Here is a 114,633-nt window from a genome sequence, read left to right as displayed (position 1 = left end):
CGCTCGTGACCCCATTGGTCTAGGCGACCGGCGATCTTGGCAGGCAACCACTCGGGATGCTGCAAATAGCCCCGATACATCGTCGTAAGTTGGTGCTGCACCTGCTCTCGAAATCGGACGATCGCCGGATGTCGATAGACTTCGTGGTACAGAAATCTCTCTAGCTCGCGTTTCTCCGCCAATAGTTCGGCGCTCATCGTCACCAGCGGAGGCCGCGACTGAACTTCCTCCGCGCTTTGCGGCGGGTTCTCGGCGAGCGCTGCGCCGATGTTCTCAATTACGTTACGCACCTGGAGATCGATCAGTTCATGAACAATCATCTTTCTCAGCACGCTCCCCTCCACGCGGCCATACCGCTCGCACGCTTGTTGGTGGCAGCGCCGGACCAGCGGCAGCTCGAGAACTTGCTCGATCCGCACAAGTCCGACTTTGACCGCGTCGTCCACGTCATGCGCATCATACGTTACGCTGTCGGCCGCTTCCACGATTTGGGCTTCAAACAGCGGAGATTGCGGCGCGGCGCCGGTCTTGTCAATTCGCGTCCGCTGACTGTCGAGCACCTCTTGCGTCAGATTTAAACCGTCATACGCCGGCGAACGGGTCTCTAACTGGTCGACCAAGACCAGGCCGAACTGATTGTGCGAGAATCCGCCGACCGCCGACATGCACTCGGCCAGAACGTCTTCTCCCGAATGCCCATAAGGAGGATGGCCGATGTCGTGCAAATGGGCCAACGCTTCGACCAGGTCTTCGTTCAGGCGGAAGACGCGGCCCATCGTTCGCGCCACCGACGCGACCTCGATCGTGTGGGTCAGTCGGGTCCGATGATAGTCGCTAACTCCAGAGAAAACTTGGGTTTTGTCGCTCAAGCGACGATAGGCGCTTGAGTGAACCACACGATCCCGGTCGCGCTGAAAGGGACTGCGATAGGGCTGATCCGCTTCGATCACATTTCGCCCGCGCGTATTGGCGCTGAACATCGCATAAGGTGCGAGCAAGATCGCTTCGCGCTGTTGGTAGTTCGGTCCGCCGATGATCGACAAAGGCTCTTCCTGGATCGATGCGGCCGCCGTCAACGACGGGGTCGAGGTTTTCTGGATCACGCTGGTGATTCTAACTGCTAGCAGGGTCAATAGTTAGCCAATTGCGCGCAAAGTCTACGCCGCACCTATCGCCAAAGCAAGTCGAAGCGCGGTCTTCCATCGCTCCTTGTCGTGTGATCTTTCACTTTCTGTGCAATCTGGAAAGCAATCTTTCCCCCTTATGGTGAGCAGGGCCTTTTTGTCATTGATTTCCTGGCTATTTTCCCCGAAAATCCCGTCGTTATACCTTACCCTTCATTTGGTGAATTTCTATGTCATTGCAAAACCGCAGAGCATTTACGCTCGTCGAGTTGCTGGTGGTAATCGCCATCATCGGCGTCTTGATCGCTCTCTTACTTCCCGCCGTCCAGCAAGCCCGCGAAGCGGCTCGGCGGATGGAATGCACCAACCGACTGAAACAGATTGGATTGGCGCTGCACAATCATCACGACGTCAAAGGCAATTTTCCGGCAGGCGTACGCAACGCAAAAAATCTGACCTACACGAGTAGCAGTTGGTGCACCGGGACTGGCGTCGATGCTGATGCGCGCGAACCGTGGAGCGTAGCGATCTTGCCTTATCTTGAGCAGATCAATCGTTACGAATTATTTGACGTCGACGCCGCTTTTACGACCACCGAAAACCGACCCGGCACATCTGCCAATCATGCGCAGTTCAAGCTGAACAATCCCGCGTTTCAGTGCTCCTCCGATCCCGGCGCGCGGGACGACTGGGCGACGATTAGCTACTTTGGCGTGCAAGGAGGCGGCACGGCTGCCGAGGAAAGCTGCTCGAACCAATCGGGCAATCGCGTCTTCTATCGCAACGGTATTTTGCACTTCAACTCGAAGAGCAAGTTTCGCGATATTGTCGACGGCACATCGAACACGCTGATGGTCGGCGAAACGAAGTATGCGCTGACTCCTGAAGGACGCGCTGACGGCATCTACACCAGTTGGGCCTCTGGGACCAAGACCGATGCTTTTGGTTGCCCCTGGGTTTTGGCCGCCGCCCGAGATCAAATCAACTCGAATCCCAAGGTCGGACTGACGCACGATACGCTGAACGTGATGTCCAAGCTGTTTGGCAGTTACCACCCCGGCGGATGTCACTTTTTACTGGGAGATGGATCGGTTCATTTTATGTCAGAGACGATCGACCTGAATCTCTATCGTCAACTTGGCAAGCTGGATGACCAACTTCCCACGGGAGGCTTCCCTCGTTAGCGGCGGCTTCTTCTAGCGCAACGAGCCTTCTTTTTCATGCCTCCTCGACAAGCGAGTCCTCTCATGCGTCCCATCTCCTTGCAAGGTTCCATCGCGATCTTCTGGCTGGCGGCTCCGCTGTTGATCGGGTGCGGTCCCACCAACTCTACGATCCACCTCCACGGTCATGTCACTTACGACGGCCAGCCTGTTCCTAACGGCACGATCTACTTTGAGCCTGATACGACAGCCGGCAATAGCGGCCACGGCAGCGTTGCGATCATTCGCCAAGGCGCGTTCGATACCAGGGAAGCGCTCGGCGTCGTCGGCGGCCCGCACCTAGTGCGGATCGAGGGGTACGACGGAATCGCCCACGGTGACAATGCCGATGGCCAGCCGCTATTCCCCACGTTTGAAACCAAAGCGGAACTGCCCGCCAGTTCGAGCAGCATTGACTTTGACGTGCCAAAGAAAAAGAAATAGCCAGGCGGGCGCCGCGCACAACGACCTTGCGCGCCAACCACAGTTGGCGCGCAAGGTCTGCTCTCGCATGCGGCGCTATTTCACTGGCCGAGGATGATCGTCAACCTTCAATCAAAAGTCTTCCTCCGCCGTCAGCGCGGCCAGCAATTTGGTCAGCTTCTCCGGCATCGGTTGAGGAAACTGAGCGCGGCGGTTGGGAGCGCCAACTTCACCGACCGGCTGGAGTTCTGGGACCAGCAAGCAGAGGTCGCGGTTAGAAACGTCGCAGTACATCGTGCATTCTTGTCCGTCGTGCGTACAAAAGGTGACGTAGTACGAAACGTAACCGCTGTGAGAACGAATTTCTTCTTCCGACTCCGGAAACGAACATCCGTCGTGCGTCGAATCCACCAGACATCGCTTCAGGTATTGAATCACCTGAGGATCATGACACTCGAGATGTCGGTGGTGACCGAAGGCCTCGATGTGTGAGAGATCGACGCTCTCGTCCCCTTCCAGCAAAAGGGCCAATTGGTTGGAAGAAAGTTCTTCGCGATCAAACAGCAAGCAAACCGTCAAAAGAATAGAGATAATAGCAACAGCGCGATAAAGATGACTACTCATGAAGCAGAAATTCATGGGCACCTCCGTTATGGGGAAGCTTTCATAATCACGCCTCTTTCCAGCCTGTTCCTAACCAAGAGATATCTTCGTCGAAATCTAGCCGTAGACGCAAGCTTAATTGAGCCGCATGATGCTGAATATGGCGAATGTTGTAGACGTGCAGCTCTGCCCTTGAGAACGTTTTTGGCGCAAACCCGCAAGCCGCGGCCAGCGACTCTGCGGTCTCTTGCTGGATGACTTCGATCGACTTAGTGCGGCAATGCTGGACATAAGAACGGAGGAACGCGCGGTCATAAGTCCATCGTTGCTGACGCGGCTCCATCTCTTCATAATCGCGAAACTCGGCCGCGTGCTGCTGATGAAACGTCTGCAATTTGAGATCTGCAGGACTTGCGCAAAGATAGTAGTCCGTAAAAAAAAGTGCGTGAAAAGCGGCCTGGCAAAACTTGAGATTCGCGACCGGCTGGTCCCACGCCGCGCCGGGACATTGCTCGAGACAACGCTGCAGCATCCAGAGGGACGCTTGATATTGGCCGGTTAGTAGGGACTTCAGCGTGTCGAGCATCGCGGCCTACTCCTTGGTTGACGCTCCAGCCGAATTAACAATCGCCGGATGCCGCCAAGTGACCGCGAGCACGCTCCAGCGCAGAAGAGAACTCGTGGCGACTGCAATCAGGCCGAGAAAAATTGAAGACGGCAAGCTCTCGGCAGTTAACGCGCTTAGCGGCGACTGGAATTCATCTACTAACGCGGAATGTAAGAACACCTGCATCATCCAAATCGAACCGCCGGAAATGCCGAATGCGATCCCCATGCGAAGCCAAGCATTTTTCAGAATAGCCGGCGCAATGAATCCAGCGACAAAGAAGAAGAACAGCAGCCAAAGCAGCCCCACCTGGCGGCCGATCGCCAACACGATCGCAATCCCAGCGACGACAAGGACAAGCGTTCTAAGTCGAAACTGCATGAAAACCGAACTCGACAGTACGACGGACTCGCTTTTATTTCCTGCACCCGAGCGACGTGGTCTAGCGCGCCGCTACAAAGGCTCCTCCGGAAACATTGCGGCAAACGGCATTGCAAGCAACGAACCGATCAAGCCTCCCCCGCCGCCAAACAGCGCGCCGGTAATCAGCCCGCTGTAATCCAGCATCACCATCGCACCCAGCGCTGCGGTCACGCCCAGCAGCGAACCGCAGGCCTGGATCGACTTGCCGGTCAGACTCAATTCTTTCTTTTTCGGTGGATCGATCATCTGCTGGGCGCCGCGGTTGTGAGCTTGGTCGTACGATCTTTGCCGCAGCCGTCGTCTACTCTTCTTCGTCAGCGGCAGCCGGGGGTTCGCCTTGCGTTTCTTCTTTAAAGTTCTGATCAACGACCGCTTGAGCGAACGCTTCGGCCGCGAGAATCTGACCGTTTTGCGCGGCGATCGTCTGATTGTGCGCCCACATGTTGCGCAACTCGTCGTCGACCGTATCCGGAAAATGCATCACCTGCGCCACGACGTCGCGCCAGCCCCCCTCCAGGTTATACGTCTCTTTCAAGGCCGGGCCCATTTCATTCAGCTTTTCCGCATAGACCTCAGGCAACTCGTCAATCGCCGACAAGATATAGCACTCGAGCAAACGTACGAACGGTTTCCCTTCGTAGCGCGACATAGCATTCTCTTTCTGCAGAAGTAGGAAATAATTCGCCGCAAGTCGCGCTTGCAGCAAGCGTCGTCGCACGCTTCATCCTAACGCGCAAGTCCCCTCGGAATCACCACCGATTGCCGAGAAAAACGGGCGATCCAGCGACAATGCCTGAAACAACGACGGCGTTTTTACGCTTCGCGGTATATTACAGAAACCCAGCAGCCAATTAGAGGAGAATCGATCATGGGAAAACGAGTTTTGGTGTTCGCGTTTGGCTGTATCGCCTACACGATGTTTTTGGGCGTCTTCCTCTATTCGATCGCATTCATTGGCGACCTGTGGATTCCTCGCACGATCGACGCTCCGGCGCAATGGGGAACCGCCGGCGCGATCATCGTCAACTTGCTGTTGATCGCGGCGTTTGGAATACAGCATTCTGGAATGGCCCGACCTGCGTTCAAACGTTGGCTGACGCAGTATATTCCGAAAGCGGCCGAACGAAGTCTGTACGTATTCTCGACCAACCTCGCGATGATCGTCCTCTTTTTGGTTTGGCAGCCGCTGCCGCTGGTGATTTGGCAGGTAACCTCCTTACCAGCGCAAGCGACGCTCTACACGCTGTACGGATTGGGTTGGGCGCTTGTGTTTGTCTCGACTTGCCTGATCAGCCACTTTGATTTGTTCGGACTGCGACAAGCGTGGTTCTACTTGCGGGGAGCCGACTATCATCCGCTGCAGTTTCAGACGCCGCTCCTCTATCGCTATATCCGTCATCCGCTCTACGTCGGCTGGTTCATGGTCTTTTGGATGGCGCCGACGATGACGCTCGGCCATTTGTTGTTCGCGCTCGGCACGACCGCCTACATTCTGATGGCGATTCCGCTGGAAGAACGCGATCTCATCGCGGTCCACGGCGACGACTACAAACAATACCGCCGCGATGTGCGGATGTTTATTCCGAAACTGTTTTAAGCATGCCGCCGCCGACGACGCTGACTAGGCGTTGAATCATTCGACGTGGAACCGACTTGCCTCTGCCCACTTGCTGAAACAAAAAAGCCGTCCTTGCCTTTGGGCAGGGACGGCTATTATTTTGCTCGCTTCTAACTGCGAAATCGTTACTTGGTCAGGTCGAACGTCAACACGTTCTCGCCGCGTTCGATGGTCGCCGAGAGCCCGCTGGTCGTCGGATTGGAATAACGAACCGGAATCAAATCGCGTCCATAATCCATTCCGCCGTCGCCGCCGGCTTCGCTGCGGCGATTTTTCTTCGACTCGACCGTCTCGATCGATTGGATCACCACAGACGCTTCTCCCAGGGGAACGCCGACGCCGCGATCACTCGTACCGACGTTAATAATCTGACCATCCTTGATTTCCCCATGGGCGAAACCGCCGCCGGAAATCTCGAACAAGATCGTGCCGTGAGACAGCGGTTTGCCTTGGTAGTTGACTTGTCCGGTCACTTTACCCAGGGCTGGCCCTTGGGAGCAGCCCACCAAAGCGACGCAGACTAACAAACAAACTGGAATACATCGCGACATGAAATCGCTCCTGCTATACGTTTGGATGAGCAAAATAGGTCACGTTACGGCAGAGGAATCGCTTCGCCGCCGAAACGCGAAGCGCCGGCTCGATAAGCGACGCCGTCCGCCGTTTCTGTAATCAAACGGACCGACCCATCGCACATCAAAAAGTTGGCGCCGCCGGGATGAAAGCTGCGAAAGGTGATGTTGTAATCCCAATCGCCCGAGTCGAGCGTGCCGTCGAGAAAGTCGCGGTTGCGATAATTGACCGGCCAGGCGGTCGAGGCAAAGCAGGTAGCGCCAAAGTTCTGCCACTTGCTCCAAGCGCCGACGCATTCGCCCAGCAAGTAAGTATTGGACAAGCCGTCGCCGATGTCTTTGAACTGCGCCGCCCAATCACGGCAGCCGATCACTCCGCGCGGCATGACGATATCGTTTCCAGCACCCGAATTATAGCCAGCGTCCGACGCCGGCAAGCCGATACCGGTCTTGTTTTTATGATCGCCGATATTCGCGGCGTAATCCGATTGCGACAGCTTATAATATTCGCCAAATTCGTCCTCGACCATCGGCTCTCCGCCGATCGAATTGGACGGACAGAGAAACGGCTGATGCACCATTCGCACCACCTTGTAGTTGCAGATCACGCTGGGATCATCCATCAGACTATCGTTCCAACTGCCCCAACTTCCCACGCGATCGTACGATGCTTTGGTGAAATCGATTTGATCGTAGATGGCCGATTGTTCCATGAACGGCAAGATCCGCGGCGCCCAACCCCACTCGCGTTGCGGTGGATTCGGCGCGAAATTATCGATTTCGGCATTGCTCGGCGGCAGGTTGCCAAAGGTATCGTGATAGTTGTGCATCGCGATGCCAAGCTGCTTCATTTGATTGGTGCACTGCATCCGACGTGCAGCTTCACGAGCCTGTTGAACCGCCGGCAACAGCAGCGCGATCAGAACGCCGATAATGGCGATCACCACCAATAGTTCGACAAGCGTAAATGCCTTACGTAGGCGAATTAGCATGTTCTCTCCTCATGACAGAATGAAACCAAGCGAACGCGGCAAGAAGCGACGCCCCTGCAAGCTTGTGCACCATGAACAAAAATCTAAGCCTAGCCAAAATTGTCGACGAGCTTCAACTAGAATCCGGGCAACGATTCTAGGAATTCAGAAGTTAATATTGGCTCGCAAAATAGCGACCACTTTGCGCAAAGTGAAGAACATTTATCTCCGCCAACGGTGCTTTTTGCGCAGCGTGGCGAAAAACTTCATCGAGGCCCAATCCCATCATTGCCGCTGAATCAACCACGGCGAATCCAATGCGAGAGACCAGGCGCAATGCTGCCGCAGATCGGTCTTGCCTGCCGTGAAGAAGGGGAGCGTGCGAACCAGCTACCACCGTCGACCCTCTAGAGAAATACCTCAGCGACTTCCGTCCTAACGTGAACCGACCGATCGTCTTTGGCGTATCGGCCGATCCGACGAAATTGAATCCGGCAGCTTCCCGGCCGTTGACGACCGGGCGGACTCGCTTTAAACTGGGGCGTTTTGACGACTACGGTGGGTATAGCTCAGTTGGTTAGAGCACTGGATTGTGATTCCAGGGGTCGTGGGTTCAAATCCCTCTATCCACCCTTAGTTCGTCGAAGTTGATTCTCTAAAGGATTGCCTACAAACAGTTTAGGCATCTTTGTCGGCGGGCCTTCTCGACCCGGCGAACCGGTTCTCGCGGACCGCGTCTACTTCAAAAACAACGTTGTTTTTGTTCCTCGATCGCCGCCGCTAGGAGAAGTCGATGCCAACCGCCGTAGATGTTACTTCCGCTGTTTCTATCGAATTCGTTCGCTGCTTGAACGGTTGTTTTGACCGGATCGAACATTGCGTCTCCCAGCTTTCCGACGCGCAAATCTGGCGCAGGCCTGGCCCCGGCATGAACTCGATCGGCACGATCCTGGTTCACTTGGGGGGGAATGTGCGGCAGCATTTGATCTCTGGCGTCGGCGGTGCGCCCGACGTGCGCGATCGCCCTGCCGAATTCGCCGAGCGCGATCCAATTCCGACCAAGCAACTGCTGAGCGATCTGCGCGCAACATTGGACGAAGCGATCGCCGCGCTCGAAAAAGTGGACGCCGCCGAGATGTTGCAGCCGCGACGCGTGCAAGGAAACAACGTCAGCGGTTGGCAGGCGGCGGTTCACAGCGTGTCTCATTTTTTTGGACACACGCAAGAGATCATCTGCCTGACGCGGCAGATGCAGGCAGAGAACTATCAGTTCTATTGGACGCCGCAATCCGCAGAAGAAGGGAAATCGCCGTAGCAGCAAATTGCCCATGGTGCGCAAGTTCGCCTTGACCGGGTTGGCGGTCGCTGGTAATTACACCCCACGACTTTCCCAACTATTGTTCATCGTCACTAGGCGACCGTTTGCTTGAGAGAATCGTGGGCGAAATTTTCAAAAACACGATCATCGTCGGCGCACTGCTGCTAGCCGCGCCGACGGCATTGCTAGCACAGCGTATCCAGGCTCCAACGCCGATCAATACGGTTGCGCCTTCTCCTTATGGAGTGCAACCACCGGCCAACTTGTCTGGCGGCATCCAGCCATTTGATCCTTACGCTACCGGTACGCAATTTAGTTCGTATCCGCCGACGCCGGCGGCTACCTATGCCGCGCCATCATATCCGCCGCCGATGAGCTATCCCCCGCCGCCGACCACTCCGCCGGCTGGGTTTGCAGGCGGACCGCCGGCTTACTACCCCAATCAAACGGCGCCGGCATATGGCGCTCAGCCGCCGATCTATCAACCGACGACCGAGTTTCCGTCGATTCCGTACGAGCGGTTCTTAGAAAACGTCGGCTTCCGCTATACGTGGTTGCCCAAACTGACCGAAGCGGACACCGCGCTGCAGACGCAAGATTTCGACGTTTCGGCCACTGCCCAGTTTCCCGATTTCCTCGGCAGTACGCAGCCGCTGTTGGTAACGCCTGCGTTTGTGCTGCACTTGTGGGACGGTCCCCAAAACGTGGTGCAAAACTTGCCGGGCAACGCCTACAGCGCGTATCTCGACTTTGCCTGGAATCCGGAGCTGACTCCGCGCTTATTCGCTGAGCTTGGCTTTCGGGCAGGCGTTTACACCGACTTCAAAACGTTCAACACCAATAGCATGCGGTATCAAGGATTGGGCGTCGCCGCGGTGCGGTTGACTCCCACGACGACCGTCAAAGCCGGCGTCGTCTACATTGATCGCTTGGATATTAAATTGTTGCCGGTGGTCGGCGTGACCTGGCAACCCGATAGTCGATCGAAGTACGACCTGGTCTTCCCTTATCCCCGCATCTCGAAGTACTGGACGACGCTGGGCGACAAAGAAGTCTGGTGGTACATCGGCGCCGAGTACGGCGGCGGCAGTTGGACCATCCAGCGCGATACCGGCATGGGTTTTGTCGACGATCAGGTCGACATCAACGACTATCGCGTCTTCTTCGGCGCCGAAGCGACGCATCCCAATCGCTTGAAGGCGTTTATCGAGCTCGGCTACGTATGGGAGCGTCAACTGGTCTATCGCAGCGCCATTCCGACCTTGGATGTTGATAGCACGCTGATGCTGCGTACCGGTTTCAATTTCTAAGCGATCCCCGTCAGAAATAACTCTGTGCAATTCAACTCGCTCCGATTCTGGCTAGCGCTGTTTCCGCTCTGTCTGGCGACAGAAACGGTCTGCGCACAGTACGTGCCTTGGAGCTCCAACAGCCAATCGTCCTCGAATCTTGGCGTCTCGGATCGCCAGCTTCCGTACGAAGCGGTGCAGCCGCTGCCGCCGACCGACGTCTTTCCCCAAAGCAGCCCCTTCAATACGCCGGCTGACGCGACCATGCCGATCGCGCAGACAGCTGCGGCGGTGATTCCTCCAGAACTGGACGAAATGCCGTACGACATTCAAATGGGAGAGGGGCTGCGGCTGGATGAAGACGAGATCTTTCGCACGCGGCCGATTCTCGCGACCAGCAAGCCAGGCGTCTTACAGGCGCTGACGACCGATAGCACTTGGATCGCCGGCAGCGGAGATAACATCGGCATCACCGACGTGTTGGCGACGATCACGCTTGGATTTCCGGCGCCGACCATCGACTCGCCGCTGATCGTGACGCCGGGCTACGGCATGCATTTTCTGGTCGGACCAGAATCGATTGACGCACCGGCGACGCTGTACGACGTCTACCTGACGACGCGGTGGATTCGTCCGATCAACGAACGTTGGGGGCTGATTCTCTCAGGCACCGCCGGCTACTACAGCGACTTTAAACTGCAGCAGAGCGACGCGTTTCGCCCCAGCGCGATGGCGATCGCGACCTACAATTGGACCCCCAGCTGGCAGCTTCTCGGCGGCGTCGTCTGGTTGAATCGCGACGACTTCAATATCCTGCCGATTGCCGGCGTCGTCTGGACCGGCGAGAACCGCAAACTAGAGCTGACCTTCCCACGGCCGCGCTACAGCCAGCTGTGGGACTATGGACCAGGCTATGAAGATTGGTGGTACGTCACCGGCGAACTCGGCGGCGGCACGTGGGCCGTCCAACGCAGCAACGGCGCCGGCGACCTGCTGACGCTCTCGGACTATCGAGTGATCTTTGGGATGGAACGTCGCCGTGACGGCGGCGGCAAATCGTTTATCGAATTCGGCTACGTCTTCGGTCGCGAATTAGAATACAAAGAAAATCCCTACACGCTCGACATGACCGACACCGTCATGATCCGCAGCGGCTGGTGGTTCTAAACCGCAGAGGGTCAATCAGGCCTTGGCCGAAATGCGCCGCTAACTTCAGGCGGGTTCTCTTTTCAAAAGAAGTTAGCCCAGATGGCGAAACCATCTGGGCTAACCGGCTGAGTCAGAGTCGTCAGGCCAAGGCCCGACTTACAAAAATGATTTAGTAGCGGAAGATGCAATCAACCGTCAGGCGATTCTGCAGCACGTCGCGACGTTCGGTCAGCGGGGTCTCCCACGCAAAGCCGAGTTCCATCTTGGAGTGCGGTTTGTACTTCACGCCTAGCGCTCCGGTGACGATGTCGTTGCCGGCGACTCCGACGGTTCCAAAGTTGAAGAGATCGCCCCCTTCAATCGGCGCCGTGTTGAACGCTTTGCCCGAGCTCATGTAGTGATACCAGTTGGTTTCGCCCAACAGATAGAAGTTGGTGCCGGCGATCCGATGATCGACGTGGTTGGACCAAAACCAGATCGAGCTTTCGGCCGATTTGTCGGTCGGCAGCAAAAATCCAGAGGCCGATACCCAGTGGTTGTTGCGGCCAAATTGCGTTCCGCCGGTCAGGAACAGGTCAAACATCCCGTCTCCATTCCCCTGCAACGAACGCGTACTGCCAACCGGCATTTCAAACGTAAAGCCAGCGCTCAACAATCGCTGTCGCGACGGATCTTTGTAGAGATTGTATTTCAAACCAGCCGAGACGTCGGCCCAACCATCGTCGATCAGCGGGTTGGTGGATGTCAAGAAGCCATCTTTGGTGGCGATGATCGACAAGTTCTCGGTCAATGCGGCGCGCAATTGCAGTGCGATCACGTTGACGTTGCCGCCCAGGGCGCCATTGGGCACCTGATGATGCAAATAGATAAAGCGAGCTTCGGTAAGCGTTCGCGGGTCTTCAAAGAAAACGGGATTGGTCATCGGGCTGATGAAGTCGGTGAAGCATTGATCCCCCGGCACGAGAAACCGGCTCAGCCAACCATCATGATCGCCGCAGCAACCGCAACCAGATCCCTCGCATCCGCAAGTCGGGCCGCAATCGTAAACAGCCGCGCAGCAGCCTTCTTCGATCGCCGATCCGCATTCGCAGTCAACCAGATCCGAGCAATGGCCGCCGTCGGACAACGAACCGTATTGATAGGAGACACGCGAGACGTCAACCGGTTGGGGCGCGTCGTCGATCAACAGATACTCGGCGGCGCGAAGGTCGCCTGTCATCCAGCAAGCCGCTCCTAATAGACCGGCGACACAAAGCAATCGTCTCATGGAACAGCTCCCGATTAGCAAGACTTAAGGTGAAACTTGGTTCGCACAAAAAGGCGGGGGCAGCGCCAATTCGACTTGCTGGCCTCAGAAATGGACGAAGGCCGACTTGCTTCATCATCGACGTCGCATCAACCTCCGCTGAGCTTTCACGGGAGAAGCGTCATGCCTTGCCGCATCGGGACGTTCGGAATAACGCCTTTGGTGAAAGGGCCAGTTCATCGGCGTCTTCGCTACAGCTTGCCAACAAGAGGGTCTTGCAATGACTTCCCGAACTGTCCGTGACATGCAAACTTTTTCCATACCCGCCGTTTTAGCGGTCAACCGTGGGACGCATCGCCACCCTCGAGCGTTGGCGATACAATTTTAACCATGTCTATTGAGCCGATTTTGACGACCATCCAGACGAGGCCGCTTGTATGTCCAAAGTCAAAGTCCTGGCGTTCGCCGGCAGTGCGCGACGCGAATCCTTCAACAAACAAGTGATCTCGATCGCCGCCGCCGGAGCTGAAGCGGCTGGCGCCGAAGTCACGCTGATCGATTTGGCGGATTACCCATTGCCGATCTTCGATCAAGATCTGGAAGCCAAAGGCCGTCCTGAAAACGTCAAGAAGCTGAAGCAGCTCTTCCTGCAAAACGATGCGCTGCTCCTCTCTTGCCCAGAGTACAACAGCTCGATCACGCCGCTGCTAAAGAACACGATCGACTGGGTGTCGCGGCCCGACCCCAACGAACCCCGGCTGGCCGCCTATCGCGGCAAGGTCGCCGCGCTCATGAGCGCATCGCCGGGCGCACTCGGCGGACTGCGCGGGCTGGTCCATGTTCGTTCGATCCTCAGCAACATCGGCGTCGTCGTGCTGCCCGATCAGGTTGCGGTTCCCAACGCGTCCGACGCTTTCTCCGCCGACGGATCGCTGAAAGACCTGGAACGTCACGCGGCGATCCACGCACTCGGCGAAACGCTCGTTCATTTGGCCTCTCGGCTCAAGAGTTAGCGGCGCTAGATATCCGCTATAACTCTTTCCCCTATTTCCTCTCTCGCTAGATAGATCGCCCATGTCAGATTATTCACAACAGTATGACGAACTTTGCCAAGAGATCGGCGAAGCGGCCAAGCTCGACAGCATTCAGCAACTGCTGGAATGGGACGAGCGCACGATCATGCCGCCCAAGGCAGGCGCGTATCGAGCCGAACAAGTCTCGCTGTTGGCCGGATTGATTCACGAGCGGCGCACTTCTCCGCGTGTTGGGGAACTGCTCGATTCGCTGGCCGATAGTCCTTTGGCCGCCGATCCGCACAGCGATCAAGGCGCGACGATTCGCGTGCTCGCCCGCGAATATCGCCGCGATTCAAAACTTCCGCAAGCGCTGGTTGTCGAACTGAGCAAAGCTAAAGTGCTCGCCCAGCAAAATTGGGTGCAGGCGCGCAGCTCAAACAATTTTCCGCTGTTTCGCCCCCATCTCGACAACATCTTGCGGCTGATGCGCGAAATGGCCGACACCATCGGCCACGCCGGATCGCGCTATGATGCGCTGCTCGATTACTTTGAACCAGAAGCGAAAACATCCGAAGTCGCCGCCGCGCTCTCGGCGCTGAAAGACGATCTGGCGCCGCTGGTCGCCGAGATCGCCCAGACCGGTCGCCATCCGAAAATGGAAATCTTGCAACGCGACTACCCGATCGCCGCACAGGAAGAATTCGGCAAGCGCGTCGCCAAGGATATCGGCTTTGATTTTGACGCAGGCAGACTTGACGTCACGCATCATCCCTTTTGCTGCGGCATGGGGCCGTTCGATTGCCGCATCACCACGCGCTACGACCAAAACTTCTTTCCCTCCGCGTTTTACAGCACGCTGCATGAATCGGGACATGGACTCTACGACCAAGGACTGCGAGCCGATCAATATGGCCTGCCGTCAGGCTCCTACGTTTCGCTCGGCCTGCATGAGTCGCAATCGCGGTTATGGGAGAACATGGTCGGGCGCAGCTATCCGTTTTGGCGCCACTATTTCCCTGAACTGAAGAAAACGTTCCCCGCGCTGGGGGAAACGCCGATGAGCGATTTCCACTATGCCGTCAATGATGTGCAGCCTTCGTTGATTCGGGTCGAAGCGGACGAAGCGACCTACAACCTGCATATCATTATTCGCTTTGAACTAGAGCAGGCGCTGCTCTCGGGCGATCTGCCGGTGGCCGACTTGCCTGGCGCTTGGAATGAAAAGTATCAACAGATGCTAGGCGTCGTGCCGGATGACGACGCGGATGGTTGTTTGCAAGACGTCCACTGGAGCGCCGGATTGATCGGCTACTTCCCCACCTATTCGCTCGGCAACATGTACGCCGCGCAATTGTTTGATCAAGCGGCCATCGAACTGGGAGACCTGGCCGAGATGTTCGGCCGCGGCGAGTTCATCCCGCTGCTCAATTGGCTACGCGACAAAGTTCATCGCCCGGGAAGTTGCTACACGGCGCCCCAATTGATGCACAACATCTGCGGCGAATCGATCGACCATCGCCCGTTGTTGAGGTACTTGCGAACCAAATACGCGCCGTTGTATGGGATTGGACACTAAAGAATAGCGGAGAGCGGAAAGTTGTTGGTCTGGCCTTGGCCTGACGAACTGCCCTGAGACGCAAACACTCGCCCGCTGACGCAGCGGGCGAGTGTCGCGTTGGTACTTGCTTCCTACCGTCGGCGAATTACCCTTTTCAAACTGCGCCGGGCAATTACTCTAGAAGGGATCCCCTTCACACTCCTCTTCCCCGGTATTTGCATTGCTTGAGCCCGACCTAGATTGGCGGCGCTGGGTCCAGGTTGCGGCTTTTGTCACAACTTGGGTGATCCTGCTTGCGCCGCGGGACGGGATTACGCAGCCGCCGCGCTTAGCGGCTTCGCATCCGACAGAGATTTCCGTTTCGCTCGAAACGTCGACTACTTCGCCGCAAACATCTGGGCGACCAGCTCTCGCGTCACCGGTGAGATCACTCCCCGCTCGGTGATGATCCCTGCGATCAACTCGGCCGGCGTGACGTCGAACGCCGGATTGTAAACGTTGATGCCGGCGGGCGCGGTCTGTCGACCAAAGCCGTGGGTGATTTCTTCGGCGGCTCGTTCTTCGATCGGGATCTCGTCGCCGGACTCGATCGCCATATCGAAGGTGCTGATCGGCGCCGCGATATAAAACGGGATCCCGTGCGCTTTGGCTAAGACCGCCAACGAATAGGTGCCGATCTTGTTGGCCGAGTCGCCGTTGGCCGCGATCCGATCGGCGCCGGTGACGATCGCTTCGACGCGACCTTCACGCATCACTTGGGCCGCCATCGAATCGCAAATCAGCGTCGCGCGGATCTTTCGCTGCGCTAACTCCCACGCCGTTAGTCGCGCGCCTTGCAACAGCGGCCGGGTTTCGTCGACAAAGACATGCAGATCTTTACCGTCATCTTGCAACGTAAAAAAGACGGCCAGCGCCGTCCCATAGTCGGCGGTCGCCAAACCGCCGGCATTGCAATGCGTCAGAAAGTTGGAAGCGCCGGCGAGCGCCGTTGCGCCATGCCGTCCGATGGCGCGACAGGTCTCACGATCTTCGGCATGAATCGCTTTCGCTTCTTCCAGCAACGCGATGCGAATATCGGTGATCGACGTGCCCGAGTCGCGCAGCTGATGCGCGACTCGCTTCATCCGATCCAGGGCCCAAAACAGATTGACGGCCGTCGGTCGGCTACCGGCTAGATAGTCGGTCACTTCGTCCAAGCGTTTCCAGAACGCGGCCGCGTCATCATCACCAACCGTTTGCATCCCGATCACCACGCCGTAAGCGGCGGCGATGCCGATCGCCGGCGCCCCCCGGACGCGCAGCAGCTTGATCGCTTCCCAGACGGTTTCGACGTCGCGGCAAGTGATCAAGGTCAACTCGACCGGCAGCAACGTTTGATCAATCAGATCAAGCGTGCCGTCGGTCTGACCGTGAAAGCGAATCGGTTCTACGTCGGCCGTTAGTTCGGTCTGCATCGGCTTCTCGGGGGTTACTTCGCGAGCGACTCTTGCAACTTGGCGTCTTTCGCAGCGATCTTATCAGCCAGACCCGTTTTGAACGCGGCGAACTTGGCGGCTAGGTCGGCGTCGGAGAGCGACAAAATCTGGACGGCGAACAAACCGGCGTTGCGCGGTCCGCCCATTCCCACCGCCATACTGGCGACCGGCACGTCGCCTGGCATCTGGACGGTCGACAGAAGCGAGTCGAGCCCGCCCAGTTCGGCCGTCGGCACCGGCAACCCGATCACCGGCAACGTGGTGTGCGCGGCGACAACGCCGGCCAGGTGAGCCGCACCGCCGGCTGCGGCGATCACGATCTTCAAACCACGGTCAACCGCAGTCATCGCGTATTCGCCGACGACATGCGGCGTCCGATGGGCGCTCATTACGCGAACTTCGTAACCAACCCCAAATTCGTCGAGCGCCGCGGCGACGCCTTTGATTTTAGGCCAATCGCTGTCGCTTCCCATGATGATGCCGACTTTGACGGCTGCTGTTTTATCGCTCATCGCTTGCTCTCTAACGCATCGAATATTTAGTTAAGATCAAACTTTGGACTGTAAGTCATGCCGAACGTTTTCGCAACCGGCTCATGGGTCACTTCCCCCCGGCAGATGCTCATCGCCGAAGCCAGCGGAGCGGAAAGCGAAGCCGCTTTTTCAGCGCCCAAATTGGCGATCTCCAGCGCCCACCGCAACGTGACATTACACAGAGCGAAGGTGCTGGTTCGCCCGACTGCGCCCGGCATGTTCGCGACGCAGTAGTGGACGACGTCTTCAATAATATAGGTAGGGTCGCTGTGCGTGGTCGGTTTCGTCGTTTCGACACATCCCCCCTGGTCGACGGCGACATCGATGATCACGCTGCCGGGCTTCATGATTTTCAGATCTTCGCGGGTCACCAGATTGGGCGCTTTGGCGCCGGGAATCAGCACGGCGCCGATCACCAGGTCGGCTAACCGCAATTGCTCGCGAATCACATGGCGATCGCTGTAGAGCACATTTACATTGGCGGCCATCACGTCATCCAGATAGCGAAGCCGATCCATATTGATGTCCAGAATATTGACATCGGCCTGAAAGCCGGCCGCGATCTTGGCTGCGTTGGCGCCAACGATGCCGCCGCCTAAGATGGTGATGTGCGCCGGCTTAACGCCGGGGACCCCGCCCAGCAAAATGCCGCGGCCCATCTGCGGACGCTCTAGATACTTGGCGCCTTCTTGCACGCTCATCCGTCCGGCGACTTCGCTCATCGGGGTCAGCAGCGGCAGTCGACCGGCGCTATCCCGCAACGTTTCGTAGGCGACGCAAATCGCGCCGCTGTGGAGCATCGCTTCGGTCAGTTCTAAACTGGCGGCGAAGTGAAAGTAGGTGAAGATCGTCTGGCCGGCGCGAATCAGCGGGAACTCTTCCGGCTGCGGCTCTTTGACCTTCATGATCATGTCGGCTTCGCCAAAGATTGTCGCCGCGTCCTCGACCATCACGCCGCCGCTGGCGACATAGTCTTCGTCCGGAATTCCCGAACCGTCGCCGGCGCCGACTTGCACCAACACGCGATGCCCGGCTCGGGTCAGTTCTTCAACGCCGACCGGCAAAATGGCGACACGGTATTCATCTCGTTTAACTTCGCGGGGAATTCCAACAATCACCGACTCTCTCCTCGAACGGATTGGTTATCAAAGAACCGGGGCAATCGCCTATTTTGGCGGTTTTCAGCCGCAGACGATAGAAGGCCAGCAGCTCGCCTGCGCAATTACAGGACCGATTTGCGCAAAATAGAAATCTAGCGGCCCTAAAAACGTCGTCATCTTGGGCAAAACTTGCAAATAGTCGAGCGTCATGTACAACGACCCTAGCCCGATTTGCGACTTTTCCTGCCGAGATCACCCCATGTACGTTTCAATCTGCTTCGTGCTCGCCGTTGTCACCGCTCCTGCTGATGAAGCGACTTTAAAGCTGCTGCAGCAGTTTCGTAGCGAACTGATCACGATTGCGCCGGGTGCTCCGCAGTTTCCCCAGCTCATGGCCGTGGGGCCGCCGCACAAAGTCAACTTCCAAAAGATCGCCCAGCAAGAGTTTGCGATCAGCAAGTACGAAACGACGCAGGAACTTTACGAAGCCGTAATCGGCGCCAATCCATCGCGCTGGAAAGGAAACCGCAACTCGGTTGAGATGACCTCGCTGACCGACGCGGAAACCTTCTGCGAGCAAGTAACAAAGCTGCTGCGCGAAGCGAAGTTGATCGACGCCGATCAAGTGATTCGCCTTCCCACCAATACCGAGTGGGAGTATTGCTGCCGCGCCGGTGCGGCGACCAAGTATCACTTCGGCGACGACGAGTCTGATCTGGACGACTACGCCTGGCACAGCGGCAACGCGGCCGGCAACGATCCGCCGGTCGGCGTTCTGAAGCCGAACGCGTGGGGACTGTACGACATGCACGGATATCTGGCCGAATGGACGCAAGCCGAGAAGACGGCCAACCAGAAGCCGACCGCGGCCTACGTGCGCGGCGGAAGCTGGAAATCGCCGCCCGAAGAGTGTGTGGCTGCGTCGGCACAAAAGCTCGCCGCCGCAACGGCGGATGACGCGGTCGGTTTTCGCTGCGTGTTGGCGAAAGCCGCGAAAAAGGATGGTGCGTAGCGCTCTAGCACAGGTCGCAAGCCGACGCTCTCAAGAAAAAATTCTAATTTAAAAAGACTGCGCCAACTCACTGGACTTCATGAAGAGTTTGCACATCTCTTTTGAAGACATGATGAATTTCTCGCGGTTGTTTTCCGGAAAGATTGCGAACCGATCGAACGCGCCTATACTGCGGGCTGGTTGAAATAAATCGCAGGCGAATTGCATATAATTGCGACCTTGATTCGCCTCTCGCAACGCAGTTTTCGTTAGGAATTCATGAACATCGACAAGTCCCGCCGCGGATTCACGCTGGTTGAGCTTTTGGTGGTGATCGCCATTATCGGCGTATTAATCGCATTGCTGCTGCCTGCGGTGCAAGCGGCGCGCGAAGCGGCTCGACGAATGCAATGCAGCAACAATCTCAAGCAGTTGGGCCTGGCGCTGCACAACTATCATGACACCCACCGTTCGTTGCCGGCTCGCAAGACGATCAATCGCGTGAGCGGCTATATTCCGCTGTTTCCCTTCCTGGAACAAAGCGCGCTTTACGATCGCATCGCGACCGGCGACCCAGCCAACGGGATTGCACCTTTCCCCGACGCGCTCAGCACTTGGTCCGGGTATGACGGCTTCCCCGATTCGCTCCGCTGCCCATCCGATCCCGGCGGCGACCTGACCGGCGCGCGCGAAGCACGCTTGGTGAACTATGCGTTCAACAAAGGGGATGACATGACCGAAACGAATGACGGCTCGACGTCGACGGCGCCGTTGGCGACGCGCTCACGCGGTCCGTTCAGCTATCTTCGTTGGGTTCGTCTGGCGGAAGTTACGGATGGACTGAGCAATACGCTGGCAATGAGCGAACGCCTGCGTCAGCCCTACTCCAACCCAACCACCACCGCTAGCTCGACCGATCATCGCCGCTGCATGGCCGTCGTATCTGGACTTCGCAACAATCCCTCATTGGCGTTGACCACGACCGACGGGCGTTACTTTGTGGAAGGTCTTTCGGCCAACTGCCGTTTTGGTTCGTGGGGCACGCGCGGTCACGTCCATTTCGTCGGGTTTAACGCCGTCTTGGCGCCCAATGCTCCGAACGCGCGCGACGGCGAATACGGCGTCTTCTCGCCCAGCAGCGAACATCCCGGCGGCGTCAACGCGGTGCTGCTGGATGGATCGGTACGGTTTCTTGCCGACACCATCGATACCGGAGACACCAGCGAAACGCGTAGTCATGGATTTTCGGGACCCAGTCCGTATGGCGTTTTCGGTTCGCTCGGCTCGATTTCTGGCGGCGAAGTCATCGCCAGCAACTAGCTTCGCACGCTGCGACTTCCCCTTGCTTCCGCATTCGATGAAGGAATCGAACCATGTACATCGAAAAATCGCCGCGCCCCGCCCCTTGGTCGCCGCTCGCGTGGGTCTGTCTGGCGACAATACCTTGGGCGGCGGTTGGATGTTTTAGCGAACCATCTCGCTATCCTCCCACCGTTCCCGTCACCGGCGTCGTCACCCACAATGGCGAACCGCTTGCGGACGCAATGCTGATGTTCCAGGGAGTCGACAAAGAACATGGCGCCGTCGCACGTACCGACGCAACCGGCAACTTTCGTTTGACGACCTATGTGGCTGGCGACGGCGCCGAAGTAGGCTCCTACGAAGTGGCGGTTGTCAAATATGAAGCCGCGCCAACAGACCTGCCTGACGGCGTTTCGCCGCCTCTCAAAAGTCTCCTGCCGGTGCGCTATAGCAAAGCCAAAACGTCGGGACTGACGGCGACGATTGGCCCCGAGGGAAATGCCCTTACCTTCGATTTGCAATAGCGTCGAAGACGGGGTCTACTAGAATATTCTCTCCTGCCGCCCACCTATCTCGCCTACCTGATTCGATCTCGCATGTCGCAAAATCCTGTTGTCGCTTCGTCCCTTCCCCGTCGGCGATTTTTGCAGAGCGCTGCAGTGTTGGCCGGAGTGAGTTGCGTTGGCAAGTCGCTGCTCGCCGAAAGTCGGATCGAACCGCCGTTTGCGAACGTCACCTGCACCGGCCGCTATCCGGGCCATTTGCAAGGGATTTGCGTCGACGACCGCGGTCACATCTTTTGGCCCTTCACCGACCAACTAGTCAAGACCGACGCTACGGGACAGATCGTAAAAAAAGTTCCGGTCGCTAGTCACCACGGCGATCTTTGTTTCGCTGACGGCAAGATCTACGTCGCGGTGAACCTGGGCAAGTTCAATCAACCGGCTGGAGCAGCCGACTCTTGGGCGTATGTCTATGACGCCGAGACGCTGCGAGAGTTGGATCGCGTCGCAACTCCAGAAGTTGTCCACGGCGCCGGCGGCATGAGCTCTCGTGCGGGCCACTTCTACGTGATCGGGGGATTGCCGCCGGGGATCGAAGAAAACTACGCCTACCAATACGACGCGGAACTGAAATTTGTCCAGCGCCATGTAATCGATAGCGGCTACTCGCTGATGGGAATTCAAACGGCCAACTTTCATGACAACCATTGGTGGTTCGGTTGCTATGGCAAACCAGCCGAGTTGATCAAGACCGACGCCGATTTCAAAATGCTCGGTCGCTGGAACTACAACTGTTCGTTGGGCGTCGTGGGCATCGCACCCGGCAAGTTCTTGATCGGACGCAACTCGCGAGACAAAGCAGGCCACGAAGGCTACGTCGTACCGGCGGTTCCAGATGAAAAGTCGGGACTGCGCGACGTCGTTTGATCTCAGCCGCGAAAGCTTAAAACTCCGCCGCCGGCTTCACCGTTGTGAAGTGATCCAAGATCTGGCCCAGCTTCAGGATCATGCCGACCGCGATCGCCAACAATCCTGCCGCCGGCATGCTGCCGGTCAGAAACAGGACGATCCCGCCGATGATCGCGATGTTCGCTAGGTAGTTCGCTCGGGAGAGGACGCCGAAAAAGAGGGTCGCCAATTGCAGCGCCAGATAGGCGACCGTCATCAGCAAGCTCCAGCGGAAAGCCAAACCGAGCGCGCCATGTTCGGAAGAACTAATCGACGCGAAGCGGCTCGCCGCGATATCATCCCACTTGTCGATCGTTTCACCACGTAGTTGCAGCGCGAACTCCCGGGTACCAATGACAAGCGAGCGGGCTTCGTCGACCGCAATTTGCAGCGCAGCCGCTGGAGCAACCTGATAGGCGGCGGTCGCTTCGCCCCACGAGGTCTCACGCAATTGATGGGCGATCGGTACGGCGAATCCTAATGCGGTCAGTCCTACGATGACGACCAAGTGTTTGACTAATAACATTGCCTCAGTTTCCTATCGAAGGTTGAGGCGTCATGCCGCATTGTGCGTAGAACATCGTTTCCACGCGTTGTTGTTCGCGGACCGACTTAAGGCAATTGCCGCGCCAGTCGCCGAAAACTGGGCAGACGGCCGATTGGCTCCCTATCTAGGAGGAGATTGCCGGTTATTCAAATAAGCGGACAGCGGTGACAAAGAATTTGTTGTCAGATCGGCAGCAGAGTTTCTCAGAATGAGACGCCGCCAGGGGGGTTAGAACCAGGGATTCGCCAAGATATGCCTGGCGGAGGCCAAGACGATGGAAATGCCGACGATTACCATCATCAAGTCCCACAGCGAAAATCCACCGCGGGGCGGAACGCTATTCTTCAGCAGATATTGTTGCCATTGGTATTCGAGATAGATCAGGCGAGCGACGATTATCACCGTCACGATCGGATAGAGCGCAGGCACATTGCCGCCTGCGATATTCAGCCAGATTATCCCCAAAACCAGCGGCAAGATCCAAGTGATCGATTGGTAATCTCGACAGAAAACGCTGCGATAGAGCAGGACAACAACGACCACCAGCAAAATGGGAACCGAGATGATCGGGATGATGCTTTCGCCCCATAGCAGGTACCGGCGGAGGCAGGCGCCGATGTGAAATCCAACGTACGCCAAGGAGGAGATTTGAAATACCACCGTCCAAAAGACCAGCTCGCGCGAAGGCCGATGCTGAGGCGCTTCGTCTATCTCGTCCATGTCCATGCCGCTACCGTTGTCATGATCACCACCGAGACGACCGTGAGCGCCAGGTCCAAGCGACGAAACTGCAACTGCGGCGCGATATCCTCTTGTTTTAACACGCTGTACCAACACGAGTTAAGATGCCCCACTCGCAGCGCCACCCCAAACACGACCAGCAAAATCACCGTCGCCGTCTCGGAATAGAAGGTGGCCGCTAACATGCCGAAAAAGGCGCCGATACTGACAATGCACAGACAAACAGTCATCGCCGCGGCCGCCAGGCGAAAACGGCAGAAAACGCTCAGATAGAGCATCGCCGCCGGCGCCGACAATACCAGGATCGCCAGCACGGTATCGACCCACGAATCGGGGTCAGAGAGTTCCCCCCAAAATTCGCTGACGGCGATCCCGATGATCAGACCGATTACCCCCATCGCGGCCACAATCGCTAGGCAGGCCCAGAAGGCCAATTCGGGGGGCGGCCGGCGTTCAATTCGATCCCCGCTGGCGCGCTCAAAAGAGGTCATAAATTCCACAGAATCGAGGCCCGTCTGTCGCGCGAAAAAGTCGCGTCGCAAACCATTGTATCATAGTAGGTTGCGACAGAGCAAAACCCGCGTACCCTGCTAGTTGACCGTATGAAATTCTGATAAAATCCAGGCACAGAAATTCCATCTTGGCGGCCTAATTCGGCCGCCGTACTTCGCGCCGCCTGCCAAAGTGCTTCTTGCTTTGGCGCCGCTCTGAAGTTTCCACGGAAAGGATCGTCGCTTGTCTACTGACGGAACCACGCCAGAGAACCCGGAAGAAGGAAGACCAACCGACCTCACCACCTTCATCGAGATGTCGATCGAAGATGAGTTGAAGGAAAGTTATCTGACCTACGCGATGAGCGTCATCGTCAGCCGTGCGCTGCCCGATGTACGTGACGGGTTGAAGCCTTCGCAGCGCCGTATCTTGGTCGCTATGAATGACTTAAACCTGACGCCGGGCTCCGGCCGGGTGAAATGCGCCAAGATCTCTGGCGATACCAGCGGTAACTATCACCCGCACGGCGAAAGCGTGATTTATCCCACGCTCGTCCGGATGGCCCAAGAGTGGAACACTCGCTACCTGTTGGTGGACAAACAGGGGAACTTTGGTTCGATCGCCGGTTTGCCTCCGGCTGCGATGCGGTATACCGAAGCCCGCATGTCCCCTTACGCGCAGATGCTGCTTGAGGATCTGCGGCTCGATACGGTCGACTATATCCCGACCTACGACGAACGGAACACCGAACCGACCGTGTTGCCGAGCAAGTATCCCAACTTGCTGGTCAACGGATCGCAAGGAATCGCGGTCGGGATGGCGACGTCGATTCCTCCCCACAATCTGGGCGAGGTCTGTCGGGCGGTCGTCAAAGTGATTGAAGAACCGACCGTTCCGATCGAAGAACTGCTGCAGATCATTCCTGGTCCCGACTTTCCGACCGGCGGCATCATCTGCGGCCGCTCCGGCGTGCGTCGCGGCTATCTGACCGGCCGCAGCACGATTCTGGTCCGCTCGCACACGACGATCGACAATGTAAAAGGGCGCAACCGGATCGTCATTCATGACATTCCGTATCAGCAAACGCGCGACCGCGTGGAAGAGCGCATCGCCGCAGCCGCCAACGAAGGACGCATCGTCGGCATTAGCGGAGTGCGGAACGAAAGCGATCTGAAAGAACCGGTTCGCTTGGTGCTTGAGCTGAAGCGTGACGCCGATCCGGATATCGTGCTGAATCAGCTGTTTCAGTTCACGCCGATTCAAGACACGTTCTCGATCATCATGCTGGCGCTGGTCGACGGCAAGCCGCGGACGCTGACGATTCGCGACTTGATCGACGAGTTCATTCGCCATCGCGTGATCGTGATCCGCCGCCGGACGCAATTTCTGCTCTCGCGGGCGCGGCAGCGCAAGCATACCGTCGAAGGTTTGCTGCTGGCGCTGGCCGACATCGACGAGATCATCCGCATCATTCGTTCTTCCAGCACGCAAGCCGAAGCGAAAACGCGCTTGATGGGGATCGAATCGCCGGCCTCGATGCTGGCTCGCGCCCTGGGCGAAGAAGGGTTCGAGCTGTTCCAGCAGGAACGGGGAGTCGCCGACGTCTACACGTTGACCGGCGTCCAGGCCGACGCGATCTTGCGGATGACGCTGGGTCAGTTGGTCAATCTCGAGCAAGAGCGTCTCTCGGGCGAACATGCTCAGCTGTTGGCCGAGATTCGCGAGTATCTCCGGATTTTGTCCGACGAACGCAACATCCGCGAAATCATCCGCGATCAGATGCTGGAGATCGAAGCGAAATTCGGCGACAAGCGGCGGACCGAGATCTCGCTGGAAGAACTGGGTTACATCGACCTGGAAGACCTGATCGAAGAAGAGACGATGGTCGTCTCGATCAGTCACAGCGGCTATATCAAGCGCACGCCGGCCACTACCTACAAGGCGCAGCGTCGCGGCGGCAAAGGAATCAAAGGCGCCAAGAGCGAAGACGCCGATCCGATTCAACATCTGTTTGTCGCCAGCACGCACGCCTACTTGCTCTTCTTCACGACGAAGGGAAAAGTCTACTGGCAAAAGGTGTACGATCTGCCGCAACTATCGCGCGAAAGCCGCGGCCGCGCGATCGTCAACTTGCTGCAGCTGGAAGAAGGGGAACGGATCGCCGATTGTCGTGCGGTGCGAGACTTCGACGTCGAAGATCACTACCTAGTGATGGCGACCCGCAAAGGGCTGGTCAAAAAGACGAAGCTGGAAGCGTACAGCCGTCCGATGAAAAAGGGCATCATCGCGATCAAACTGCGCGAAGATGACGAGCTGGTCGATGTCGTCGTGACGCAGCCCGGCGACGAGCTGGTCCTTTCGACCTCCAAAGGCATGGCGATTCGCTTCTGCGAAAGCGACGCTCGACCGATGGGGCGTAATTCCAGCGGCGTGAAGGGAATCAAGTTGGACGCCGATGACGAGCTGGTCGGCATGGTCGTCGCGGATCCTGACGCCCAGTTGTTGACCGTCTGCGAGCATGGTCACGGCAAACGGACCTACTTTGGCCCGAATCAAACTCGCGCCGACAACGCGCCGCCGAGCGACGAATCGGCCAATGAAGACGATTCTGCTGCGGAAGAAGAACCCGTGGTCGAAGACGAAGCGTCAGGTGACGATGACGAACTCTCGTCCGGCGCCAAGTATCGCACGCAGCGTCGCGGCGGCAAAGGTTTACGCGATATCAAAACGACGGCCCGCAACGGCCGCGTGGTCTCGATCGTCCGCGTGGATGATGAAGACGAAGTGCTGATGATGACCGCCCGCGGCAAGATCCAACGGGTCTCGGCCGCCGAAATCAGCATCGTCGGTCGCAACACGCAAGGGGTTCGGATCATGTCGCTCGACAAAGACGATTCGCTCGCCGCAGTCGTCCGCGTGCCGAAAGACGACAGTGTCGATGACGAGCTGGAATCGAGCGAAGAGCCCTCCACTCCGCCCGCCGATGGCGGAGCGCCCGTCGTCGAACCGGCTCCGCCGGAAGTGACCGACGTCGACAGCAATTCGACCGCTGAAGAAGATTCGCCGGAGACGGGTGACGAATAAATGACGCGAAGCAAACGCGCACTGATTACAGGCATCACCGGCCAGGATGGCGCGTACCTGGCCGAACTGTTGCTCGAGAAGGGATACGAAGTCCACGGCATGGTTCGCCGCAGCAGCAGTGAAAGATTCGAGAGAATCGAGCCGCTGTTGGATCGAATCCAATTGCATGAAGGGGATCTGATTGATCAGTTGTCGCTGGTTCGACTGCTCGAAAAGATCAAGCCGACGGAAGTGTACAACTTGGCGGCGCAAAGTTTCGTGCCGACCAGCTTTTCGCAACCGCTGCTGACCGGCGAAGTGACCGCACTGGGCGCTACGCGGATGTTGGAAGCGATTCGCGTGGTTGATTCGCAGATTCGCTTTTATCAGGCGTCAAGCAGCGAAATGTTCGGCAAAGTGCCGACCGAGCCGCAAGATGAATCGACTCCCTTCTGGCCGCGCAGCCCGTATGGAGTCGCCAAGGTCTACGCCCACTGGATCACGGTTAACTACCGCGAGAGCTACGATATCTACGCCGTGAGCGGCATCCTTTTCAATCATGAGTCGCCGCTGCGCGGGACGGCGTTTGTGACTCGCAAAATCACAGACGCGGTTGCGCGAATCAAGCATGGCCTGCTCGATAAGTTGCGACTGGGCAATCTTGACGCTGAGCGCGACTGGGGCTTCGCCGGCGATTTTGTCGAAGCGATGTACTTGATGATGCAGCAAGATTCGCCGCGTGATTACGTCATCGCGACGGGGCAAAAACATACGGTTCGGCAATTTGTCGAATTGGCGTTTGACCGCGCGGGACTTGATTGGGAAGATTATGTGGAGCTGGACCCCGCATTCCTTCGTCCGGCCGAAGTCAACACGTTGTGCGGCGACGCTTCTAAAGCGAAGCAAGAGCTAGGCTGGAAGCCGAAGGTTAATTTCCAACAACTTGTAAACATGATGGTCGACGCAGATCTACATCGCGTCGAACGCATGAAGGATGGACTACTGCCGTGAGAGTTCTCATCACAGGTGCGGCCGGATTTGGTGGATATCATCTGGTCGAACATTCGCTCGCCGCCGGCGACGATGTGATGGGAGTCGTACGCGGATCGACCTCTTCGCTGATGGGCAGCGCCACGATCGTCCACTGGGACATCTGCCAATCGATGAGCGGCGAAGCGGAAGACGCGATACAACAGTTTCAGCCAGAGGTGATCTATCATCTCGCCGCGATCAGTCGCCCCGATTTGTGCGGCTCTGATTTTCCCAATGAAGAAGCGGTCCATACCAATGTCGATGGCGCCCGCCGCGTGTTGGAGTTGGCCGCTTCGCTGCCAACCAAACCCAAAGTCGTGCTGGTCAGCAGCTCGCACGTCTATGGAGTCGTCGACCAGCAGAACCCGGTTGTCAGCGAGTCAACGATCCCGCTTCCTGCTCGTGGTTACGGCCGATCCAAGCTCGCCGCCGAGCAAGTTGCGTTGACGCAGTCGGACGTGCCGGTCGTCATCGCACGCGCGTTCAACCATACCGGTCCAGGGCAGACCCCCAACTATATCGTGCCGGAGTGGTGCAAACGTTTGTCGTCCGCTTTCGACGTGATCGAAGTCGAATCGCTGAATGTCAGCTTTGATCTGAGCGACGTCCGCGACATCGTTCGCGGCTACCGCTTGCTCGCCGAAAAAGGAAAAGATCGAAAGATCTACAACATCGGCAGCGGCCAACCGACCCGCACCGGCGATCTGATGGAGATGATCTGTCAACTGTCAGGCCGTCGGCCCGAGGTCCACGAACGCGATCCCAAAATCCGCTCCGAAGCGATCGCCGACAACTCGGCGATCCGCGAACTGGGCTATGCCCCTCAGTTTTCGCTGCAGCGATCCATCGCCGACGTCTGGGCCGAATGGGCGTAGCGTCCGATACCCTCTCGGCGGCGTTCAACGCCTAGCCAAGGTTACCGCGCAATTCTCTCTGCGGTATCATGGCTCTTTCATTCGCATCTTCCATCCCACGTTTGTACGGTTTGGCACGTCATGAAAATCGCCATGGTAGGGACCGGCTATGTCGGTCTAGTGACGGGAACCTGTTTTGCCGACAGCGGCAATCGGGTCACCTGCGTTGATATCAATGCGGCGAAAATCGCCGATCTCAACGCCGGCAAAATCCCCATCTATGAGCCGGGCCTGGAAGAACTGGTCGTCCGAAATTCTGAGGCTGGTCGTCTCAAGTTTACGACCGATCTGGCCGCGGCGGTCAAAGACGCCGAGCTAGTCTATCTAGGCGTCGGGACGCCGCAAGGAGACGATGGCGCCGCCGATCTTTCGGCCCTGTGGGCAGTGGTCGACGGTCTGGCTCCGCACCTGAAACCGGACGCCGCGGTCGTGATCAAAAGCACCGTGCCGGTCGGGACGAACGCCGAGACCTTTGCTCGCCTGCGCGAGAAAACGGGACGCGACTGCCATGTCGCCAGCAATCCGGAGTTCCTCAAAGAAGGCGCCGCGATCGATGACTTCATGAAACCCGATCGCGTCGTGGTCGGCGTTCGCGATCCCCAAGTGGGCGAAAAGCTGCGGCTGCTCTACGCTCCGTTTTTGCGGACGGAAAAACCCTTTTTGGTCATGTCGCCCGAGAGCGCCGAGCTAACCAAGTACGTCGCCAACGCGATGCTGGCGACCAAGATCAGCTTCATCAACACGATGGCCAACCTGACCGAAAAACTGGGAGGCGACATCAACGACGTCCGCCGCGGCATCGGTCACGACAGCCGGATCGGCTTCGCGTTTCTCTTTCCCGGCGTCGGCTACGGCGGCAGTTGCTTTCCGAAAGATGTCCGCGCCCTCGAAGCGATGTTCGAGCGAGCCGGCATCGATCCCGTCATGTTGAAAGCGGTCGACGTGATCAACGAGGCGCAAAAGCGGACGCTGCTCGATAAGATGACGGAATTCTATGAGGGCCAGTTCGCCGGCAAGACCTTCGCGATCTGGGGTCTAGCGTTCAAGCCGCGAACCGACGATATCCGCGAAGCTCCCGCCCTAGTGCTGATCGACAATTTATTGGCCGCAGGCGCCAAGCTGCGAGTTCATGATCCCGAAGCGGCTGACAACGTTCGCGCGATCTACGGCGACAAGCTGACCTATTGCGATCAGCCGCTTGAAACGCTCGATGGCGCCGATGCTCTAGCGATCAATACTGAGTGGGCCGAGTTCCGTCAGCCGGACATGAACGATGTAAAGCGGCGGCTCAACGCGCCTGTCATCTTCGACGGCCGCAATCTGTACGATCGCGGCTTGATGCAAGAGCTGGGCTTTACGTACTACTCGATCGGTCGTCAGACGGTTCGCTCGTAACGCGCTGCAGATGTCGCCGCAAGAACCAGGTGAGCAACAGCGGCGCGGCCGCGCTGACGCCGGCGGCGACTAAGATCCATTCGTGCTGCGCCGCGAGTTCTCCGAAAGCGGCGTAAGCCAGCGCGATCCCCAGGTTGGCGAGCAACATCGGCGGCAAAAATCGCCGCCACTCCAATCGGCTCGCTCCTAGCAGCAGCACCATCGCTTCGGCCAAGATCGGCAGCGCTCGCGTCAGCGCGATTCCCCAGGGGCCGATTCGATCGGCGACCGTTTGCATTGCGACTACGTCGGACGCTTGCGTATAGCGACGTACGATCGCATCGCCATAGCGTCGCGACAACCCAAACGCGATCACCGCGCCGGCCGTCATCCCGGCCCAACAAACCAGCGTGGCCAGCATCGTACCCAACTGCGATCCAGCGAGCGTACTAACCACGCTCGACGGCACCGGCAGAAAGATATCGGTCGCTAATAGCGCGAAGACGATCAACGCTGTCAGCGGCGCGCTGGGCGGATGTTCGGTCCAGCCGGCGACCACCGCTTCGACCTCGGTTTCCCAAAACAAAAGCGGGATGATCGGCGCCAGCAGGACGACGCCGATCAAAAACAACCATTTCAAAAAAGGACGCACTTTGTCGCTTTAGCCCCGCACAATCACGCGATAAATATTCAACTCGCGGCGCTTGCCGCTAACGCCGACGACCTCGCGCAGGTCGGTTCCCACTGCCGACGACACCGCCAAACGCGCAATCTTTTGCTGTACGAACCACACGACGCGGGTATCAAAAGGGGACAACTCCGTTACCGAACTAGCGGCGATTCGCTCCACTATTTGAGCGGTCGACTGCGGTTCGATCTCAGCGACAAATCCAACTTCCGTCGGCATTCCGGACTGCGCGCCGATAAAAAAATGGACCGTCTTGCGAACTCGTTTGCGCGGAGTCGCACCCCACGGAGCCGGGATGAGCCATTCCCCGTCTTGTGCGTAATTGTTCTTTCCCAAGCCTTCTTTGGCGACGATCCAGCGTGTGATCATCGAATCATCTGCAGCTTTCAATGACGGCGACAACCAGCGATTCGCGGCTTCGACGGCAACTGCCGACTCGATAAACTCAAGTTGGTCGGTTTCTAGATTCGCCACGATTTCGCAGTCGCAAAACATGCAGTTTTGCTCCAGCGCATCGAGCATGTCACGCCAATCAATGCCATTCTGCGCCGCCCAGACTTGCGCAAATTGATGCGTATGGTTGCAGCCGCTCGCGCGCACGTGCTTGTCGATATCGCTGATCAACGACGTCACTTGTGACGCATTTAAGACTCTCGGCATGACGAAAGCTCGTATGAAAACGGGGAGGCCTGCCCTAGCAGGATAATCCCCGTCACCGCCGCTGTCACGCGATCCTAGCGCCTGGCGTCTCCGTCTACGCCGCTCCAGCCAGTTTCGGCTGTTCGGAGTTGGCCAATGGAACTCCCAAGACTTCGCGAGCCAAGTTGGCGTAATCTTCGGCGCCGTTGGACGAGCCGTCGTACTCGAAGATCGATTGCCCAAAGCTGGGCGCTTCGGCCAAACGAATATTGCGACGAATGCGCGTGCGGAAGACTTTGGCGTCGGCCCAAGCCGTATTGGCGCCCGCTCCGTTGGTGAAAAATTGATCGACGTCGCCGGCGACTTCTCCCGCCAGGCGCGTGCTCGATTCAAACAAGCAAAGGATCACGCCGGTCAAGCGCAGGTGATTATTGATGCGGCGCGCGACGATGTCGACGGTCCGCAGCAGCTTGCTGAGACCATGCAGCGCCAAAAAGTGGGGCTGCAGCGGCAGAAAGACTTCGGTCACCGCCGCCAACGCGTTGAGCGTCAACACGCCCAGACTAGGCGGGCAATCGATGATCAGATAGTCAAACTCTTGATCGTCGGCGGCCAGCTTGTCGTATAGGATCACCTCGCGTCCAACTTCGCCAGCGAGTTCCATTTCGGCGGCGGCCAGGTCGAGATGCGCCGGGACAACCCACAGGTTTTCGGCGACTTGCTTACGCACATCCGCCAGCGAAGCGTCCCCCACCAAAACTTCATAAATCGAATCGTGTCCATTATCGACGCCGATTCCGAGATGCAGCGATGCGTGTGCTTGGGGATCGAGATCGATGACGCAGACCCGCATTCCAGCGCGAGCCAGGCCAGCGGCAAGATTGACGGCGGTCGTCGTTTTACCGACTCCACCCTTTTGATTGAGTACAGCGATGGATCGCATGGTCGAAACCTCCTTGTTCTGGCCGGTGCGCAACTGGGGCGGGGGAGTATAACGGCCAAAGGGGATCGATCGCCAGATGAATTCTGCGCCGAATTTTGTCGAGTCTGTGCAGACTCTTTTGCTTACCCGGTCCAGCGCTTATTATCAAAGTTCGCATTGGGGCCCAAATAGGGCCTCGTGCGCGATCCGCCGCTTGCATTGCTTGCAAGCACTCGTTCGCCCCACACGTTTGGAGTATCCGCCGTGCGCGTCATTATCGAACCGACCCCCGAAGCAGCCAGCCGCCGCGCCGCCCAGATGATCGCACGTCTGGTTCGCCAAAAGCCGGTCTGCACGCTGGGGCTAGCAACCGGGGGAACGCCGCTCAAGATGTATGGCGAATTGATCCGCATGCACCAAGAGGAAGGGCTCGACTTCTCGCGGGTCAAGACGTTTAACCTGGACGAGTATGTCGGATTGCCCCCTTCGCATGAGCAAAGCTATCGCTATTTCATGCAGAAAAACCTGTTCGATCTGATCAACATTGACGTCCGCAACACGCATGTGCCGGATGGCCGCGCCCTCGACTTCGAGAAGTATGGCGATCGTTACGAACAATTGATCGTCGACGCCGGCGGCATCGAGCTGCAAGTGCTGGGGATCGGCGCTGATGGGCACATCGCGTTCAACGAACCAGGCTCGTCACTCGGCAGTCGAACCCGTTTGAAGACGCTGGCGCCAGAAACGGTTCGCGACAACGCGCGCTTCTTTGGCAGCGAGAATGCGGTCCCCAAATTGGCGATCACGATGGGCGTCGGCACGATCCTCGAGTCGCGCCGCTGTCTGTTGCTCGCCTTTGGCGACAGCAAAGCGGATGCAATCGCCGCGACGATTGAAGGTCCGGTCACCGCCCAGGTTACCGCCAGCGCGTTGCAACTGCACCGCGAAGTGGTGGTCGTGCTGGACGAAGCGGCCGCTTCCAAACTTGCCCGTCGCGAATACTACGAAGGAGTCGAAGACGCTCACCGCATGCTGGAGTCAGGCAAGCTTCCCTGGATTGATGAAGCGTAATCACCGCTACTCCGCCAGATTGATCGGCCGTTCATCACGCAGCAAACGCAACAGCTCGATTCGATCTTGATCCAGTTGGCCGTCGGCGTCGATCAGCAGTTCGGCCCGTCGCGTCTTCGGCGGCGCCGGCGTCTTGCTCCACTGCTGCAACATCGCGGCGGCTCGCTCTTGCAAAACCGTCTCGTCGGCTAGCGAGTCATACGGAAAGTCGGCAAAGCCCGGCAGCCGATCTTTCGTTTGTCCGGCGACAAAGCGGACCGCCGCGTAGGGATCATCCAACAGCTGCGCCAGATAAGGCGCCATCCAAGCCGTGCCGCTCGTCTGTTGCGCCGCTGACCAACCGCAATGCCAGGCTAACAAGGCGCGTTGCCCGGCGTCGCCGCGGGTCAGCCATAAGATCGCCGCGGCGACTTCTTGTTCTTCGGCGGGCAAATCGGGCTTCTCTTGGCCAAACCAGTCATGCAAATGGTTCGCTGACCAGCCAAGGCTTTGATCCAAGTGACACAGGTTACAAGCATTCGGTCGCGCCGAATTCCAGTCGATCGATTGGCTCATCCGCTCGACGCGGGGGCTGTCGATCCAATGACTGCGCGACGCCTTTAGCAACCCAAACGCCGTGTGCGGCATGTGACAATTGACGCACTGACTGCCGCTCGATTCGAGCGCATGATGCGTGTGCGCCGGAACATCGGCGGCGATTGTCGCATGACAGTTCGTACAGCTTTGATTGGTCAGCGCCTCAGGCCGCAGTTGATCGTTGGCCCACTCGACGGCTGGTCGTGGATCATCGACCGGCTGATGCATCTCGTGGCAAGTGACGCACGAGATCTCGCCTTGCTGATAACAGGCGGAAGCTCGCAGTCCGGTGTACTCGCGACCCGACACGCGGACCATGCCGTCCGACCAAAACTGATCGACCGAGCCTTCCGCGAGCAGCTTTTTCGCTTTCGCCAGATCATCGCCGGGACGATAACTGCAGCCTTCTGCATCCAGTCGATGCGCCTGGGCGTCGTCAAACGTCGAGTGGACGCTATGGCATTGCCCGCAGACTTCGGAAGAACGCTGATGCGTCAATTTCGCCGGATTGACGATCGCGCCTCTTCCTTGCCCCGAGCGCTCGGACGCGACATGCGCCTGTCCGGGACCATGACACGCTTCGCACGAGATCGCCAGTTCGGCCACTTCGGCCCCCTGCTGCAGATTGAACTGATGCGAACGAGGAAGGGTCGTATGACACTGGACGCAGCGATGATTCCAAGTTGGTCTTCGTGCGACCGAGTCACGCGGAGGCGTGATGAAGATCGCGTCGACCGGCATCCATTTCTCGGCGCGAATCTGGTACGCCCAGGGAAACATCCGCAGCGAGCCATCGTCGCTCGGAAACCAATAGATCTGTTCGTTGTGCGATCCGGTCGTCATTACGATCGGACGCTCAATCCGAGGGGCGGCCTCGGCGTCGCCGTACAGATTCGGCATCTCGACCCAGTACTGGCCGTCACGTTGCTGCACGCGATACGACTGGTCGTAGAGGGTCATCGTGCGACCGTCAAACGGCGCTAGTACCGAGTCGGGTTCGGCGAGTTGCGTCATCCGGCGATGATGCGACGCGCCCCACGAGCGACACTGGTCGGCGTGACATTCCAGACAAGACTTTGATCCGACGTAGCCATCGGCGGCGACTTGTTGCGGAAGCTCGACCGGCCGCGTGATCCGAGTCACCTGGGGACCGTCGGCCGCGGTCCAGGCGCACGCTAGCAAAATCGCCCCCAAGAATAGGGCGATCAATACCAAAGTGGACGCAAAATGAACACGTGACGAAGCGTGCATCGCAGGCTTTGCTAGCAAAAACGGTCGGTTTCCTTATTCTAAGTCGCTCTCACGCGGTTTGTCGGCTGTTTTCTCGGAATATGCTTCACGTTCGATACGACCGGTTTCCGAAAAAAGACGACGGGTCATGCGCGGGCAGCGCGTTGAAACCAGAAAGGGGGTAAGAATGCTCGTCATTGTCAGTGATCTTCATTTGACCGATGGAACGACGGCGCGAACGCTCGATGCGGACGCATTTCGCATGTTCGTCGAACGAATGCAGGACATGGCGGTCCGCGCGTCATGGCGCGCCGACGATCGCTATCGCCCCTTGGATGGCATCGACATCGTTTTGCTCGGCGACGTCCTCGACCTGGTCAACAGTGCGCAGTGGCTCTCCGGGTTGGTGCGCCCCTGGTCAAGCGATGTCGCGACCGTCGAACAAACGGCGACGATCGTCGCCGACATCTTGCAGCACAACCAAGACGCGATCGCCACGCTGGAGTCGTTAGCCAACCGCGGCGCGATTCGCATTCCGATGGCGACCAACGACGGCAAGCCGGCCTTTGACATCCAATTGCAGCCGGTTCCGGTCCGACTTTACTACATGGTCGGCGACGCCGACTGGTTGTTGTATCGCAGCGGCGACGCGACGAACGCGATTCGTCGGACGATCTGCAGCAAGCTGGGCTTGGCGAACTCGCCCGAGGCGCCGTTTCCGCACGATCCGAGCGAATGTCCGCAACTAGCGCGCACGTTGGCCAAACATCGCGTCTATGCTCGGCATGGCGATGTCTTTGACTCGCTCAGCTTTCGCGGACGCCGCGACGAGAGCAGTTTGGCCGACGCGATCATCATCGAAGGCGCGATGCGATTCGTCCAAGCCGCAGCCGAGAAATTTGGGAGCGAATTGCCGCTCGAATTGATTCTGGCGCTGGAAGAACTAACCGACGTCCGTCCGTTGAGCGTGATGTCAACGATGCTCTCGAACGCAATTCAGCGCACTTGCGGGGCGAAACGGTCGCTGCAGTACGAGTTGCGATCGCTCTGGGACCAGCAGATCGAGCAAATTCTCGACGCCTCCTGGTTCCGCTCGCAACGTTGGAGCGACTCGATCGACGTCGATCAACTCGCGTCGCAGTTTCTGCTCAACCGCAACGGACCTGCTAGCCAGGAAGAAGCGCTGCAGCCATCGCTCCTGCAATTCGCGTTGACCGAATCGGAGTTTCGCAACCGCCGCGCCAAGTACGTGGTGTATGGTCACACGCATCGCGCGGTCGCAACGCCGCTCGAAGCGAGTTACGCCGACGGTTTTGTACTCAATCAGATCTATTTCAACAGCGGCTCTTGGCGGCGCGTGTATGATACGACGTCACTAGCACAACCAGGTGGTCAATTGGTAGCCAGTGATTCGATCAATCTGCTCGCCTTCTATCAGGGGGATGAACGGCACGGTCGTCCCTATGAAACCTGGTCGAGCATGCTAGGGTCCGCTGCTTCGACACGACGGCAAGTTCGTATGGATGCGGCCGAAGCGTCCACCCCGATTGGCTCGGTCATTTCCGTAAAATCAGCGAATCTCGACCGGCCTCACTTCTTTCAGTCCGGCGCCGCCGCCTCGCGATTTACCCACTAAAGCGTGCTTATTGTGGGAAAATTGACCAATTTGCTTCGGCAATCCGCAGTCGAGAAACACTGGGGAAATGCCTATTGGAAGAGTAGATTATCCGAAGACGCATTTGCGTCCTCACTTCACTCCCCTCCGGCGAGTTTCCAAAGATGGAAGCCATTATCATCTATACGACCGCTTCTAGTATGGAAGAAGCAGAGCACATTGCAGATGCGCTGGTTGGTCAACAATTGGCCGCTTGCGTCCAAATAATGCCCGGCGTTCGCAGCGTCTACAATTGGCGCGGCAAGATCGCCCAGTCAGACGAAACTCTCTGCATTATCAAGACGGAAGCCAAACGCTTTAAGGCCGTCGCCCAAGCGATCGAACAGATCCATTCTTACGAAGTGCCTGAGTTGGTCGCCGTGCCGATCGTGCATGGTTCGATTGACTATCTCAGTTGGCTCAACGATCAAGTCGAGAGCGAAATTTGAGCGACAGCTTTCCGATCTCGCTTCATCCGGACGCCGCGGCCGGACTTTTTCCTGTCAGCTTTGAACAGGTCGAAGAGACTTGGTCGCACTGGCCGCGCATGTTTTTTGAACCCGATGGTTCGTTCGTCTGGGTCGCAGAAGATCAAAGCTGGCAATTGGACGGCGTCGTCTACGACCGGGATGATCATGTTCTGCGCGTCGATTTAACCGGCGTCTACACGGCCGAACCGTTCCAGCAATTAGTCCGTTCCCTCGGCTGGCCCGACGCAAAACTGCGCGTCGAGAAGGTGCGCGACGGACAATTTCTCGACGTCGAGCAGTTCCTTCGCGACAGCGTTTCTTAAGCCAATCAGCGCAATCGCTACCAGCGACAAAATCGTGTCGCCAAGAATGCTACGTTTCCTGGTGAAGCGTCCCCTTCTCTTCTCTTGGCGTTTGCACGACAGGCCTGTTGCCGATGAACCCCGTCTCTAGCTACTCGAGCGCAAATCTGATCGTCGCCACAGCGGTCAATCGAAACCTCAACTCGATGTTGGGCGCCTTGCAGCGACTCTCCACCGGCCAGCGCATCAACCGCGGCAGCGATGATCCCGCCGCTCTGATCGCCGCGAACATGATCAAATCCCAGATCGCCACGCGAGAAGCGCTGCAGCGCTCGACGCTACGCGTCAGTGGGCTGGTCGCTGTCGCCGATAGCGGGCTCGCCGAAGTCTCTCGCTTGACCAGCGAGATCCGCGGAAATCTACTCACCGCTGCTAGCAGCACCACCACCGACGCCGAGCGAGCCGCGCTGCAATTGGAAATCGACGGCGCTATCGACGCGATCGATCGGGTGGGCGAATCGACCTACAACGGCAGCCTGGTCTTCAGCGGTAAGACGGTCAACGTAAGTTACCGTCCCGACTACTACGCATGGGATCGGCTGCATCTGCCCGAGATCAATTCCGAAACGCTCGGCGACGAAGCCGCCGTTCTGGCCGATCTGCGCTCTGGCGGGCAATACGATTTAGAGAGCGGCGACTTGGCTTCCGCGCTGCAGACGCTCGACGCGGTGCAATCGCGGACGATCTACGCTCGGGCCGAGTATCGCGTCTTCGATCGCTACTCACACGATTCGATTTACGAATCGCTCTACGACCAGGAAATCCAACTCACGTCCATCTATAGCGAAATCATGGACGCGGACTATGGAAGCGAAACGTCCGAGCTGACCCGCAGCGCCATTTTGGCCCACAGCTCGCTCGTCGCTTACAAGTCGCTGGTCGCGGTCGCCCAGACGCAAGCGAGCCTGTTTGATGCGTTGTTCGACCTCAACCGACGCTAGCAGGCGAATGACGATGTCGGAAGTTCGTGACCAATTCTTGAATTGATCTTTGCTCGATTTCCCGATTTTGTTAGGTAAGCAGCTCCCGCAATTGGAGCGGGCCCTCGAATCGAGACCATCCAGCCGGCATGGACGCCATGAAGAATCTCTACCTCCGCTTTACCGCTATCGGCAGCGTCGCCTCCTTAGGAGTCGCCGCGATCGTACAATCGGTCCTTTCCTCGGCCCAAACCGCGGGGCAACCCGTGGTCGACGCCGCCCAAGAAAACGTCGCGGCGCTGGTCGACGCGACGACTTCCGCAGGGGAAGATGCGGCGCGATACGTCCCGCCGATTGTCCGCGCCAATAATGAGAATGACGATCCCGGCAACTCGGCCGCTACCGATCCGCCTCCGCCGGCTTCGCACCGCTTTTCGCTCGCCGACGGCGCTAGCGCAGCACCGACCGCCGCCGCGACCAGCCGATTTCTGGGGGATGCTAGTCCAGAAAACCCGTCCACGCCCACTCAACCGGCGCCGGTCAGCGTCGGCGATACGCCGCAACCTCCGGTCAGCCGCTTCAGCCTCAGCGGCGGCGCGCCAACTCCGGCGGCGGCGACACCGTCTGCCGATGCAGCTCCAACCGCGACGCCAGCCCCGGTAACGCGAGCCCCTTCGACCGGATCCCGTTTTCAAATCGGCGATTCGACTCCTGCGGCGGCCGCTGTAGGCGCTGCTGCCGGTGCTGGCGCCGCCGCAGTCGGCGCTGCTGTCGCTGCCGAAACCGCGCCGACCCCCAGCTATGGAACACGCTTCAGCGGCGCTCCTAGCAGCGCAGCTCCTGCGGCTGCTGATACGCCTTCTAGCATGTCCGGCGAAAGCGAATCACCGGCGGCGACCTTGGCCAGCCAACCGCGGACCATGCCCAGCGAATCTGCTGCAACGCCGCGCTATACGGCGCCGCCGCTTGGCTCCAGTTCGGAACCGACCGCTCCAGCGCCCAGCAGCCGTTTCCAATTCAGCAGCTCCGGCGCCGGTTCGGCTCCGGTTAGCTCGACGCCGGCGCCTGTCGGCGGCATGCCGCGTGAAACGCCTGCGGCGACCGAACGTTACCCCGCGCCGGCATCGATCGGCGGCCCTGTTCCGGTAACGCCGGAAAGCTATCCGTCGCCCCGTTCGACGCCGACTCCCAGCTATCAACCCAGCCGTGACCTTCTCGGCAGCGGCGGTCCCGCCGTCAGCGGCATCGGCAAACCGGGCGACGCCAAGCTGGAAGGGCTGCAACAACCGTCGATCTCGCTCGAGAAGCGTGCTCCGGTCGAAATCCAAGTCGGCAAACCGGCGACGTTTTCGCTGGTGGTCAAAAACGTCGGACAAACGATCGCACATGATGTGGTGATTCGCGACTCGGTTCCGGCCGGCACCGCGCTGGTCAGCACCACGCCGACGGCCGAAAGCGGCGTCGACGGCCAATTGCTTTGGAAGATCGGCCAAATTGCTCCCGGCGAAGAAAAACGTCTAACGATGGAGCTGATGCCGCAAACCGAAGGGGATGTCGGCAGCGTCGCGACCGTCTCGTTCGCCGCGCATGCGACCGTTCGCTCTCGCGTCACCAAGCCAGAACTAACTATCGAACAAACGGCCGCTCCGACTGTGCTGATCGGCGATAACTTGATGTTGGCGATCACCGTCAGCAACCCCGGCACCGGTCCCGCGACCGGAGTCGTGCTCGAAGAAATCGTGCCGGCCAACTTCATTCACCCGGCCGGCGGCGAACTCGAATTCGAGATCGGCACCCTCAAGCCGGGCGAAACTCGCAGTCTCGAACTCACCCTGAAAGCCGACAAAGCGGGCCGCACGCAAAACGTGCTCGGCATTCGCGGCGACGGCAATCTGCAAACGCAAACCGAACTGAACATCGAAGTGATCGCTCCGCAATTAGAGCTGACGATGGTCGGCCCGAAACTGCGCTATCTCGATCGCCCGGCCAAGTACCAGGTTTCGGTCAGCAATCCCGGCACCGCTCCGGCTCAAGGGATCGACCTGATTACCTACTTGCCGAAAGGGATGAAGTTTGTCGACGCCAACAACGCCGGCCAATACGACAGCAACCAGCACGCGATCTTCTGGAACCTGGAAGAGCTGCCGCCGTCGCAAAGCGGAACGGTCGAGCTGACCGCGCTGCCGATCGAAGCCGGCGATCAAAAGATTCGGGTCGAAGGCTCGGCTCGTATGGGTCTCACCGCTCAGAACGAAACGCTGGTCCAGGTCGAAGGCATCGTCGCGCTCTTCTTTGAAGTCGCCGACCAGGCCGATCCGATCGAACTGGGCAAAGATACGACCTACGACGTGCGCGTTGTGAACCAAGGATCCAAAACCGCGACCAACGTCCGCGTCGCCGCGATGCTGCCGCCCGGCATGCAAGGAGTCGACGCCAGCGGTGCGAGCAAGGGAACGGTCAGCGGCAGCGACGTCATCTTTGAACCGCTCGCTCGTTTGCAACCAAAAGCGGAAGAAACCTTCCGCATCAAAGTCAAAGGCATCGCCGCCGGCGACCAACGGATCAAAGTCCAAATCTCCAGCGACGAAATCCCGCAGCCGATCACCAAAGAAGAAAGCACCCGGGTCTATTCGGACCGGTAAGTTTTCGTTGGCGACAAATCGAACCATCACCAACGCCGTAGGCAGCAATTGCTGCTTGCGGCGTTTTTTTATGGGTTGGGGTATTCGAACCTCAGACTGTGCTGAAATATCTGGAGCCCACACTTCTCTTAGGCCCGAACGGCCGTTCCAAAATAGCCTAGGGCGCAGTTGCTGCAAGCAACGCAGCCCTAGGTCCATGTAACCAAGAATGCAACTGACGTTTGACGCCATTTCAATCCTGCCAACCCAAACGCAACCTTTCTACGTGCCCAGCATTCCTAGGGCTGCGTCGCCTGCGGCGAACTGACCCCTGAGCTACATTAGACCGGCCGCGTTGGGGCTAAGACCCCGCCTGCAAGATTGTTGATTGACAAAACGCACGAATTTCGGGTCGATTACACGCAAAGGACCAGCTATCGAATCACGTTTGCGCGGCGGCCGAATCGGTGGACGAGCTCGGAGATTCTCTGCGCTGCGTTCGTTCCGAATCCAACGAGCATGATTGGGCGTCCCTCCCAAACTAGACCTCAGAAATGGAGATTTGGGAGCAGGCATTCAGCGCCGATTCGACTTCCCATCTGAAAGTCCACTAAAAAGCGATCCTGTCCTGTCCAACCTTTTGAACGAGAAAACGCGGCGGTCCTGTCCTGTCCAACCTTTCGAACGAGAAAACGCGGCGGTCCTGTCCTGTCCAACCTTTCGAACGAGAAAACGCGACGGTCCTGTCCTGTCCAACCTTTCGAACGAGAAAACGCGACGGTCCTGTCCTGTCCAACCTTTCCAGTTCGACTATGGGTCCAAACGGTCTACCGTCATTGGGAATGGGAGCCGTATGCCCTCGGCTTGCGCACTCGGGCTGGTGTTGGATTATTTTCATTCGTTGGATAAAAAACGATGCGGTCCGGTCCAGTCCGATGGACTGGCCGCGAGCGTGGGCGAACCTGCTTCAGGTGGGACTGCTCTGTTGGGAGGAGGATCCGTAGAATAGTTGACATGACCACTGATAATTCCCCTTTGATCACCCGAGTCGCCAGCCGGCGCGATCATCCCGCCTGCGCGAAGATCTTCTACGCGGCTCGCAAAGCGACCTTTCACTGGATGCCGCCGGCCAAGATTCGTTTCGACGATTTCGAGCAAGCGACCGCCGACGAGCCGATCTGGGTCGCCGAGCGCCAGCGCCAGATCGTCGGCTTCGTCTCGTGGTGGCCGCCCGAGAATTTTATTCACAACTTGTTTGTCGCGCCCGGTCAACAGCGCAGCGGTGTGGGCGAGAAGTTGCTGACAGCTTGCTTGGCCCAGATCGGCCGGCCTGCGCGCTTAAAATGCAACATAGCGAACGAAGCGGCGCTGGCGTTTTACGAAAAGTTGGGCTGGCGGCGCGACTCGCAATCGACCAGTCCCGAAGGTCTCTACTGGCTGATGATGCTGGACGCAGAAAAATAGAGGGTTACGGCATCGGTGCGATCGTCGCCAGATCGGCCTCCAGAGCTTTGCGAATGTCGGCGTCTGTGACTTGCCCCGCGCGCATCGTCGCTTCCGTCAAACAGCGATCCATTTCGATCTTGTCGCCGGCGACCAGCGCGGCTCGCGCCAGCGCTTCATAAGCGAAACCGACCAAAAACGGATCCTCGGCAGGGCTCACCTGCAAACACATCTGGCCAAATCGAGCGGCTAGATTCGCTTCGCCGAGCAACACCAACACGCGGGACATTTGCCAATAGCCGATCGACATATTTTGCGGCGTGCAATCGTCGCGCTCGCTCCAATGCCAAAGGGATGCGGCCGACCGGATCAGCATCTGGGCAGATTCGGACTCGGTACGCTCAGACTGGTTGATCAAGTCCCATGTGCCGTTGAAGCATTGCACTGCGAAATGGCGATGCGCTGCGGACTCGTTCACGGCGTGCTCCCATCGTGGAGGTGGAAAAGAAGAATCTCTCCTATCGTAAGCGACCCGACGACGGTTGTCGCATGTTTCTGGGGAAGCTGGATCGAACCGATTTCAGCCGGTAAGCTGAGAATCGCTATTCGCTATCGAAACATTTGAAATCGCTCCATGACCAACATCGTTATCCTCCTCGTCGCTTTGTCGCTCGCGGGCTATCTCGCCTTTTCCCGGCGGCTCGCGCGCTCCGAATTCTGGAAAGCGACTTCGACTCCGCTGGCGTCGATCATGGGCAGCGGGTTTCTGGTCAGCGCGCCTTTGATGGCCGGCGTCGCCGGGTACTACGCTCTGTTTGCAATCGGGGCGCTGCTGATCTTCGCCTATGGAGTTGGCGCCGCGATTCGTTTCAATATTGCGAATTTTGAACCGATCGAAAACGAGCAAGGAACGCCGCAGACGATCGCCGTCGTTTCGCGCGTCGTGCTGGCCGGCGCTTACTTTATCTCGGTCACTTACTACTTGCAGTTGTTGGCCGCTTTTTCGCTGAGCGGAATAGGGATCGAAAACGCCCTTTTCGAGCACGTGATTACGACGGCGCTATTGGTTACGATCGGCGGGATCGGCATGTGGCGCGGGCTCGACATGCTTGAGAATCTCGAGAAATACACGATCGCGCTAAATCTAGGCATGATCGGCGCGTTGTTGGCGGCACTGATGATTTACAACGCGCAGATGTGGGGGAGCGGCGATTGGAAACTTCCCGACGTCACGGCCCGCTTGGACTTTCACGGACTGCGCGTCTTACTGGGTCTGCTGATCGTCGTCCAAGGCTTTGAAACTTCGCGATATTTGGGGGCAGAACATTCGGCCGACCTGCGTATTCGTACGATGCGTTGGTCACAAATCATCTCGGGCCTGATTTATGTCGCGTTTATCGCGCTGGCGACGGTGTTGTTTCGCTCTAACATGGACGCCGACGTTACCGCGATTATTAAAATGACGCGGCCGGTGGCGCTCTTGCTGCCGGCGCTGCTGTCGATCGCCGCCGTCGGCAGTCAGTTTAGCGCCGCAGTCGCCGACGAAGAAGCGGCCGGCGGGCTGATCGAAGATATCACCCATCGCAAGATCTCGATCCGTGCGGCCTATGTGATCATCTTGACCGTCACCATTTTTCTGACCTGGGCGACCGACGTAAATCAGATCATCGCCTACGCATCGCGGGCCTTCGCCCTGTTTTACATGCTGCAATGCGTGATCGCACTGCTGGTCGCTGGGCGAAAAAAGGAGCTCTCGGCACGCCTGCCGCGGCTGGTTTTGTTCGCGCTGTTATCGCTGCTTTGCCTGGCCGTATTTTTGCTCGGGTTACCAGCCGAGTAAGTTTCGCCGGTTGCGATCATTTCGCTTCCGCTTTTTCTTCTTGCTCAGTTTTTTGTGGAGGTTTGTTCACCAGCAACTTATAGATCTCTGGCAGCGACTCCGGCGTGATCGTTTCGTCTTCGTTCACGTACGTGACTCGCGCAAAGCCAGCCCGAAAGATTGGTAGGTCTCGATCGGCCCTGTAGGTCAACTCGTCCGCGGTCGGTTCGCGGTATTCGATCGTCTTCAATTGCCACAGCAAACCGTAAGCGACATGTGCCCATTTTTTACCCTGGTTTCGCCAATTCGCCGCTTGTAGCGGTCGTTCACCCGCTGCCTGCGGATGGATGACAATCATCTTTTTGGGAAAGGTTCCGACCCCTTCAATCGACTCTGTTTCCAAGATGTGCTGCCGCCAATCTCGCCAGGGAGATCCTTCCGAATTTGCGTAAGAGTAGCCGATCATCTTGGGCAAAGCGTAGTCGCCGGCGGCGAAATCCAAAGACAGGTTCCGCTCGTCGGTGACCGCCTTGACGTGATCCAACTTCCGCTCTGGATTGGCCAGATAGTAAATCGCGACATTGGGAATGCGGGAAGCGGCGGCCGCGTCGGCGGCTTGCTCTTTGGCAAAGCGGGCCAGCAAGTCAGGCAAGCGAACGTTCTGCTCTCCTTCGACCATATGAAACAGCGACAACGGATCCAAGCGAGGATGAAAATCGGCGTTGGGCGCCGACGTGATCGTGCCGTTCTTTTTCAAATGCAGTTGAAAGCCGGGAGTGCGTATCAGCGCCTCGGTATAGATCAGCGGGCCATACGAGAAGCCGCCGGTGTTATCCCACTTCGACTCTCCTTCTTGGCGAAAGTCATACAGCTCGACCAGGCCCTTTTTGGCCCAGACCCCGTGTCCGACGCCGTTGACATGGTCAAACTGGATTTCCTGGAAACTGTCGTTGTAGAGGACCAATCCAATTTGCACGTCAAACTGGCAATAGAAGTTGTCAAACGCGGCGATATTCGCGGCGCTCGCTGCGGTCAGCTGCGACAACGTCGGCTGAGCCTCTTGAGCCTGAGCGGTCATCACGGCGCAACAAACGCCGACGAAAAGCAAAGATCCCCGCATCATCGCGCACTTCTCCTGGCCTGCAGCAGTCGGATGTCGAGTGTGGGAGAGGAACCGTCATCATAGCCGCAGCGGTTCGGCTTGTCTGCGGAAATGGAGAGGGGCTTTAGCATCCATGCAAAAAGATCTAGTAAACCGAAGTGATAGCATCGTGCGCAGATGCCGCAGTTTCTATGCCCTCCTCCGCCGTCTCCGGCAACATCAGCACCGCGCCCGTCAAAAAGCAAATCGCGCCTAGCAACGTAAACGCGGTCGCCGCCGTGACCGCAACGTCGATCGGCTCCCCAGGCAACCCAACGGCAAAGATCGCCGAAAGCATGAACCCAACGCAGCCCAGCAGATTGATCGAGACGATCCACCACGAAAGATTTTCGGGTCGCCAGGCCCAGTAGGCGTGACCAAACTCAATAAACGCCAGATAACCGGACGCAAGAAAGAGAATCGAACCAACCAAGTTGGGCGCCCACACCAACAGGTCTTGCTGCAGCCAAGTGAGCCCTGGCCACATGCCGTCGAACGTGTTGAAGTTAAACAGCACCGTCCCGACAAACTGCAACAAGCAACTGAGCCAACCGGCGTCATGCGGCCGCCAGGCGAACAGCTTGGTGCGGAGCGGTTTCTCTTGGCCAAACTCGCCGGCGTTGGCCGCTTGAAACAGTTGCAAATAGGCGGCGGCAGTGAACGGTATCGAGCCGGCGAAGTAGATCGCGCCGATCCTCGTTTCGCTCACTTCCCCCAAGTTGGCCAACGACGGCCAAAGACTGAGCGAACTAGCGAGCGCAAACAGACTCGCGCCGAAGGCGAAGATCACGCCGATCCACCAGTTCAATTTGCCGGGCAACCAGAGCCCGCGCAGCAACAGTTGCGGCAGCCGCGCGACTTGCAGCGTCTCGGGCGGCGCCAACTGCTTGCGATGATGCCGCGCATTCCATTGCCGGCGGATCTGACCCAGCCGCCGCCAGACGCGGAGCGTGACAAACGGCCAAGCGCCGCGCTCTTCCAGTTGTTCGAGTTCACTCATGGCAGAGGGAGGAGAAGATGAGAACAGGGCAAAGCCACTAGCGCCGAACGAAAAACAGAGTAAGTATCCAGCCGAAAACCTTCCCACTAGCCCGTTGCGCCAGCGAGGGAATGCGGCGGCAAGCAAATGACGAATGTCGAAGCTTAAATGTCGAATGAAGCACGAAACACGAAATCGTTCGTCGCATTGTGCATTGGCGCTTCGACATTCGTCATTGAATGGAGACCGCATTCCCTCGCTCGCGCAACGGGCTACGAAGAGAATTGGCCTTACGCGACTACACAAACCTAGTGATGAAACCCGCCGGCTTCTTCTTCGGTCAGCGGCTGATCGATCGGGTGATTCTCGAAGTATTCGATGCCGCGCTGGATATCTTCCAGCAGCAGCGAACCGAGATCGCGGCTCACGCCGTGACGGACCAAGATGCGTTGAATCACTTGATCGCTTTGATCGTCCGGCAGCGAGTAAGCCGGCACTTGCCAACCGCGGGTACAAAGCCGATCGGCCAGATCGTAGAGCGAGAAACCTGGCTTGACGCCTGGCTTCAACTTCCAGCAGAGAGCCGGAATGCCGCTGCGGCGATCGCCGTCGTAGATGACGTCAAACAGCCCGATTTTGTCGATCTCTTCCGCTAGATAAGACGCCGTGTCATAGCAGGCCGAGTGAATCTTCCGATAGCCGTCGCGACCCAGTCGCAAGAAGTTGTAGTACTGACAAACGATCTGCCCGCCGGGACGCGAAAAGTTGAGCGCCAAGTCGCGCATGTTGCCGCCGAGATAGTTGACCCAAAAGATCAGATCATCCGGCAGATCTTTCTCTTCGCGCCAGATGACCCAGCCGACGCCCAAGGGAGCCAGACCAAACTTATGACCCGACGTGTTGATCGATTTCACCCGCGGCAGGCGAAAGTCCCAAACCAACTCGGGCGCACAGAACGGCGCGAGGAACCCGCCGCTGGCGGCGTCGACATGAATCGGAATGTCGAGCCCTTTTTCTTTTTCGAGCTTGTCCAGGGCCGCGGCGATCTCAAAGACCGGCTCATACTGACAGGTAAAGGTTACGCCCAGGGTCGGCACGACGCCGATCGTGTTTTCGTCGCACCGCTTGATCACTTCTTCCGGCGTCAGCAACAAGCGGCCCTCTTCCATTGGCACTTCGCGGAGTTCGATATCCCAGTACCGCGCGAACTTGTGCCAACAAACTTGGACCGGGCCGGTGATCAGGTTCGGCTTGTCGACCGGTTTGCCGGCGGCGACCCGTTTCGCTTTCCAACGGTTCTTCATCGCCATCCCGCCCAGCATGGCCGCTTCGCTCGAACCGGTGGTCGAACAGCCGATCGTGTTCGCTTCGGACGGCGAGTTCCAGAGATCGGCCAGCATATGAACGCAGCGCGCTTCGATCTCGGCGGTCTGCGGGTACTCGTCCTTGTCGACCATGTTCTTGTCGAGACATTCGTCCATCAGCTTGTGGACTTCGGGCTCGACCCAGGTCTGACAGAAGGTCGCCAAGTTTTGTCGCGAGTTGCCGTCGAGCATCAGCTCGTCATGCACGACCGAATAAGCGTGCCGCGGGTTCTGCTCGACATGCGGAAATTTGTATTTGGGCATGCTGACCGAAAGGTCGGTCGACGCGTAAACGTCGTCATCCAACTCTTCGCGGCGAGTATCTTTCTCGTGCAGAACCATGGGTGCAGTCTCCAGGTGGTCGAAGGATTAGCGCGACGCAAAAGCCGCAGTAGAGCAGGCCAGCAAGAATGGGGGCCCGTAAGCGACTAGGCTACCAGATCAACGCGGGTGATGCAGCGCGGATTGATGATGAAAGGATCACAGGTCAGTGAATGATTTCAAAGAACGTTCGTCGGAAATCTTCACCCCGGCTTTGTCCAACCATCTCATCGCTAATTGTTCACCTGATCCCAACCGCGCCACAACCACCGCAGCGACTCCGGCAAGATCGCGCCACCATGAACTCCGCTATGACCACCGGTTCCACCCACAAACTTGTAGTCGTACTTGCTGAACGCGAGCGCCTTTTCCATTTGCAAGTTGGAGAGCCACCAGTTGCCGTGAGCGTTGTCGACGTCGTTCTCGCCATCTTGCAAGAAGACGCGGATCGGTTTCGGGTCGGTCTTGCGAATCAGGGCCGGATAGACATGACCGCCGCGGATGTTGGTGAAGCTGCCGACATGGCTCAGCACTTTGCGAAATTGATCGGGGCGCTCCCAAGCGACCGTGAATGCGCAGATGCCGCCGGACGAAATGCCGACGATAGCTCGAAGATTGGGATTGTCGGTCAGCTTGTATTGTTTGGCGACTTCCGGCAGGATCTCGTCGATGAGGAAAGTCGCGTAGTCGGCGCTCAGCGTGTCATATTCAAAGCTGCGATTGTTGGAGCGCCACGGCGAGTCGATCTTGCTCTCTCCCTTATGGCCGGGGTTAAGAAAGATGCCGATGGTGACCGGCATTTCTCCGGCGGCGATCAAGTTGTCCATCACCGCAGGCGCCCGAAACTGGCCCGTTTCGCTAACGTAGGTGTGGCCATCTTGAAAGACCATCACCGCGGCCGGCGTCTCGCCGTCGTACTGGGCCGGAACATAAAGGTAGTACTCGCGCGACGTCTCGGGAAAGACTTTGCTACTGGCGAAGACATGCTTGGTCACGACTCCCTGGGGAACTCCTGCTTGGCGCGTCGAATCGGGACCGAGCTGATAGTCGGAATCTGCGGCGAGCGCAAGCGACGCCAAGCCAACCAAAATCAATGCGAGCGGAGTAAGTCGTTTCATGAAGGGACGTCTCGAGTTGGGGGCAAACTAATCGGGGGCGAGCACTCATCCTAACACGCCGGTTTAGAAGAGTTGCAGCCGGCTTGATAAGCGTCGATCGTGGAGCTGGAAACGGCGAAACCCGTTCCGATCGGCGGGCGATTTACGCCTTCTTGCTTACCCCCTCTTAAACCACTAGACATGACACCGAAGGTAGTAAAAAATGGATCGGCTGTTTCCGATCAGAAGCAACGACAATCGGTAGATTAAAACCCCTTAATATGCAAATAAGGGGTTCTAGCGCGAAAAGAATACTGAAATGCGCGAAATTTCTATATCTTTTCATACGTTCTTTCGCAAAATCGGCAACAGCGCCGAAACGCGCTTGATTTCACGGGGTTATTGGTATCATTAGTAAGTGAACTACACGGGAGACGGCGACAATCCCAACAAGACGTTGGGAACTTTGGGTCGACGATTCCCCGACTTGAAACCTGATTTGTGCTTCACCTTTTCTCACTTGTCGCTGTTCCTGGCGGGCGAACGCGACAAAACCTCCTTTCAGCCTGATTCTTAATAGATGACTCCATCGAAACGAAGATTCTTCGCGCCGGGATCGTTGACGATTTCGGTAAGCGATCTCATAGTCGCTATGTCCCTGATCTGTGTCGGGCTTAGTTTTTCCACGGCGTTCTTAAAGTACGCCGGGTTTGATTTTGCCGGCAGCATGGACGACGCGAACGTCGCCTACGCCACGTTCGCTTCGGTGAATATCACCATTTGCGTGATCAGTTCGTTGATTGCGTGGCGCTGGTTCACGCGTCGGCGACGGACAGAGCTAAGCACGAGCTGGTCGCCGGGCAACTATTTGATGTTGCTGTCGATGTTGTACGTACCGTTTTATTTCTGCCGCGAGTTCATCTGGCTATCGTGGGCGAGTCCCGCGTTTTTGAAGCCGATCCTGGATCCCGCCGCCGCCGTGCTGAGCGTGATGATCTTCTCTCTGGGCATGATCACCATGGCGATGATCCCCAAGGTTCGCTGGAAGCTGGTCACGGTGACGTTTAGCGTTCCGCAATTAGCGATTGCCGGCATGGATATCTTTTCACCGACCGACATGATGACCGGCTCTTACTTTTGGGCAAGTCGCATCGTGATCGTGTTTGCCGCCGCCGCCGCCGCTCAAACCGTGATGGCCGCGACGGTCGATTTGGCGCTGCGAGAAAAGCGTGACTTTGGCCATTACTTGGGGATGACCTTGTTCCTTGGCCTGTGCATCAACCTGACGGTCGAATGGGGCTGGTATTGGCTCTACTAAAGCCGCGCCCAACAGCATCAGAAACGGCAAAATCAGCCTGCGTTAACCGCTGATTTGCACCAGATTTTCCGGGGTATTACGGCGTAATTGACCGCACGCCGCGTTGATCTTGTCCCCTTTTTTCTGACGGAATTTGACCGTCAGACCGGCGCCTTCCAGAATCGCGCGAAACGCATGTTGCGCTTCTTTGCTGGGAGTGCGATACGGCAGGCCCGCCACCGGATTGTACGGGATGATATTCAACAGCGCCGGTCGACCGCGGAGCAGTTTCGCCAAGCGGTGCGCATGTTCCGGCTGATCGTTCAGCTCCGCCAACAAGACGTACTCAAACGTCAGCCGGCGCCCTGAGATCTCAAAGTAGTGATCGGCCGCTTCCAGGATGGCGTGGATGCCGATGTTCTTGTTGGTCGGCACGATCTGATTACGCAGCTGATCGTCCGGAGCGTGCAACGACACGGCCAAGTGATAGCGACTATCGCGATCGGCCAGTTTGCGAATCGCCGGCGGCAAACCGACCGTCGAGATCGTAATCCGACGATGACTGATCCCCAGCCCCTCTTCGGACGAGGCGAAATCGAGCGCCGACAATAACCGATCGACATTCGCCAACGGTTCTCCCATCCCCATCACGACGATATGGCTCAGTCGTTCGCCAACCGGCAACAGTCGTTGCAGACGCAACATTTGCTCGATGATTTCACCGACGGTCAAGTTGCGTTCGACCCCATCCAATCCGCTCGCACAGAAGACGCATCCCATTGCGCAGCCAACTTGCGTGCTGATGCAGATCGTGCGGCGGTCGCCGTCACGCAGCAGCACGCATTCGATCCGTCCGCCATCGTGCAACTGCAACAGCAGTTTCTCGGTGCCGTCAGCCGCCGTCGTGTGGCGAGCGATCTCGGTCGACCAAAGCTGGGCTTTCTCGGCCAGTTGGCTCCGGAGCGGTTTGGGGAGATTCGCCATGTCCTCAAACGACTGGGCGCGATTCTCGACAATCCAACTACGGATTTGCTGCGCGCGAAACTTGGGAAGCCCCCACTGGACGACGAGCGCCTGAAGCGAGGTTAAATCAAGCGTTTGCAGTAAATGGGGCGTCATGCGCGTCCCTCAAGGAGCAGATCGAACGGTGGCGAAGCGTAACGCCGTGCTGTATAATGGTCCGATTACGCACTGGGGGGAACCTCCCAGCGGAGATTCGCCGCGGGAGCTTTTCTTACCAACTCAATTCTCCCTCGCTGTCGATCGCAGTCAACAACGGACAAAAAAGACCAAGCCTATGGCTCGCAAAGTTGTCAACCGCAAAGAGTTACGTGCACAATCCGATGCAGCGGAAAGCGCCACTGCCGCTGAGGGGGCCGAAGTCGCTCCGAAGAAGAAGGCCAAGCGAAAATCGCGGGCGAAAAAGGTCACGGAAGTCCGCATGAAACTCTTCTGGGGCGTCTTCAATCAGTCGATGAAGCGCATCGCCCTGTATGAGTTCGACCAAAAGGACGAAGCCGAGAAAAAGGCGCAAGACCTCAGCAAGGCGGGCAAACCCCCGCACTTCATCCAGAAGGTCAAAGAGACGATCGAAGAAGTGATCGAATAAGTCGCGCCCACGATCGATTCTGGGGCGACAGACATTCCTGATGCTCTCCCGGAGGACTGTCGGCATGTTCGCGCGGATCTCACGACTTGTGTTACTGACCATCCTACTGGCGGGCTGTTCGGCCGATCAGCCGACTCCGCCGGCGGCTGGCTCTGCGGCCAATGCGCCTGCCGCATCGCCGAAATCTACGGAACCCGAGCTCCCTTTTCATCTGGCCCCGGTAGGCGTTCCCGTTCCTCCGCTCGATGGCGGACGAGTAAAGACGAACCTTCCCGAAGGTTGGAAGCTGTTGCCGCGGCGCAGTGAATATCTGCTAGGCGCCTACGAAGCTGAGCCTTCCGGCATCCCCCGCATCTTGGCCCATGTCAGCGACAGCCCGCTCGCTGACACCATCGACCAAGCTTCCGGCAAGGTCTTATATAAGACGCTCGCGGGTGAAATCGGCGAATTGACGTTCGCCGATCCGCCGCCGAAAGTGATGGAAATTGGGTCCACCTTCTGGGTTCAATATGTGCGGCCCGCCAAGTTTCAGAGCGAGACGGCTCGCCAATTGGTGCTCGAAACGGTCCGCAACGGTCGGCGCTACAAGCTAGAACTTTTTGTCGCCAAAGACGACTTGCCCGCCAAAGCGAGCGCCGCCTACCGGGTCGCCAACGACACGCAGTTTCTATCCGAACAAGCGGAGAAGCCGGCGGCGGAGACCGAGCCGGAAGAGCCACCGGCGGAAGCGCCAGCGTCCGACGATGATTCTTAAGCGAATCTTCAAACTTCGCTCGCACGAATCACTCAGCAGAAGGCGCAGACTAAAGCGTTTGCTCCTTCTCTCTTTCGAAGCTGCATCGCGCTATGGGACGCTTTATTGGCTTTGCGATCCTTGCGATCGTCGTGCTGTTCACGTTGGCGATTCTCTTCCGGGGCGAATCGGTTCTTGACGATGCGGTCAGTCAGATGCAGCAAGCGGCGCAAGACTTGACGCCGATTGTCGAGCCGCCGGAAGTCGAAGAGGAGCCAACAGAGCCGATTCCGGAAAAGTTGCTGCGGCCGCTTCCGGACCTCACTCCGATCTATAGCGCCGAACGTCGCGCCAATCTAAGAACCAAGAATCGCTACTACATTTACATCGCAGATTCGGATTCGCCGCGGCCCCATGCGAAGATTCAATACTTGCGACTCGAAGCGCTGAATGTCGTACCTGTCGAAGACTCGCTCTACACTTTGATTCCTCGCGCGACGGTACATGCGACGGTCCACTACCAGGTGACTTCCCAGTACGTCACAGAAACGGAAGCGCGAAATGCGGCGTTGTTGCCGAACGTTTTTCAAGAAACGTTGTTCTTTGATTTCGCGTGGACAGACAATCAATGGGTCATCTGTCGCGAAAGATTTGACCATATCTGGAAATCCAAAGGGCGCCGCGAATCGTTTCTCGCTCGCCGTCCTCCCCACATGAAACTGGTCGAACACCAGTTTCAAGAGTTTCCCATTGTGGATGTGCTTGACGAGCCTGTCCCCGCGCCGAGCGACAATCCAGTCAGCGACAACCCGTACGGTTCGAGCGTTAGCCAAACAACCCCGTAACCGCTTCCGCTTTCACCAATTCGCGCGGTTGGTTCAAGTGGTTGTAGACGATTGTCGCCGGATCGATTCCCATCGCGTGGTAGATCGTCGCTAACAGTTCGGTCGGATGGACCGGATCGCTCAGCGGCGACGACGCGGTTTGATCCGACTCGCCATAGACCGAACCACGTTTGATTCCGGCGCCGGCCAGGCAAGCCGTGTAGCAGTAAGGCCAGTGATCGCGGCCATCGGCGCTGTTGCCGTTGCCGGAAGTGCTGACTCCCCGCTGCGGACTGCGACCGAACTCGCCGACCGCGATGACCAGCGTTTCCTCTAGCATGCCGCGATCGTCCATATCGGCGATCAACGAAGACAAGCCGCTGTCGAGCATCGGCGCCGACTGGTTCTTCATCCGCTGGGTCAGGCCGACGTGATGGTCCCAACTATGATTGTCCGAGTTGGCGACTTTGGGCCAGATCACTTCGACCACGCGCGTGCCGGCGTCAATTAAACGCCGGGCCAGCAGCAAGCTTTGCCCAAACGTATTGCGGCCGTACATCTCGCGCGTCTTCTCCGACTCTTTGCTCAGATCGAAGGCGTCGCGCGCTCGGCCCGAAGCGATCAGGTTCATCGCCGTTTCGTAGTACTTGTCCATGTCGTACTTGTCGACCGCTTGATCAAGGGCCGGCATACCTGCGTTGATCAGATCACGCAACCGAGCGCGGCGGCCCAGTCGATTGGTCGAGACCTCGGGACGCAGCTTCAAGTCGGTAATGTTGAGCCGCTCCATCTTGTTCATGTCCATATCGTCTCCCGGTGGGAAGAGATAATACGGATCGTAAGCGCGACCCAAGAAGCCGGCGGTCCCTGACTTGTTGACGACGTTACTCTCTTGCAGCGGTCGCGGCATCATCACAAACGGCAGCATCGGCACGTCGGGCGGCAACAGCTTGATGATGTTGCTGCCAAAGTTGGGATAGTCTTTGGGAGACGGCGGCTCCAACTGACCGCTGGGACTTACTTTGTCGGCCGTATAGCCGGTGTGCATTTGATAGATCGCCGCGGTATGGTTGAACAAACCATTGGGCGAATAGCTCATCGACCGGATCAGCGACAACTTGTCGGTTACCTGGGCGAGCTTTGGCAGGTTCTCGGTCAGGTCGATGCCGGGGACTTTGCTATGGATCGTGCCGAAGGCGCTTTTCACCTTGTCCGGCACATTCTCTTTCGGATCCCACAGGTCGATATGGCTGGGTCCCCCCTGCAGGTAAACCATGATGACCGACTTGGCGCGGCCCCAGCCAGAACCGGTCGACTCGATCGCGGCGGAAGCTTGCTGCATTTGCAGCGCTTGCCCGAGGGTCATGCCGAGAAATGCGGAACCGCCGATACGCAACAAATCGCGCCGCGTCGGGCCCAAATCACGATCACAAACGTCCTTGGCTTTGCGCCCAGGGATAACAAGCATGGCGAGAACTCCAAATCGCAATTTCCGACTTAACAACCCAAAACGGATGTCGTCGGAGGTAGGATGGCTTCGATCAGAGGCGGCAGGTAGGCAGTCAGTGCCGCGAAGATCCATCCGGCGCAAGGGGTATTGCGCGGTCCTCCTCGCTACTAGCGCGATCAACAACCCCATGCCGATCGGCGTACCGCGCAGTATAGACCTGGAGCGAAGCGAGAGTCAACTGAAATCTAACTCTACGCTGGCCTTATGGTAATTTGTTCGCCACTAGCCTACATCCAGTGCCGTTTTATGACCGGCAGCGCTTAGAAATCGTTTCGACATTGACCCGCCAATCGCGATTTGATACTTACCTACCTCCCCAAGTTTCGTTCCGGGAGAATAAGTCATGCTTCGTCGTCAGTTTATGCAATTGATTTCGGTCGGGATCGCCGCGTTTGTCGGCTTGTTCGTCGCGCAAGTACGCGCCGAGTCAGGCACAGCATCGCTGCGGGAAACGCTGGAAAAAGGCCTGCGTGCTCGACGTCCCATCGAGTTTGAATTTATCGACGAGGTCGTCGACCTGGTCGATACCGGAGAACTGACCCGACAATTAGTGATGTCATGCTTCGAATACGCACGGCGTCGAGATCGCTATCAACCGTATCGCTACTTCGCGCCAGCGATACGAATTCAAGCGAAGAAGATCGGGGTTGATCTGTAAAACTTGCGTCGGGCATGGCGCATCCAGTCGGCCGTGCCCTACTTCTCCTCGATCACCTTCTTCGCTTCTCGTTCTTTCGTCAGCTGGCTTTCTTTTCCGACCAGCCACATCACCACGTAGTAAAACACCGGGGTAAAGACCAAGCCAAAGAAGGTCACGCCGAGCATGCCGCTGAAGACCGCGACGCCGAGCGCGTAACGCATCTCGGCGCCGGCTCCGTGTCCAAACAACAGCGGCGCGACGCCCAAGACGAACGCGAAGCTGGTCATCACGATCGGACGCAACCGAGTCGTACAGGCCTCGACCGTCGCTTCCATCAGCGGCAAACCGTCGCGCTCCATGCGATCCTTGGCGAATTCGACTACCAGAATTGCATTCTTACACGCGAGCCCTACTAACACCACGAACCCGATCTGCACAAAGATATTCAAGTCCATGGGCGAGCCGCTCATGGTCGAGATCACCAGGCCGGCAAGCGCAGCCAATACGCACATCGGCACCACCAGGATGATCGTGAACGGCAGTTCCCAGCTTTCGTACTGGGCCGCCAGAATCAGGTAGACCAACACCACGGCGCCCAGCAGAGCCGAGATCGGGTTTTGCAACACGTCTTTGAACGAGGTGAATTGGCTCGCCTGTTCTTGCAGGAACGAGATTTCGGTCCACTCCGCTTCCATCGTTGTCGGCAACTCTTGTTTCGCCAGATGATTCATCGTTTCCAGGACTTGGCCGGTGCTGATGATGGGCAGGTTGACGCCGTTGATCACCGCAGCGGGGAAGCCGTTATAGCGGTTGATCAACACCGGTCCGGTACTATCTTCAATCGTCGCAATTGTACCGATTGGGACCATCTGGTCGTTGCGACCGCGGACCTTCAATTGACGGACCGATTCGGCGTTCACCCGAAAACTGGACTCGGCCTGGACGTTGACTTGCCAGGTGCGTCCAAAACGATTGAAGTCGTTCACATAGACGCCCCCCATGTAACCCTGCAGCGCGCTGAAGACCTGTTCTAACTCGACCCCCATCGTTTTGCATTTCACGCGATCGATGTCGATGTAAAGCTGCGGAGTGTTGGCGCGGAAGCTGTTGAACGCCATGACGATGCCCGGCGTATCCAGCGCCGTGTTGGCCAAATGATCGGCCTGCGCTTGCAGGACCGGCAAACCATTGTCGCCGCGATCTTCGACCATCAGCTTGAAACCGCCTGCGTTCCCCAAGCCGTCCACCGCCGGCGCGTTAAAGACCGAGACGCGGGCCTCTTGAATTTGACTAAACTTCTTTCGCAACTCAGAGGCGACATGGATAGCGCCGGTGGCTTCCGTCCCTCGTTCATCAAACGGCTTCAGCACGACGAACCCGCCGGCGAAGTTCGAGCTGATCGCATTCTGGATAAAGGACTGCCCTGAAACGGCCAGGATGTGCCCAACCCCTTCGGTCTCCAGGACGATCTTTTCGATCTCTTGGACGACGGCTTTCGTGCGTTCCAGCGAAGCTGCATCCGGCAATTGCACGTCAAAAAGCAAATAGCCTTTGTCTTGACTGGGGATAAAACCGACCGGAATTTTGGTAAAGCCATAGCCGGTCAACGTGATCAAACCCACATAGACGACCAGAGCGACTGCGCTGATTCGCAGCAATGACGCGATACCTTTACCGTAGACATCAGTCGCCCAATCAAAGCCTTTGTTAAAGACTCCGAAGATCGACTTCAAAGTCGCGTTCACGACAGGAGTTGCAAAATAGCCGAGGACTGCGCCCGGTAAAAACAGAACCGCCGTCAGCCAATACGGCATCGGTTGAACTTCTCCGGTCGGTCCCTCTGGCTTTCCGCCAAAGAAGAAACTGCCGATCCAAATCGTGAGCAAGCCGCCTAAGATGACAATTCCCCACCAGGGCAGCGCTTCGCGATGGTCGGTATGTTCTTCGCCTGGTTTGGGATCGCGAAAAATCGACGTCGCTCGGGCAGGCGTCATCGTCATCGCGTTCAACGCCGAGATCAACATCGCCGCCGCGATCGTCAACGCAAACTGGCGGAAGAACTGACCGGTAATGCCGCCGAGAAACGCACTGGGGAAAAACACGCTGCTAAGCACTAGCGTGATCGCGATGATCGGCCCGGTGATTTCTTCCATCGCATGGATCGTCGCATCGCGCACTTTGTATCCCTTGGCGATCCAGCGCTCAATATTTTCAAGCACCACAATCGCATCATCCACGACGATCCCGATGGCTAACACCAGGCCAAACAGCGTCAAGTTGTTTAGAGTAAAGCCCATCATCGCCATGATCGCAAACGTGCCGACCAGCGACACGGCGACATCGATCATCGGCAGCATGACCGCTTTCCAATCTTGCAGGAACAGCAGCACGACGATCGCGACCAAGATGATTGCATCACGAAGCGTTTTGAAAACTTCCTCGACCGACTCTTCAATAAACGGCGTCGTATCATAGGCGATTTCGTAGGTCAGTCCCGGCGGAAAGCTCTCTTTGAGCTCTTTCATGCGCGTTTTGACTAACGCACCGACATTCAGCGCGTTGGAGCCCGGCAATTGGAACACGCCCAAACTAACCGAGGCGCGGCCATCGAGTCGGCTTTGCGTGTTTAGATTCTTGGCGCCAAGCTCTACTTTCGCCACGTCGCGAACGCGCGTGATCTGGCCATCTGAACCGGTCTTCACCACGATGTCAGCGAACTGCTCTGGATCTTGCAGTCGTCCCAGCGTCGTCATCGTCAGCTGAAGTTCTTGTCCCGGGGGAACCGGCGGTTGGCCGATCTGACCCGCGGCGACCTGGACGTTTTGTTCTTTCACCGCGTTGATGACATCGCCGGCCGTCATGCTGCGGGTCGCCAGCGCATCGGGGTTCAGCCAGATGCGCATGCTGTAATCTTGCTGACCCAGAATAGCGACGTCGCCCACACCGTCGAGCCCGGCCAACTGATCTCGGACCTGAATCGTCGCATAGTTGCTGATGAAGAGCTGATCGTAGTCGGCTTTGCCCGATTCCGGGTTGTCTTCGGCGACCAAAGTCACCGCCATCAAGATATTGGGAGATTTCTTTTTGGTCGTTACGCCGGTCGCTTTAACCACGTCCGGCAACAATGCAACCGCTTGAGAAACGCGGTTCTGCACCAGCACTTGGGCCATGTCGAGATCAGTGCCGAGCGCAAAAGTGACCGTCAGCGTGTAGCTGCCGTCACTGGCCGATTGCGAAGACATGTAGATCGCATCTTCGACGCCGACCACTTGTTGTTCAATCGGTGCGGCGACCGTGTCGGCCACCACTTGAGCGCTGGCGCCTGGGTACGAACAAGTGACTTGGACCGTCGGCGGGGCGATCTCTGGATACTGCGCGATCGGCAAAATCCAGACGCAGATAGTCCCGACCAAGATGATGACGATCGAGATCACCCAAGCGAAAATCGGTCGATCAATAAAGAAGCGAGCCAGCACGAGATGCTATCCTTCGTCGATGGTCAAATCAGTCGGTACGCAAGTTGTTCGCAGCCGCAATTGGCTACGACTTCGCCGGCTCTACGTTCTCTTGTTTCGGTTCTTCCGCTGCCGGCTCGGCCGCTTTGGCCGGCGACTTCTCTTCGGCTTGCAACATCCGCGGGTCAATCACCGGCGGCTCTTCCATCTTGCCTGCTTGTGCGGCGACCGGTTTGCCTGGTCGCACCAACAGCAGGCCGTTGATAATCACTTTTTCGCCTGCTTTCAGGCCGCTGGTGATGACGCGATCTTTTCCTTGCTTCGTACCCAGCGTGACCTGGCGACGCTGGGCGTTCCCCTGTTCGTCCACGATGTAGACGTAGCGATCGCTTTGATCCGCGCCGATCGACGAATCCGGAACGAGAACCGCATCATACGGATGACCCGAAGCGACTTTTACGCGGACGAACATTCCCGGGGCCAGCGCTTCATCTTTGTTGCTGATGACCGCTCGAATACTGATCGTGCCGGTGCCGGCGTCCAATTGATTCGAGCCGAAGTCGACGACGCCCAACTCGGGATAAATCGTGCCATCGGCCAACGTGATCTGGATGGGGATTTTTCGTTCACGCAACGGGATGTGTCGCGTATCTTGATTGGCGACGCGCTCTTCGGTAAATCGCAACAATGCGAGTTCATCGACGTCAAAATAGATGTAGGTCGGACTGACCGAGACGATCGTCGTCAGCAAGGTCGGCAAGCCTGCGCCTCCTTGCACCAGATTTCCCGGAGTGACGTAAGTACGGTCGATGCGCCCGTCGATCGCGGCCGTGATCGTGCAGTAGTCGAGATCCACTTTCCGCGCAACGGCCTGGGCTTCGGCTGCTTTGACGGCGGCGTCAGATTCATTCACCGCGGCGACGCTCTCGTCATACAGTTCTTGGCTGATCGCTCCGCTGCCGACCAATTTGTCGTTGCGAGCAAGCGTTGTTTTCGCTAGTTCGTATTTCGCTTTGTACAGATTGGTGTTGGCCACCGCTTGATCGTACTGCGCTTTGTAGGTGCTCGTATCGATCAAAAACAGCAGTTCGCCCGCTTTGACCATGGCGCCGTCGTTGAATTTGACGGATTGCATATAGCCAGAGATCTTGGCGTAGACGTCGACCGTTTGCTCGGCCTCGACGTGACCGGTGTATTCTTCATAGTCGATCACTTTGCGTTGGATCGACTCGGCCACCGTCACCGGCGGAGGCTCGGCCTTCGGCATTTGAAAACCGGGTCCGCAACCGACGGCCAACAGAATTAAAAGAGACGACGATATTCGGGAGGTTAATGCCGCGGGTCTCATCTTCGTCCTTCAGGTGGTGTAACTCATCGCAAACTTTGACCGCTCGAGCCCCGAGCGAACAACCACGTATTATTGCCGACAGACCCGGCCTACCAACAGTCGCAACTCGTAGAAAATCAGAGATCTGAAATTCCGAAAACTCCGAAAACAAAGTCGCTTGCAGTCATCTTCGGACAACGCCGTCGTCAATCTTTGCGCAAGCGGAACTACTTCCCAAAATTCAGTCGCTGCCGTAGCGAATATAACGACAAACGGCGTTGCGAGCCTAATTAATATAGGTGATGACCACTTCGTGCGAAGCCAACGCATCGGAGAACAGCCGCTGCAACTTCGGAAAAACTTCTAACAGGCCTTCGACTTCGTCCAAGGTCCAGCCCCCTGGATGCGGCTCTGGGTAGATTCCCGCTTCATTGAAAGCTTCGGCCGAAAATCGTTCGCGTAGATCCTCGATCGACAGCGGCTCGAGCGCCTCCACAATCAACGCGATCTCGTCCCGATCGAATCGGCGAGCCGGACCATACGACGCGTCGAGCAGCGTGGGAATTCCTCCCATCACGACGCGAAAGAGCGGATCTTCCGGATCGGCGTCCGGCTCTAGCGACGCGTCGCCGGTCAGCAGAAAATGAAGTGCGTGCCAATCTTTCTCGAGATCGACGCGCGTCGGATCTTCCTGCGCGCGAGCGAACGCGGCCAAGATCTCCGGTCCGTGCAGCGCGATCGCATCGGGATCGCTCATCATTTGGGTCATCGCCGCCATATCGATCCCCGGCATGCTGCAGAGATAGGCGATCCCCTTCTCCGAATCTTGTTCCAACTCGGCCAATTCGGCGGTCGGAAGTCGGCGATAGGTGCAAGACATTCCCATGCGCGCAATCCTTTGGGGAGAGAAGTGTTCGCCCGCGCTACGCTGGCCCAAAACAGATGTAGCGACCTACGACGAATCTAAAGGATCGCGCGGCGATTGTCACGCAGATTTTAGAGAACGCGCCCTGTTCAACCGCTAGTTGCCATTCTTGAGCTTTTGCAGCGATTCTACCTGAACCTCTAAATCCTTCAGTTGCTCGCTTCGCTTCTCAAGTTCGATGTTCATCCATTCTTCTTGTTGCCATCGAAGCCGAATCTCCGAGAGCCAGCCGACCGTCATCACGCCGAGGATCGTGAGATAGATCACAACAAACAGCTTGCGCCGCGCAGGGCGCGTCTGGCTATTTTCGGTCGAATCGAACGCCATTGACTTCACTACCAACAGAAAATTGGAAAAGGATTGTCAACCGGAGTATGGCAACTCCATGCGATACCCGCTTTTCTTCACGCTTCGCTGCCGGCCAAAACCCCTTCCAACTCTTCGTACGACTGACGCACGCGAGCGGCGATGTCCGTTGTTCCTTGACGCACTTCGGTCAAGCCGGTCATCATCTCTTCGATCATTTGCACCACGTCGCCGCCGATCGCATGGATGTTGCCTGACGCTTGCTCATGCTCGTCCATCGAAAGCCGAATCGAATTGCCGACTCTGCTGCTGATCTCGCTGACCTGTTGAATCACTTCGAGCGTTTCGCTGATTTTCTTCACGGCGCCCTGGGAGTCGGTTTGCATCGCGGCGATCCGCTCCGAAATCTGTCGGGCGGACGCCGAAGACTGCGAGGCCAATGACTTCACTTCGCCGGCGACCACGGCAAAGCCTTTTCCCATTTCGCCGGCGCGGGCAGCTTCGATCGTTGCGTTCAGCGCCAGCAGATTCGTTTGTTCGGCGATGTCGTCAATCAACGCCAAGACGGTCTCGATCTCCGCAGCTGAACGATCGAGCTTTTCGATCGTCTGCTGACTTTCGGTCGAATGCGAAACACCCAGGTCTGTCGCTTGTCGCGAATCATCCGACTGCTGCGCCACTTCCCGCAGCGACTTGACCAACCCGTCGATCTGCGTGAAGACCGATCGCACGGAACTGGTCACTTGCTGCGAACGCTCGCTTGACAGCTTCAAAACGCGTTCGATCTCGATGTTCTGCGACTGGATCGCCGCGACATTTTGCTCAACATTTGATTGGTAGGAGAGCAAGCCATTTTTGATCCGATTTCGTTGCTGCTCTAGATTTTGCATCGCCTGGATTGCCGACGAATGTTCATGACGGATCGTTTCGATCAGTTCGTTGTAGCAGCGCGCCAGATCACCGACTTCGGTTCCATGTTCGACTTCGACCAACAGCGTGTGGTCGTACGTTTTCGCCCTGGTCGCACGCTGCATCGCTTCGGCCAGGTCCAATAAACTAGAGACGGAGCCATGCTCGGCGACGTTCAGGCCGATCCGTTCATCTTCTTCAGACACGCGCAGCGGCATGCATAAACGGAGAGCTTGGAGGATCAAAAAGGCGACGCCAAACGCCCAGAGAAAACCGGCGCCAACGCCGATCGCTTGCACTTGTAGCAGTGACAGATGCGTCATCCCCTCTGGCAGTTTGTCCGACTGGATAAACAGTGCGACCGCCAACGTGCCAAAGGCGCCGCAGAAACCATGCACCGGAACCGCGCCGACCACGTCGTCCAGTTTCAACACATGCTCTAAAAACCATGTCCCGTAGAACACGACAAATCCGGCGCCAACGCCGATCGCTGCGGCGCCCATCGTATCGACGGACGCACAACCGGCGGTGATGCCAACCAACCCGCCGAGCACGCCGTTGGCGATCATGTCAGGCTCTGGACGCTTGGTCGGGCCTAACCAGGACAGGACCGAAGTCGCCAGTCCGCCGAAGCAAGCGGCTAGCATCGTGTTCGCCGCGATTCCCGCAATATCGGTCGTCGCGGCTAACGTGCTGCCGCAGTTAAATCCAAACCAGCCGAAAAACAAAAGGAACGTGCCGAGAAAAACCATCAGCAAGTTGTGTGGCGGAATCTTGCGCGGCGCACCATCTTTGGCGAAACGGCCGATACGCGGACCAATGCAAATCACTCCGGCCAACGCCACCCAACCGCCAACGCTATGCACGACGGTTGAACCGGCGAAGTCGATAAAGCCAAGTTGCTCTAGCCAACCTCCGGCGCCGCCATGGAAAAAGCTGCCCCATGCCCAGTGACCATAGACCGGATAGATCAAGGCCGAGCAAATGAGCGACATGGTCAGGTAAGTGACGAAGCGGGTTCGTTCGGCCACGGCGCCAGAGTCGATCGTCGCCGCCGTACCGCAAAAGACCGCTTGAAAAACAAAGAAAACGGCCAGCCAAGGATTGTCGCCGACCGAGAAGCAAAAGTCGCTCGCGCCAAACAGTCCGTAGTAACTAGCGCCAAACATGATGCCGAAGCCGAACAGCCAAAATGCGGCGACCGAAATCAAGAAGTCAGCAATGTTCTTCACCGCGACGTTGATCGAGTTCTTGGCGCGAGCCATGCCGCATTCTAGGCACATAAACCCGGCCTGCATTAAGAAGACCAGGGACGCGGCTAGCAATACCCAAACATAGTCAAGCGAAGATGGTTCCGTTGCGGCGACAATTTCAACTACTTCATCGGCTCGTAGCGACGAAGGGCCGAAACCGAAGACGAACAATGCGGCAGGAAGGATCGACCAACGGTTCATGACATACCTGAAATTGTCTTTTAGGAAACTGCCTGCCTCTTCAGCATGTTGTGAAAAACAATAGATTTGCTGGTATTTATGTCAAATCCGTAGGACCGGTTTCCCCTCAATTCGCTCGATAAAAGCCGATACTATTCCATTACTTCGCCGCTAAGCCCATTTAACGCGGAGTTCATCCACATTACATTAGGGATCACATTACCGAAGCCGTTGCGTCCCGCATTGATTTTCGGGCGCGACGGCGCCCTACTTCGCGCCGCACAATCACTTATTCGACGCGCTTCACCGCGCCAAGCGATGATTGGGCAGCGCGTTGAGCCAATACCGCTTGGTCGCCGCTTCCATTTGCTGCGGGCCGCGGTAGCGAGTTTCGGTTCGCTCGGCGCTGTAGCGATCGGCCGGATCTTGCACTCCTAGTTCGCAAAACCAGGCGACGCCGTACTTTTGCGCCACCGCAATCGCGACCCCGGTTTGAAAGCGATCGTCGGGATAGATCGGCACGTTCAATGCCTGCAGCGACCACTGCGCCGCATCCAGCCGATAGGGTCCCCATTCGGATTCGCTCAGGAAGGGCTGCAATTTCTCTGGCAGCGCTTCGGCCGCCGCAGCGTCGATATAGAGATCGGCCCGCGACACGTGCGCCGCATACAAGGCCCAGCCGGGCCATGCGTCGCAGTATCCAAACGGCTCGAGCAGCGGAAATAGAAGGACAAAGGTTGTCACAACAATCCCGACGGCGCGCCACTTGGCCGGCGGCGCTGCGACCATCTCTTCCGGATCTTCCTTGGCGACCAATGGCCAAAAGAGCAGCGGCGCCTGAATCAAAAAGCAAAGATTCCAGAGGAGCACGCCGGGCCAATGATTCAGCCCCAGCGGTCCAACTACCAACAGCAGCGCCGTGTGCATCACCACCGTGACGATCACGCCGACCTTGCGAGTCTGGGGAATCGCCAACAGCAAGCCGGCGATCAGTTCGCCCAGTGGAAAGAGCAACGTCGCCGTTTGCCGCGCCGTATCGCTCCAAGCTTCTCTAGCGCCGAACCAACCCAGCGGCACATCCAAAAATGTCTGTCCCAGGTCGGTCATAAACGGAGCGTTCAGCTTTGACGCGGCCGAGTAAAAATAGATGCTGATCACGAGGATCCGCAACAGCCGCAGCGCCAGCTTCGCTTCGCAGGTCGCCAACACGATCGCCGTAAAGATCAACTGATACGCCCACGGTTGAAAACGATGTTGATCGAGCAAGCAACTTGCCGCGATCCAAGCGGCGACCGACCAGCCGCCCCAGGACGCGAAGCGCTGGGGAAGCAGCAGCCATGCGAATAACGAGCCGACAATTCCGAGCGCCAGCACATAGTCGAACTGCGGCGGCGCGTGGATCAAAGCCGAGAATGCCGGTACCTGCGGAAAGTCGGTCTGCGGCAACCACAACTTGTAAGAAGCGCCGACCAGCGATAAACCAACCGCCGCCAACAGCCGCCGATACAGACTGAGGCGAATTTCCCCATGCGGATCCTTCGAAAACTCGCTCACGTCAGCGGGTCTCCAAAAAGACGATCCGGCAACCGATCATCCGCTTTCGCAGCAACTTCACCCCGTCGGCGCTGACCTGAGATCCCGTGAGGGTCAGCAGCTTCAGCCCTTTGTAGGCGACCAGCCGCTCGACGCCGACATCGGTCACCGAAGTCCCGCTTAGATCCAACTCTTCCAGCTTCTGCGCTGCGTCCAACAGGGCCAGATGTTCTTCGGTGATCGCGGCGCCGCACGGCGAAAAGTCGACCGTATGCAAACGGCCGCTTTTCCGTAGGCGCAGCTTGGCGCCCAGCTGGCGAAGCGTGTCAATAAGTTCAGTCGGATCGGCGTCAGGCATTGCGTCGCAACTATCAAAGAAGTAGGTCTGGTTGTATCGTAGTTCGTTTCCCCGCCGCTGAACATGGAACCGCCGTGACCGATCGTGAATGGAAAGTGCTGCACCAAGACGAGCATCTGATCGTGCTCGACAAACCGAGCGGTCTGCTCTCGGTTCCGGGACGCGGCGCCGACAAGTACGATTCGTTGGCGGTCCAAGTCGCGGACGATTTCCCCGGCGCTCGCAATGTTCATCGGCTCGATCGTGATACAAGCGGCGTGATCGTGATGGCCTGTGACGCCGCCGCGCATCGTGAGCTCAGTCGACAGTTCGAGCAGCGAGAAACCGACAAGCGCTATATTGCGATTGCCGCCGGCGTCGTGATCGAAGAGGCCGGTAAGATCGAACTGCCGCTGCGGAAAGATTTTGATCATCCTCCGCGGCACATGGTCGATGTCCAGTTGGGGAAGCTAGCGCTCTCTCACTGGCAAGTGGAAGCACGATACGCAGACTCGACGCGACTCTCGCTGATCCCCCAAACCGGCCGTAGTCATCAGTTGCGCGTCCATCTACAAGCAATCGGCCATCCGATTCTGGGCGATCCGCTTTACGCTCCCGCCGAGACCCAGGCCGCCGCAAACCGCCTGATGCTGCACGCAATCGAGCTGGAAATCACGCATCCGGCCAGCGGAGAGCGGATACGGTTTGTAGCGCCGGCGCCGTTCTAAGTCGTTTTTCAACGGCTCCACCGGCTTGAATCTCGAAATCGGACTGGGGAAAAACGGTCAATCAATGGTCGATCGTCTGTCGGTAGCCTGTTCATTTCCTGTTGATAATGTTGATGGCCGGAACATGGGCAATTTGAGGTTGCTGAATCGACTTGATTGGTTCGCTCGAAAAAGTTTCGCCTGAATAATTTTCAGTTTCCACTTTACACAGCCTTGACGCTTCTTACGATGATCGAATAGCCCTCTGGTAGAGAGCGATACCCCTTCTATAAAGCTACGTTTATATCGATGTATGCGCCTTTACTAGCTTTTATGCCGGATCACTGGATCTCATCCTCTTATCATCATCCAGGAGAATCGTATGTTCGAACCGACTCATTCAGGCCGCCCCCAAGTTAGGAAACTAGACCGCCAACCCGCATTTACGCTGGTCGAATTACTGGTTGTGATCGCGATCATCGGCGTCTTGATCGCGCTCCTTTTGCCGGCTGTTCAACAAGCTCGCGAAGCGGCTCGGCGAATGTCTTGCAGCAACAATCTAAAGAACATTGGCCTAGCGCTGCACACCTATCACGACACGCACAACTGCTTCCCGATTGGTCATCACTATCAAGGCCATTGGGACGGCGATCCGCTTAGCTCTGAAGGGGGCACCGGCTTCGGCTGGGCGACGGGACTGCTTCCCTACATTGAGCAGGGCAATCAGTTCGAGCGATTCGACTCGCGCTATCCGGCTGGTGAAAATACGATCACCGGCAACCGAACCGTTTGCCAAACGCCGTTGAATCTTTTCAGTTGTCCTTCGGACACCAAGCCGGCGCAATACGACGAAGGAGCGATCCCCAACGCCGCGACCAGCAGCTACCAAGGCGCCGCTTCCGCCTATGACAGCTATCCCAACAACGCCGTCGGCAGCGTCCCCAATCGCGATCGCTTCAACGGCGTGTTTGATCGGACCAATCGCGGTTTCATCGCTGGACTAAAACATATTCAGGACGGAACCAGCAACACGATCATCGTTGCTGAGACGAAATGGGAGATGGACGACAATCGGCGAAATCGTTCACGCATTTACGCCGGCAATGACATCGTCGACTACGCCAAAGGGGCCAGCAACGCAGTGTTGATCAACGGCCAATGGGCGATGAATTGGACCCAAAAACAAGGGAATCCTCAGCCGCATCGCACCGCCGGCAGCTTTCATCCAGGCGGCGCAATGTTCGGTTTTTGCGACGGATCGGTTCATTTCGTCAGCGAAACGATCGAGCATACGGCGACGGCCTGGACCAACGCGAACAACGCCTATGACGCGCCAAATGGGGGCGTCGGCTACGGCGTCTATCAGCGACTCTTCTCGATTTCCGATGGTTTGATCGTTCCCGAGATTTAGGATACGGAACCCCGCTAATCTCGGCGATGTCGTTGGATCGTCCGCCGCTGTGCTGCGCGGCGGACGGTCACTCGCGGTCGGATCTTCATTCCATCATCCGTTGGGAACCGTCCTATGTATTTCCAAACGTCTTGTCTTGCGTCTGCGTCTCTTGTTTTGCTTCTCCTTGGTTGCGGGCCGCGTGGAGACAAAGAGATTGTCGAAGTCGAGGGAACGATCACCCTTGACGGACAACCGTTGCCGGGCGCGACGGTCCTGTTTGTCCCGGGAAAAAGTCGCCCTTCCGGCGGCCGAACCGACGAGAACGGACATTACGAGTTGCACTACACCGACCGTCAAAAGGGAGCTCGCATCGGCCTTAACCGGGTGCAGATCACCACCGCGCAAGGCCCCTCAGAAACGGCCGATGGTCAACCGATCGCGGCGATTGCGGAGCGTATTCCCGCCCAATATAACGCTGCTTCCACATTGCAGTTCAACGTCTCCGGCGATCAGGCGAATGTGGCTGACTTCGACCTTTCGTCCCATTAGTCTCCGCCGGAAGGGCGAATCTCGAAATCCAGCCGGGGATAAGTTGTCAACATTCGGTCGATACCCGGTTGATGGTACGTTAATAGATTGCGTAAACCCCGGCCAAGACATGCTTTGCGTTGCCTCAAAGGACCTCTCGCGCTCTTTGAGAACTTTGGCGAAGGTTTCCGCCAAGATTTAGCGATTTCGGCGGCCTGACGGCTTTGGGGTTTGAGAGCTATTGCGTCGCTTGGATCTTCAAAACGGCGGCGGTAAGATCAATTCTCGCGAGTATTGGGGTCGTATTTCTCACGCTGGCGTTTTGGGCGACAAGCTGGAGGCCCCCTTTTCAGTACTTTCGCGCCAATTGACATGCGGATTCGGCCGCACGTAAAATGGCGGGTTTCTCCCTGGGCGCGAAAGATCGACAGGGAGGGGTGATCTATTTCTTGTTCGCGGTCATCGCCGCAGTAGGAGACCTCATTGGAAGAAGCGATCCAAAAAGCAGATGTTCTGATCGAAGCGCTCGGCTGGATTCGTCGGTTTCGTGACAAAATCACGGTCATCAAACTCGGCGGCAGCGTCATGGAAAATCCGGACGCCCTGCGGCATGTGCTGATCGACATCGTCTTTATGGAAACGGTCGGCATGTGGCCGGTCGTCGTTCACGGCGGAGGCGCATCGATTAGCCGCGCGATGGCCGCCGCAATGATCGAGCCCCGCTTCATCCATGGTCGCCGCTATACCGACGACGCGACGCTGAAGATCGTCGAAGAAGTTCTCGCCGGCGAAATCAACGAAGACATCGCCCGCAAGATCGAAGAGATCGGCGGCCGCGCGATGAACTTGAACTTCAAAACCACCAACGTGCTGTTCGGCGAGAAGATGCAGTTGGAAGGTCCCGCAGGGGAATCGCTTGATCTGGGGCATGTCGGCGCGGTCACCCGCGTCGATCGAACCACGATCGAAAACCTCTGTTACGCCGGGCAAGTGCCGATCATTCCGTCGATGGCGATTGACGAAGCGACCGGCCAAAAGCTGAACGTCAACGCCGACACCGCCGCCAACGCGGTCGCCGAAGCGCTGGGCGCCGAGAAGCTGGTCTTTTTGAGCGACGTCAACGGCGTTCGCACCGACAAGGACAATCCCACAACCTTGGTTCACTCGCTTGATGGCGAAAAGGCCCGTTCGATGATGGCCGATGGCCGTATCGACGCCGGCATGATCCCCAAGGTCGAAGCCTGTTTGCAGACGCTCGATCGCGGCGTGAAGAAGATCCATATTATTGATGGCCGCCTGCGTCATTCGCTGCTGCTGGAGATTTACACCAACATGGGCGTCGGGACCGAAATCGTCCATTAAGCTGCGTCGCGCGAACTTTATGGTTTGCGGTCTGTCCCTCTGCTTTCCATTTTCATCCGTGCCTGGAGGCCAGATTGATGTCGACCACGCAAGACCGATCCAACGTCGGCCAACTTAGCTCTGCCGATACCGCCGAGCTATTCAAGCAATACGTCGTACCCAACTACGGACGATATCCGGTCAGTCTGGTCCGCGGCGAAGGCTCGCGCGTCTGGGACGCCGAGGGCAAAGAGTATCTCGACTTCTTTCCCGGCTGGGGCTGCAATCTGCTGGGGCATTGTCCCGATACGATCGTCGCCGCCGTTCAAGAGCAGATCGCGACGCTGATTCATGTTCCCAATAGTTGGCTGATCGAAGCCCAAGGCCAATGGGCCAAACTGTTGTCCGAACGAAGCTTCGGCGGCCAGGCTTTCTTCTGCAACAGCGGAACCGAAGCGAACGAAGCGGCCATCAAACTGGCTCGTCTGCACACGCCGCCGCAGCGCTATAAGATCATCACCTTCCAAGGCGGTTTTCATGGGCGCACCTTTGGCGCGACCTCGGCGACCGCGCAGCCCAAGTATCACGAAGGGATCGGCCCTCTGCTCGCCGGTTTCTCCTACGCTCCGTTTGGCGACCTCGAAGCCGTCGCGCAGCTGATCGATGATCAAACCGCGGCGATCATGGTCGAGCCGATCCAAGGCGAAGGCGGAGTTCGCATTCCGCCCGAAGGCTTTCTCGCTGGTCTGCGTAAACTGGCCGACGAACACGAGCTGCTGCTGATCTTCGACGAAGTGCAAACCGGCTGCGGACGAACCGGACATTGGTTCGGCTATCAGCATTTTGACGTAACGCCCGATATTTTGACGTTGGCGAAAAGCTTGTGCGGCGGAGTCGCCGGCGGCGCGTTGCTGACGACCAAAGAGATCGCTCCCAGCTTGCGTCCCGGCATGCATGCGGCGACCTTTGGCGGCAACCCGATCGCCGCTCGGGCCGGCATCGCGGCGATCGAAATGATCGAGCGCGACAACCTGCTGGAAAACGTCGCCGTGCTCAGTGAGATCTTCCGCGAGCGGATGACGGCGCTGCAGGCCGAGTGCGATCTGATCCAAGAGGTCCGCGTGATCGGTATGATGATCGGCGTCGAACTCGCGATCGAAGGCGCTCCGGCGGTGAAAGCCTGCCTGGAGAAAGGGCTGCTGATTAACTGCACGCAAGGCAACGTCATACGGCTCTTGCCGGCGATGAACCTGACCCCTGAAGAAGTTCATCAGGGTTGCGATATTCTGGTCGACGTCATCAAGAACATGGCGCCTGCCTCCTAAGCGAACTCCACTGACCAATCGCCGCGGTCTTTTGCAAAGTCGCGGCGATTTGCTTTTCTCCTCTTCCGTGATTGGCCGACAAGTTTTGGCTGTTCCGATTCGAAGCGAGTACCGTTATGCGAAACCTACTCTCCCTGTTTGATCTTTCGACTGCCGAAATGGAGTCGATCTTCTCGATCGCCGCCGACCTCAAAGCAAAGCTCGCCAAAGGGATCCGCGAGCCGCTGTTGCAAGGCCAGGTCATGGGCCTGTTGTTTGAGAAGCAGTCGCTGCGAACTCGCGTCAGCTTCGAAACCGGCATGGCGCAGCTGGGCGGATCGAGCCTCTTTTTGGGAGAAGATGTCGGCTGGGGAAAACGAGAAGCTCCGCAAGATTTCGGCCGCGTCATTAGCCAGTATCTCGACGTAATCGTCTGTCGGGCCAAGTCGCACGAAAAAGTCGTAGAGCTAGCGACGCACTGCACCTGCTCGATCATCAACGGCTTGACTGACCTGTTTCATCCTTGCCAGGCGCTGGCCGACCTAATGACGGTCCAGGAAAGCTTTGGCAAGCTGAAAGGGTTGAAGATCGCCTACATCGGCGACGGCAACAACGTCAGCCGCAGTCTGGCCTTGGCCTGCGCCAAGATGGGCGCCGAGTTCATGATCGCCTCGCCGAAGGGTTACGAGCTGGATCAACCGTTTCTGGTACGCGTTGATCAGGCCTGTCCTGACGCCGTGGTCCAGCAAACCAACGATCCCTTTGAAGCAGTCGACGGCGCTGTTGCTGTCTATACCGACGTCTGGGCCAGTATGGGTCAAGAAGCGGAACAAGCGAAACGCGAAGTCGATTTCGCCGACTTCCAAGTCAACAAAAAGCTGATGGACGCCGCCGCCCAAGAGGCGATCTTCCTCCACTGCTTGCCCGCCAAACGGGGACAAGAAGTGACCGACGAAGTGATGGACTGTCCCACTTCACGAATCGTCGAGCAAGCCGGCAACCGCATGCATGCCCAAAAGGGCGTGTTGGTTTGGTTGGCCAATCAGAATGGCTAAGCCGTCGCAAAAAAATTCGAATCACCTCTCCCCAGAAAGCTAACATGGCCCGCCACGACGGACGAAAAGCGAATCAGCTGCGCGAACTGAAAATCAAACGCCGCTTTACCAAAAACGCCGCAGGCAGCGTCTTGATTCAAACGGGCGCGACCACCGTGTTGTGCACCGCCAGCGTCGAATCGAGCGTTCCCCCGTGGCTAAAAGGGAGCGGCAAAGGTTGGATCACCGCCGAGTACAACATGCTCCCCGGCAGCACCCCGACCCGCAAGTCGCGTAAAGTCGACGGCCGCACCACCGAGATCCAACGCTTGATCGGTCGCAGCCTGCGGGCCGTCGCTGACCTAGAAGCGCTCGGCGAGCAGATGATTACCGTCGACTGCGACGTGCTCGACGCCGACGGCGGCACGCGCACCGCCAGCATCACCGGCGCGTTCATCGCTTTGGTCGACGCGCTGCAAACGATCGTCTTGCCCGATCCCAAAAAGTTCCCGCTGGTCGATAGCGTCGCCGCGGTCAGCGTCGGCCTGGTCAACGGCGCCGGAGCGCTCGACCTGGACTATATCGAAGATGTCGACGCCGCGGTCGACATGAACGTGGTGATGACCGGCAGCGGTAAGTTTGTCGAAGTCCAAGGGGCAGGCGAAGAAGCGACTTTCACCGAAGAAGAGCTGATGAAGCTGATCCAACTGGGTAAGCACGGGGTGAAAGTGCTGACCGAAGCCCAGGCGAAGGCGCTGGGGAAGAAGTGGCTGTGGTAGCGGACATTTATTTGTAGGTTGGGTGCAGCGGAGCGAAACCCAACATCGGCCGCGATGATCGCCCGTTTTGCGGTAACCCAAAAGTCTGCACGGCGTTATCCAAAAACTCGATTCAAATCTAACGTGAGTTCCTTGTCTCGAACGTTCAGTGAGACATGCGAATCGCTGGGAATCAACGTGGACTGGAAGGCGGAGCCCTTGTCGGTGTAAGCGTACCGCTCTAGACATTGATCCGAGATATTTACAATCCAATACTCCTGCACGCCAGCCGTTCGATAAATATCAGCCTTCGCTCGATCTCTTTCGAGCGACGTATCGGCCACCTCGATCACGAGTCGACAGTCGGCGCCGTTGGGATGGCGATTGCGAAAGTCAGCGTGCACGCCTAGAACGATCGCAATATCGGGTTCGGGTTCACTTCGCTCGGAAGTAATGGGAAGTTGGCATTGGCAGAGGCAGCCCTCCGGCAATTCACGTAAGAAGAATTCGTTGAGTAGGCGAACAACGAAACCGTGAATGGGCCGCTGATTCATTTTCTCGACAATCCATCCTTCGAGTAGCTCGACCCGATCCTCCGGAGTCAAAACACCAATTTCACCGAGTTGATGATACTGTTCAACAGAGAATCTTCGCAGCGGCAATGGCGGCGCGACCGATGTGTTGAGCTCAAGTTGTGAGGCCATATTCTGTGTTTTCGTTCCCAGGGCCGAATTCGATACTCTACTTTAACGCCCGAACAGGAAACAACCGAGTCACCGACCGTTGCTTCAATCACCCGATTCAGCCGCCGCGTCATCGGCTGAAATCTTATCCGTATTATGGGAAGTCTTTCCTACAAAGCAAGAAAATCGCGTGCCGAGAACGGTCCGTTGAACGTGGGAATTCACGGGCTATAAACTTCGCAAGTACAAATGGGTAAAATACTTACGAAAACCGCGAATGCTCGGCAACGATGGCCCAAGCTCTTCATGCACTGGGATCGAGCATCGTAAACTCTCGCCAATCCCAAAGAAAACAACACGCGGCGAATCAACGCGTCGAGCGGCTTTGATTTTCGAGTCGAGGCAACGCGATTTGAACCCGTCCACAATCAATTCAATATTCGGATCGCGCGTCCCGTCATGCTTAACTGACCCAAAAAGTAAGGCGGAACAAGTTCCGCCTTATTTCATCGATTCGTGACGTTTCACGCGGTCTTACACATCCAAGTTCCGCACATCCAGCGCGTGCTTCTCAATGAACTCACGCCGCGGTTCGACCTTGTCGCCCATTAGCACGCGGAACATGTCGTCGGCCGCGCTCAGGTCTTCCATCGTTACTTTCAGCAACGTACGGTTGGCCGGGTCGAGGGTCGTTTCGCGGAGTTCTTCCGCGTTCATTTCGCCCAGACCTTTAAAGCGGGTGATCTGTTGTCCTTTTTCGCCGAAAGCGCGAATAGCGGAGACCAGTCCGCGGAGGTCTTCGATCCCTGATTCTGATTCGCCGCGACGCAGTTTGTAACGCGACTCTTGCAGGCCGGTTCGCTCTTGAGGAATGAGCGATTGGATGTCGAAGCCCATGCCGTTCAGTTCGTCCAACTGAATGTTGATCGTGCGAACTTCGTGCAGCTCGGTGATGTGCGGAATCTCGGCCGGGTGACCGTTTTCTTCGACCTTGTCGGTGGAATTGGTTTCCGCTTCTTCACCGCTGACGGCTGCTTCTCCGTCGGCCGGCGCTTCGGCTGGTTCGTCCGATTGGCTCTCGGTGACCAAACCTTTCTCGACCAGGTATTCGTCCAGTTCTTTGCGGGTCGTAAACCATTCCTCGGTGATGCCGAAGACCAGGTGAAACACCGGCAGCTTGGCGGTTACCGGATCTTGGCGCACCGCATGAATCTTCAGCGAGATGCCGCGGCGCTCCAGCGCGATGATCGCTTCTTCGAGCGCGGCTAGCGAACGGCAGAGACGCTCCATCTCGTCACCGATGATTTCGCGGCCTGACTCGTCGACAAACGACGCGTCTCGCAGACCATTTTCCAACAACCGCGTCTTCATCTCTTCTTCGGTCTGGATGTAGGTGATCTGCTTTTTGCGGGTCACGCGGAACAACGGCGGCTGCGCGACATAGACGTGACCGCCGGAGACCAGCGAATACATCTGGCGATAGAAGAAGGCCAGCAGCAGCGTCCGAATGTGCGATCCGTCGACGTCGGCATCGGTCATGATGATGACCTTGTTGTACCGGCGTTTGTGGATGTCTTGTTCTTCACCGATTCCGGCGCCGATCGCCTGAATCATGCTTTGCACTTCTTCGTTGGCCAGCACTTTGTCTTCGCGCGACTTGTAAGCGTTGATGATCTTACCTCGCAGCGGCAAGATCGCCTGAAACTCTCGCAAGCGTCCTCCTTCGGCCGAACCGCCGGCCGAATCACCTTCGACCAGGTAGAGTTCGCAGATCTCCATGTCGCGGCTGATGCAGTCGCGCAGCTTGCCGGGAAGTCCGCCGCCGCCGAGCGCGTTCTTGCGACTCCGCATCATTTCGCGAGCCTTACGAGCCGCTTCGCGAGCCTGACTGGCCAAGATCGCTTTGCGAATGATGAGCTTGCCGATTTTCGGGTGTTCTTCCAGGTACTTGCCGAGGAATTCGCCAACCGCCGAGTTGACGATCCCTTCGACCTCGCTGTTACCCAGCTTGGTTTTGGTCTGGCCTTCAAACTGCGGATTCGGCACGCGGAGCGAAATCACGCAGGTCAAACCTTCGCGGAAGTCGTCGCCGGCCAAGGTCAGATCCTTGAGCAAGCTTTCCTTTTTCGCGTAGTTGTTCAGCGTGCGCGTCATCGCGGTTTTGAAACCGCTGACGTGCGTTCCCCCTTCGTGCGTGTTGATGTTGTTCACGAACGAATGGAGGTTTTCGGTGTACTCTTCCGAGTATTGCAGCGCGATGTCGAAGCCGACCCCTTCCGAGATCCCTTCGAGCGAAATCACTTCGGAGTGAAGCGCGGTCGAAGCGCGATTGAGATGCTCGACATATTCAACGATGCCGCGCTCGTACTGGAACTCGCCCCCTTCGTCGTTACGCTCATCTTTGAAGATGATCTTCACGCCGCGGTTCAAAAACGCGAGCTCTTGCAAACGTTTGTAGAGCGTGTCGTAGTTGAACTTGCTGACATTAAAAATCTGACTGTCCGGCTTGAAGCTGGTTTTGGTTCCCCGCTTCTTGGTCGCTCCACCTTTGCGGATCGGACCTTGGGGAACGCCGCGCTGATACTCTTGCTGCCAGATCGAGCCGTCGCGATGGACTTCGACTTCGCACCACTCGGACAGGAAGTTGACCACCGTCACGCCGACTCCGTGCAGACCGCCGGAGGTTTGATAGGCGCCTTTGGAGAACTTGCCGCCAAATTTCAGGACCGTCATCACCCCTTCCAGGGTTGAGACGTCGCGACCGACTTGCTCGGTCAATTGCGGGTGAAGCTCGACCGGAATACCGCGGCCGTCATCTTCGACCGTCACCGAATTGTCGTTGTGGATCGTGACTGTGATCGCCGAGGCGAACTCGGCCATCGCTTCGTCGATCGAGTTATCGACAACTTCGTAGACCAGGTGATGGAAACCGCGAGCGCCGCGATCGCCGATGTACATGCTCGGGCGTTCACGCACATGCTCCAGATCGGACAAGTGTTCGAGGTCGCCGGCGCCATATTCCGAATTGGCTTTGGCCATTTCGGTCTGCTTGGCGGCTTCTTTGTTTTCGGGTTCTGAGTCAGGCAGCGGTTGAGTCGATTCTTCAGTCATGGAAAGTCTAATCGTTTCTACTAGAGAACGTCCTTGTTCGGAAGGAAGTATGTCCGAAGCGCCGAATGCGTCACAAACTGCGACGCGTGCGCTGATTAATTGATGCGGCCAACTTTGATGCGAATCTCCTCGATTCGACGGTCCGGCAGCGCAGTTTGCAGTTGTTTTAGGATTTCACGTTTTTGGAAGCTGATCGCTTGCGAGATCGCCGAGTTCTCAACCCAAACCTCCAACTTGCCGCGATTGATGTTGCCGGCGCGACTATGCGCGGCGAACGCGTCTCCGGCCGCTTTGCTCCACGCTTCTTGCAAAGCGTCCGCCGATTGAACCTGGGCGTAACCGCTGCGAGCCATCAGCCCGGCGACCAGGTCACCCATCGCTTGCGGTCCGCGCTGGCCGGATCGATCGTCACGTCGTGGTTTCATGTGTCTCTTTCACAAGTCGGCAGGCCGACCAGGTTGCGTCCTAGCGATCGCGAGCCAACGGCATGACCACATAGTCATAATTGTCATCGGTCGAGAAGAGAGCGGCGCTGTCGGCGTCCTGCAAGTTCAACGTGAACTGCCGTTCGCCATCCAGCACTTTGTAAAAGTCAGCGACGTAGCGATGATCCATCGTGATTTCGACCGGGTCGCCGTCGTAGGCGATCGGAAACTCGACGTGCGATTGTCCGACCTCGGCGGTCGTGCTGGACAAGACGGCCGAACCGCCGCCAAAGGTAAAGTCGATGCCGCGACTTTCGTCCGACGCGACAATCGCCGCTTGTCGCAATGCGGCGAACGCCGGGCCCACCGTCAGCTCGATCGCTTTGGCGTCTCGTTTTTCCGGCAACACGTCGCGCCATTTGGGGAAACGCCCTTCGACCAGACGAGCGTAAATCGTCGCGGCGCCGACCTTGACCAACACGTCGTTCGAGCGAGCCGCAATCTGCACGGTCGCTTCCAAGTTGGTCAGCGCCTTCTCGATCAATTGCATCGCTCGAGCCGGCACAATCGTCATCACTTCGCTGGCGCTTCCGTGTCCTTCAATCGCGACGGCGGGTCCGCTCATCTTTGAGAGTCGGCGTCCGTCGGTTGCGACGGCGGTCACTTGATCCGCTTCCATTTCCAGCAAGATACCGCCTAAAGCGTACCGACCGCTTTCGCTATCGGCGGCGAACAACGTACGACGAATTAGTTCTTTCAGGGTGCGCGCCGAGAGTTCGTGGTACTTCGTTTCGGTGAACGAATGGACCGCCGGAAACTCTTCGGGGTTTTCGGTCGACAGGGTGAACTTGCTGCGCTCTCCCTGGACGATGGTCCCCCCTTCCTCGCGGGTGATTCGCAGCTTCTCATCACTCACTTCCCGCAAGATCGACCCAAACCGCTGGACCGGCAAGACAATACTGCCGGGCGCTTCGACTTCGACTCCAGAAACTTCAATTCGAACGCCGACTTCCATATCGGTGGCCATCATGATAGCGCCGCTTTCGGTTGCGTCGAGTTTGATGTTTTGCAAAATCGGCTTCGGACTACGCGAAGGCGCTACGGCGGCTGCGGTTTGAAAGGCTTGCTGGAACTGTTCCCGATCAAATGTGATTTTCATTGGCTCGCCGGTTCTCTTCTGTAATATCTTTTTAAATGTAAGCAGTAGTAGTAAGGCGACGCTTGCGATCGTCGATACTTGCCGCTCGACCGCAGTTTCGACTCGTAAATCGCCGAGTCGGATCGCTCTACTACGCGGTGGATAAGTAGGCGCGCAAACGTTTTTTTTGCGGCGCTAGCGTGTCTCTAAACAGCGTGGATGCGACAACGAATTTTCGCTTGTCGCTAGCGGCCGAATCTATCGACATTGCGCGCCGCTTGCGCGCCAGGTTTTCCCCATCGCAATTTCGAGGTTCGTGATTCATTGCGTCTGCCGTTGGATGAGTCGTTCGAGTTCGTCCAAGGCCGACTGGGTCGACGCTTCTCGTTTTCGCCGCGTTTCTAACTTCTGAATCGAGTGCATGATGGTCGTGTGATCGCGCCCGCCAAAATGCTTGCCGATCGCGGCGAAGCTCGACTTGGTCAACTTCCGGGCGAGAAAAATCGCGGCGTCGCGAGCCGCGACGATCGACTGTCTGCGCGACGGTCCGCGGAGATCGGTGATTTTGACTTGATAATAACGGGCCGCCGCCGAGGAGATCGCTTGTAAGCTCGGCGTTCGACCGGTCACCTTCACTGAGATAAAACGTCGCGCCGCCAACGAATCGATTCGCCGCATTTTGCCCAATTGCGGCGTCGAACCAAACTCGCGCGCGAACAGTTCTAGCAGCATCCCCTGCAGCTCAGGCAAATTGGTCGAAAACGCTTCGGCCAACTGCTTGGCGGCGGCGGCGGTCATGTCGACCTGGTGCTGCATCGCGAAATGGAGCGCCAACGCTTGTCGCGTCGCCGCGCTGGGGGGTTCGACCGGCACTAGCAAACCAGACGAAAGCCGGCTTACCAAACGCCGCGACAACGAGAAATTCTCAAGCGGATTGCCCACGCAAGTCGCCAACACCAACCGATCACTCGCGATCAATTCATCCAGCCGCAGCACGAGTAGTTCTTGTGCCGAAGGAAAGTTTGCTAGCTCATGCAAATTGTCAATCAGCAGCGCATCGACCGATTGCCATATCGACATAAAATCGACAGGTTCTCCACGGCGTGCGGCTGTGGTGATCGTGCGGGAAAAGTCTGCGCCCGTTGTAGTTACGACTTGAGAATCGGGATGCGACTGTTTCCACCGCGCCAGCAAACCGGCCGCTAAATGGCTTTTGCCGGTCGCCGTCGGACCGTAGAAAACGACTGGATTCCAGGGAGGATGAGGGTGATCGAGCGCCTCGACAGCGGTGCGGACCAGACGATTTTCGGGCCCACCCAGGAAACGGCGCACCGCTCCACTTGGCGTCGTCTCAGTGGACGAGCCATCGTGCGCACTAGGCGCCCAGGGTAAACCGATGGCGAAAACGTCCGTATTCACCGAGACTCCGTTGACGGCCAAAAGATGCGGCCCCAAAAGACGTGCTGCTATGTACACGCGATGAGCTTTTTTCCAAGCCCGGATTATAGCGGATTTACGGCCAGATGAATAGCCTTAAGCGGGTTGCAATCGCCCGAAATCTATCGGCGCAAATCATTGACACACTTAGAGATACGACGCAGCGCTTCCAGCACTTCGTCGCGAGTCGTGTCGCGACCCAAACTTATTCGCACGGCGCTTTCGATTTGCTCGTTTTCTAGCTGCATCGCGATCAGCACGGGGGACCGCTCGCTCGACCCGCTGGCACATGCCGAACCGGTCGAAATACAAACCCCAGACATGTCGAGCGCCATCACCAACGCTTGGCGATCGATCCCTGGAAACGAGACGCTGACCGTATGCGGCAGCCGCGCCGAATCGGCGCCATGGATCACGCAGCTTGGATCGATCTGGCGCAGCGCCGCTTCCAACTCTGTCCGCAATCCGACTAGTGCTTGGTACGACGGCGCCGCTGCGATCGAAATTCGCAGCGCCTCGGCCATCGCGAGTCCCATTTCGATCGGTTCGGTGCCGGGGCGCTGAGCGAGCTGCTGCCCTCCCCCATGCAATTGCGGCGAAAGCTGCACGCTATGTCGGACGATCAGGCCGCCGACACCGCGGGGTCCGTGCAACTTGTGGGCGGTGATGGTCATCGCGTCGACTTGGAGTTCGCGAAAACTGACCGGTATTTTTCCGACGGCCTGAACGGCGTCGGTATGGACTTTGACCCCTTTTTCTCGGCAAATCGCGGCGATCTCGGCGACCGGTTGCAGCACGCCGGTTTCGTTGTTCGCCAGCATCACGCTGACCAGTTGCGTCTGGGGCGTGATCAGTTCGCGGAAGTGCTCGACATCGACGACACCGGTTCGCAAAGCGGCGATCGTTTGCACGTCGTAACCGCGAAGTCGCAGCAAATCGGCCGCGGCCGAGACGCTGGGATGTTCGATCGAGGAGAGGATCACTCGGCCCGGTTGAGGCTTTACCAGGCCGAAAATCGCAAGGTTGTTCGACTCGGTTCCACCGCTGGTCAAGAGAAACTCATCGCTGGCGAAACCGGCGGTTTTTGCCCCTAAACCGGCTAGAATTTGTTCTTTCGAGCGTTCTAAAGCAGCTCGCGAACGGCGTCCTAATGCGTGCTGACTTGACGAATTGACGTAACCGTGCGAAAAGGCTGCGCCTAGCAACTGCGCAACTTCCGGCGCTAATCGCGTTGTCGCGTTGTTATCGAGATAGATGGGATCCGCGCTGGTCAATTGTTCGATTCCTGAACGTCGCCGGGGGAAGTTTTCGACGTTTCCGCCGCCGGCGTTTGGTTCGCTTGGGGCTTGGAATCGCCACTTTTCACCGGATCCTCGGTCTTTTTTGGAATGACGACGCCGACGCTGCTGAGTCGTTCGATCTGTTTGCGGCAGTCAGCAGCAAGTAGCGTCTCGCCTGCGGCTTTGGCGCCGTCTTCCGTTTTTTGATAGTTGGAAAGCAAATATGCGGTCAGGTTGATCTGCGCGAAGAGGGCGCGATCGTCTTTGTTAAGTGATGGGTCGATCGGTTTCTGGCGAGAAAAATCGACCATCTTGTCGATCAACTCAGGCGCCATCCAATAGAGCTTCAACTTGGCCGCTTGTTCGACTTCGCTCCACAGCATGCCGGCCAACAGCGGATTGGCCTCGCTCCAGGCATACAAATCGACCCGACTATTTTTATCGCGCAGATAGTCGGTCAAGTTTGAAGGCATTCCTTGCCACTCACGGTCGAGCTCGATCAGATCCCACTCATCTTCGGGCGTTTGCAGCGGCGCTTTGCTGATCCAGCCTTGTTGGACCAGCAGTTGCGACAATTTTGGGGTCTCGTCGGTGTAGCTGGTTCTCCCTGCCTGCGTGCCGATCACCGGCAGACGTAATGCGATAAATCGACGAATGCGGAACCCGGCCGGATGAAACTGCGTTCCGCTGACCATCATGAATCCGCCAGAGCAGACGACGAACAGGACGAATGCGATCACGACGCTGAAGACGATCAACGGAAACATGATCGGCCAAGTTCGCCCAGCGCCGGGCGTCGGCTTACGAGGAAAAGTAGGGGAATTCGCCATCGGTGCAGGCTCTATGGTTCACAGAGTAAATAGGTTGGATCAGGCCGCTAGCGGCGGTGTGGGAACAAATCAGGGGTACGGAAACAGGAAAAAAACGGCGTCTCGGCGGAAAAACGTATTCTCGCGTAACGCCCATCCTCCTAAGATTTTGCGCTGCGTCCAGAATTGTAGAGGATAGAAAATACGTGAGTCACGAGTCTTCGGCGTCCGTCACATTGCGATCATTGGTGATGCTGGCGTTCTTAATATTTTTGCCTGCCGCGGCGCTTGCGCCGGATGGTTTGCAGCGCGTCGTCGCCGCGTTTCAGCCGCCGAAACCTGCTCCCGGGGTGACCAGCGACACGTCGGATAAACATCTCGGCAAGCCGCAAGTTCGCACTCCGCTGCGCGAAGAACCGATCCGCCGTGATCCTGCGTTTCCGTTGGCCGAAGATCCGTTCGCCGAAGCGGGCCCATCCCCCGGTTCCGACAAAATCGTCCCGGTTTTTGATGAGCACGGCCCCACCTTAGGGAAGGCCCTCGATGGCATTTTATCACAGCGGTCCAGCGAATTAGAGCAGCAATTGCAGCAAATGGGGGCTTCCTACTATCGGCTCGAAGCCTGGGGTGAGAAACCGCGGGTCTACCGCTTTCACTGTATGGCGAAAGTGCGGGTCGCCGGCAAGGAAGAGTCAAAACGGTTTGAGGCGACCGCCCAGCACCCGATCGACGCGATGCAAAAGACGCTTGATTTGCTCCGCGATTGGCATGATGAGCTGAAATCTCGCGATGATTCGCAATCTCGCTAGAATAGCGACCAGTCGTTTGTCCTTCTCTCGGTTTGGCCAAAATCCCCGCAATGCCTACTCGACTTCGACTTCAAACGCATCGGCGTCGACTTGTAAGCGGCGCAACTTCGGCCTGGCCGCCGAAAATCCGCAAGAACCATCGCCCTGGAAGCCGAATAAAACGCCGGACTGCTCCTGCGAAGAAATCCGAAAGCAAATTTCGCGATTCGCGGATGCAGCGTTTGGAAGCGATTTTGTTTTTGGCGCGAGAACCCCTTTCCAGCCGCAAATTAGCCCAACTCGCCAACTTGGCGGACGGAACCGAAGCTCGTACACTAATCCGTTTCCTAAATCGCCTGTATGACGCGGCGCATCGCGCTTTTCGCGTTGAACAGTCGGCCGGCGGCTTTCAGTTGATGACGCGACCCAAGTTCGCTGACTGGATTCGCCGATTAGGAAATCAACCGGTTGCGTCCGGGCTCAGCTCGCCAGCAATGGAGACGCTAGCGGTCGTCGCTTATCGGCAGCCTGTTTTACGGGCTGACGTCGAAGCGATCCGTGGCGTGAATTGCGGAGAAATGCTTCGTCAATTGATGGATCGCGACCTGGTGAAAATCAGTGGACGAAGCGAAGAGCTGGGACGACCTTACCTGTACTCCACAACCCGATCATTCCTGCGTATGTTTGGGTTACGGAATTTAGACGATTTGCCTCGAGCGGACGACTTTCGCCGTCCGATTGGGGATTGGAATACCGACGAAACTAAAACACCCAATATTGAATCGACGGCCGAAGGCCGTGCGGAGTGAAAAGGAGCTTAACGTGTCGATCACGCTTTTTCCCGAAGTTTCTCGCACCGCGGAAGAGGAATTGTCGCTGACTCTAGCGCACCCGCTTGCGCAAGCGCCGATCGAAGACGAGGAAGATGACGATGTCGAGGATGAAGAATACGAAGAAGACGATGAAGAGTGGGAAGAGGAAGAAGACGACGATGAAGAGTATGAAGAAGTAGAGGACGACGAGGAAGAAGACGACGACGAGGAATACGAAGACGACGACGAAGAGACCGAGTGGGAAGAAGTCGAAGACGATGACGCCGACGAGGATGATGAAGAAGAAGAATACGAGGACGACGAGTACGAAGACGAAGACGAGTATGAGGACGACGAAGATGATGAAGAGGAAGGAGAAGAGTGGGACGACAGCGAAGAGTAATCTCGCTTAGTCACTCTCTGGACTTCCCGTCCGCTCGCTTACTTACCAGTAAAACAAACGGCCTTGGCGATTTCGCCGAGGCCGTTTTTCGTGGAATCGTTGCTCGAATGTCAAAAATTGGCCGTCGCGCCTCATGGATGTTACGATTGCGACCAGCAAAATAGAGGCCGGTTCAAACTCCAAAACGCAATGCCTGAGGCGAATGAACGATGAATGCGACTGACGATCACTCTCTCACCATCACGTTGCGGATTCCTGGGGCTTGGTCCGATCCAGGCGAGCTTCTGCAACGTTTGCCGGCTGGATTTCATATGACGCCGGAAACGCTGTCCTTGCCCGATGGTACGCAGATCGAATTCTTTCCGATGCCGGCGGATGACCAGTTTGTCCAGATCTTTCAATCCTCTTGCCGGCATACTCCTACCAGTGAAGAGCGCGCGCTGATTTCTCGTTACACGGTCAACATCGGTTTGAGCGGGCCCGGCGGCTCATTAGAAGCAGCGCAGGTGATGATGCAAGCCGCCGCCGCGATCGTGCAAGCCGGCGGCGCCGGAGTGTTTGTGGATAACAGCGCACTGGCCCACGGCGGAAAAGATTGGATCAAAATGACCGAAGATGGAAGCGGCGATGCGATGAGTTTCGCGTTTGTTTCTATCGTTCGCGGTCCGGGAACGACCTATACGCTGGGGATGCAAACCATGGGATTTGCAGACCTGCTGATGAACGCCGCCGACATCGATGAGCAAGGCGACACGATCATTGAGATCATGCGTTACATTTGCGACGAAATTAAACCGGTCGAAGTAGGCCATCTGTTTGCCGATGAACAAGGGCCCCGTTTTCAGGTCGTCGCCAAGACCAGCGACGACTTCGACGCGCAGAGTCCCATGCACAATCCCCACGGACGGTTGAAGATCGTCAGCGTGAAAGATCTCGCGGACAGCAACTGACGGGTTACCACGGGGCCGACGCAGATGAAGATTTTCCCCTAGGTGAACCTGCAGCTGCTGCTAGCTGTCCCCTTCCCGTTGGCAAAGCTTAACGCCGTGGGCGAACTTCTCGATCTTCGCCCGCTTCGCATTCCGATAGAACGCAGCATGTCGCACCCATTTCTCATCACGCTCTGTTGTTGTCCGCCGGCGGTCTCCGTCTGGGCAGAATTTGCGCATGGTTAGCGATAACAGCTGCAACCTGTGAAATCCGGATAGGCTGGGACCGCTGTCTCAGCCTTGCTTTGTTTCTTGACCGTTCGTTTCCGCTTTGAGGTCTGATCGTGGAACCCGCCGCTTGGCTCACGTTGGGAGTTGTCCTGGTAGCGTTTGTCGCGATCGTGAAAAACTGGTCGCCGCCCGACGTGGCGCTGTTGTCGGCTGCGGCGCTGTTGGCGCTGACCGGCGTGATCACTCCGGCCGACGCGTTTGACGGGTTCTCCAACGCCGGCATGTTGACGGTCGCCTTCTTGTTTGTGGTCGCCGCCGGTTTGCGCGAGACCGGCGTCCTCGACTTTGTCGGACAGCGCTTATTAAACGGCGCCCAGTCCGAACGTAGCGTGTTGACTCGCTTAGCGGCGATCGTGATCCCTGCTTCGGCCTTCTTGAACAACACGCCGATCGTTGCGATGTTTTTGCCGATCACGCTCGATTGGTGCCGCCGTCGCAGCGTTGCGCCCTCAAAGCTGTTGATTCCACTGTCGTTTCTCGCGATCCTCGGCGGTACCTGCACGTTGATCGGCACGTCGACCAACTTGGTTGTCCATGGATTGATGATCAAAGCGGGGATGCCGGGGATGGGTTTGTTCGAGATCGGTATGGTCGGGCTTCCCTATGCGGTGGTCGGCGTGATCTATCTGCTGACGATCGGGCGACGCTTATTGCCCCAGCGCGTGGAAACGATGGAACAGTTTGGCGAATCGCGGCGCGAGTACTTGGTCGAAATGCAGGTACCGGCCGAAAGTCGCCTAGCCGGCAAAACGATCGAAGCGGCCGGTCTGCGTCACTTACCGGGACTCTTTTTGATCGAGATCGATCGCGGCGGCGACATCGTCTCGCCGGTCGATCCGCAGGAAAAGTTGCGAGCCGGTGATCAGCTGGTGTTCACCGGGATCGTTTCCAGCGTCGTGCAATTGCAGCAGATCGACGGTCTCGCGCCAGTCGACAAAGCGGCCGACCTGTCGGCCCGCGAGTTGACCAAGCGACAAATGTGCGAAGTGGTGGTCTCGGCCAATTCCCGCTTGGTCGGTCGCAGTATTCGCGACGCCGACTTCCGCGCCGCTTATGGCGCCGCCGTGTTAGCCGTGCATCGCGCCGGTCGTCGCATCGAACGAAAAGTGGGTGATATCGTCCTGCAGCCAGGCGATACCTTGTTGCTGCAAACGCCTTCTCACTTTGCCAGGGCTCATCGTAATGATCCGGCGTTTTATCTGGTCAGCGACGTCCAGCAGTGGCGCCCCTTGCGAAGACATCGCGCTTGGATCGCGCTGCCGCTGTTCGTCGCATTGATCGTTGTGATGACGACCGGTTGGATCTCTACGAATGTCGCCGCCGCTTTGGTCGCCGCGGCGATGGTTTACGCCGGCTGCATCTCGGCCGGCGAAGCGCGACGGAGCATTGAATGGCAAGTGTTGATCACGATTGCCGCCGCGTTTGGAATCGGCGTTGCGATGGAAAAGTCAGGCGCCGCCATGGCGATCGCGGAAACGTTGGTCAGCGCGACCGAAGGCGCCGGGCCGATCGTCGCGCTGGCGGCCGTTTACATCACCGTCTCGATCCTGACCGAACTGATCACTAACAACGCAGTCGCAGTGCTGATGTTTCCGGTTTGCTTGAAGATTGCCGAGCTGAGCGACGTGAGCCCTCGCCCTTTTCTGATGGCGCTCGCGTTGGCGGCGTCGGCCAGTTTCATGACGCCGATCGGCTACCAAACCAACATGCTGGTCTACGGCCCCGGCGGCTATCGCTTCGGCGACTTTTTGAAAGTGGGCGCCCCGCTGAATATCTTGTTGGGGGTGATTGCCGTGATCTTGATTCCGTGGATTTGGCCCTTCTAAGCAGAGTAGGTCGGGCCTTGGCCTGGCGAAGCGCTGGTCCCCAGGTGAATTATCCAACGGCGCTAGTCCGCCAAATCATCCAAGCTCAGTTCTTCTTCCTCTTCTGGTTGAATAACAATCCGCGGCGCTACTGTAATAATAATCCGCGGCGTTACTCTACCAAGTTTGATCGGCGGTTGGCCTACTCCCAAAAAGCGCTCTTCGTCTCCAACGATGGTGGTCCCCCAGACTTCCGGCCATCGCGGCGGGTACTTATACATCAATACGAGACTCTCATAGTCGGTATGCTGCCGATAGCGACCATTGGTTGGGCCGGGGACCGATTTTTGCCAGAGCCGTTTCGAGACTTCCGGCAGCGATAGCTGATCTGGTTTGCGCCAGTAACGATCGGCCGCGTCGGCGTTGGCGAACGTTGCTAGCAAAAGCAAAATTGAAAAGAGGATTCGCATCGGATTCTCCTGTTTCGTGGAACACCACCAGGATAACGCTGAGCTAGGGAATGCTCCTAGAGAGGAATCCGCGGCCCTTTTGCTCAATAATCGGCGAACGAGAGCTTCACAAACTTCAGCTGTTCCTTCGCTTGGACAGCGTTCAACGGAAGATAGCCGTCTTTGATCACTTCGACTTGTCCCTCTTGGCTGTAGATGAACTTGATGAACTCTCGCTGCAGCGGAGGGAGCGATTTTCCGTCGAAATTGACGCCGATCAATAGGTACCGCGACAGCGGATAGCTGCTGACGTTTTCAAGCGTGGGCGCAACAAATTTGTTTCCTTCTTTCGCTAGCGGAACGGTGCGGACGCCGTTGATCTTATAGCCGATTCCGCTGTAGCCGATGCCGGCTAGGTCATTGGCGACCGATTGCACTACGGCGGCGCTGCCGGGTTGTTCTTGCACCGTGTCGCGATAGTCGCCTTCAAAGAGGGCCTTCTCTTTGAAATAGCCATAGGTGCCTGACGCTGCGTTGCGACCGTAGAGACTGATTCTTTCACCGGCTAAATTCCCCTTCAGGCCAAGCTGTCCCCAAGTCGTGATTTCGTCGGAACCCCCTTTTCTCGTGCTCGAGAAAATACCGTCCAATTGCTCGAACGTGAGACCCGAGATTGGATTGTTGTTGTGAACAAACACCGCTAGCATATCGACCGAGGTTCCTAGCTGCGTCGGTTTGTATTGGTAACGCTTTTCGAACGCATCGATCTCGGACTTTTTCATCGGGCGACTCATGGGACCGAACATCGCGGTTCCCTTGGTTAGCGCATCGGGCGCCGTCGACGACCCTTTCCCTTCGATCTCGACTTTGACGTTGGGGTAGATATCTTCAAATTTGTCAGCCCACAATGACATAAGATTGTTCATCGTGTCCGAACCCTTGCTGCTGATCGTGCCGGCGATGCCTTGCACGTCTCTGTACTTGGGAAGCTTCGCGTCGACTGCCGCTTGGGCGAATGTCAATTGTGTCGCGGCCAGAAGCAGTAATGCGGTCAACAGAAAGATCGAACAGCGAGTTATCATCGAATGCTCCTTGGAAAAGAAGTTACCCGCTGGCGCATTACCGAAGGGCGATATCACCCCAAGCGCCGATCAGAATGAATCTATCGGATGTAGATAAAGATTCGATGAACGAAGCGATTCGTGAAGTTGAGCGGTGAATCGGATTGACGGTCATTTCACCACCGTGCGATACAAATCCTCACACGCCGCTTCTTCGGTCTCAAAGGTCTTGAGCCCAGAGCGTCGCCCGCGCTCGCTGTAATAGGTGCGCCACGTTCCATCGGCCCATTGTTCGATGCAATGCGCTTCGTTGGGGAGCCCGCCGACCAGCGAAACCATGTCGTCCGGTACGTTGCTCGCTTCCAATTTTTTCGCCAATTCTTCCAGATTCATCGTTTGCTTTACCTGCTCGAGATAGCCGCGTTCAAGCCAGTGTTCGATCGACTTGACCAGGTCGTACTGCACGCCGCCGCCGGGCTGATCAAACCAGGGCGCCGCTTTCCCTTCCAGCGCCGGCAGCGGTTTCAGCACTTTGTAAACATGATACGGCTTGTCGATCGTGCCGGGCGCCATCGAAAGTTCCGGCGCGGGTTCTCCGAGCGGCGCTACGAACGAGCCGCCGGGATAGCCGTAACGTTCCAACTGGACGCCGATCGCGATCTTCACTTCTTGGGGCTTGCCTGCAAACCCTTCATTGGGAGGCCAACGAATAGAGCCGTTGGGATTCTTCCACTGGTCGGTAAGTGTGGAAGTGTGGGGGCGATTGGGATCCGCAGAGCCGTCGGTCGGTCGCTGACAGCCGGCGCCGAGCGCCAACAGACAGGCGACAACGGCGAAGCATTGTCGAGTAAACGCTCGCGGCAAGTGAGTCATCGATTCGGGTCTCGTGGTCGTCGGGCCTTTGAACAAGCTATGATCTTAGCGAACCGAAGAGGTGGGCGCACAAAAAAGCATGCCAAGATCGTCTTGGCATGCTTTGAGCTTTTCGTAAGCGGCAAGAGATCTTACTTGGCTGCGGTCGGCTGGGCATATTTGATCGCCAGCAGCGTATAGCCGGTGACCAGTTGCGGATTGCCTTCCATCCAGCGAGTCGTTTCGTTGACCCAGCTGCCGTCCTTTTGTTGACGTCCGAGCAGTTCGGCTCGCAGTTCGGCGCGCCATGGATGCTTGGTTCCGTCGGCGGTGACAAACTCTTCATCGCCCAGTGCGTCGAGCGCTTTGGCGCAAGTGACGTAGAAGTAGAACAATCCTTGTTGGCCCATGCCGGGATTTTCGTCCAGCGTGTAATGCTTGCCCAACCAGGCGACGGCCGCTTTGACGCGCTCATCATCTTTGTCGAGACCGGCGTAGATCATGCTCTTCAGACCGGCGTAGGTCATCGACGCATAGCTACGCAGTCCGCCGTTGGGTGTTTCGCCGGCTTGGCTGCTGCCGCCTGCGGCGATGGTGTAGTAGAAACCGCCGTCAGGGTTTTTGGCCGGAAACTCCGACGTGTTATGTTCCGACTCTAGGTTCTGACAGCGCGAGACGAAGATGAGCGCCTTTTTCATCGCTTCATCATCGGGGCCGGTTCCGGTCGCTTTCAGCGCTTCCATCATGAATGCGGTGTTCGACAGGTCAGGTCGTTTGTGACCGCCGTATCCGGCGCCGCCGTAAAACGGATCCGATTCTTCCTTTTCTTCGCTGGCGTCCCACTGAATTCCTTTGAGGAACTTGTCAGTACCGGCGAGCAGCTTGTCGTAGCGACCATCTTTGTTGGCCGCCGCGAAGGCGAGGACCGACAGCGAGGTCTCGTAATTTTTGTGGTTGCTTCCTTCGCCGTAGATGCCGCCATCTTCCTTGATGTTTGATTCGAGGAAGGTCAGGGCCTTCTTCACCACCGGATCATCAGCGGTGCGGCCATGTTCGAGAATTCCGGCTGCGCACAGGCCGGTGACGCCGATCGGCGCAGCGTCGCTGAACGAACCATCTTCGTTTTGTTGAGCAGTCAGAAAATTAACAGCCGAAGTGATCGCTTTGTCATAGGCGGCGCGATCGTCGTCGGCGGCCAGGATAGGCGACGTAAATGCGACTAGCGCAGCAAACGCTAGTGCCCGACCAAGGAGGCCTTTGCGGAGCGTGAAAAGAGCAAGCATCAAGATTTCCTCTTCTGGAATGAAAGTACCTAAGAGCGGATCCTGCTATGGATCCGCTCGGAAACCGGCGTTAGCACTTTACTGGCCTGCCACCCCGATTTTTCGGTGGGATGCTTCCATTCTAGGACCGCTGGCCGAGGAGGCCAGCAAGTTCTATTTGTAGCGATTATTCGAGCACGGCCAAAATTTCGGCTTCGCTCATGATCAACAGTTCTTGATCTCCAACTTTGATCTCGGTTCCTGCCCAGGAGGAGAACAAGACGCGATCCCCTTCTTTGACGTCGTGCGGCGCCCGTTTGCCGTCGACCAACAGTCGCCCATCGCCGACGCTCAGTACGCGTCCTTGCTTGGGTTTCTCTTGAGCAGCGGTGGGTAGCACAATGCCGCCGGCGGTCGTCTCTTCGGCGTCGAGACGTTTCACCACCAGGTTATCACCAAGGGGAACGATCTTCATCTTTGGATTGAACTCCATACAAGGCGCAAAGTCGCGATCGATCTTCTCTCGCGAGTCTCTTTCCGATCCACCTGCATGGATCGACGCAGCACAAAAAGTGGCTTGCGCGTTAAAAGAGGCAAGCCACGATTCTGGCATGCGACCACGCTCGCATCAAGTCGAGAGAAATACCCCCAGGATGGATATAATCTCATGGTTTTTGCTTGAACTTTGCTGGACGTTTCGCTAGGTTGACGTTTCTGGAAGCACCAGTTTTGACGACTGTGATTCTAAAATGGCGATTCTAAGATCGGCGATTTAGAGGTCGCACCGTCAAAGACCCCTCTCAAAAAAATGCGTCACGTTCGGCTTTTTCGCCGCTGGACAAAAATGTCTTGTAGCGAGAGAGCCTAGTCATAGTGAGTTGACGCGAAGGGATGCGCGATATTGCCGTCGGGACGACGGAGAAACGTCGTACCACCACGAGCAGTCGGTTTACTGCTCGCTTGATTGATCGCGATTCGTCCATCTGCGGCGTATTGTCGCAGCCACATGTTCCCTTCTTCGATAATTGTGGCGAATCTCGGCTAGTTCGCGCTCGAAATGGATCCTCCTACTGGATCGATCCGAAGCGTCAATTTCAAGCGAGCACTTGCTGCGGACGTCAAAAAGGGCCCATCCAGCCTTTGGTTCGCGTGGCCGACTGCATCGAATGCCGCCTTGGAGCGTGCTTCCCTGCGCGTTCGAAGGCGGCTTCTTTTTTGCGCCTTTAGCCGCGATTGAGAAGTCGCAATCCTTTTCGGGTGGTCGCGATAGCTGCGCTATCGCGGCGGCGTAGCCCGAGGACGCATCCGTTTCTGCTAGGCAGTGAATGGAACTTTGCGAGTTCCAACCGAAAGAGCCCCACCGGTTTGGGTGCGATACCGGCACGATGCTTCTTACCAACTTCGTCGGCCGGTGATAGCAGAGCTATCATGGCCCACCATCTGCTATCAAAGCCGATCCGACGCCATCGCGACGAGAAACATCAGCCAAGCGGCCAACAGCGCCAACATCCAGCGGAGCGCCGCCGGTCGTTTGACCGGCGGATCCGAGGTCGGCAGCATGTACGGCGACGGGGGGAGCGATGGCGACTTTGATTTCGAGGACGAACGTTTCATCGCGGCGAAGATTCCTCCGAGACTTCAATGCGAAAATCGCGGACAAACGCCGCGTCGAAATCGTAGACATCGTCAAAGTCTTCGCGGCGATCTTGCGGCGACTTTTTCATCATGCCGATTTCGATCAGGTTATAGACGATATCGCCAAAGTGCCCTGTCGTCTCGATTCCCCAACTGTTGAGCACCGTCTTGGCCATCAAGCCATATTGCTGCTGGGCGAAGTTGCGAATCGCTTCGCACAGCATTTGCCCAGTCAGGTGACGTTCCGGTTCGCTCCATTCGATGTCATCTTCTTCGTCGTCATCGAACTCTTCTTCGTCCAGAATCATTTCTTCGTCGAGGTCGAGCTCCTCTTCGTCATCGTCATCATCTTCCAATTCGAAGAGGTTCTGACCGAACGACAATGCTTCGCGTACAAACTGGTACGCTTCCAGCTTAAATCGCGGATCCTCTTTCAACATCCGCATAAAGTCGGAATAAGTTTCGTCTGTCATGTCGTACGCTAGCTGGGCGAAATGTGGAGCATGGATTGGGAGGATGAGCGACCTTGATTGGAACGCGGGAACATCCGTATTAGGGAGACGCAGGAGCATCATCGGCTGACGGCGGCTCGCTACTTTTATTTTGCGAGGAATTTTCGTTGCGGTCTGGTTTTCGGCGCTTTTTGGATTGCGGAGGCGCCGCTTTCACCACCGACAATACTTCCGCAGCGTCGACCAGAATCGTGCGATTGTCTTCCATTCGCAACAGCACCTGGCTGGCGAGGATCTCTTGATTGATCACTTTGCCGCGACCATCGCGGGTCACGACTTCGGAGCCGATCGGCGGCAATTCGCGCTGCAACTCTTCGTACGTATCGTACTCGTAACGAAGACAACATTTTAGGCGGCCGCAACGCCCGCTGATCTTCGTCGGATCGAGCGTCGCTTTTTGCAGCTTGGCCATCTTCATCGAGACCGGCGGCATCTCGGACAAATGCGTGTTGCAACAAACGGGCTTGCCGCAGTCGCCGTAGTCGGCCAGCAGCTTCGCTTCGTCGCGGACGCCGATCTGTCGCATTTCGATTCGGGTATGAAACTCGGCCGCGAGCAGTTTGACCAGATCGCGAAAGTCGACCCGATTTTCGGCCAGGTAATAAATCACGATCCGCTCGCCGCCGAACAGATGCTCGATATCGACCAACTGCATTTCCAACTTCAGCTGCTCGACAAACTTGCGGCACAGGTCAAACTCGCGCGATGCGTTCTCGCGCAGGTGCGTGATTTCGCCTTCGTCTTCGGCCGTCATCCCGCGCAAGATATGGCCGCGCGTCGGATCGGGAAGCATTTCGACTGCCTGATCGGTCGCCAGGCAAAGGACCGCGCCATGTTCCAGACCGCGCTTGGTGCGCACGATGACCGACTCGTCCCGTTGAAACTCGTCTTTCGCTCGAGCCGAGAATACGCCGAGCAGACGCATCGACCCGTAACGGACCACGTAATCAGCCATGAGTCGTTTCTATGTTTATGGATAAGCGCCGGTGACGGTATCGTCATCGACTCTCGCAGGTTTTCGTCGATGGGCGCCAAGCGAGTCGCTTAGCGAAAAGCAGGAGGACAAGTCTACTATAGCCGTTGCGGACAGGGGAATGCGAGAACCGCGGGGCGAGAAACCGCCGTAGAACTACAGCAATTCCAGGACATTCTCGGGGGGACGGCCGAGTCGCGCCTTTCCGCCGCAGACAACAATCGGACGCTCGATCAGCTCAGGGCGTTCCGCCAATGTCTGGAAGATCTGCTGAGGATCCTCGAGTTGCGGCAATCCGAGCTTTCTCCAATCTTTATCGCGGACCAGATCGCTTGCTTGCCCCCCCAGCTGTTTCACCAATTTTGCTAGCGTCTGTGCATCGGGCGGCGTCTTCAGATACTCGACGACCTGGGGCTCAACCCCATGCGAGCGCAACAGTTGGAGCGTTTGCCGGCTCTTTTGGCAGCGGGGATTGTGATAGATCGTAACCTGGGCGGCCATAGAGCATCCTAATAAGTAACACCGCAGACGCGGTAGAGCAGGTCAAAAGCGGCTTGAGGAGGGTTTGGTGAGAGGGTCGGGTTCGTTGACACCCCCTCACCCCCACCTATAATTGAGCGGTTTCTGCCAGCAAAACCAGAAGCGCCTGGATCGTTGGCGCTTTTTAATGAGACATTTTACGGTTGTGGAGATGATTCGCCATGGCGAAGGAATTTAACGAAGCAAATTTCGAGACGGAAGTACTGCAGTCGACCGAGCCGGTTCTCGTTGACTTTTGGGCGCCCTGGTGCGGCCCCTGCCGTCAACTCGCTCCGGTCATCGATCAACTAAGCCAGGAATACGAAAGCGGCGCCAAGGTCGGCAAGGTCGATACCGATCAGAACCCGAGTCTGGCTCGCAAATACGGAATCCAGAGCATTCCCACGGTCATGATCTTCAAAGACGGCGAAGTCGTTTCGCAGTTCATGGGCGTGCAGCCGAAATCGAAACTGCAAGAAGCAATCGACAGCGCCAAAGGCTAATGGGGCTTGCCGGCACTGATCGATAACGACAGCAACGATAGCAAAAAAGAGAAAAGGGAGACTTTGGTCTCCCTTTTTTTATGCGCAATAGTTTACCAAGACGAACCAAGTTGAATGTCGACGAGGGTCTTTGCCGATGACGAAACAAGAGCGGTGAACTTTTCCGGTTGTAACGCTAGCAAACTCGTCGATCGCGACATGGCAACTCAGCGCAAAACAAAACAGAATCCGACGCTTTCGCCGACGGCCGAAAAGAAGCCGGTCGATGCGCTGCGCGTTGATGGACCGCATGTCCCTAGTGTCGCCGCAGGTTCTTCGCCGGCTGCCGAAAACATTGAAGACGACATCGTCGCCAAACTGGAGCCGAGCGAACTATCGCCGGCCCAGCGTCGCCATCTGGAAGAGCTTGCGGCGATCCTCCGCGAGCAGCGCGCCGAATTAGAACGCCGCGAGGCGCAATTGCAGTCGCAACTGGCCGCGATTGATAACGAAACCAGGATCGCGCGACTCGGCGTCGAACAACAAGCGGCCGCGCTGGCCGAACGGACCAAACTGCTCGATCGCCGCGACCGCGAGCTGGATCAGCGCGACGCCGCGCTGAATGATCGGCAAAACGAGTTGGAATCGCAAGTCATCAAGCTTGACCAGCAAGCCGGCAAACTCGAACAAACGCGCGGAGCACAGAAGCGTGAAGACGCGCGCTTGGCGAAAAGCGCTTCGCAGTTGCGGATTACGCAAGAGTCGCTTGAAGAGAAGTCGACCGCCGAGCGCCGCGCCGTCGATCGCAAACTAGCCGAAGTCAAAGCCCAGCAAGCGGCGATCGAGAAATTTTCGACCCAGCTCCACGAACGTGAGCGGCAACTGGAAGATCGTCACGCGGCTCTCGAAGCGCGAAAAATCGAACTCGATGAAATCGCCTCCCAACTTGCCGACGCCCAGCGAAGCCAGGCCGGCGACGCGCTGGTCTACACGCGCGGGCAGGCCGATCTGGCTCGGGAGCGCGAACAATGGGAAGCGGAAGTATTGCGACAACGCGAACTGCAAGAGAAAGTCCGTCGGCGCGGCGAGACCGAATTGATTCAGCTGGCCGCGCAATTGGACGAGCGTCAATCACGGCTGGAACAACGGCATGCGGCGGTCGAACAGATTGAACGGGAACTGCGGGAAAAACATCGCGAAGCGCTTGAGTCGCAACTGGTCGTCGCCGAACTTTGGCCCGAATTGATGCGACAAACGCCAACCGCCGAACTGACGCGACGCACGGCGGAGTTGCGAGTCAAGATTCGCCAGTCGCATGAAGACGCCGCTGGAATTTGGCGACGTCGCGAGAACGAAGTGAAAGAGTTGCTCGCTCGACTCGAGGAACGTCGCACCGAGATCGCCGAAGAATATCGCCGCTTCCAGCAATGGCTCTCGGTACGGCACGAAGATCTCGAAAAACAGGCCGCTCGTCTCGCGGCCGCCGAACGGGGACACTCGCAAAAGATGCGAGCCAGCGCCTAGAGGTCTGTCACCGAGCGCGTTCCAGGCGCCCAAGAAACGAAGAGAGCCTGACCATCTTGGGCCAGACTCTCTCTTTGCTGCGTTGTTGACTAGCGAGCGTCGGTCGAAACGCGGCTGCTGAGCGAATCGCTCGGCTCCGGTTGCTGTTTCATTTCCGTTTCGTATTTGACGACAAATGCGGACGCCTGCATCGCGGTATTGATCTCTTTCCGCGAAAAGTAAGACTCGGACCGGCCATCGAGATGATGGATCGTTTTTCCGGCCAACTCTTCCCAGCTCATATCGTTGTTCAGGTGCCAAGCGGTCGCCTGCGCAACGCGTTGATCGATCTTGCCGCTGCCGAGCATGTGCAACAGAGTCGCGACGCCGGGCTTGGTCGTGTATTGATCAATCGGCTTGACGTCGTACGGAATTTTCGGATTAGGATCTTCCAGTCCATGATCCAAGCAGACGCCGTCCACTTTCACTTTTTGGGTCTTTTCGGGCATCACGTTGAAGAAACCGCCGCCGCCGCCGTTGTTGCCGCCGCCAAAGCCGCCTCCGCCGCCGCCCCCTTGATTGCCGCCGAATCCGCCGCCGCCGCCGCCGAAGCCTTGGTTACCGCCGCCGCCACCGCCGCCGAAGCCGCCGCCCCCTTGATTGCCGCCGAAGCCGCCGCCGCCGCCGTTACCACCGAATCCACCGCCGCCAAATTGCGCGAGCGGAACCCCGGCAAACGCGGCAGGCATTTCGACCCGCAGCTTCTTGGTCGTCTTGTTCGTGATGATAAAGGTTCCCTTTTCCGAGTTCATCGGGATGAATTTGACGTCGATTACGCCATCTTCGATCGCTTTGAACATGTTCACTTCTTCGGCGTCTGCAAAACGTCCTGACGCGTTATCGTCAGCCGCGGCAGGAAAAGAAAAAGCAAGGGTGGCTAAGAGGGCCAGCGAAGCGGCCAATCGTTGAAACAATCGCACCTTCATAAGAGAGAGCTCCTGACTGCGGCGCCTAATCGATTAGAGATGAAGACGAGTTCGCTTTCGAACTGTCTCTATGGAGCGCTCGCACGCACGAGGTCGCTCTGGGACTTCATGAATTTTTAGACTAATCGAGAAATGAACGCCGTCCAAGCGATTTGCGGCAGAAATCTCCCTCAACTGGCGAATAGTGCGCGAAACGCGCATCGACCCCCCGAGAGGCGGCATATGTTTCGTAGGCGAACTTACAGAAGGGGAACCGGTGCCCCTCCCCAACTCGGAGGGACGGCCAAGAAATAAAAAAGCCTGACCGTAACGGTCAGGCTTTTTGCAATCGGTTTAGGATTCGCCAGAGAAGGGAAACTACTCAACGCTGGTCGAGAAGCTTTCGCCGCTCGATGGGGCCGTTTTCGCTTTTTGTTTCATCTCGGCTTCGTACTTCTCGACAAACTGCGTCGCCTGCATCGCGGTGACGATCTCTTTGCGTGAGAAGTAAGGTTCGACTCGGCCGTCGAGATGCTTGATCGACTTGGCGGCCAGTTCTTCCCAACTCATGTCATTATTCAGATGCCAAGCGGTCGCTTGAGCGACGCGTTGATCGATCTTACCGCTGCCGAGCATATGCAGCAGTGTGCCGACTCCCGGCTTGGTGGTGTATTGTTCGATCGGCACGACTTCGTACGGAATTTTCGGATTCGGATCTTCCAGACCATGATCCAGACAAACCCCTTCGTACTTCACTTTTTGGGTCTTTTCGGGCATCAGGTTGAAAAACCCGCCGCCGCCGCCGCCGCCTTGGCCGCCGCCGAATCCACCACCACCGCCGCCTTGGCCGCCGCCAAATCCACCGCCGCCGCCGCCAGCGCCTTGGTTACCGCCGCCGCCTCCTTGGCCGCCGCCAAATCCGCCGCCGCCGCCGCCACCTTGGCCGCCGCCAAATCCACCACCACCGCCGCCGAACTGAGCCAACGGAACGCCGGCGAATGCCGAAGGCATTTCGACCTTCAGTTTCTTGGCTGTTTTATTGGTAATGATGAAGGTCCCCTTCTCCGCGTTCATCGGAATGAACTTTACATCGAGGACGCCATCTTTGATCCCTTGGAACATGTTCACTTCTTCCGCATCGGCGAAACGGCCGGTAGCGTCGTCCGCAGCAATCGCGCGAACCGAAAAAGTGAGGGACGCGATGAGGGCGAGCGTCATCGCCAAACGTTGGACCAACTGCACCTTCATGGTGAAATTCCTTAGCGGAGTCTTGAGTAAGAAAATAGACGAGCGGCAGCGCACGAACGGCCAATTGGCAGCGCTTGCGGCGTCGCTATGGAATTTCCGTGAGTCCTCACACTAGTCGATCGGTAGAGAAGCTCCTAATGAATTGCACGCAAATCTCGACCGAACCACGGAATATCGCTCGAATCGCCTATTGTGACGATTGACCGTCTGCTTTTTTCCTTCACCGAAAAAAAATCGAGGGAAGAACTTACCCGCTTTTTTGAAATTTAGCCTTTATGATTCCGCCACAAAGCTGATAATCGGGTTGCTATCACCCCCTATAAGTTGGCTGTGCAGCGTGATTATCCGTCTTGAGACTTGCCCGCTTTTTCTGCGCACCGGCGAAGCTTCGCCAGGGGCTGTTTCTCGACCGACGGCTGGAGTTGGCCCCCATTCGAGGCAGTTTCAAGGAAGGTAGCTTCGCCATGCAGGTTCTGATTTGGTTTCTGGTCTTGCTTGCGGCTCTCGCCGCGTTGGCTCAGGCCTACGTCTTTTTCATGCAAATGCTCAGGTCCGATCCCGGCAACGAGCGAATGCAAGAGATCGCTGGCTTTGTTCGTGAAGGAGCCAACGCTTACCTGACGCAGCAATATCGGATCGTCGCCTATTTTTTTATCGTTATCTTTGCATTGCTTTCGCTCCTCTCGTACGTCTTTCAAGCGCAAAGCGTATGGGTGCCGTTTGCGTTTGTCACCGGCGGTTTCTTTAGCGGTCTGGCCGGTTGGATCGGGATGAAAACCGCGACGGCGGCCAGCAGTCGAACGTCGGCCGGCGCACGCATCTCGCTCAATCAAGGTTTGCAGGTCGCGTTTCGTAGCGGCGCGGTGATGGGACTGACCGTGGTCGGCCTGGGGCTGCTGGATATTACGATTTGGTTTGCGGTGTTGCGTTGGGTGTTTCAACTCAACCTGGTCGACGTGACGGTCACGATGCTTTGCTTTGGAATGGGCGCGAGTTGCCAGGCGCTGTTTGCGCGCGTCGGCGGCGGCATCTTTACCAAAGCGGCGGACGTGGGCGCGGATCTGGTTGGCAAAGTCGAGCAAGGGATCCCCGAAGATGATCCCCGCAACCCGGCTTCCATCGCGGACAATGTGGGGGATAACGTCGGCGACGTCGCCGGGATGGGCGCAGACTTGTACGAGTCGTATTGCGGATCGCTGTTGGCGACCGCCGCACTCGGCGTCGCGGCGTTCAGTTCGCCCACGTTGGCCGCGGCCGCTCATTTGGATGTTCCAACGGCCCAGTTTTACGCGTTGTTTTTGCCTTTGGCGCTGGCCGCCGCGGGGATCGTGTTGTCGATCGCCGGCGTCTATATGGTGCGGACCGAAGAAGGAGCGACGCAGAAAAATCTACTGGCCGCGCTAGGACGTGGAATCAACTTCTCGACCGGGATGGTCGCGTTGGCGGCGATCTTGCTTTCGATGTGGCTAATGCCGAAAGTCGACGGCGCCGTTTATTGGTATGTTCCCGGCGTCGCGCTGAGCATCTTCACCGGCCTGGCGGCCGGTTGGCTGATCGGCAAATGGACCGAGTACTCGACCAGCGACGAATTTGAACCGACCAAAAAACTCGCCGATCAAGCGCTGACCGGGCCGGCGACGATCATTATCGGCGGAATCGCTGACGGCATGATGTCGGTCTGGGCGCCGGTGCTGGTGATCGCCGTCGCGACGCTGGTCGCTTTTGGCGCGGCGAACGGCTGGCGATTTTCGGATCCTGATTACTTTTCGTTGGGTCTCTACGGCGTGGGCATCGCCGCGGTCGGCATGCTCAGCACGCTGGGCATAACGCTGGCGACCGACGCCTATGGACCGATCGCCGACAACGCCGGCGGCAACGCCGAAATGTCAGGCCTGGAAGCGATCGTGCGCGAGCGGACCGATGCGCTCGATAGTCTAGGAAACACGACCGCCGCGACCGGCAAAGGTTTCGCGATTGGTTCGGCTGCATTAACGGCGCTGGCGCTGTTGGCCGCCTATGTTGAAGAAGTGCGGATCGGATTTGAGCGCTGGGGCGACAACCTGGCTCACGTCATCGACAGCGATCAGCCCTATCGCGTCTCGAGCGGCTTCATCATCTACAAAACAGTCGAAGACGAACAAGAGCATGTCCACGGCTTCTTGTCGTTGCCAGGCGATCGCCGCGACAAACGCGTCGTCGAAGCTTGGGACAAACTCGACTTCTCGCGCGGCCCCGTCAAGATTCCGGTCGACATGATCCAAGCAGAGACCACCGACGGGCATCTCCATCTCAACATGGTTGGCCGTGATATCGAGCTGTTGCCGATCCACACGGCGACGTTGATCGATTTCACCAACTATTACGAAGCGAACTTGATGAATCCCAAGGTGCTGGGCGGGCTATTCGTCGGCGCGATGGCGACCTTCGTCTTTTGTGCGCTGACGATGAAAGCGGTCGGCCGCGCGGCGAAAGGGATGGTCGAAGAAGTCCGTCGCCAGTTTCGCGAAAAGCCAGGCATCATGGACGGCAGCGAATTGCCTGACTACGCATCGCCGGTCGAGATCAGCACCAAGGCCGCGCAGTGGGAGATGGTGTTGCCGTCGGTGCTTGGTCTGGCGACGCCGATTGTGATCGGCTTTTTGCTAGGAGTCGGCGGCGTGCTTGGTTTGTTGGTCGGCACGTTAACGACTGGTTTTTGCCTGGCGATCTTTATGGCCAACTCTGGCGGCGCGTGGGACAACGCCAAGAAGTATATCGAAGCCGGCGCCCACGGCGGCAAAGGTTCTGACGCACATAAAGCGGCGGTGGTCGGCGACACGGTCGGCGATCCCTTCAAAGATACCAGCGGACCCAGTTTGAACATTCTGATCAAGCTGATGAGCATGGTCAGCGTTGTCGGAGCTGGGTTCGTTGTTCGCTATAGCTTGTTGGCGCTGGGCGTGTTTTAGGGCAATTCGCGGGCAAAACTCGATCATCGCTCGCTGGCTTAATATCCTCGAACTCTCCGGTTTGGTCCGCCGGTTGACTTGCCTGGGGATACTTCGACATTGACCTACACGGCGCCCAACCGCGAAGATTGGGTGCTCGATCTGCGGCGCGAAAAGCCGTAGCGCAATTGTTTCCATCTATTCGCTTCGTTGGAGAAACAATGATGAACGCGCGATTTTGTCTTGGCGCCGCTTGCTATCTGTCGCTAGCAATGATCACTTCGCTGCCGGCCGGTGAAGCCGAAACCCCGCAGTGGCTAAGCAATCCCGATCACACGATCGACGTTATGGACGTCAATGCGAAGCGAGTGACGATCACCAGCCAGAAGATGCGAGAGACGGTCGAACAGTGGGGATATTTTTTTGTTCCTCGTCCGAAGGATAATCGTCGCGCGGATCTGATCATGGAGCCGTTGAAAGGAGATCGCGTCGCCCACGTCGAAGATGTCGAAGGCGACATGGTCATGATTCAACTGAGCGAGTTCGGCGATTTTGCGAAAGCGAATGAATATGAGATCGGTGCGCCAAAACTGCAGCCAGACAAGGATGCTGAGAAGACGACTGCCCAAGAACAATTCGCGCAAGATCGCGTGTTCCGATTTAAGGATGTCAACGGTCGCGACACGCACGTTCAGATGAAGGAGATGTGCGAGAACTTGAATCTGACGGGTTGTGACATTGTTTACCCCGTGTTGTCAGGCCGTGGTTACATGGAGACTCCAGAGGATTCGACGCTTCCATCGATCGAACCTCCACGCCATGTGCACCAAGTTTGGATGGACGCAGTTTTTAAATTTCGCGACGTCGTTACCGGCGAAGTCGTCGAAATTGATGGTCAAGAGTTTCGCCGCGGCTTGTGGAGAAAAGGCGCGCTTTTCGCCCAGGTTTATCCATTCGGGCTCTTTTCGCCGAAAAAGATGATTCCCGCGCCGCAATGGTCGCAAGAAGAATTCACACCGGATCCAGGCGCCGGATGGCGAACCCCGGCTCCTCCTTTTCAAAACTTTTCTAGGTTGCCGGAAACCGTCTCCGCTCCTGCAATACCGAAGCCGCAAAACGAAACGGAAGAAACAAAGCCCCAACAAAAACCGGGCCACGCGAACGTCGAATCGGTCCTTCCGCCGCGATCTGTAAAACCTGCCGGCACGAATGTCCAAAGCGGCTCGAACCCGTTTGGCGATCCCATGAGAATCAATCCCATGTTCGCTCCGCCAGCAGCCAAACTCCGCTTGTTACGCGTTCGCGTTGCGCTCTTCGAAGTAGAACCAACGGCGCCGGCTCCCAAGTCGGTATTGATGTCGGCCGACGAAATGCTGGAAATGCTCGAAGACAAAAAGCAGTATGAATTGATCGACAGCTTTGATCTGACGACCGTCACCGGACACGAAACCAAAGTGCAGCAAGGCCGCCGCCAACCGGTCGTCACCGGTTCGCAAATGATACCGCAGCGCGGTCCCGATGGTCGTGCGACTGCGATGCAGAGGAATCAGTACAACCTGCAAAACGTTGGCACGATGCTGACCGTTTCGCCAGAGATGCTCGGCAATCGGGCGTCGTTGAAGTTGGCCTTTGAACGTTCCGATGTCGCCGATCCAAAGGAGGACAAAGCGGAGGACGACGCCAACGACTCGCCCCCATCCATAACTACCCTGATTATCAATACGCAACTGCTGTTAGAAGATGGACAAGCGACCATCCTCTCAATCCGCAATTCTCTCGGCGTTCGACATGCGCTAGTGATCGCGGTCGAGATGCTCGACAGCGGAGAAGAAGGCGAAGAAGGCGGACAACAGCGAGGCGGTGGAGGCGGCGGCTTCTTTTAGGGGAAACGCGATTCCCCCCCAATTCTGAAGTTCTTGAAAAGAACGGCATGATTTCTTGTTCGCCACCCAGTACATTGGTGAAGCCTGACTTCTACATATTCCCAAGGACCAAAAAACATGGCCACACCAGGCGGCGATGCAACCGGCGGCATTATTCCTTACAAGAATGTTCCGGCGCTGGTCGGGTATTATCTGGGGATCGTGGCGCTAATTCCTTTGGTTGGATTTCCGTTTGGCTGCGCGTCGATCATTTTGGGAATCATGGGGCTGGTCAAACGGAATCGTCAGCCAGAAGTCAAAGGCAGCGTGCACGCGGTGATCGCGATTTTGTTTGGTTTGTTTTCGGTCGTACTCTATGGCTTGATGATCGGAGCGATCATCTTCGCAGCTGCGACGGCGCGATAGGCGATTAGCGGTCGACTTCTTGAGGGCTTGCATGGACCCCGCAGCGCGAAAGAACCTGCTTGACCGCTTTCAGCTGCTCGTCGTTTAATTCGCACTGAAACCATACCGAGACGTAGTCGCGACCCGCCGCATTGAGGATCGCGAGCCGACGCAGTTCCTCATTGCTCAAGGGACGAGGGAGCGAGATCATGACCTCTTTTCCCCAGGGCCAACCCATTAATGAGCCTGTGCGACCGCCGAACTCCGAGACGATCGCCGAGCGTCGTTTGCCATGCGCCTCATATTGATAGTGATCGACCGTCGCTATCAGGACTAGCACGGCGACGATTGTCGTAAGAATGATCGAGCGCTGCGTCATGGGAATGACATTTTAAACTAGCCGGCGTGCACTTCATTCGTCAGCTTCGCGCCTTGCAGGAATTGTTGCAAGTTGTCGGTCGTCACTTGGCTGATCGCTTCGAGCGCGTTGCGGGTAAAGAACCCTTGGTGCCCGGTGATCAAGACGTTGGGAAAGGTGAGCAGGCGCGAGAAGACGTCATCTTGGATCACTAGTTCTGAGCGATCCTCGAAGAAGAGTTCGGCTTCTTCTTCGTAGACGTCGAGACCGAAGTAACCGATCTGTCCTGACTTCAGTCCTTCGATCGCCGCTTTGGTGTCGACCAGGGCGCCGCGACTCGTGTTGATCAGCATCACGCCGGGCTTCAGCTTGTCGATGCTTTGGGCGTTGATCAGATGCTTGGTCGCCGGCAGCAGCGGACAATGCAGCGTCAAGATGTCGCTCTCGGCGAAGATCTGATCCAGCTCGACGTATTCAACACCATTCGCGACGCACTCCGGATTTTGCTGCACGTCATACGCCAGGATGCGGCAGCCGAAACCCTTTAGTATCGACGCGGCGATCTGACCAATCTTGCCGGTTCCGATCACGCCGACCGTGCGGCCATGTAAGTCGAAGCCGAGCATGCCGTGCAAAGCGAAGTTCCCTTCGCGCACTCGATTGTAGGCTTTGTGAAACTTACGGTTGAGCGTCAGAATCAGCCCCACGGTATGTTCGGCGACCGCATACGGCGAGTAAGCCGGGACGCGAGCGACTTTCACCTTCTGCGCCGCCGCCGCCGGCAGATCGCAGTTGTTGAAACCGGCGCAGCGGAGCGCGATCATCTTCGTTCCGTTGGCGGCGATCGCCGCGATGACCTCGGCGTTCAGTTCATCGTTGACAAAACAGCAGACCGCCGGAAAATCACGGGCCAAGACGACCGTACGCGCGGTCAGTCGTTCTTCAAAGAAGTCGTAGCGGATCTCGGTGTCGGACGAGGCGCGCAGCAAAAAATCACGATCGTACGACTTGGTGCTAAATACTGCGACTTGCACAGACTTTCCTTTGCGTCTGGGAAGGACCACTTCGACTCTGGTCGAAGAACAAGAGCCGCGATCGACTTTACCATGTCGATCGCCCCATTGCAGCGCTTTCGCGCAGGAAAATCAGGTCGACTTTTGGGGTGCAGCCTTTTAGCCGATCCCCGGTTCGTTGGGGACCACATACAGCGTGAACTGCAGCGTCGTCGATTGCCCATCGACGCGAATCGTCAAACGGCGTTGCCCTTCGATATCGCTGACGATCAGGTTTTCGTTTAGACGAATCGCCAAAGTCAACGAGTGTTTCACCTGGTCCCATTGCGTCGGTTGGCTGTCGCGATCGATCTCGAAGTACGAGACCCCCGGCAGCGCCGGCAATGCGCGCGGCGGATGACTTGCGTAGTTGAAACGCAAACCGGCCTGACCCAATCGATAGAGATCGACCACTTTGTCAGAGCTGCCGATTTTCATATCGAGACCGCGCGTCAGGAGTCGATCAATCTGCTGCGACGGCAGCGAGCTTTCGACGCCGACAAACAGTTTGTTCGAGCCTTCCAGCCACGACGGCTCAAGATCGACCTGCATGCGGAGCCCGGCGCCTTCAAAGTGGCGTTCGCGATAGTCCGGCTCAACGACGGCGTCGAGCAGCGCGTCGATGTATTGTTTCTGTCGCCAAAAGCAGCCGGCCAGATCGTCATGATCGTAAGCCGGCATTTCCGGCGGGCGACGCATCGAACCAAACACGGCCAGCTTGCCGATCGTCCGCGCCAGTTCATAAAAAGCGTTCGAAGGATGCGTGCCGGGAGTGAACGCGATCATTTGAATCGCCGGATAGGATTCGTTGATCGCTCGCAGCTGTTCCAGTAACTGTTGATCCCCTTGTCCGCGGCTATCAAACGAGATCTTGCGCGAAACGATTTGCGAAGCGAGCAAGTCGAGCTTACGTCCCAGACGATCGTAGATGCGCTGCAAGATGTTCGCCTGCAGCGGACGCCAGGCGTCGCACGCTAATAGCGGCGGAATGTAAGTTTCGTCGAGTTGCGGCACCGCTTCGCCCCGGTCCGAGCGGCGAATCCGAGCGATCGGCAGGGTCTCGTACCCAGCGTGATTGTCGCCGTCGTGCAGTAGTCGCAAATTGAGCCGGCGGATCTGAATGGTTTGTTGGTTGGAGCCGCTGTTTTGATCTTCCACGTCGAGATTCTCGACCAAATAGCGAGCCGTCGCCGCGTTGGTGTCGGCGACGTTTGACTGGCCCGAGACCAGTTGTGGGGCCGCCAAATAGATCGTCAGGTTCTGGCGATCGGCCATCGCGTGGCGCAGGTCAAGGATCGGCAATTGTCCGTCGCTCGGGACGGAGATCGTCGCTCCATCCCGCAGGCGAACTTCCAGCGAACGAACAACCAGACGCGAGTTGGTCAGCGCGTCGATATCAAGATCGATGGAGCGGAGGCCCCAATGATGTCGCTCAATCCAAAGGTCGCCACGTCGGTTCTGTTGGGATTGATGCTGTTCGAACGCCTGAAAATGATGCGGCGAAAGGAACATTCCTTCGTACCAGTGGACGGCGTTACTGCTCAACACGGCAGGTTCCTCGTAGGCTTGGCAAGCGAAATCAGGGGAGGGAGTCTCTCGCGCCAATGGTGCTGCGACCAATAGCGTGTGTCGGTTAACTTCGGCCAGATTGCGGGTTAGCAAAGATAAGACGCCGTAGATTTCTCGATTTGCCGGATGCGCCGCTTGGGAGGAATTTGCTTTTGGGACGCAACCGAGACGGTTGGTCAAGAAATAAAGAACGCTGCTATCCGTGCTGCCCTGCCGAATTCTCCCTCCAAAAGAGGAGGCTGCCCCGAAATTCAGCGATTTGTCGCGGATAACAGCGTTCTAGAAAAGAAACATCGACGATCCGCCGGCGAAAGCTAGAGCAAAATCCTTAAGATGGCGGATAGCCGTCACCATGAAGAGGGAGGAAGGTAAAATTAGCGTACGTAAGCTAAAAGTTACTAGGAGGTTATGTAATCTCCGCGGCCGCTAAGTTTTTTCGACCGGCGTCATGATTTGATTTCGTTGATCGACTTGGACCACGATCGGCGCGTAGTCGGCCAGTTCTTGCTCGTTGTATTGGGCGTAGCTGGCGATGATGACCAAATCTTGGGGATTTACCAAATGTGCGGCCGCACCGTTAATGCAGATCACGCCGCTGCCGGGTTCGCCCAGAATCGCGTAGGTGGTCAACCGCGAACCGGTGGTGATGTTGTAGATATCGACCTGTTCATGGTCGAGCAGGTCCGCCGCGTCCATTAGCAGACTGTCAATCGTCACGCTTCCTTCGTAATCGAGGCAAGCCTCGGTGCAGGTGGCGCGGTGAATTTTCGATTTGAGAAAGGTTCGGATCATCCCAGACTTACTTGGATTGCGACTACGGAGAGAGAACGGCTTATTATACCTTCTAAGTCCGCGCATGAAAAAAGCCCCTCTGGTAAGCAGAGGGGCTTTTTGCCTGTCAAGGAATATCGCTTGTAATCAAATAAGTGCTAAAAATCTACTCGAGACAGGTATCGGACTCGTCATCCGGCAGGACCGGCGATGAGTAGTGGAGCTGGGCGATTCGCAGCGAATCTTCTACGGTGCGAACCAGGACTGCAGTAATCCGGAGTGGAATCTCCGCTTGACGGTAACCCGCTTGAACCAGTGCAAAACAATCGGACGCGACCCAGCAAACGTCGCCGTAACACGAAACGCTTCGCCATCCAAAGCGAAAATGCAACGTATCAGCTTGCTGCCAGTCACGTTCCGCCTGTTCGCATACTCCCGCTAGACCAAGTCGCTTTTCGTCTTGGCCCGTTCCGAGTAGTACTACGTCCGGTTCAGGCAGAAACACCGCCAGCAGTTTCTCCAGATCTCGATTAGCGTAAGCGCTGGCGAAGTCTCGTAAGACGGCCATCGCCTCCGCTTCAAGAGAAACAGTGGCGTACACGAATCAATTGTCTCCAAGCAACAGAAGAGGATTTTCCGTCAATCAAGCACTAACACCCAAGTGACGGTGGGATGAGGACAACAAACCCGATTCTAATGTCGGCCTTTCCGCCATGAAAAGCACAATTCCAGTGTCAACACTGTTAAATTCGCACCTTTTCTTGGCGAAAAACAATGAACAATTCGCATAATTCAACCCCCTCCTGTGGAGCTAGAGTTGAATTGCCCTCCGCTCGAAAGCGCATTTCCACCCTTTGTGGCGTTCCATTTCGACGAGTGAGCTATCTTTGCACGATGCCATTTCGCTACGCATAAACTGATACCGATATATGCAACGCCTGCCTGCACTCCTGAGATGCTGTTTTGCCGCGGCTGTTTTCGCCAGTGCGCTGTTGTTGTTTCAAATTCAGCCGATCGTAAGCAAAGCGATCCTTCCTTGGTTTGGCGGCAGTCCGGCGGTTTGGACAACTGCGATGCTCTTTTTTCAGGTCGTGCTGTTTCTCGGCTATCTCTACGCACACCTCATCACCCGTTATTTGCCGCTCCGCTGGCAAGGCGCGGTCCATTTGTCGTTGGTGATCGCCGCCGCGGCGCTCGCGCCAGTGTTGGCCGACGTCAGTTGGAAACCCTCGCCGGAAGATGCTCCGGCGCTGCGCATTCTGACGCTGTTGGCCGCGACAATTGGGTTGCCTTATTTTCTCCTTGCCGCAAACGGACCTTTGCTGCAGGCCTGGTTTGGTCGCCGATTCCCAGCGGCATCTCCCTATCGACTTTATGCGCTTTCCAACGTCGGCTCGCTGTTGGCGCTGCTCAGTTACCCGTTTGTGATCGAACCGAACTTCGCCGTCTCGACGCAAGCCTGGCAGTGGTCGATCGGATTCAGCCTATTCGCCGCTCTGCTGGCGATCGTTGTGTGGCAACTTCGCGCGGCGCCTGAGACGCCGCCAGAACCGGCAGAGACCGCAGGCCCAGCGAACGGCGTGGAGCCTGCGATTACGTGGCGCACGCGGACCAAATGGCTGCTGTTGCCGGCTTGGGCCAGCTTTGGATTGCTGGCGGTCACCAACCATGTATGCCAAGACATGGCGGTCGTTCCGCTGCTATGGGTCGCTCCGCTTAGCTTGTACTTACTGACCTTCATCCTGGCCTTCGACAACGAAGGATGGTATCGCCGCGAAACCGTCGCCTGGCTCGCTCTGGCGTCGCTCGCCGGCGTCGCGCTGGTGGACTGGATGAGCGGATCTTTGGGTTTGATCCCCGCGATCGGCGTCTACTTTGCATCATTGTTTTTCGCGTGTCTCGCTTGTCATGGCGAACTCGTTCGCCTAAAGCCACGCCCGGCGCATCTGACCGAGTTCTATCTGACGATCTCGGCCGGCGGCGCCATCGGCGGCGTTTTGGTTTCGCTCGTCTGTCCGCTCGCTTTGACCGATTATTTTGAAGCGCCGATCTTTATCCTTGGTAGTTTTTTGATCGCCGGCAGCGTGTTGATTTCGGCCGCCGGAAAAGCTTGGGCCGCCCGACCGGGAACCAGCCAAGCCGCCGCGCCCCTCCCCAAGCGATTGGCCTGGGCGATTCCATTGCTGTTAATCGTGGTCTACGGAGAACTACGAAACTTCAGCGGCGAATACCTCGTGTCGCGTCGCAATTTCTACGGCGTGCTGCATGTCAATGATCAGTTGGCGGCCGGGCAGCGTCGCCGCATGATGTTCCATGGCCGTATCGTGCATGGCTTCCAATTTCTCGATCCGCAGCGCCGCACCGAACCAACTTCGTACTACGCCCCCGAAACAGGCGTCGGCATTGTGCTTCGTCAGTTGTCGTTACAGCAGCAGCCGCTGCGTGTAGGAGTGGTCGGACTGGGGGCCGGAACGCTCGCCGCTTATGGCAAGCCAGGCGATACGTTCCGCATGTATGAGATCAATCCAGAAGTGGTCGAGTTGGCACACGACTACTTCACCTACCTGAAAGACTCGCCTGCGAAGATCGAGATCGTGCTCGGCGACGGACGACTTTCGCTCGAAGCCGAAACCGACGAACGGTTTGACCTGCTAGTGCTCGACGCGTTCAGCGGCGACGCAATCCCGACCCATCTGTTGACGCGAGAAGCGTTTGACATCTATCGTCAGCGCCTCGCCAAAGATGGCGCGATCGCGGTTCATATCAGCAACATCCATGTCGACCTGCGTCCCGTCGTCGAGGGCCTAGCCCAAGACTGCGGTCTGCAAACGCTCTACCTTGTCGCCGCTCCCGACGTCGCCCAGCAAAAGACCGGCGCCCATTGGGTAGTCGCGACCAACAATCGAGCGCTGCTAGAAAATGAAGTCGTCCGCGCCGCAGCAACCACCGCCCCTGGGCAACTAGCGATCGATCGCCTGTGGACCGACGATTACAGCAATCTGCTGGGCGTGTTGAAGTAGAACGTGCGAACGCTTAACCGCTCTACTCTTGGATTGGTTCCGGGATTACCAACTCTTTGGCGTCGACCGGGTGCAGATGAAGCGCCAGGATTTTGGCCGGTTTGTCAGGATGAACGTTACGCGTGACTCGATGTAATGCCTGGGACGGCTCGTAGAGCGTGTCCCCGGCTTTGAGACGCAAGAGGGGACCATCGCCGACTTGGGTCTCGATCTCGCCTGCCAACACATACACAAAGGTCGGGCCGGGATGCCGATGGGGTTCGGAAAAGTCGCCTCCTTGCCAGGTGACTTCGGCCATCGTCGCGCGGGTGACGACCCCGTCTATTTTTTCGGCGATGTTCTGCGCCATTACCGGTTTGACATCGGGGCCGTGCGCCGGATCGTGCGCGGTGATCCGCCAGGCCGCAGTGCATGTAAGCAGCGCTGCGGCGATCATGACTAAACGTTTCATCAACTCTCCGCCTTATTTTGGTGGTTGCGAGAAAAGAACTACGCCGACATCGCCGCTTCAATCTCCGGCGTTTTGTTAAACGGCACTGCGAATCGGTTCCAAGCGTTGATCGTCGCGATCGCTGTGGTCAGATCGACGATCTCGGTCTCGTCAAACTGGGCCGCCAATTCGTCGTACAACTCGTCGGTAACCTGATGCTGCGGCAGCAGGGTGACTGCTTCCGCCCAGGCCAATGCGACGCGCTCTCGATCGCTATAGCAAGGTGCTTCGCGCCAGGCTGCGACCAGATCAATCCGATGCGCTGGTTCGCCCGCTTTTCGCAATAGCGTCGAGTGCATGTTTAAGCAATACGCGCAACCGTTGATCTGCGAGACTCGTAATTTCACCAGTTCCATCAACACATGTCCCAGCGTTGACTTGTGCAGATACTTTTCGATCGCCATGAGGTGACGAAATGGTTCCGGCGACAAAGCGAAATAGTCCAATCGTTCCGACATTTTTCTGCTCCCCGAAAGTGAATGGAATGCGTGGTTACATTCCTCATGGTACGATTCGTTTGGTTCCAAATAAGATCCACTTGTCTGTTAATTCAGAGAGCCACTTTGCCATGGTCCAGCGCCGTTCGCAACGCTTTCAGTTTGATACGCTCGAGATCGACCGCAGCGCGACGCAGCCGTTGCATCGCCAGCTTGAGTCGCAACTGCGTGACGCGATCCGCGCCGGGCGATTACGTCCCGGCGAAAAGCTTCCCTCGACGCGCGGTCTCTGCCGCGAGTTGCAGATCGCACGCAACACCGTCGCCGCCGCTTACGAGCAATTGTTGGCCGAAGGCTTTCTGGAAGCGGAGATCGGGTCTGGCACCCGCGTCTCCCAGCAACTGCCGGAGAACATGGCCCCTGCCGCGAGCGGCAAGCAGACGGCGCCAAGACCATTGCGACGCCGATTGGCCCAGCGCGCCGGGAATATCGAGCGGTTCGCCGACTGGGCGCCGCGAATCATTACGGCGCCCCAACCGTTTCGTCCGCATACGCCGGCGATCGATCATTTCCCCCGCGACATTTGGCAGCGACTGGCCGACCGCCGGCTGCGCCGCTTGCCGCGCTTGACCTTCATGGGGGTCGATCCAGCGGGATATGCTCCGCTACGCAGCGCCATCGCCGCTTACCTGGGAGCATCACGCGGGCTGGCATGTGCGGCCGAACAAATTGTCGTCACCAGCGGCGCTCAACAAGGGTTAGAGTTGATTGCTCGACTGTTGCTCGATCCCGGCGATCGGTTTTGGCTAGAAGAGCCTGGCTACTGTCCCGCCTGGCATGCGTTCACGACCCATGGCGCGATCGGCGCGGCGATTCCTGTGGATGAGCAAGGGATCGATGTCGCCGTCGGCGAGCAACTTTGCCCCGCCGCGCGGCTGGCGTATGTCACGCCGAGCGTGCAGTGGCCCGGCGGCATGACGATGAGTTTGCCGCGGCGCCTGCAATTGCTGGACTGGGCCGAGCGCAACGAAGCGTGGATCGTCGAAGATGATTATGTGGGCGAATTTCGTTTCGCCGGTCGGCCGCAACAAGCGCTCGCGGCGCACGATCCGCATGGTTCGGTCCTCTACTTGGGGACCTTCAGCAAGGTGCTCTTTCCCGGTCTGCGTCTCGGCTATCTGGTTGTCCCCGAGCCGCTCGTCCGCTCGTTCGCGACCTCGCGCTGGCTAGCCGATCGACATTCGCCGGTCTTCGAGCAAGCGACGCTGACCGACTTCATCGAAGAAGGACACTTCGCTCGCCATCTTCGCCGGATGCGCAAGCTTTACGCGGTGCGGCAACAGGCGATGTTCGCCGCCTTGGATGCGGCGTTTGGGTCGGCGATTGATTACGATCGTCACGAAGCTGGCCTGCATGTCGTCGTGCAGACCCGCGACGCGCGACAAAATCGCCGCTTGCAACGAGCGGCCCACGAGGCCGGCGTCGAATATCACGCCGTTGATCAATATTCGGCCGTCGACCACAAAACGCCGGGCCTGATCCTCGGCTTCGCCGCCTTCGACGAGGCGCAAATTGCGGAAGCCGTGCAAGCGTGGGCGCAACGCTTCTTCTCTTCGTAGCCCTCGCGCTTCGGGCTATGAAGAAAATTCTTCGCCTCTTCTTTTTACTGGCGCGATGGGGAGACGACCGACGTGGTCATAGAACGATCAATTTTTGCTCTCGGATTGCTTTAAAACCGCCTGTTTATGTGCGGCATGACTTTTGCAATTTCCTTTCGAGCGAGAATGGAACCGTTAGACATAATCGAACCTTGATGGAGGTCATTCAGATGACCACGCATACGCTCGCCGACGCTTTTTGGGAAGAATTGCAGGATGTGCTGAGTGCTGAGATGCAAATGGCCAAAGCCCTGCCGAAAATGGCGGACAAGGCTTCCGACCACGCATTGAAACAAGCCTTTGAAAGCCATCTGCAAGAGACCGAAACGCATATCACGCGGGTTGAAGAAGTCTTTCGCTCGATCGGCAAAACGCCGAAGGCAAAAACCTGCGAAGCGATGGCCGGTTTGATCAAAGAAGGCGCCGGCATCATGCGCCTGCAGGCGGACGACGAAGTGATGGACGCGCTATTGATCGCCGCGGCCCAAAAAGTAGAGCACTACGAGATTGCGACCTATGGGACGCTTTGCACTTGGGCCGAGCTCTTGAATTATGTCGATGGGCTGCAATTATTGAAGCAGAACATCGAAGAAGAAGAAGCGGCCGATGACAAACTGACGCAAATCGCGCTGACCGTGAACCAGGCGGCGAAGATGGGAAAATAAGGCGATCGGTTGATTGCCGATGCGAGAGCATTCCGTAGACGGAGTAACGCTCTCACTGCAAGGCGAGCCGGCGACTCATCCCCCGAGTCGTCGACTCGTCTTGTTTTTTGCGCCACGCGGTAAAAAGGGGTCAGGTTTGCCGGCCAGTTGTCCAAACTTTACCAGCAGGTCAGGAGCATAGTCGGTCGCAGGCACAAACTCGATTCCTTTATTTGAAAACGCGCGGCAGATGCCGCTCAGGATGGTGTCGTCTTTGCGATCTTTCTTGCCCAAAATAAAGGGAGCGATAACGCGGGCGCCGTACCAATCGGGGAAATGATTCCAGAGCGCGCCGCGGTCCAAGATCCGCACTTTGTGAACCTTGCCGACCATCGTCGCGGTCGTCACCTGGTGACGATGAAAGAAGCGGACGCACTTGCCGATTTGTCCGAGCCCGACCCACTCGTGCGTAGCGGAGATTTCGGCCAGGATCGGATCGGCGTGCCCTTTGATCAACAGCGCATGCACGGCGTAGCCGTGGCGCTGCAGCGCGGTGGCCATTTCAATTGGCAATTGACCCCAGCCGGCCAGCACGCCGAACGGCGGTAGGTGGTCTGTTGCGTCTGAATTCATCGCATCCGTGCCCTCGAAGACGTTAAGCCGTTTTTCTCAGCTCGTCTTCTTTCTCTAATTCGGCGACACGCGCGAGCAGCG

109 protein-coding genes and 1 tRNA gene (1 of these 110 only partly in view) are annotated in these 114,633 nt (G+C 57.4%); 50 read left to right on the top strand and 60 right to left on the bottom strand.

All coding sequences use genetic code 11. From position 1 onward, the window contains the following. A protein-coding gene (locus DSM3645_RS02160) for an HD domain-containing protein (RefSeq protein ID WP_002650357.1) crosses the window boundary here: on the bottom strand, positions 1–1,103 show its 5' portion. It extends 76 nt beyond the left edge of the window; only the first 1,103 of its 1,179 coding nucleotides appear in the window; its start codon is at positions 1,101–1,103; its stop codon lies beyond the left edge, outside the window. 251 nt (positions 1,104–1,354) lie between these two features. On the opposite strand from DSM3645_RS02160, the gene DSM3645_RS02155 reads away from it, so the two are divergent. Beyond that, positions 1,355–2,308 carry a DUF1559 domain-containing protein gene (locus tag DSM3645_RS02155; RefSeq protein WP_002650356.1) on the top strand — a complete coding sequence of 318 codons (954 nt, stop codon included), beginning with the start codon at positions 1,355–1,357 and terminating at the stop codon, positions 2,306–2,308. Between the two features lie 63 nt (positions 2,309–2,371). Next, complete coding sequence (locus DSM3645_RS02150; protein ID WP_002650355.1) at positions 2,372–2,770, top strand: hypothetical protein; 399 nt, start codon at positions 2,372–2,374, stop codon at positions 2,768–2,770. 111 nt (positions 2,771–2,881) lie between these two features. Here DSM3645_RS02150 and DSM3645_RS02145 read toward each other — a convergent pair whose 3' ends face one another. The 5 genes from DSM3645_RS02145 to DSM3645_RS27555 all read right to left on the bottom strand — a co-directional run bounded on the left by DSM3645_RS02145 (position 2,882) and on the right by DSM3645_RS27555 (position 5,031). Then, positions 2,882–3,373, bottom strand: a complete 492-nt coding sequence (locus tag DSM3645_RS02145; RefSeq protein WP_131282124.1) for a hypothetical protein — start codon at positions 3,371–3,373, stop codon at positions 2,882–2,884. Between the two features lie 46 nt (positions 3,374–3,419). Further along, positions 3,420–3,938, bottom strand: a complete 519-nt coding sequence (locus DSM3645_RS02140; RefSeq protein ID WP_002650353.1) for a DinB family protein — start codon at positions 3,936–3,938, stop codon at positions 3,420–3,422. A gap of 6 nt (positions 3,939–3,944) precedes the next feature. Beyond that, positions 3,945–4,289: a hypothetical protein gene (locus DSM3645_RS02135; protein ID WP_131282121.1), complete on the bottom strand. Its 345-nt coding sequence runs from the start codon at positions 4,287–4,289 to the stop codon at positions 3,945–3,947. 123 nt (positions 4,290–4,412) lie between these two features. Continuing rightward, entirely contained in the window at positions 4,413–4,628 is a 216-nt protein-coding gene (locus DSM3645_RS02130) for a hypothetical protein (RefSeq protein WP_002650351.1), read from the bottom strand. Between the two features lie 55 nt (positions 4,629–4,683). Beyond that, positions 4,684–5,031 carry a hypothetical protein gene (locus tag DSM3645_RS27555; RefSeq protein WP_002650350.1) on the bottom strand — a complete coding sequence of 116 codons (348 nt, stop codon included), beginning with the start codon at positions 5,029–5,031 and terminating at the stop codon, positions 4,684–4,686. Positions 5,032–5,250: 219 nt separating this feature from the next. On the opposite strand from DSM3645_RS27555, the gene mddA reads away from it, so the two are divergent. After that, positions 5,251–5,979, top strand: coding sequence for a methanethiol S-methyltransferase (gene mddA, locus DSM3645_RS02120; RefSeq protein WP_002650349.1), 729 nt, complete (start codon positions 5,251–5,253; stop codon positions 5,977–5,979). Between the two features lie 146 nt (positions 5,980–6,125). Here mddA and DSM3645_RS02115 read toward each other — a convergent pair whose 3' ends face one another. Further along, positions 6,126–6,551: a hypothetical protein gene (locus DSM3645_RS02115; protein ID WP_040351537.1), complete on the bottom strand. Its 426-nt coding sequence runs from the start codon at positions 6,549–6,551 to the stop codon at positions 6,126–6,128. Positions 6,552–6,595: 44 nt separating this feature from the next. Next, a complete protein-coding gene (locus DSM3645_RS02110; protein WP_040351536.1) occupies positions 6,596–7,564 on the bottom strand; it encodes a DUF1559 domain-containing protein in 969 nt (322 codons plus the stop codon). A gap of 537 nt (positions 7,565–8,101) precedes the next feature. On the opposite strand from DSM3645_RS02110, the gene DSM3645_RS02105 reads away from it, so the two are divergent. The 4 genes from DSM3645_RS02105 (at position 8,102) to DSM3645_RS02090 (ending at position 11,317) form a co-directional block, all read left to right on the top strand. Next, positions 8,102–8,175 (top strand) — tRNA-His (locus DSM3645_RS02105). Positions 8,176–8,336: 161 nt separating this feature from the next. Then, a complete protein-coding gene (locus tag DSM3645_RS02100; RefSeq protein ID WP_081444689.1) occupies positions 8,337–8,858 on the top strand; it encodes a DUF1572 family protein in 522 nt (173 codons plus the stop codon). Positions 8,859–8,980: 122 nt separating this feature from the next. Beyond that, positions 8,981–10,171, top strand: a complete 1,191-nt coding sequence (locus tag DSM3645_RS27550; RefSeq protein ID WP_002650343.1) for a hypothetical protein — start codon at positions 8,981–8,983, stop codon at positions 10,169–10,171. 24 nt (positions 10,172–10,195) lie between these two features. After that, positions 10,196–11,317, top strand: coding sequence for a DUF6268 family outer membrane beta-barrel protein (locus DSM3645_RS02090; protein ID WP_002650342.1), 1,122 nt, complete (start codon positions 10,196–10,198; stop codon positions 11,315–11,317). 151 nt (positions 11,318–11,468) lie between these two features. On the opposite strand, the gene DSM3645_RS02085 is transcribed toward DSM3645_RS02090, so the two are convergent. Then, entirely contained in the window at positions 11,469–12,566 is a 1,098-nt protein-coding gene (locus DSM3645_RS02085) for a hypothetical protein (protein ID WP_131282118.1), read from the bottom strand. A 416-nt stretch (positions 12,567–12,982) separates the two neighbouring features. Between DSM3645_RS02085 and DSM3645_RS02080 the strand changes: the two genes are divergently transcribed. Then, positions 12,983–13,558 (top strand): NADPH-dependent FMN reductase, encoded by a 576-nt coding sequence (locus DSM3645_RS02080; RefSeq protein WP_002650340.1) that lies wholly within the window; start codon positions 12,983–12,985, stop codon positions 13,556–13,558. A 61-nt stretch (positions 13,559–13,619) separates the two neighbouring features. Next, positions 13,620–15,137, top strand: coding sequence for a carboxypeptidase M32 (locus DSM3645_RS02075; RefSeq protein WP_002650339.1), 1,518 nt, complete (start codon positions 13,620–13,622; stop codon positions 15,135–15,137). A gap of 359 nt (positions 15,138–15,496) precedes the next feature. Here the strand turns inward: DSM3645_RS02075 and mtnA are convergent, their stop codons facing one another. The 3 genes from mtnA to ald are packed head-to-tail and all read right to left on the bottom strand — an operon-like array spanning position 15,497 to position 18,245. Further along, a complete protein-coding gene (gene mtnA, locus DSM3645_RS02070) occupies positions 15,497–16,573 on the bottom strand; it encodes an S-methyl-5-thioribose-1-phosphate isomerase (protein ID WP_002650338.1) in 1,077 nt (358 codons plus the stop codon). 14 nt (positions 16,574–16,587) lie between these two features. Continuing rightward, the gene (gene purE / locus DSM3645_RS02065; protein ID WP_002650337.1) at positions 16,588–17,106 is read right to left on the bottom strand and encodes a 5-(carboxyamino)imidazole ribonucleotide mutase; all 519 of its coding nucleotides are present in this window, start codon (positions 17,104–17,106) and stop codon (positions 16,588–16,590) included. A gap of 26 nt (positions 17,107–17,132) precedes the next feature. Next, positions 17,133–18,245 carry an alanine dehydrogenase gene (gene ald / locus DSM3645_RS02060; protein WP_002650336.1) on the bottom strand — a complete coding sequence of 371 codons (1,113 nt, stop codon included), beginning with the start codon at positions 18,243–18,245 and terminating at the stop codon, positions 17,133–17,135. 241 nt (positions 18,246–18,486) lie between these two features. On the opposite strand from ald, the gene DSM3645_RS02055 reads away from it, so the two are divergent. The 4 genes from DSM3645_RS02055 to DSM3645_RS02035 all read left to right on the top strand — a co-directional run bounded on the left by DSM3645_RS02055 (position 18,487) and on the right by DSM3645_RS02035 (position 21,950). Next, positions 18,487–19,239, top strand: coding sequence for a formylglycine-generating enzyme family protein (locus DSM3645_RS02055; protein WP_002650334.1), 753 nt, complete (start codon positions 18,487–18,489; stop codon positions 19,237–19,239). Positions 19,240–19,497: 258 nt separating this feature from the next. Further along, complete coding sequence (locus tag DSM3645_RS02045; protein ID WP_002650332.1) at positions 19,498–20,538, top strand: DUF1559 domain-containing protein; 1,041 nt, start codon at positions 19,498–19,500, stop codon at positions 20,536–20,538. 53 nt (positions 20,539–20,591) lie between these two features. Next, on the top strand, positions 20,592–21,044 hold the full coding sequence (locus DSM3645_RS27545) for a carboxypeptidase-like regulatory domain-containing protein (protein WP_002650331.1): 453 nt from the start codon (positions 20,592–20,594) through the stop codon (positions 21,042–21,044). Between the two features lie 72 nt (positions 21,045–21,116). Continuing rightward, positions 21,117–21,950, top strand: coding sequence for a hypothetical protein (locus DSM3645_RS02035; protein WP_002650330.1), 834 nt, complete (start codon positions 21,117–21,119; stop codon positions 21,948–21,950). 16 nt (positions 21,951–21,966) lie between these two features. Here DSM3645_RS02035 and DSM3645_RS02030 read toward each other — a convergent pair whose 3' ends face one another. From DSM3645_RS02030 to DSM3645_RS02020, 3 genes are all read right to left on the bottom strand, one after another. Continuing rightward, positions 21,967–22,497 carry a hypothetical protein gene (locus DSM3645_RS02030; RefSeq protein ID WP_002650329.1) on the bottom strand — a complete coding sequence of 177 codons (531 nt, stop codon included), beginning with the start codon at positions 22,495–22,497 and terminating at the stop codon, positions 21,967–21,969. Positions 22,498–22,746: 249 nt separating this feature from the next. After that, on the bottom strand, positions 22,747–23,238 hold the full coding sequence (locus tag DSM3645_RS02025; protein WP_002650328.1) for a hypothetical protein: 492 nt from the start codon (positions 23,236–23,238) through the stop codon (positions 22,747–22,749). After that, a complete protein-coding gene (locus DSM3645_RS02020) occupies positions 23,226–23,750 on the bottom strand; it encodes a hypothetical protein (protein WP_131282115.1) in 525 nt (174 codons plus the stop codon). Before DSM3645_RS02020 ends, DSM3645_RS02025 begins: the two co-directional genes overlap by 13 nt. A 316-nt stretch (positions 23,751–24,066) precedes the next feature. Here DSM3645_RS02020 and gyrA point away from each other — a divergent pair, with 316 nt between their 5' ends. The 4 genes from gyrA (at position 24,067) to DSM3645_RS02000 (ending at position 30,155) form a co-directional block, all read left to right on the top strand. Next, on the top strand, positions 24,067–26,835 hold the full coding sequence (gene gyrA, locus DSM3645_RS02015; RefSeq protein ID WP_002650326.1) for a DNA gyrase subunit A: 2,769 nt from the start codon (positions 24,067–24,069) through the stop codon (positions 26,833–26,835). After that, on the top strand, positions 26,836–27,825 hold the full coding sequence (gmd, locus tag DSM3645_RS02010; RefSeq protein WP_002650325.1) for a GDP-mannose 4,6-dehydratase: 990 nt from the start codon (positions 26,836–26,838) through the stop codon (positions 27,823–27,825). Next, entirely contained in the window at positions 27,822–28,721 is a 900-nt protein-coding gene (locus DSM3645_RS02005) for an NAD-dependent epimerase/dehydratase family protein (RefSeq protein WP_002650324.1), read from the top strand. The genes gmd and DSM3645_RS02005 overlap by 4 nt, the downstream gene beginning before the upstream one ends. 120 nt (positions 28,722–28,841) lie before the next feature. Continuing rightward, positions 28,842–30,155 (top strand): UDP-glucose dehydrogenase family protein, encoded by a 1,314-nt coding sequence (locus DSM3645_RS02000; RefSeq protein ID WP_002650323.1) that lies wholly within the window; start codon positions 28,842–28,844, stop codon positions 30,153–30,155. On the opposite strand, the gene DSM3645_RS01995 is transcribed toward DSM3645_RS02000, so the two are convergent. The 3 genes from DSM3645_RS01995 to DSM3645_RS01985 form a co-directional block, all read right to left on the bottom strand. Further along, positions 30,115–30,774 carry a TVP38/TMEM64 family protein gene (locus DSM3645_RS01995; RefSeq protein WP_161603273.1) on the bottom strand — a complete coding sequence of 220 codons (660 nt, stop codon included), beginning with the start codon at positions 30,772–30,774 and terminating at the stop codon, positions 30,115–30,117. The genes DSM3645_RS02000 and DSM3645_RS01995 overlap by 41 nt on opposite strands. A gap of 21 nt (positions 30,775–30,795) precedes the next feature. After that, positions 30,796–31,482, bottom strand: a complete 687-nt coding sequence (locus tag DSM3645_RS01990) for a DUF2695 domain-containing protein (RefSeq protein WP_081444687.1) — start codon at positions 31,480–31,482, stop codon at positions 30,796–30,798. 94 nt (positions 31,483–31,576) lie between these two features. Next, the gene (locus tag DSM3645_RS01985; RefSeq protein ID WP_040351534.1) at positions 31,577–32,404 is read right to left on the bottom strand and encodes a ParA family protein; all 828 of its coding nucleotides are present in this window, start codon (positions 32,402–32,404) and stop codon (positions 31,577–31,579) included. 243 nt (positions 32,405–32,647) lie between these two features. Between DSM3645_RS01985 and nagB the strand changes: the two genes are divergently transcribed. Next, positions 32,648–33,454, top strand: a complete 807-nt coding sequence (gene nagB / locus DSM3645_RS01980) for a glucosamine-6-phosphate deaminase (protein WP_002650319.1) — start codon at positions 32,648–32,650, stop codon at positions 33,452–33,454. Positions 33,455–33,460: 6 nt separating this feature from the next. On the opposite strand, the gene DSM3645_RS01975 is transcribed toward nagB, so the two are convergent. Continuing rightward, positions 33,461–35,281: a cytochrome c3 family protein gene (locus tag DSM3645_RS01975; RefSeq protein WP_050769284.1), complete on the bottom strand. Its 1,821-nt coding sequence runs from the start codon at positions 35,279–35,281 to the stop codon at positions 33,461–33,463. A 166-nt stretch (positions 35,282–35,447) separates the two neighbouring features. Between DSM3645_RS01975 and DSM3645_RS01970 the strand changes: the two genes are divergently transcribed. From DSM3645_RS01970 to DSM3645_RS01945, 6 genes are all read left to right on the top strand, one after another. Continuing rightward, positions 35,448–36,896, top strand: a complete 1,449-nt coding sequence (locus tag DSM3645_RS01970; RefSeq protein WP_002650316.1) for a hypothetical protein — start codon at positions 35,448–35,450, stop codon at positions 36,894–36,896. Positions 36,897–37,039: 143 nt separating this feature from the next. Beyond that, complete coding sequence (gene cutA, locus DSM3645_RS01965; RefSeq protein WP_002650315.1) at positions 37,040–37,363, top strand: divalent-cation tolerance protein CutA; 324 nt, start codon at positions 37,040–37,042, stop codon at positions 37,361–37,363. Continuing rightward, a complete protein-coding gene (locus DSM3645_RS01960) occupies positions 37,360–37,707 on the top strand; it encodes a hypothetical protein (RefSeq protein WP_002650314.1) in 348 nt (115 codons plus the stop codon). The genes cutA and DSM3645_RS01960 overlap by 4 nt, the downstream gene beginning before the upstream one ends. Positions 37,708–37,820: 113 nt before the next feature. Further along, positions 37,821–38,687 (top strand): flagellin, encoded by an 867-nt coding sequence (locus DSM3645_RS01955; protein ID WP_002650313.1) that lies wholly within the window; start codon positions 37,821–37,823, stop codon positions 38,685–38,687. A 137-nt stretch (positions 38,688–38,824) separates the two neighbouring features. Beyond that, entirely contained in the window at positions 38,825–41,308 is a 2,484-nt protein-coding gene (locus tag DSM3645_RS27540) for a DUF11 domain-containing protein (protein WP_131282112.1), read from the top strand. Positions 41,309–42,301: 993 nt separating this feature from the next. After that, on the top strand, positions 42,302–42,751 hold the full coding sequence (locus tag DSM3645_RS01945) for a GNAT family N-acetyltransferase (protein WP_050769283.1): 450 nt from the start codon (positions 42,302–42,304) through the stop codon (positions 42,749–42,751). A gap of 4 nt (positions 42,752–42,755) precedes the next feature. On the opposite strand, the gene DSM3645_RS01940 is transcribed toward DSM3645_RS01945, so the two are convergent. Continuing rightward, complete coding sequence (locus DSM3645_RS01940; RefSeq protein WP_002650310.1) at positions 42,756–43,208, bottom strand: hypothetical protein; 453 nt, start codon at positions 43,206–43,208, stop codon at positions 42,756–42,758. Between the two features lie 156 nt (positions 43,209–43,364). Between DSM3645_RS01940 and DSM3645_RS01935 the strand changes: the two genes are divergently transcribed. Further along, positions 43,365–44,570, top strand: a complete 1,206-nt coding sequence (locus DSM3645_RS01935) for a hypothetical protein (RefSeq protein WP_002650309.1) — start codon at positions 43,365–43,367, stop codon at positions 44,568–44,570. 16 nt (positions 44,571–44,586) lie between these two features. Here DSM3645_RS01935 and DSM3645_RS01930 read toward each other — a convergent pair whose 3' ends face one another. From DSM3645_RS01930 to DSM3645_RS01915, 4 genes are all read right to left on the bottom strand, one after another. Beyond that, positions 44,587–45,672 (bottom strand): hypothetical protein, encoded by a 1,086-nt coding sequence (locus tag DSM3645_RS01930; protein WP_002650308.1) that lies wholly within the window; start codon positions 45,670–45,672, stop codon positions 44,587–44,589. A gap of 124 nt (positions 45,673–45,796) precedes the next feature. Continuing rightward, entirely contained in the window at positions 45,797–46,690 is an 894-nt protein-coding gene (locus DSM3645_RS01925) for a hypothetical protein (protein WP_002650307.1), read from the bottom strand. A 287-nt stretch (positions 46,691–46,977) separates the two neighbouring features. After that, the gene (locus DSM3645_RS01920) at positions 46,978–48,375 is read right to left on the bottom strand and encodes a glutamate decarboxylase (protein WP_002650305.1); all 1,398 of its coding nucleotides are present in this window, start codon (positions 48,373–48,375) and stop codon (positions 46,978–46,980) included. Between the two features lie 212 nt (positions 48,376–48,587). Next, on the bottom strand, positions 48,588–49,472 hold the full coding sequence (locus DSM3645_RS01915) for an alpha/beta hydrolase (RefSeq protein WP_002650304.1): 885 nt from the start codon (positions 49,470–49,472) through the stop codon (positions 48,588–48,590). A 631-nt stretch (positions 49,473–50,103) separates the two neighbouring features. On the opposite strand from DSM3645_RS01915, the gene DSM3645_RS01910 reads away from it, so the two are divergent. Further along, positions 50,104–50,769 carry a hypothetical protein gene (locus DSM3645_RS01910; RefSeq protein ID WP_131282110.1) on the top strand — a complete coding sequence of 222 codons (666 nt, stop codon included), beginning with the start codon at positions 50,104–50,106 and terminating at the stop codon, positions 50,767–50,769. A gap of 42 nt (positions 50,770–50,811) precedes the next feature. Here DSM3645_RS01910 and rlmN read toward each other — a convergent pair whose 3' ends face one another. Then, the gene (gene rlmN, locus DSM3645_RS01905) at positions 50,812–51,867 is read right to left on the bottom strand and encodes a 23S rRNA (adenine(2503)-C(2))-methyltransferase RlmN (RefSeq protein ID WP_002650300.1); all 1,056 of its coding nucleotides are present in this window, start codon (positions 51,865–51,867) and stop codon (positions 50,812–50,814) included. A 178-nt stretch (positions 51,868–52,045) separates the two neighbouring features. Here rlmN and DSM3645_RS01900 point away from each other — a divergent pair, with 178 nt between their 5' ends. From DSM3645_RS01900 to DSM3645_RS01890, 3 genes are all read left to right on the top strand, one after another. Beyond that, on the top strand, positions 52,046–52,357 hold the full coding sequence (locus DSM3645_RS01900; RefSeq protein ID WP_040351995.1) for a hypothetical protein: 312 nt from the start codon (positions 52,046–52,048) through the stop codon (positions 52,355–52,357). Positions 52,358–52,421: 64 nt separating this feature from the next. Beyond that, a complete protein-coding gene (locus tag DSM3645_RS01895) occupies positions 52,422–53,111 on the top strand; it encodes a hypothetical protein (RefSeq protein WP_002650298.1) in 690 nt (229 codons plus the stop codon). A gap of 92 nt (positions 53,112–53,203) precedes the next feature. Beyond that, positions 53,204–53,935, top strand: a complete 732-nt coding sequence (locus DSM3645_RS01890) for a hypothetical protein (protein ID WP_002650297.1) — start codon at positions 53,204–53,206, stop codon at positions 53,933–53,935. Here the strand turns inward: DSM3645_RS01890 and DSM3645_RS01885 are convergent. After that, positions 53,916–55,382 (bottom strand): DUF1501 domain-containing protein, encoded by a 1,467-nt coding sequence (locus DSM3645_RS01885; protein WP_002650296.1) that lies wholly within the window; start codon positions 55,380–55,382, stop codon positions 53,916–53,918. The two genes, DSM3645_RS01890 and DSM3645_RS01885, sit on opposite strands and share 20 nt — an antisense overlap. Before the next feature lie 385 nt (positions 55,383–55,767). Between DSM3645_RS01885 and DSM3645_RS01880 the strand changes: the two genes are divergently transcribed. Further along, positions 55,768–56,082, top strand: coding sequence for a hypothetical protein (locus tag DSM3645_RS01880; protein ID WP_002650295.1), 315 nt, complete (start codon positions 55,768–55,770; stop codon positions 56,080–56,082). A 38-nt stretch (positions 56,083–56,120) separates the two neighbouring features. Here DSM3645_RS01880 and DSM3645_RS01875 read toward each other — a convergent pair whose 3' ends face one another. The 7 genes from DSM3645_RS01875 to DSM3645_RS01845 form a co-directional block, all read right to left on the bottom strand. After that, entirely contained in the window at positions 56,121–59,540 is a 3,420-nt protein-coding gene (locus DSM3645_RS01875) for an efflux RND transporter permease subunit (protein WP_002650294.1), read from the bottom strand. Between the two features lie 64 nt (positions 59,541–59,604). Then, positions 59,605–60,867, bottom strand: coding sequence for an efflux RND transporter periplasmic adaptor subunit (locus tag DSM3645_RS01870; protein WP_081444685.1), 1,263 nt, complete (start codon positions 60,865–60,867; stop codon positions 59,605–59,607). A gap of 265 nt (positions 60,868–61,132) precedes the next feature. Continuing rightward, positions 61,133–61,732 (bottom strand): YfbM family protein, encoded by a 600-nt coding sequence (locus tag DSM3645_RS01865; protein WP_002650292.1) that lies wholly within the window; start codon positions 61,730–61,732, stop codon positions 61,133–61,135. Between the two features lie 135 nt (positions 61,733–61,867). Next, the gene (locus tag DSM3645_RS01860; protein ID WP_002650291.1) at positions 61,868–62,098 is read right to left on the bottom strand and encodes a hypothetical protein; all 231 of its coding nucleotides are present in this window, start codon (positions 62,096–62,098) and stop codon (positions 61,868–61,870) included. A 77-nt stretch (positions 62,099–62,175) separates the two neighbouring features. Beyond that, on the bottom strand, positions 62,176–64,440 hold the full coding sequence (gene amt / locus DSM3645_RS29815; protein WP_002650290.1) for an ammonium transporter: 2,265 nt from the start codon (positions 64,438–64,440) through the stop codon (positions 62,176–62,178). Between the two features lie 282 nt (positions 64,441–64,722). Continuing rightward, positions 64,723–65,973 carry a hypothetical protein gene (locus tag DSM3645_RS01850; RefSeq protein WP_002650289.1) on the bottom strand — a complete coding sequence of 417 codons (1,251 nt, stop codon included), beginning with the start codon at positions 65,971–65,973 and terminating at the stop codon, positions 64,723–64,725. 1 nt (position 65,974) lies between these two features. Next, positions 65,975–66,310: a hypothetical protein gene (locus DSM3645_RS01845; protein WP_002650288.1), complete on the bottom strand. Its 336-nt coding sequence runs from the start codon at positions 66,308–66,310 to the stop codon at positions 65,975–65,977. Here DSM3645_RS01845 and DSM3645_RS01840 point away from each other — a divergent pair. From DSM3645_RS01840 to rph, 7 genes are all read left to right on the top strand, one after another. Next, a complete protein-coding gene (locus tag DSM3645_RS01840) occupies positions 66,310–67,017 on the top strand; it encodes an RluA family pseudouridine synthase (protein WP_261339392.1) in 708 nt (235 codons plus the stop codon). The genes DSM3645_RS01845 and DSM3645_RS01840 overlap by 1 nt on opposite strands. Before the next feature lie 361 nt (positions 67,018–67,378). Beyond that, positions 67,379–68,407, top strand: coding sequence for a DUF1559 domain-containing protein (locus DSM3645_RS01835; RefSeq protein WP_002650285.1), 1,029 nt, complete (start codon positions 67,379–67,381; stop codon positions 68,405–68,407). Positions 68,408–68,521: 114 nt separating this feature from the next. Beyond that, entirely contained in the window at positions 68,522–68,938 is a 417-nt protein-coding gene (locus DSM3645_RS27535) for a hypothetical protein (RefSeq protein WP_050769281.1), read from the top strand. Between the two features lie 462 nt (positions 68,939–69,400). After that, the gene (gene argB, locus DSM3645_RS01825) at positions 69,401–70,279 is read left to right on the top strand and encodes an acetylglutamate kinase (protein WP_002650283.1); all 879 of its coding nucleotides are present in this window, start codon (positions 69,401–69,403) and stop codon (positions 70,277–70,279) included. A 77-nt stretch (positions 70,280–70,356) separates the two neighbouring features. Next, positions 70,357–71,583 carry an aspartate aminotransferase family protein gene (locus DSM3645_RS01820; RefSeq protein WP_002650282.1) on the top strand — a complete coding sequence of 409 codons (1,227 nt, stop codon included), beginning with the start codon at positions 70,357–70,359 and terminating at the stop codon, positions 71,581–71,583. 116 nt (positions 71,584–71,699) lie between these two features. After that, positions 71,700–72,617: an ornithine carbamoyltransferase gene (argF, locus tag DSM3645_RS01815; protein WP_040351991.1), complete on the top strand. Its 918-nt coding sequence runs from the start codon at positions 71,700–71,702 to the stop codon at positions 72,615–72,617. A 44-nt stretch (positions 72,618–72,661) separates the two neighbouring features. After that, complete coding sequence (gene rph, locus DSM3645_RS01810) at positions 72,662–73,375, top strand: ribonuclease PH (RefSeq protein WP_002650280.1); 714 nt, start codon at positions 72,662–72,664, stop codon at positions 73,373–73,375. 95 nt (positions 73,376–73,470) lie between these two features. Here rph and DSM3645_RS01805 read toward each other — a convergent pair whose 3' ends face one another. The 7 genes from DSM3645_RS01805 to DSM3645_RS30585 all read right to left on the bottom strand — a co-directional run bounded on the left by DSM3645_RS01805 (position 73,471) and on the right by DSM3645_RS30585 (position 82,258). After that, the gene (locus DSM3645_RS01805; RefSeq protein ID WP_002650279.1) at positions 73,471–74,058 is read right to left on the bottom strand and encodes a Uma2 family endonuclease; all 588 of its coding nucleotides are present in this window, start codon (positions 74,056–74,058) and stop codon (positions 73,471–73,473) included. Positions 74,059–74,571: 513 nt separating this feature from the next. Continuing rightward, the gene (locus DSM3645_RS01800) at positions 74,572–77,148 is read right to left on the bottom strand and encodes a DNA gyrase subunit B (protein ID WP_002650278.1); all 2,577 of its coding nucleotides are present in this window, start codon (positions 77,146–77,148) and stop codon (positions 74,572–74,574) included. Positions 77,149–77,243: 95 nt separating this feature from the next. Further along, positions 77,244–77,573 carry a DUF721 domain-containing protein gene (locus tag DSM3645_RS01795; RefSeq protein ID WP_002650277.1) on the bottom strand — a complete coding sequence of 110 codons (330 nt, stop codon included), beginning with the start codon at positions 77,571–77,573 and terminating at the stop codon, positions 77,244–77,246. Positions 77,574–77,613: 40 nt separating this feature from the next. Beyond that, positions 77,614–78,732: a DNA polymerase III subunit beta gene (gene dnaN, locus DSM3645_RS01790; RefSeq protein WP_002650276.1), complete on the bottom strand. Its 1,119-nt coding sequence runs from the start codon at positions 78,730–78,732 to the stop codon at positions 77,614–77,616. Positions 78,733–79,032: 300 nt separating this feature from the next. After that, positions 79,033–80,130, bottom strand: coding sequence for a helix-turn-helix domain-containing protein (locus tag DSM3645_RS01785; protein ID WP_131282107.1), 1,098 nt, complete (start codon positions 80,128–80,130; stop codon positions 79,033–79,035). Positions 80,131–80,270: 140 nt separating this feature from the next. Next, positions 80,271–81,422, bottom strand: coding sequence for a cysteine desulfurase family protein (locus DSM3645_RS01780; protein ID WP_002650273.1), 1,152 nt, complete (start codon positions 81,420–81,422; stop codon positions 80,271–80,273). Further along, on the bottom strand, positions 81,419–82,258 hold the full coding sequence (locus DSM3645_RS30585; RefSeq protein ID WP_161603271.1) for a hypothetical protein: 840 nt from the start codon (positions 82,256–82,258) through the stop codon (positions 81,419–81,421). The genes DSM3645_RS01780 and DSM3645_RS30585 overlap by 4 nt, the downstream gene beginning before the upstream one ends. Before the next feature lie 185 nt (positions 82,259–82,443). Here DSM3645_RS30585 and DSM3645_RS01770 point away from each other — a divergent pair, with 185 nt between their 5' ends. From DSM3645_RS01770 to DSM3645_RS01755, 5 genes are all read left to right on the top strand, one after another. Then, entirely contained in the window at positions 82,444–83,046 is a 603-nt protein-coding gene (locus tag DSM3645_RS01770) for a hypothetical protein (RefSeq protein WP_002650271.1), read from the top strand. A gap of 212 nt (positions 83,047–83,258) precedes the next feature. After that, positions 83,259–83,834 carry an SMC-Scp complex subunit ScpB gene (scpB, locus tag DSM3645_RS27530; protein ID WP_002650270.1) on the top strand — a complete coding sequence of 192 codons (576 nt, stop codon included), beginning with the start codon at positions 83,259–83,261 and terminating at the stop codon, positions 83,832–83,834. Positions 83,835–83,847: 13 nt separating this feature from the next. Further along, the gene (locus DSM3645_RS30365; protein WP_002650269.1) at positions 83,848–84,240 is read left to right on the top strand and encodes a hypothetical protein; all 393 of its coding nucleotides are present in this window, start codon (positions 83,848–83,850) and stop codon (positions 84,238–84,240) included. A gap of 209 nt (positions 84,241–84,449) precedes the next feature. Then, positions 84,450–85,190: a hypothetical protein gene (locus tag DSM3645_RS01760; protein ID WP_002650267.1), complete on the top strand. Its 741-nt coding sequence runs from the start codon at positions 84,450–84,452 to the stop codon at positions 85,188–85,190. A gap of 323 nt (positions 85,191–85,513) precedes the next feature. Next, positions 85,514–87,286 carry an SLC13 family permease gene (locus DSM3645_RS01755; protein WP_002650266.1) on the top strand — a complete coding sequence of 591 codons (1,773 nt, stop codon included), beginning with the start codon at positions 85,514–85,516 and terminating at the stop codon, positions 87,284–87,286. A gap of 62 nt (positions 87,287–87,348) precedes the next feature. Here the strand turns inward: DSM3645_RS01755 and DSM3645_RS01750 are convergent, their stop codons facing one another. The 10 genes from DSM3645_RS01750 to arsC form a co-directional block, all read right to left on the bottom strand. Further along, positions 87,349–87,735, bottom strand: coding sequence for a hypothetical protein (locus tag DSM3645_RS01750; protein ID WP_002650265.1), 387 nt, complete (start codon positions 87,733–87,735; stop codon positions 87,349–87,351). Positions 87,736–87,818: 83 nt separating this feature from the next. Then, positions 87,819–88,796, bottom strand: coding sequence for a PstS family phosphate ABC transporter substrate-binding protein (locus DSM3645_RS01745; RefSeq protein WP_002650264.1), 978 nt, complete (start codon positions 88,794–88,796; stop codon positions 87,819–87,821). Positions 88,797–88,946: 150 nt separating this feature from the next. Further along, positions 88,947–89,648 (bottom strand): TNT domain-containing protein, encoded by a 702-nt coding sequence (locus tag DSM3645_RS27520; RefSeq protein ID WP_050769280.1) that lies wholly within the window; start codon positions 89,646–89,648, stop codon positions 88,947–88,949. Positions 89,649–89,779: 131 nt separating this feature from the next. Next, positions 89,780–90,910, bottom strand: coding sequence for a prenyltransferase/squalene oxidase repeat-containing protein (locus DSM3645_RS01735; protein WP_002650262.1), 1,131 nt, complete (start codon positions 90,908–90,910; stop codon positions 89,780–89,782). A 166-nt stretch (positions 90,911–91,076) separates the two neighbouring features. Next, positions 91,077–91,364 (bottom strand): co-chaperone GroES, encoded by a 288-nt coding sequence (locus DSM3645_RS01730; protein WP_040351987.1) that lies wholly within the window; start codon positions 91,362–91,364, stop codon positions 91,077–91,079. A 389-nt stretch (positions 91,365–91,753) separates the two neighbouring features. Then, on the bottom strand, positions 91,754–91,897 hold the full coding sequence (locus DSM3645_RS30360; RefSeq protein ID WP_002650260.1) for a hypothetical protein: 144 nt from the start codon (positions 91,895–91,897) through the stop codon (positions 91,754–91,756). 438 nt (positions 91,898–92,335) lie between these two features. Beyond that, positions 92,336–92,503, bottom strand: a complete 168-nt coding sequence (locus tag DSM3645_RS30355) for a hypothetical protein (protein ID WP_002650258.1) — start codon at positions 92,501–92,503, stop codon at positions 92,336–92,338. Beyond that, on the bottom strand, positions 92,500–92,997 hold the full coding sequence (locus DSM3645_RS01720; RefSeq protein ID WP_002650257.1) for a Minf_1886 family protein: 498 nt from the start codon (positions 92,995–92,997) through the stop codon (positions 92,500–92,502). The genes DSM3645_RS30355 and DSM3645_RS01720 overlap by 4 nt, the downstream gene beginning before the upstream one ends. A gap of 79 nt (positions 92,998–93,076) precedes the next feature. Further along, a complete protein-coding gene (locus tag DSM3645_RS01715; protein WP_002650256.1) occupies positions 93,077–93,991 on the bottom strand; it encodes a PSP1 domain-containing protein in 915 nt (304 codons plus the stop codon). Positions 93,992–94,165: 174 nt separating this feature from the next. After that, entirely contained in the window at positions 94,166–94,510 is a 345-nt protein-coding gene (gene arsC, locus DSM3645_RS01710) for an arsenate reductase (glutaredoxin) (protein ID WP_002650255.1), read from the bottom strand. A 200-nt stretch (positions 94,511–94,710) separates the two neighbouring features. Here arsC and trxA point away from each other — a divergent pair, with 200 nt between their 5' ends. Together trxA and DSM3645_RS01700 are read left to right on the top strand one after the other, a co-directional pair. After that, positions 94,711–95,031 (top strand): thioredoxin, encoded by a 321-nt coding sequence (trxA, locus tag DSM3645_RS01705; RefSeq protein WP_002650254.1) that lies wholly within the window; start codon positions 94,711–94,713, stop codon positions 95,029–95,031. A gap of 198 nt (positions 95,032–95,229) precedes the next feature. Continuing rightward, the gene (locus DSM3645_RS01700; protein WP_131282105.1) at positions 95,230–96,534 is read left to right on the top strand and encodes a hypothetical protein; all 1,305 of its coding nucleotides are present in this window, start codon (positions 95,230–95,232) and stop codon (positions 96,532–96,534) included. An 89-nt stretch (positions 96,535–96,623) separates the two neighbouring features. Here the strand turns inward: DSM3645_RS01700 and DSM3645_RS31595 are convergent, their stop codons facing one another. Both DSM3645_RS31595 and DSM3645_RS30790 read right to left on the bottom strand, forming a co-directional pair. Next, positions 96,624–97,499, bottom strand: a complete 876-nt coding sequence (locus DSM3645_RS31595) for a hypothetical protein (RefSeq protein WP_002650252.1) — start codon at positions 97,497–97,499, stop codon at positions 96,624–96,626. A gap of 357 nt (positions 97,500–97,856) precedes the next feature. Further along, the gene (locus DSM3645_RS30790) at positions 97,857–98,726 is read right to left on the bottom strand and encodes a hypothetical protein (RefSeq protein ID WP_002650251.1); all 870 of its coding nucleotides are present in this window, start codon (positions 98,724–98,726) and stop codon (positions 97,857–97,859) included. A 464-nt stretch (positions 98,727–99,190) separates the two neighbouring features. Here DSM3645_RS30790 and DSM3645_RS01685 point away from each other — a divergent pair, with 464 nt between their 5' ends. The 3 genes from DSM3645_RS01685 (at position 99,191) to DSM3645_RS01675 (ending at position 103,941) form a co-directional block, all read left to right on the top strand. Continuing rightward, positions 99,191–101,674 carry a sodium-translocating pyrophosphatase gene (locus DSM3645_RS01685; RefSeq protein WP_002650250.1) on the top strand — a complete coding sequence of 828 codons (2,484 nt, stop codon included), beginning with the start codon at positions 99,191–99,193 and terminating at the stop codon, positions 101,672–101,674. Between the two features lie 203 nt (positions 101,675–101,877). Then, entirely contained in the window at positions 101,878–103,536 is a 1,659-nt protein-coding gene (locus DSM3645_RS01680) for a hypothetical protein (RefSeq protein ID WP_040351528.1), read from the top strand. A 117-nt stretch (positions 103,537–103,653) separates the two neighbouring features. Beyond that, the gene (locus DSM3645_RS01675) at positions 103,654–103,941 is read left to right on the top strand and encodes a hypothetical protein (RefSeq protein ID WP_002650248.1); all 288 of its coding nucleotides are present in this window, start codon (positions 103,654–103,656) and stop codon (positions 103,939–103,941) included. A gap of 4 nt (positions 103,942–103,945) precedes the next feature. Here DSM3645_RS01675 and DSM3645_RS01670 read toward each other — a convergent pair whose 3' ends face one another. The 5 genes from DSM3645_RS01670 to DSM3645_RS01650 form a co-directional block, all read right to left on the bottom strand. Continuing rightward, complete coding sequence (locus DSM3645_RS01670; protein WP_002650247.1) at positions 103,946–104,299, bottom strand: hypothetical protein; 354 nt, start codon at positions 104,297–104,299, stop codon at positions 103,946–103,948. 17 nt (positions 104,300–104,316) lie between these two features. Continuing rightward, positions 104,317–105,312: a 2-hydroxyacid dehydrogenase gene (locus DSM3645_RS01665; RefSeq protein WP_002650246.1), complete on the bottom strand. Its 996-nt coding sequence runs from the start codon at positions 105,310–105,312 to the stop codon at positions 104,317–104,319. A gap of 138 nt (positions 105,313–105,450) precedes the next feature. After that, positions 105,451–106,878, bottom strand: coding sequence for a type VI secretion system baseplate subunit TssK (tssK, locus tag DSM3645_RS01660; protein WP_002650245.1), 1,428 nt, complete (start codon positions 106,876–106,878; stop codon positions 105,451–105,453). A 447-nt stretch (positions 106,879–107,325) separates the two neighbouring features. Then, a complete protein-coding gene (gene panD, locus DSM3645_RS01655; protein ID WP_002650244.1) occupies positions 107,326–107,691 on the bottom strand; it encodes an aspartate 1-decarboxylase in 366 nt (121 codons plus the stop codon). 145 nt (positions 107,692–107,836) lie between these two features. Continuing rightward, a complete protein-coding gene (locus DSM3645_RS01650) occupies positions 107,837–108,271 on the bottom strand; it encodes a nuclear transport factor 2 family protein (protein WP_040351527.1) in 435 nt (144 codons plus the stop codon). 328 nt (positions 108,272–108,599) lie between these two features. Between DSM3645_RS01650 and DSM3645_RS01645 the strand changes: the two genes are divergently transcribed. Then, positions 108,600–110,690, top strand: coding sequence for a fused MFS/spermidine synthase (locus DSM3645_RS01645; RefSeq protein ID WP_040351526.1), 2,091 nt, complete (start codon positions 108,600–108,602; stop codon positions 110,688–110,690). 22 nt (positions 110,691–110,712) lie between these two features. Here the strand turns inward: DSM3645_RS01645 and DSM3645_RS01640 are convergent, their stop codons facing one another. Both DSM3645_RS01640 and DSM3645_RS01635 read right to left on the bottom strand, forming a co-directional pair. Next, positions 110,713–111,141 (bottom strand): cupin domain-containing protein, encoded by a 429-nt coding sequence (locus DSM3645_RS01640; RefSeq protein WP_002650241.1) that lies wholly within the window; start codon positions 111,139–111,141, stop codon positions 110,713–110,715. Between the two features lie 38 nt (positions 111,142–111,179). After that, on the bottom strand, positions 111,180–111,638 hold the full coding sequence (locus tag DSM3645_RS01635) for a carboxymuconolactone decarboxylase family protein (RefSeq protein WP_002650240.1): 459 nt from the start codon (positions 111,636–111,638) through the stop codon (positions 111,180–111,182). A 110-nt stretch (positions 111,639–111,748) separates the two neighbouring features. Here DSM3645_RS01635 and pdxR point away from each other — a divergent pair, with 110 nt between their 5' ends. Next, the gene (gene pdxR, locus DSM3645_RS01630; RefSeq protein ID WP_002650239.1) at positions 111,749–113,236 is read left to right on the top strand and encodes a MocR-like pyridoxine biosynthesis transcription factor PdxR; all 1,488 of its coding nucleotides are present in this window, start codon (positions 111,749–111,751) and stop codon (positions 113,234–113,236) included. A gap of 209 nt (positions 113,237–113,445) precedes the next feature. Beyond that, complete coding sequence (locus DSM3645_RS01625) at positions 113,446–113,940, top strand: ferritin-like domain-containing protein (RefSeq protein WP_040351983.1); 495 nt, start codon at positions 113,446–113,448, stop codon at positions 113,938–113,940. 75 nt (positions 113,941–114,015) lie between these two features. Here DSM3645_RS01625 and DSM3645_RS01620 read toward each other — a convergent pair whose 3' ends face one another. Further along, a complete protein-coding gene (locus DSM3645_RS01620) occupies positions 114,016–114,552 on the bottom strand; it encodes a UDP-2,3-diacylglucosamine diphosphatase LpxI (RefSeq protein ID WP_002650237.1) in 537 nt (178 codons plus the stop codon). Positions 114,553–114,633: the final 81 nt, after the last annotated feature.

The sequence above is a fragment of the Blastopirellula marina DSM 3645 genome (genome assembly GCF_000153105.1).
GTDB lineage: Bacteria > Planctomycetota > Planctomycetia > Pirellulales > Pirellulaceae > Blastopirellula > Blastopirellula marina.
Note: the sequence above shows the minus strand (reverse complement) of the source record. Positions and strands in the feature narration are given on the sequence as shown.

What these genes read in the sequence shown, in the direction of transcription:
- DSM3645_RS02155 (WP_002650356.1), top strand. Translation starts at nt 1,355, where the DNA reads ATGTCATTGCAAAACCGCAGAGCATTTACGCTCGTCGAGTTGCTGGTG.
- DSM3645_RS02150 (WP_002650355.1), top strand. Translation starts at nt 2,372, where the DNA reads ATGCGTCCCATCTCCTTGCAAGGTTCCATCGCGATCTTCTGGCTGGCG.
- DSM3645_RS02145 (WP_131282124.1), bottom strand. Translation starts at nt 3,373, where the DNA reads ATGAGTAGTCATCTTTATCGCGCTGTTGCTATTATCTCTATTCTTTTG.
- DSM3645_RS02140 (WP_002650353.1), bottom strand. Translation starts at nt 3,938, where the DNA reads ATGCTCGACACGCTGAAGTCCCTACTAACCGGCCAATATCAAGCGTCC.
- DSM3645_RS02130 (WP_002650351.1), bottom strand. Translation starts at nt 4,628, where the DNA reads ATGATCGATCCACCGAAAAAGAAAGAATTGAGTCTGACCGGCAAGTCG.
- DSM3645_RS27555 (WP_002650350.1), bottom strand. Translation starts at nt 5,031, where the DNA reads ATGTCGCGCTACGAAGGGAAACCGTTCGTACGTTTGCTCGAGTGCTAT.
- mddA (WP_002650349.1), top strand. Translation starts at nt 5,251, where the DNA reads ATGGGAAAACGAGTTTTGGTGTTCGCGTTTGGCTGTATCGCCTACACG.
- DSM3645_RS02115 (WP_040351537.1), bottom strand. Translation starts at nt 6,551, where the DNA reads ATGTCGCGATGTATTCCAGTTTGTTTGTTAGTCTGCGTCGCTTTGGTG.
- DSM3645_RS02110 (WP_040351536.1), bottom strand. Translation starts at nt 7,564, where the DNA reads ATGCTAATTCGCCTACGTAAGGCATTTACGCTTGTCGAACTATTGGTG.
- DSM3645_RS02100 (WP_081444689.1), top strand. Translation starts at nt 8,337, where the DNA reads ATGCCAACCGCCGTAGATGTTACTTCCGCTGTTTCTATCGAATTCGTT.
- DSM3645_RS02085 (WP_131282118.1), bottom strand. Translation starts at nt 12,566, where the DNA reads ATGAGACGATTGCTTTGTGTCGCCGGTCTATTAGGAGCGGCTTGCTGG.
- DSM3645_RS02080 (WP_002650340.1), top strand. Translation starts at nt 12,983, where the DNA reads ATGTCCAAAGTCAAAGTCCTGGCGTTCGCCGGCAGTGCGCGACGCGAA.
- DSM3645_RS02075 (WP_002650339.1), top strand. Translation starts at nt 13,620, where the DNA reads ATGTCAGATTATTCACAACAGTATGACGAACTTTGCCAAGAGATCGGC.
- mtnA (WP_002650338.1), bottom strand. Translation starts at nt 16,573, where the DNA reads ATGCAGACCGAACTAACGGCCGACGTAGAACCGATTCGCTTTCACGGT.
- purE (WP_002650337.1), bottom strand. Translation starts at nt 17,106, where the DNA reads ATGAGCGATAAAACAGCAGCCGTCAAAGTCGGCATCATCATGGGAAGC.
- DSM3645_RS02055 (WP_002650334.1), top strand. Translation starts at nt 18,487, where the DNA reads ATGTACGTTTCAATCTGCTTCGTGCTCGCCGTTGTCACCGCTCCTGCT.
- DSM3645_RS02045 (WP_002650332.1), top strand. Translation starts at nt 19,498, where the DNA reads ATGAACATCGACAAGTCCCGCCGCGGATTCACGCTGGTTGAGCTTTTG.
- DSM3645_RS27545 (WP_002650331.1), top strand. Translation starts at nt 20,592, where the DNA reads ATGTACATCGAAAAATCGCCGCGCCCCGCCCCTTGGTCGCCGCTCGCG.
- DSM3645_RS02035 (WP_002650330.1), top strand. Translation starts at nt 21,117, where the DNA reads ATGTCGCAAAATCCTGTTGTCGCTTCGTCCCTTCCCCGTCGGCGATTT.
- DSM3645_RS02030 (WP_002650329.1), bottom strand. Translation starts at nt 22,497, where the DNA reads ATGTTATTAGTCAAACACTTGGTCGTCATCGTAGGACTGACCGCATTA.
- DSM3645_RS02025 (WP_002650328.1), bottom strand. Translation starts at nt 23,238, where the DNA reads ATGGACGAGATAGACGAAGCGCCTCAGCATCGGCCTTCGCGCGAGCTG.
- DSM3645_RS02020 (WP_131282115.1), bottom strand. Translation starts at nt 23,750, where the DNA reads ATGACCTCTTTTGAGCGCGCCAGCGGGGATCGAATTGAACGCCGGCCG.
- gyrA (WP_002650326.1), top strand. Translation starts at nt 24,067, where the DNA reads ATGTCGATCGAAGATGAGTTGAAGGAAAGTTATCTGACCTACGCGATG.
- gmd (WP_002650325.1), top strand. Translation starts at nt 26,836, where the DNA reads ATGACGCGAAGCAAACGCGCACTGATTACAGGCATCACCGGCCAGGAT.
- DSM3645_RS02000 (WP_002650323.1), top strand. Translation starts at nt 28,842, where the DNA reads ATGAAAATCGCCATGGTAGGGACCGGCTATGTCGGTCTAGTGACGGGA.
- DSM3645_RS01990 (WP_081444687.1), bottom strand. Translation starts at nt 31,482, where the DNA reads ATGCCGAGAGTCTTAAATGCGTCACAAGTGACGTCGTTGATCAGCGAT.
- DSM3645_RS01985 (WP_040351534.1), bottom strand. Translation starts at nt 32,404, where the DNA reads ATGCGATCCATCGCTGTACTCAATCAAAAGGGTGGAGTCGGTAAAACG.
- DSM3645_RS01975 (WP_050769284.1), bottom strand. Translation starts at nt 35,281, where the DNA reads ATGCACGCTTCGTCACGTGTTCATTTTGCGTCCACTTTGGTATTGATC.
- DSM3645_RS01970 (WP_002650316.1), top strand. Translation starts at nt 35,448, where the DNA reads ATGCTCGTCATTGTCAGTGATCTTCATTTGACCGATGGAACGACGGCG.
- cutA (WP_002650315.1), top strand. Translation starts at nt 37,040, where the DNA reads ATGGAAGCCATTATCATCTATACGACCGCTTCTAGTATGGAAGAAGCA.
- DSM3645_RS01955 (WP_002650313.1), top strand. Translation starts at nt 37,821, where the DNA reads ATGAACCCCGTCTCTAGCTACTCGAGCGCAAATCTGATCGTCGCCACA.
- DSM3645_RS27540 (WP_131282112.1), top strand. Translation starts at nt 38,825, where the DNA reads ATGAAGAATCTCTACCTCCGCTTTACCGCTATCGGCAGCGTCGCCTCC.
- DSM3645_RS01945 (WP_050769283.1), top strand. Translation starts at nt 42,302, where the DNA reads ATGACCACTGATAATTCCCCTTTGATCACCCGAGTCGCCAGCCGGCGC.
- DSM3645_RS01935 (WP_002650309.1), top strand. Translation starts at nt 43,365, where the DNA reads ATGACCAACATCGTTATCCTCCTCGTCGCTTTGTCGCTCGCGGGCTAT.
- DSM3645_RS01930 (WP_002650308.1), bottom strand. Translation starts at nt 45,672, where the DNA reads ATGATGCGGGGATCTTTGCTTTTCGTCGGCGTTTGTTGCGCCGTGATG.
- DSM3645_RS01925 (WP_002650307.1), bottom strand. Translation starts at nt 46,690, where the DNA reads ATGAGTGAACTCGAACAACTGGAAGAGCGCGGCGCTTGGCCGTTTGTC.
- DSM3645_RS01920 (WP_002650305.1), bottom strand. Translation starts at nt 48,375, where the DNA reads ATGGTTCTGCACGAGAAAGATACTCGCCGCGAAGAGTTGGATGACGAC.
- DSM3645_RS01915 (WP_002650304.1), bottom strand. Translation starts at nt 49,472, where the DNA reads ATGAAACGACTTACTCCGCTCGCATTGATTTTGGTTGGCTTGGCGTCG.
- DSM3645_RS01910 (WP_131282110.1), top strand. Translation starts at nt 50,104, where the DNA reads ATGTCCCTGATCTGTGTCGGGCTTAGTTTTTCCACGGCGTTCTTAAAG.
- rlmN (WP_002650300.1), bottom strand. Translation starts at nt 51,867, where the DNA reads ATGACGCCCCATTTACTGCAAACGCTTGATTTAACCTCGCTTCAGGCG.
- DSM3645_RS01900 (WP_040351995.1), top strand. Translation starts at nt 52,046, where the DNA reads ATGGCTCGCAAAGTTGTCAACCGCAAAGAGTTACGTGCACAATCCGAT.
- DSM3645_RS01895 (WP_002650298.1), top strand. Translation starts at nt 52,422, where the DNA reads ATGTTCGCGCGGATCTCACGACTTGTGTTACTGACCATCCTACTGGCG.
- DSM3645_RS01890 (WP_002650297.1), top strand. Translation starts at nt 53,204, where the DNA reads ATGGGACGCTTTATTGGCTTTGCGATCCTTGCGATCGTCGTGCTGTTC.
- DSM3645_RS01885 (WP_002650296.1), bottom strand. Translation starts at nt 55,382, where the DNA reads ATGCTTGTTATCCCTGGGCGCAAAGCCAAGGACGTTTGTGATCGTGAT.
- DSM3645_RS01880 (WP_002650295.1), top strand. Translation starts at nt 55,768, where the DNA reads ATGCTTCGTCGTCAGTTTATGCAATTGATTTCGGTCGGGATCGCCGCG.
- DSM3645_RS01870 (WP_081444685.1), bottom strand. Translation starts at nt 60,867, where the DNA reads ATGAGACCCGCGGCATTAACCTCCCGAATATCGTCGTCTCTTTTAATT.
- DSM3645_RS01865 (WP_002650292.1), bottom strand. Translation starts at nt 61,732, where the DNA reads ATGGGAATGTCTTGCACCTATCGCCGACTTCCGACCGCCGAATTGGCC.
- DSM3645_RS01860 (WP_002650291.1), bottom strand. Translation starts at nt 62,098, where the DNA reads ATGGCGTTCGATTCGACCGAAAATAGCCAGACGCGCCCTGCGCGGCGC.
- amt (WP_002650290.1), bottom strand. Translation starts at nt 64,440, where the DNA reads ATGAACCGTTGGTCGATCCTTCCTGCCGCATTGTTCGTCTTCGGTTTC.
- DSM3645_RS01845 (WP_002650288.1), bottom strand. Translation starts at nt 66,310, where the DNA reads ATGCCTGACGCCGATCCGACTGAACTTATTGACACGCTTCGCCAGCTG.
- DSM3645_RS01835 (WP_002650285.1), top strand. Translation starts at nt 67,379, where the DNA reads ATGTTCGAACCGACTCATTCAGGCCGCCCCCAAGTTAGGAAACTAGAC.
- DSM3645_RS27535 (WP_050769281.1), top strand. Translation starts at nt 68,522, where the DNA reads ATGTATTTCCAAACGTCTTGTCTTGCGTCTGCGTCTCTTGTTTTGCTT.
- DSM3645_RS01820 (WP_002650282.1), top strand. Translation starts at nt 70,357, where the DNA reads ATGTCGACCACGCAAGACCGATCCAACGTCGGCCAACTTAGCTCTGCC.
- argF (WP_040351991.1), top strand. Translation starts at nt 71,700, where the DNA reads ATGCGAAACCTACTCTCCCTGTTTGATCTTTCGACTGCCGAAATGGAG.
- rph (WP_002650280.1), top strand. Translation starts at nt 72,662, where the DNA reads ATGGCCCGCCACGACGGACGAAAAGCGAATCAGCTGCGCGAACTGAAA.
- DSM3645_RS01805 (WP_002650279.1), bottom strand. Translation starts at nt 74,058, where the DNA reads ATGGCCTCACAACTTGAGCTCAACACATCGGTCGCGCCGCCATTGCCG.
- DSM3645_RS01800 (WP_002650278.1), bottom strand. Translation starts at nt 77,148, where the DNA reads ATGACTGAAGAATCGACTCAACCGCTGCCTGACTCAGAACCCGAAAAC.
- DSM3645_RS01795 (WP_002650277.1), bottom strand. Translation starts at nt 77,573, where the DNA reads ATGAAACCACGACGTGACGATCGATCCGGCCAGCGCGGACCGCAAGCG.
- dnaN (WP_002650276.1), bottom strand. Translation starts at nt 78,732, where the DNA reads ATGAAAATCACATTTGATCGGGAACAGTTCCAGCAAGCCTTTCAAACC.
- DSM3645_RS30585 (WP_161603271.1), bottom strand. Translation starts at nt 82,258, where the DNA reads ATGGCGAATTCCCCTACTTTTCCTCGTAAGCCGACGCCCGGCGCTGGG.
- scpB (WP_002650270.1), top strand. Translation starts at nt 83,259, where the DNA reads ATGCAGCGTTTGGAAGCGATTTTGTTTTTGGCGCGAGAACCCCTTTCC.
- DSM3645_RS01760 (WP_002650267.1), top strand. Translation starts at nt 84,450, where the DNA reads ATGAATGCGACTGACGATCACTCTCTCACCATCACGTTGCGGATTCCT.
- DSM3645_RS01750 (WP_002650265.1), bottom strand. Translation starts at nt 87,735, where the DNA reads ATGCGAATCCTCTTTTCAATTTTGCTTTTGCTAGCAACGTTCGCCAAC.
- DSM3645_RS01745 (WP_002650264.1), bottom strand. Translation starts at nt 88,796, where the DNA reads ATGATAACTCGCTGTTCGATCTTTCTGTTGACCGCATTACTGCTTCTG.
- DSM3645_RS27520 (WP_050769280.1), bottom strand. Translation starts at nt 89,648, where the DNA reads ATGACTCACTTGCCGCGAGCGTTTACTCGACAATGCTTCGCCGTTGTC.
- DSM3645_RS01735 (WP_002650262.1), bottom strand. Translation starts at nt 90,910, where the DNA reads ATGCTTGCTCTTTTCACGCTCCGCAAAGGCCTCCTTGGTCGGGCACTA.
- DSM3645_RS01730 (WP_040351987.1), bottom strand. Translation starts at nt 91,364, where the DNA reads ATGAAGATCGTTCCCCTTGGTGATAACCTGGTGGTGAAACGTCTCGAC.
- DSM3645_RS30360 (WP_002650260.1), bottom strand. Translation starts at nt 91,897, where the DNA reads ATGTGGCTGCGACAATACGCCGCAGATGGACGAATCGCGATCAATCAA.
- DSM3645_RS30355 (WP_002650258.1), bottom strand. Translation starts at nt 92,503, where the DNA reads ATGAAACGTTCGTCCTCGAAATCAAAGTCGCCATCGCTCCCCCCGTCG.
- DSM3645_RS01720 (WP_002650257.1), bottom strand. Translation starts at nt 92,997, where the DNA reads ATGACAGACGAAACTTATTCCGACTTTATGCGGATGTTGAAAGAGGAT.
- DSM3645_RS01715 (WP_002650256.1), bottom strand. Translation starts at nt 93,991, where the DNA reads ATGGCTGATTACGTGGTCCGTTACGGGTCGATGCGTCTGCTCGGCGTA.
- arsC (WP_002650255.1), bottom strand. Translation starts at nt 94,510, where the DNA reads ATGGCCGCCCAGGTTACGATCTATCACAATCCCCGCTGCCAAAAGAGC.
- trxA (WP_002650254.1), top strand. Translation starts at nt 94,711, where the DNA reads ATGGCGAAGGAATTTAACGAAGCAAATTTCGAGACGGAAGTACTGCAG.
- DSM3645_RS01700 (WP_131282105.1), top strand. Translation starts at nt 95,230, where the DNA reads ATGGCAACTCAGCGCAAAACAAAACAGAATCCGACGCTTTCGCCGACG.
- DSM3645_RS31595 (WP_002650252.1), bottom strand. Translation starts at nt 97,499, where the DNA reads ATGAAGGTGCGATTGTTTCAACGATTGGCCGCTTCGCTGGCCCTCTTA.
- DSM3645_RS30790 (WP_002650251.1), bottom strand. Translation starts at nt 98,726, where the DNA reads ATGAAGGTGCAGTTGGTCCAACGTTTGGCGATGACGCTCGCCCTCATC.
- DSM3645_RS01685 (WP_002650250.1), top strand. Translation starts at nt 99,191, where the DNA reads ATGCAGGTTCTGATTTGGTTTCTGGTCTTGCTTGCGGCTCTCGCCGCG.
- DSM3645_RS01680 (WP_040351528.1), top strand. Translation starts at nt 101,878, where the DNA reads ATGAACGCGCGATTTTGTCTTGGCGCCGCTTGCTATCTGTCGCTAGCA.
- DSM3645_RS01675 (WP_002650248.1), top strand. Translation starts at nt 103,654, where the DNA reads ATGGCCACACCAGGCGGCGATGCAACCGGCGGCATTATTCCTTACAAG.
- DSM3645_RS01670 (WP_002650247.1), bottom strand. Translation starts at nt 104,299, where the DNA reads ATGACGCAGCGCTCGATCATTCTTACGACAATCGTCGCCGTGCTAGTC.
- panD (WP_002650244.1), bottom strand. Translation starts at nt 107,691, where the DNA reads ATGATCCGAACCTTTCTCAAATCGAAAATTCACCGCGCCACCTGCACC.
- DSM3645_RS01645 (WP_040351526.1), top strand. Translation starts at nt 108,600, where the DNA reads ATGCAACGCCTGCCTGCACTCCTGAGATGCTGTTTTGCCGCGGCTGTT.
- DSM3645_RS01640 (WP_002650241.1), bottom strand. Translation starts at nt 111,141, where the DNA reads ATGAAACGTTTAGTCATGATCGCCGCAGCGCTGCTTACATGCACTGCG.
- DSM3645_RS01635 (WP_002650240.1), bottom strand. Translation starts at nt 111,638, where the DNA reads ATGTCGGAACGATTGGACTATTTCGCTTTGTCGCCGGAACCATTTCGT.
- pdxR (WP_002650239.1), top strand. Translation starts at nt 111,749, where the DNA reads ATGGTCCAGCGCCGTTCGCAACGCTTTCAGTTTGATACGCTCGAGATC.
- DSM3645_RS01625 (WP_040351983.1), top strand. Translation starts at nt 113,446, where the DNA reads ATGACCACGCATACGCTCGCCGACGCTTTTTGGGAAGAATTGCAGGAT.
- DSM3645_RS01620 (WP_002650237.1), bottom strand. Translation starts at nt 114,552, where the DNA reads ATGAATTCAGACGCAACAGACCACCTACCGCCGTTCGGCGTGCTGGCC.